This is a genomic window from Acidovorax sp. 99 (genome assembly GCF_003096455.1).
Lineage (GTDB): Bacteria > Pseudomonadota > Gammaproteobacteria > Burkholderiales > Burkholderiaceae_C > Acidovorax > Acidovorax delafieldii.
This window is the reverse complement of record NZ_QEKU01000001.1, coordinates 785,605-898,108: the sequence shown is the minus strand read 5'-3', so window position 1 is coordinate 898,108 and position 112,504 is coordinate 785,605. Positions and strand designations below refer to the sequence as shown.

Below are 112,504 nucleotides of genomic sequence, written 5' to 3'. Positions count from 1 at the left end.
CCTGGACCTGGCGGTGGTGGCCGAGGGCGTAGAGACCACAGGCCAGCTCGAATTTTTGCAGCGCTACGGCTGCAAGGCCTTCCAGGGTTATCTGTTTGGTCGGCCCATGCCCGCCGAGGTGCTGGAGCGTGCGCTGCGGCCTGCGCTATGACCTGCGTTAAGACAAAGGCCCGCCAGCGCGCGCAGTTCACAATCGCGCCATGAAAAAACAGGTGTTGGTCGCCGGTGGCGGCATTGGCGGCTTGGCCGCTGCGTTAGGCGCATCGCGGGCGGGATGGGAGGTGCGGCTGTACGAGCGTGCTGCTGCCTTCAGCGAAGTGGGTGCGGGCGTGCAGATTGGGCCCAACGTGGTGCGCCGCTTGCAGGCCTGGGGCCTGCAGCAGCCGCTGCAAGCAGTGGCGGCCTTCCCCAGCCGGCTGCAGGTGCGCAACGCCGTCAGCGGCAAGGACCTGGCCGTGTTGCCCCTGGGGCCCACAGCGGTGGAGCGCTACGGCGCGGCCTACGCCACCATCCACCGTGCGGACCTGCATGGCCTGCTGCTGTCTGCAGTGACCCAATACACCGACGCGCAACTGCATCTAGAGCATGCCATCGACAGCTTTGCAGATGCCGACGGCGTGGTGACCGTGCGCACCAGCCGGGGCAAGGAGGTCGAGGGCGATGCCCTGATCGGTGCCGATGGCCTCTGGAGCCGCACACGCACCCAGCTTCTGGGCGCTGTGCCGCCGCGCGTGACGGGGCATCTGGCCTATCGCGCGCTGGTGCCGCAGCATGCGCTGCCCGACGCCTTGCGCACGGCGCAGGTTACCGCGTGGCTGGGCCCGCGCCTGCATGCGGTGCAATACCCCGTGCGCCGGGGCGAGCTGCAGAACCTGGTGGTCATCGTGCAAGGGCCTGCGCCGCAAGACCTGGAGAACTGGGACCACGCCGCCAACGCCGCTGGCCTGGATCATGCGCTGCAAGGCACCTGCACTGCGCTGCAGGACGTGGTGCGCAGCGTGAGCGCCGTGGGTGGTGCTGGCTGGCGCCTGTGGCCCTTGTGCGACCGCCCGCCGGTGCGCAGCGCCGACGAGATGGCACAAGGCCTGGTGGCCCTGCTGGGCGATGCCGCGCACCCCATGCGGCCGTACCTGGCGCAGGGGGCTGGCATGGCCATTGAAGACGCGGCCGAGCTGCAGCGGGCGTTGGCCATGCATGACCTCGATGTACCGCTGCGCCTGCGCCGCTATGCGTTGAACCGCTGGCAGCGCAACGCGCGGGTGCAGGCCAGGTCCACGCGCAATGGTCGCATCTTCCACGCCACGGGGCCCGTGCGCTGGGGGCGCGACCTGTCGTTGCGCCTGCTGGGTGAACGCGTGCTGGATGTGCCGTGGCTCTACCGGGGCGATGGCTCCAGCGCCAGCTCCTTGTGACGGGGAGTGTGGGCAGGCCCTGCGAATGAGCCTCAGGCGCAGGGGTCGCGTACGGGGCTTCGGAAGGACCTCCCGGTTGTCAGGATATTCCCTATCCGGGGCAACCCCTGCCAGTGTTTTGCAGGGTGAACTTCGTGCAGTGTGCCACGCTCTATCCCTGTATGTGCAACGCCACAAAAAGGCCAGTCACATGCCCGCGAATTGGCTGTTCAAGCGCAGTTCGTGGTGCTACAAAGTACCAAGCCGGTAGCGATTGCCAATGCAACACCGTGGTACCACCTGAGCCCGCCAGGGGTGCCGCCACAGGAGGTCGTATGGATGCCATCAGCAACTTCGCCGCGCGCTACGCCCGTAGCCGCGAAGAGGAAATGTCGATCGACGAGTACCTCGCCGAGTGCAAGCGTGATCCCATGGCCTACGCCACATCGGCCCAGCGCATGCTGGCCGCCATTGGCGAGCCCGAGATGGTGGACACGCGCAACGACCCGCGCCTGTCGCGGCTCTTTGCCAACAAGGTCATCAAGCGCTATCCGGCCTTCACCGAGTTCTACGGCATGGAGGAGTCCATCGAACAGGTGGTGAGCTTCTTCCGCCATGCCGCGCAGGGGCTGGAAGAGCGCAAGCAGATCCTTTACCTGCTGGGCCCTGTGGGTGGCGGCAAAAGCTCCATTGCCGAGCGCCTCAAGGCGCTGATGCAGAAGGTGCCGTTCTATGCCCTCAAGGGATCGCCGGTCAATGAATCGCCGCTGGGCCTGTTCGATGCCGCAGAAGACGGCCCCGTGCTGGAGGAGCAGTTCGGCATTCCGCGCCGCTACCTGCAGCGCGTGCTGTCGCCCTGGGCGGTCAAACGGTTGGAAGAGTACGGTGGCGACATCCGCCAGTTCCGGGTGGTCAAGCGCTACCCCAGCGTGCTCAAGCAGGTGGGCATTGCCAAGACCGAGCCGGGCGACGAGAACAACCAGGACATCTCCAGCCTGGTGGGCAAGGTGGACATCCGCAAGCTCGAAACCTTTGCGCAGGACGATACCGACGCCTACAGCTACAGCGGCGGCCTGTGCCTGGCCAATCAAGGGCTGCTGGAGTTTGTGGAAATGTTCAAGGCGCCCATCAAGGTGCTTCACCCGCTGCTCACGGCCACGCAGGAGGGCAACTACAAGGGCACCGAAGGCTTTGGCGCCATCCCGTTTGACGGCGTGGTACTGGCGCACAGCAACGAAAGCGAATGGAAGGCGTTTCGCAATAACAAGAACAACGAGGCGTTCCTCGACCGCATCTACATCGTCAAGGTGCCGTACTGCCTGCGCGTGAGCGAGGAGATCCGCATCTATGAAAAGCTCATCCGCGAATCGTCGCTGGGCAACGCCGTGTGCGCGCCCGGTACGCTCAAGATGATGGCGCAGTTCGCCATCCTCACACGGCTGAAGGAGCCTGAGAACTCCAGCATCTTCAGCAAGATGCAGGTGTACGACGGTGAGAGCCTGAAGGACACCGACCCGCGCGCCAAGAGCTACCAGGAGTACCGTGACTACGCGGGCGTGGACGAGGGCATGACGGGCATCTCCACGCGTTTTGCGTTCAAGATCCTGTCGAAGGTGTTCAACTTTGACAGTGCCGAGGTGGCCGCCAACCCGGTGCACCTGATGTATGTGCTGGAGCAGCAGATCGAGCGCGAGCAGTTCCCTGCCGAGCTGGAGACCAAGTACACCGGCTACATCAAGGAGTTCCTGTCGCCGCGCTACGCCGAGTTCATCGGCAAGGAGATACAGACGGCGTACCTGGAAAGCTACAGCGAGTACGGCCAGAACATCTTTGACCGCTACGTCACCTACGCCGACTACTGGATCCAGGACAACGAGTACCGCGACACCGACACCGGCGAGGTGTTCGACCGCAGTGCGCTCAACGCCGAGCTGGAGAAGATCGAGAAGCCCGCCGGCATCGCCAACCCCAAGGACTTCCGCAACGAGATCGTCAACTTTGTGCTGCGCGCGCGCGCCAACAACCAGGGCAAGAACCCCAGCTGGACCAGCTACGAAAAACTGCGGCTGGTGATCGAGAAGAAGATGTTCTCCAACACCGAAGAGCTGCTGCCGGTGATCAGCTTCAACGCCAAGGCCAGCGCCGAAGAGGCCCGCAAGCACGAGGACTTCGTCACCCGCATGGTGAACAAGGGCTACACGCCCAAGCAGGTGCGGCTGCTGTGCGAGTGGTACCTGCGCGTGCGCAAGAGTAGCTAGGGTCGGTGCCTGGGCCACAGGCCCTGCATGGGGAACGGGAGCAACGGATGGCATTGCAAATCATCGACCGCAGGCTCGCTGGCAAGAACAAGTCGGTGGGCAACCGCGAGCGATTTGTTCGCCGCTACAAGGAACAGATCGCGGATGCGGTGCGCCGTGCCGTCTCGCAGCGCGGCATCCGCGACATGGAGCAGGCCGAGAACATCACCATCCCGCGCAAGGACATCAGCGAGCCCGTCTTCCACCACGGCCAGGGCGGCATCCGCGACACCGTGCACCCCGGCAATGCAGAGCATGTGCGTGGCGACCGCATCGAGCGGCCCCAGGGCGGTGCGGGCGGGCGCGGATCGCAGGCCAGCGACAGCGGTGAGGGCGAAGACGACTTCACCTTCACGCTGACCAAGGAAGAGTTCATGCAGCTCTTTTTTGAAGACCTCGCGCTGCCGCACCTGCTGCGCACCCACATTGGCGAGAACCCGCAGTGGAAGTCGCGCCGCGCAGGCTACAGCCAGGACGGCATCCCCAACAACCTGGCCGTGCTGCGCACCATGCGCGGCGCTTTGGGCCGGCGCATTGCACTGGGCAAGTCGGCGCACCGCGAGCTGCTGGCGCTGCAGGCCGAACTGGACGCCCTGCTGGCGCAGGACGACGGCACCAGCGAGGCGGTGGCTGAGTTGCAGCGCCGCATCGATGCGCTCACGGCGCGCATCGGCAAGATTCCGTACCTCGACCCCATCGACCTGCGCTTTCGTGCGCGCACGCCGGTGCCCGTGCCCAGCAGCCAGGCGGTGATGTTCTGCGTGATGGATGTGTCGGGCTCCATGGACGAGACGCGCAAGGAGCTGGCCAAGCGGTTCTTCATCCTGCTGTACCTGTTCCTCACGCGGCACTACGAGACCATCGAGATCGTGTTCATCCGCCACCACACCCAGGCGGCCGAGGTGAGCGAGGAGCAGTTCTTTCATTCCACCGAAAGCGGCGGCACGGTGGTGAGCAGCGCGCTGGTGCTGCTGGACCAGATCATCCGTGCACGCTACCCGCAGGGCGACTGGAACATTTACGTGGCCCAGGCCAGCGATGGTGACAACTTCACCAACGACAGCGGCGTCTGCCGCAACCTGCTGGTGGACAAGATCCTGCCGCTGGTGCGCTACTTTGCCTATGTGCAGGTGGCCGAGGAAGAACAGAACCTGTGGGACGAGTACAGCCAGCTCGCGCCGCTGTACTCCCACTTTGCGATGCGCAAGGTCTCCGCACCCGGTGACATCTACCCGGTATTCCGCGATCTCTTCAAGAAAGAGGGGGTGGCCGCATGAACAACGTGGTGCAGTACCCCGTGCTGGAGCGCCGCCTCAGCGACAACCCCTGGAAGGCCGCTGCCGTGGGCGAGCGCCGCCACCGTGCCGTGCCCGGCCAGCCCCTGCCTGCAGGCGCGCGGCCGGCCGAGCCGTTGCCCGACCCGAGCGACTGGACGTTCGAGCTGATCGAGCGCTACCACGCGGCCATTGCCGCCACGGCCGAGCGCTTTGGCCTGGACACCTACCCCAACCAGCTGGAGATCATCACCGCCGAACAGATGATGGACGCCTACTCCAGCGTGGGCATGCCGGTGAACTACCGGCACTGGAGCTACGGCAAGGAGTTTCTGGCCACCGAGCGGCGCTACCGGCGCGGGCACATGGGGCTGGCGTACGAGATCGTCATCAACTCCAACCCCTGCATCAGCTACCTGATGGAGGAGAACACCACCGCCATGCAGGCGCTGGTGATTGCCCACGCCGCCTATGGCCACAACAGCTTCTTCAAGGGCAACTACCTGTTTCGCATGTGGACCGATGCGTCCAGCATCATCGACTACCTGGTGTATGCCAAGGACTATGTGGCCCAGTGCGAGGAGCGCTACGGCACGGGCGAAGTGGAGCGGCTGCTGGACTCGTGCCATGCCCTGGCCAACTTTGGCGTGGACCGCTACCGCCGCCCCTCCAAGAAGAACCTGGCGCGCGAACGCCTGGAGCGTGCACAGCGCGAAGCTTACGCCCAGCAGCAGGTCAACGAGCTGTGGCGCACGCTACCCACCCGCCCCGGCAAAGAGGATGCCGCGCAAGAGCACAACCGCTTTCCGCAGGAGCCGCAGGAGAACATCCTGTACTTCATCGAAAAGAACGCACCCCTGTTGGAGCCCTGGCAGCGCGAGATCGTGCGCATCGTGCGCAAGATCGCGCAGTACTTTTACCCGCAGCGCCAGACCCAGGTGATGAACGAAGGCTGGGCCACCTTCTGGCACTACACGCTGCTCAACACGCTGTACGAAGAGGGGTATCTGAGTGATGGCGTGATGATCGAATGGCTGGGCTCGCACACCAACGTGGTCTACCAGCCGCCCGTGGGGCACCGCGCCTACAGCGGCATCAACCCCTATGCGCTGGGCTTTGCCATGTACCGCGACATCCAGCGCATCTGCCAGAACCCCACAGCGGAAGACCGGCACTGGTTCCCCGACATCGCAGGCACCCCCTGGCTGCCCGCGCTGGACCATGCCATGCGCAACTTCAAGGACGAAAGCTTCATCGGCCAGTACCTCAGCCCGCACCTGATGCGCGAGATGCGCCTGTTTGCGCTGCACGACGACGCTGGCGAGCGCGACCTGGTGGTCAGCGAGATCCATGACGAGAACGGCTACCGCAGCCTGCGCCAGTTGCTGTCGCAGCAGTACGACCTGGGCACGCGCGAGCCCAACATCCAGGTGTGGAACGTGAACCTGCGCGGCGACCGCAGCCTGACCCTGCGCCACACCCAGTACCAGGGCCGTCCGCTGGCCGACGACACGCACGAGGTGCTCAAGCACGTGGCGCGGCTGTGGGGCTTTGGGGTGCAGATCGAGAGTGCGGACGCCGATGGCAACCACCCGGTGCTGCTGCACCAGGTGCCCGCCTCAGCCGCCTGACAGGGCTGCGTTAGTACCTTCTCAGCGGGTGAAGGAAAATTGCTCTGTTTTTGATAGCTGCTGGCGCATGATGCACTAGCGCTACCGCCCGATTCGGCTCAAAAAACAGGCGAAGAGGCCTTGGCCCGTGGCACCCGGGCCTGCAGCGGGCAGTCGGTGGCCACACGCTCGGCCAACGTCTGGCGCAGGGCCTGCAGCGCGGCAATGCGGTCGTCAATCTCCTGCAGCTTGGCGGCCAGCACCTGCGCCAATGCGGGGCCGGGCTCGGCGGCGTCCCAGATGGCGGGCAGCCGGTCGCCGATCTCCGCCAGGGTAAAGCCCAGCTGCTGCGCAGTGCGGATGTACTGCACCAGCGTCACCACCTCGGGCGGGTAGTCCCGGTAACCGTTGTCCAGGCGGCGCGCGCGAATCAGGCCCTGCTGTTCATAAAAGCGCAGCGCCTCGCGGCTCAGGCCCGAGGCCGTGGCCAGTTCACCGATCAGCATGATCCCGCTCCCTTCACAAAGTGCTTGACCCTAAAGCGTACTTCAAGGTGGAAGCTCGGGGCCTCATTGATCCATTCACAGAGGTTTCCTGTCATGCACATCCCCGTTTTCGATTCCGGCCGTTATCTGCGCATCGTGCGCGCCAGCGGCTGGTACGACCTGCTCGTCACCTGGCCTTTTGCCTTGCCCTGGACCTTCGCCTGGCTCTACGCCCAGCTGAACCTGCTGGCCCAGGCGCTCGCATTGCCCGGCACCTTGCACCCCTTGGACACCACGCACATGCTGCTGGCCAACCTGTTGGGCTCGGTGGTGGTGGTGTGGTCGGTGGCGCGCATCGTGGCGCCCACGGTGTTGCTCGGGCGGCTGGACGGCGTGGCGCGGTTTCTGTTTGCGGCCTGGCAGATCTACGCGGTGGCACACGGCGCCAATGCCATCGTGCTGGGTTTTACCGCGTTCGAGCTGCTGTTTGGCGTGCTGCAGTGGTGGCGCGTGGCGGGCAGCAGCACGGCACTGTGCCCGCCCGGCCCCGCACAGGGGAATGATCGGGTCAATGGGCGGGCGCGGGCAGCAGCCTGAAGGCCAGTGCGCCCACCCCCAGCATGGTGGCAATGGTCAACATCACCGCCACATACGGGTCTGCGCCCTGTGCGGCGGCGATGGAGGCCGCCACGCCCGTCACCCACTGCATCAGCGCTACGCCCAAGAACAGCGCCATGGTGAACACCGCCATGGCACGCCCCGTGACGGCGGGGGCGTAAGCCGAGCGCACATCCGAGTACTGCAGCACCATGTAGCCGGACAGCAGGCCCACGGCCACGGAGCCGCTCACGTCCAGCCATTCGGCATGCAAAAAGCCCATGGCTGCAAACAGCGCCGCCAGCAGGGCCGTAAAGCCCTGCAGCCAGCGCCTGCGCCGTGTGGGTCCGGGGTCCAGCCGACCAAAAAAGGCCGGGCTGAACAGCGACACCAGCGACGACAGCATGGCCACATTGCCGCTGGCTACCAGTGAATAGCCGTGCCGCTCGATCAGCAGCGGCCCCAGCCACAGCCCGCGCAGCGTGAGGAAAGAGGCGTACGTCATCAGCGCCAGCAGCATGATGCCGGCGGTGTGCGGCAGCAGGAACAGCGCGCCAAAGCCACGCACTGCCTCCAGCACCGATTCGCGCGGAGCGGCCTCGTCGATGGGTTGTGCGGGTTCATGCACCTTCCAGAAGATCAGCAGCCAGGCCAGCGCCGCTAGGCCCGCCAGCACGCCAAACCCCATGCGCCAGGACGACTGCTGCACCAGCCAGGCCAGGGGCGTGCCGGTAAACAGCATGCCCAGCCCACCCACCCCCATGGCCACGCCCGACACCATGGCAAACCGCGACGCGGGAAAGTAGCGCGCGATGAACACGGTGCACACCAAAAATGCGGGCGCGCAGCCCACACCGATCAGCACCTGCCCCAGCAGCACCGTGCCATAGCCCGGCGCCAGTGCCGACAACACCGCGCCCGCAATGGTGAGCGGAAACGCCACCAGCAGGGTGCGCCGCACGCCGTACAGGTCGATGCCGATGCCCATGAACAGCTGCATGGTGCCAAAGGCAAACGCAAACGCCCCGGCAAACACCCCCAGCGCTTGTGCCGACAGCCCGAACTCGGCCCGCAAGCCCGTCGCCATGATGGCCGTGATGGTGCGAAACGCCTGGCTCAGCGCAAAGCCCGCCACCAGCGCCAGCAGCATGGCCCAGGCAGTGCGGGGGGCGAGGAGAGGGGTGGCGGGCAAGGGGGTGGGCACGGGGGCAGGTCTCCAGAGCGGATGCCCGTGGCGGTCGAGAGGGGTTCTCTGCCGGCGACCGGGCCCCGCGAGGTTATCCGCTGAGCACGGGCGCTGCTGTCACCCATGGACGGCGGGGAGCCGGCCCGGTGGGCGGAGCAGCCGTACAGGCAGGCTCATAGGGTATGTCCCAGTCCCTCCCGTCCATAACCGACCAAACGCGTCGGATGCTGCGGATTTTGGTGTGTGGGTGCTTGTAATCAGATGTTTCTATCGCTGATTGGGTCCTTCGGTGCTTCCAATCCTGCCCCGTCTGCAGGGGGCTGGGGCCGTCATGAGGGCGCCACAGGGCGCGGGCAGACTTTAGAGGAGGCTCTCGATGTGGGGATCACCCCAATGACGGTGCCGGGGGCCTGGGGCACTCTTGTGTCCATGCGCTGCACCGGGTGTTGGTCACGGCTCTGGAATCGCAAGTTTCGGTCTCTCGCAATCAGGATGGTGCAGGCAGTGGTGAGTGGCAAGGTTTGTGCTTGGGTGATCACCACGGGGCTTTGAATGGGTCCCGGTGGCCGGTGGCCACAAGCCGTTGGATGGAAGTTGTCGGGCGCCGTCAGATGGCGCCGCGATGTCAGGAGTGACCGATGAAGACGATGGTTTTGCTGGGTTCGGGTGCGTTGGCTACCCTCTTGTTGTCGGGCTGCGCGAGCCAGCCCCCCGCGATGCAGGCGTTCAGCGCACCGACCGATGGCAGCAGCATGCAATACGCCTGCGGCAACGGCGAAAAAGTGGAGATGCAGTTCTACCCCGAGCAAGGCCGCAGCGTGATGCGCCGCAGCGGCTGGACGGTGGAGCTGCCCAAGCAGGCTGCCGACAGCGGCTACGCCTACAGCAACGGCCCCACCACGGTGCTGGGCAAGGGCAATGAGCTGACGATCCAGATTGGACACCTGGCACCGATCTGGTGCCGCAGCAACCGCGGCATGATGGTGGCGGGCGTCCAGTAACCTCACCCCTCTTTGTCACCGGCCTGTTCGGGGCTGGTTCGGGTTTCTGTTTTTCCAGGGCCTGTGCAGCCTGTCTGCACAGGCCCTGTGTCGTTTCAGCGCGCCTCGGGCGTGCAGGACCCGGGGGCGGCTGCTGCAGAAGCAGGGCGCTGCTCCAGCGTGCGGGGGGCGACCAGCAGGTTGCCCTGTGCGTCCCGCACGGTAACGACCACCTCGCGGCTGCTGTCGGCGCGGGTGTCGCTGAACTGCAGTTGCATCTCGGCAGCCACAGTGCGGGTTTGGGCTTCGCCCCCGTTGGGAAATTCCGTGGTTTCCAGGGTGCCCTTCAGGAGTGCCAGGCCCTGTGCATCGATCTCCCACGGGCCGGTGAACACAAAGCGCTGGCAGGTGATGTTGAGTTCCACCCGCTCGTTTTCCAACAGCAGGTCCGTGCCACCACAATGCAGAGCGCAGGGGGCTCCTACCGTGAAGCCCGCGCCCGAAAAATAAACCGCTCCGTTGATCGGGCCGGTGCCCGTACCACCGGTGCCGGGACCGCAGGCGGCCAGCACCAGCAGGGTGGTGACAGCCACCAGCCGTCGGGCCGCGAGCAGGGCCATCCGGCCCACCCGGGCCCAGAGTTCAGGAAGGACGTTCATCTTGGTCTGCGGCATAGAAGTAGCTGCCAAAGCGGGCGCGCCGGTTGCGCTCGCCGGGCGGGGTGTTTTGCTGGTCGTGGTCGTAGCGGGCCTGGGCCTCGGTCATCACGGTCTTGAAGGCTTGGCGCCAGGCCTTGGCGGCCACGACGTGCAGGCGGTGGGCTGATTCTTCGCTGAGCTGGTCCACAAACACGGCCTGCTCCAGGTAGTTGTGCTCGCCCTCCAGATTGAGGCTGGCAGCCGCCAAATGGTCGTGCAGGTTGTCCTGCATCAGCTGTGCCATCTCGGCAAAGCCCTGGCGCGGCACAAAGCCGGCGGCCAGCAGGCGGATGAGTCCATCCTCACCTTCCTCGGCCATGCCCAGACGCACCAGTTCGTCGAGCACCGCGCGGGGCCGCACATCGCTGCTGATGCTGGCCACCAGGCCATCGAAGTGCGGGGGCTCGCCGCTGCGGGGTAGGGGGCGGGGCTGGCCCTCATCGTCCAGGCAATCCGTCTGGCTCAGCCAGCGCGCGGCCACCTGGCTGGCCATGTTCAACGGGTTTTCGCCCGCTTCTTCCTCAGCAGCGGGCTCGGCCAGACGGCCGAGGTTGCGCACATCGCGCCGGTGCACGCCCGACATCAGGCTCACCGCGCTGTCGGTGGTCTTCTTGCCTGTGCGCTGCAGTTCGTCATGCGCGGCGTCCAGAAACACTTTCTTCATGGCCGCGGCAAACGCGGGGTAGGCCACGCCATTGCGCAGCAGCAGGCGCGCCAGAGGGCGCAGCACGTGCAGGGCAGAGGCCAGAACGATGGCGGAGCGGGAGGGCATGAAAGAAGGCCGAGGCGCGGCGGGTGTCAGGGTCAGGCTGTGATTGTCATCTGGTTGACGGTTTGAAATTATGTGGGATATTATCCCACTTGTTTGCGATGGGGTGTGGGCCGAAGCCGACGCCGCGCCGTGGGTATCCGCATTCACAGGGAGAACAATCACATGAAGAACCGAGGGTTGATGAACACATTGGCGGGCATATCCCATGCGTCGCCCGCATGGCTGGCCGTAGCCACCGCTGCATTCGTGGCGGGTTGCGGTGGCGGGGAGGGCGGCAACCCGCAAACCCCCAACGAGGCGCGGCTGCAGGTGGCGCGCTCCGGCGATCTGGTGGCCTACTTCAAGGCCAAGATTGCGCAGCGGGTGGCGTTGGGCTATCCGGGCACGGCCATCACCGTGCCCACCGTGGGGGGCTTGAGCAGCGCGGGCAGCGTGGTCACCCACACCGGCGCGCCGCTGGCGGGCGCGGTGGTGGAGGAAGACGCCCTCATCAAGGCCGAGGGCAACATGCTGTATGGCCTGCACCGCGCCTACGCCACCGACACCGGCCGCGAGCCGCCGCGCCTGACTGCCCAGACGCGCGCCGCCGATGGGAGCCTGGCCAGCGTGGGCCGCGCCACGCTGGACGCCAAGTTCATCCCCCAGGGCTTTTATGTGGCGGGCGGCGGTACGCGCGCTGCCGTGCTGTCGCAGCAAGACCCGTATGCCGACCGCCAGCCCGTGGTGGCTGCGGCCGACGCCAGCATCACCGTGTTGCCGGAGTACAGCCGCACGCTGTCGCTGGACCTGTTCGCCATCCACAAGGACATGGCGCCAGCGCAGCTCAAGCAGATGCGCATCGATGGCCTGCTGGTGGGCAGCCGCCTGATCGGCAACATGCTGTACCTGGTCACCACCTGGTCGCCTGACCTCACGCGCTTCACCGTGCCGGCGGGGGCCACGGCATCGGCGGTGGACGCGGCACTCAAGGACCTGAACACCGCCGCGCTGATCCCCACCCTGCGCGTGGATGGCGGCCAGCCGCAGCCGCTGGTCAACGAGGCAGACTGCCTGGTGCAGACGGGCAATGCCTCGCTGTCGCTGCAGCTCACGTCCATCACGGCCATCGACCTCACCTCGTCCAGTCTGGCGCGCACCAGCCGCTGCTTTGCGGGCGGCAGCGAAGCGGTGCACCTGGGCGCGCGCAGCGTGTATGTCGCCAGCTCGCGGCAGTACCGCTATGGCGGTGACGTTGCCAACGCTGTGTTCCCCGCCGACAGCCGCACCGACATCCACAAGTTCAGCTTCCGGGGCGCGCAGGTGGACTACGACGCATCGGGCGGCGTGGACGGCCACCTGGGCTGGGACCTGCGCCGCCTGCCATCGCGCCTGAACGAGTACCAGAACGATCTGCGCGTACTGACCTTCACCGGCAATACGGGCCAGAGCGGCATGCCGCCGGTGACCATCCAGGCCCAGCAGGCCTCCCCCGCGCTGCTGACCGTGCTGCGCGACAGCGGTCGGGACAGCTATCTGGGCCCGCAGGCCAAGCTGCCCATTCGGCTGCGCACGGCGCGGGGCGACCAGCAGATCGACAACCTGTTCTTTGCAGGCGCCCGGGCCTATGCCACACCCTTTACCAACACCGAACCCGTGTGGGTGCTGGACCTTGCCAACCCTGCGAACCCTACGGTGGCAGGCGAGCTGGCTGCGGGCGGCCATGCCGACCACCTGGTTCCGCTTCCGAACGGACTGCTGCTGGGCGTGGGCAAGGACAGCGCCCTGGGCGGCGTTGCCGATGGCATTCAGCTTGCGGTGTTCGATGTGCGCAATGCCGCGCAGGGCAAGCGGCTGGCCGCGCAGACGGCGGGCGGCCGGGGCAGTATCACCACGCTCGACAGCACCCGCCCCGTGCTCAACCTGCAGGCGGTGGATGGCAAGGTGCGCATAGCGTTCCCTGCACGCGTTTACCAAGCGCCCACGGGCGTAGGCACGCCCCCGCCCGTGCGGGGCTACCAGGGCGCCTTGCGGCTGGAGGTGAACACCACCACCGGCGCGCTGGCCCAGCGCTCCATGGTGGTGTCTACCGCCATCCTTAACGGCGACACGCCCGGGCTGTACAGCCGCTTTGACATTGCCAACGAGCGCAGCTTGCAGGTGGACAACGTGGCCTACCAGCTCTCGGGCGGCCAGGTGTTCGCCAGGGCCGGAGACTGAAACGCTGCCGGTTGCGAATCAGGGAGAGAACTATAAAAACGATAGCTGCCAGCGCTTTATCGTTGGGCGCTGGCAGCAGTTAGAAGGCCTGTTCACCAGGGTGGTGAACAGGCCTGTTTTTTTTGGGGCAGCTTGAATTGCTCACAGATCGGTGCGCAGCTTCCAGATCTCCGGGAACAGCACCACGTCCAGCATTTTGCGCAGGTAGCTCACTCCGCCCGTGCCGCCCGTGCCGCGCTTGAATCCGATCACGCGCTCCACCGTGGTCACGTGGCGGAAGCGCCAGAGGCGGAAGGCGTCTTCCAGGTCGGTCAGCTCCTCACCCAGCTGGTACAGGTCCCAGTACTTGTCGGGGTTGCGGTACACGGTGAGCCAGGCCTGCTCCACCGCATCGTTCTCCACATAGGGCTGCGTCCAGTCGCGTTCGGTGTGGCTGGCGGGCACAGCCAGGCCGCGCCGGGCCATCAGGCGCAGGGCTTCGTCGTACAGCGACGGGGCTTCGTAGGCGGCCTGCACCAGTGCCAGCAGGTCGGCGCGGTGCTCGTGGGGCTTGAGCATGGCGCGGTTCTTGTTGCCCATCGAGAACTCGATGCAGCGGTACTGGTAACTCTGGAAGCCGCTGGACTGGCCCAGGTACGGCCGCATGGCGCTGTACTCGGGCGGTGTCATGGTGGCCAGCACGTCCCAGGCGTGCACCAGCTGCTCCATGATCTTGCTCACGCGCGCCAGCATCTTGAACGCGGGCGGCAGCTCGTCGCGCGCAATGTGGCCGATGGCCGCGCGCAGCTCGTGCAGCATGAGTTTCATCCACAGCTCGCTGGTTTGGTGCTGCACGATGAACAGCATCTCGTCGTGCGCGGGCGACAGCGGCTTTTGCGCGGTGAGGATGGCGTCGAGCTGCAGGTAGTCGCCGTAGCTCATGGACTTGCTGAAGTCGAGCTGGGCGCGCTCTTCGTGCACGATGGATTCGGGCAGGGCGGCAGACGCCGGGTTGTTGCCATCGGCAGGGGTTTGCGAGAAAGGGCACATGGTGGTTTGCCTTTCCGATCAGGTGACGGCGTGCGTCTGGTTGAACTCGGCCTTCTGCCACTCGCCGCTCTCCAGCACCTGGCGCAGGTGCTCCACGGCATTCCACACATCCTCAAAGCCCAGGTACAGCGGCGTGAAGCCAAACCGCAGGATGTCCTTGTGGCGGCCCGTGCCGCCATCGCCCTTGCGGAAGTCGCCGATCACGCCGCGCGCAATCAGCGCCTGCACGATGGCGTAGGCACCGCTGCCCTGGCCGTTCACGCCCGCGCCTTCATCGCGGGTCAGGCACACCTGCGAGCCGCGCTGTGCATGGTCACGCGGCGTGGCCAGGCCCAGGCCGTGGCCTGCGCAGCGCTCCTCCACCAGCTGGATGAACAGATCAGTGAGCGCCAGCGACTTGGCGCGCAGCGCGGCCATGCCGCCCAGGCTTTGTGCGGCGGTGAACACATCCAGCCCGCATTGCAGGGCCGACAGGCTGATGATGGGCTGCGTGCCACACAGGTAGCGCGTGATGCCTGGGGCGGGTTGGTAGTCGGGTGTGAAGGCAAACGGTGCGGCGTGGCCCCACCAGCCGGACAGCGGTTGCCAGAAGCGGCTGGCATGGCGCGGGTGCACCCAGGCAAAGGCCGGTGCGCCGGGGCCGCCGTTCAAATACTTGTAGCCGCAGCCAATCGAGAAATCTGCGCCTGCGCCGTTCAGATCGACCGGCACCGCGCCCGCGCTGTGCGCCAGGTCCCAGACGCACAGAATGCCCTGGGCGTGCGCGGCGGCGGTGATGGTGGCCATGTCGTGCATGGCGCCGGTGCGGTAGTTCACGTGCGTGAGCATCAGCACAGCCACGTCGCTGGTGAGTGCTGCGGTGATCTCTTCGGGCTCTACCAGCACCAGCTCCAGGCCGCGCTCCTTGCACAGGCCTTCGGCAATGTAGAGGTCGGTGGGGAAGTTGCTGCGCTCGCTCACGATGCGCTTGCGCGCGGGGCTGTCTTCCCGCGCAATGTTGAGCGCTGCGCTCAGCACCTTGTAGAGGTTGATGGAGGTGCTGTCGGTGCACACCACTTCATCTTTGCCCGCGCCGATCAGTGGGGCGAGCTGGTTGCCCAGGCGCTGGGGCAGGTCAAACCAGCTGGCGGTGTTCCACGATTTGATGAGGTCTGTGCCCCATTCGCGGGTGACCACATCGGCCACGCGTGCTGCAGCGGCCTTGGGGGCCACGCCCAGCGAATTGCCGTCGAGGTAGATCACGCCTGCGGGCAGGGCGAAGTGGTCGCGCAGGGCGCGCAGCGGGTCTTGGGCGTCGCGGGTGCGGCAGTCTTGAAGGGTGATGGACATGGGAGTTGGGGAGATGGTTGCTATGTTATTGATAGCTGCTGGCGCATGTTCTACTGGCGCTTCCAGCCAAAAATGCTTGAAATTCTGCGTGTTGCGCTATTCCAGTGCCCGCAACACGGCCCGCACTGGGGATGCATCGGCCGTGGTCAGCTTGAGCGGCAGGGCGATGAGTTCGTAGTCGCCCTCGGGCACGGCGTCGAGCACCAGGTTTTCGAGCACGCGCAGGCCCCGGCGGCGGATGACCTGGTGGCTCTCCAGTGTCTTGCTGTCGGCCGGGTCGATGCTGGCGGTGTCGATGCCCACCAGCAGCACGCCCAGGTCGGCCAGGCGCTCGATGGTGCCGGGCGCATAGGCAGCCAGCTGGCCGTCCCAGCGGTCCACGGGCATGTGTTCGTAGGTGCGCACCAGCACGCGCTGGGGCAGGGGGCTGTTCACCGCGTGGGCAATGTGTTCCCAGGTGATCAGTGGGCCGCAGCCGATGGCATGGATCACGCGGCAGGGGCCCAGAAACGCGTCGAGCGACACGTCACCGATGGTGGCGCCCTGCGCGTCATAGTGCAGCGGTGCATCGGCGTGGGCGCCCACATGGGGCGACATCGTGATTGCGCTCACGTTGACCGGGCAGCCCGGGCCGATGGTGGCGCACCACTGCTGGCTGTAGGCCGTGTCGCCGGGGAACACGGGGCTGCCCGCAAACACGGGCGGCGAGATGTCCCAAAGCTGGCGGGCGGTGGGGGTAGGGGGCGTTGACATGGGACAAAGTTTGCATGTCCCGAAAAACCCGTGGTGTCGGTTATTTCCAACACCGTGTCGATTTTTTGTTGAGGCCTAAACTATTTTGATGCGGCAGTAGCCCGGCTGCTGGAAGGGGGCCACCTTCACAGAATCAGGCCTTCCTCCAGCGGTGCCAGCCCGTGCCGCGCACGCGCCTTGTGGCAGGCGTAGTCGCCCGCCGAGAACTCGCGGCAGGGCGCGGGGCGCAGTTCGTAGATGCTGCAGGCCACCTGCTGGCCCACCTGGCCGGTCAGCGCAGCGCAGCGGATGGGCACCTGCTCCGTGCCCCGCATGCGGCAGGTGCTGCCGTTCACATCCAGCGCCAGACCGTCGGGCACCGTGCCGCCCATGGCCTGCATCTCGTACACGGCAAAGTCCACGCGAAAGCTGGCGCAGCAGGCGCCGCAGCTGAGGCACGGGTGGGCGGAATCGGCGGTGGTCATGGTGGTCGCGTCGTCGGACATGCAGTGCGTGCGTTCGGCCTGCGGCGGGGCCGTCAGGCGTGGGGGAGGGGAATGCTAACGAAAAAGCCCACGCCTTTGCCATTTACACCCACGCCGATCTGCACCTGCCCGCTCATGCGCAGCACCGCCTGCCGCACGATGGCCAGGCCCAGGCCCGAGCCGCTGGCGGCATGGCCCGCGCCTCGGTAAAAGCGCTCGAACACCCGCTGGTGTTCGGTGGCCGGGATGCCGGGTCCGTCGTCCTGCACCGACAGTTGCAGCGCCGCCCCCCCGCGCCGCAGCGTCACCGCCACGTTGCCGCCATCGGGCGTGTAGCGCAGCGCGTTGTCGATGAGGTTGTGGGCGATGGATTCGAACGCAGGCTGGTCGAGCCGCGCGGGCAAGGTGTCGGGCGCGTCCAGCGACAGCTCGATCTGACGCGCGATGGCCTGCGGCGCAGCCTGCGCTAGCGCGCCGCGCAGCCATTGCGCCACGTCCAGGTCGCGCGGTGCGGGGCGCTGTGCGTCGTCCAGCGCGGCCAGGTCCAGCAGTTGCTGCGCCAAGTGCGAGGTGCGGGCGATGGCCTGCTCCAGGTGGGCCTGGGCCTGCGTGCGTTCCTCCTCGCTGGGCGAGCGGGCCATCACGTGGGCCTGTGCAGTGATGACGGCCAGCGGCGTGCGGATCTCGTGCGCGGCGTCCTGCACAAAGGCGCGCTCGCGCTCCACCTTGTTCCGCAGCTGGGCGAAGAGGTGGTCCAGCGACTGCTCCAGGGGCTTGAGTTCGCCGTGGCGGGCGTTGAAGCCCACCGATTGGAGGTCGTCCTGCCCGCGCTGCGCAATGCGGCTGGCCAGTTGCTGCAGCGGCCGCAGGCCATGGCGTACCGACAGCCACACCGCCAGCAGCACAAAGGGTGACGCCAGCAACAGGTAGGGCAGCAGCGCGCGGCCGTTGTACTGCAGAAAGTTGGAGTCGGTGCGCTTGGTCTCGAACACCCGCAGCACCCAGCGCGCATTGCGGCCGGTGTAGATGCGGAATGACCGGCCTTGCAGGGCGGCTTCTTCAATAAAAGGCTCAGCGCGCGGTGTGGCGGGTGGCAAGGCCACGTTCTGCAGCCCCGGCGATGCGAACACGCGCTGGCCCGATGCCGCATCGAGCAGCTCGTGCATCTGCACCCCGGGCAGCAGCCCGATCTGGCGGCGGCGGACGTTGGTCCAGTGGTCGGTGGCCGCCACAGCCGTGGCGGCGTGTGCAGGATCGGTAACCTGGGCCAGCGAGTCCAACACCGCGTCGCCGTACTTCATCAGGCCCGGGTCGCGGGTGATGGTGTGTTTGTAGTTGACGAAGTTGTAGCCCAGCAGCACCGCCCACACCACCACAAACGCCACCAGCACCGAGGCCACGCTGCGGCGCATCAGCGTGGGTTCGGCCAGCCAGGCCCATGCGCTGCGCAACGCGTGCTTCATCGTGGTCATGCTTGCAACAGGTAGCCCACGCCGCGCACGGTTCGGATCAGCTCCGCCCCGATCTTGCGCCGCAGGTTGGACACATGCACTTCGATGGCGGCAAAGTCCATGGGCTCGCCCAGCGGGTCCAGCCGCTGCGACAGCACGCTTTTGGACACCACCACGCCGGGCTCGCGCGCCAGCTCCAGCAGCAACTGGAACTCGCGCGGCGACAGCTCCAGCGGAAGCCCGGCGCGCTGCACGGCATGACGCCGCGGCTCGATCACCAGCTCGCCCAGCACCCAGCGCTCGCTGGCCTGGCGCGCGCTGCGGCGCAGCACGGCGCGGATGCGCGACATCAGTTCGGCCGTGGCAAAGGGCTTGATCACAAAGTCGTCCGCCCCACCGTCCAGGCCCGCCAGCCGGTCCTCCACGGCCGAGCGCGCCGTGATCACGATGACGGGCACCTGCCCGCTGTGCCCGCTCTGGTTGCGCCAGCGCGCCAGCAGGTCAAAGCCACTGCCGTCGGGCAGTGTCAGGTCCAGCAGCACACAGTCCACCGTCGTGGCGTCCACCGTGGCGGGCGCATCCACCGCGCGGCGCAGCCACTCGCTGGTCAGCCCCTCCACCTTCAGCGCGGACTGCAGCGCGCGGCCCAGATCCAGGTCGTCTTCGATGAGCAGGATGTGCATGGGGCGATTGTGGCGGGAGTGGTGGCCGTCGCGCAGTGCCGCAGCCGCCACCTTTGGCTGGCCTTAAGGCGGGGCTTTGCACAATGGGCGCATTCAATGGCTCAACATATTGGGGGGAAAGCGATGGCATCGACAACCAAACAGGCGATGGTGCGGCGATGGTGGAGCAGCGCAGCGCTTGCTGCTGCACTGGCCTTGGTGGGCTGTGCTTCCGGGCCTACGCACCCTTCGCTGGCTGGGGCGCAATTGCCCGACCTGGTGCCCGTGCGCGACTTTGTGGCCAGCCGGCAGTCCACCGGGGGTTATCGCGTGTCGCCGGATGGAAAGCGCATCGCCTGGTTTGGCACCGACGGCGTGGTGCCCGCAATCTGGGTGCAGTCCATCGATGGGGGCGACGCCAAGGCGTTTCGCATCCGTGCGCGCGCCATCCGCTTCAGTGCCGACAGCCGCTGGCTCGGCATCACGGCCGACCCCACGGGCGATGAAAACACCCGCATCTATGCGGGCCCGGTCGAGGGCCTCGGGACCGACTTGCGCGAGCTGATGCCTGCACCGCGTTCGGTGGCGCATTTTGCGGAGGCGGTCGATGCCTCGTCCGACTTCATCGTCACCTCCAACCAGCGCGACAAAAAGGTGTTTGACCTGTACCGCGTGAACCCTGCGGGCGGGCCACCGGTGCTGATGGCCAGCAACCCCGGCAACGTGGGCTGGTGGGGCGTGGACACCGCAGGCCAACTGCGCGCCCGGGCACAGATCAAGGGCGACCAGGTGCTGCTGGAGCGACCTGGCGCCGAGCCGGGCAGCTGGGTGACGGTGGCAGAGCGCAGCCGGTGGGACACGCTGAACATCTTTGGCCTGCACGATGAGGGGCGCAAGGCCTGGGCCTTGTCGAACCGGGGGCGCGACAAGCTAGCGCTGGTGCGGCTGGACCTGACCACGGGCTCCGAGGAAGAGTGGTTTGCCTCGCCCGACGTGGACCTGGACAGCGTGACGCTGAGCCGCCGCACCCGCGAGCCGCTGCTGGCGCACTTCATGCCGGGATACCCGGCGCGCAAGGTGTTTGACCCGGCGCTCGATGCCCGGCTGTCTGCGCTGGCCGGTGACAAGCCTGCAGAGGTGCTGGTGACGAGCCTGGACCAGACCGACAAGGTGCTCACGGTGGCGGTGGCCACCGACCGTGGCACCCGCAACTACCTGCTGCGCGATGGGCACGAACCCCGCTTTCTGGGCGAGAACCGGCTGAGCCTGATTGCCAAGGACCTGGCCCCCACCGCGCCCATCACCTACACCGCGCGCGATGGTCTCGCCATTCACGGCTACCTCACGCTGCCCGTGGGGGCGGCGCCGCAGCGGCTGCCCACCGTGCTGCTGGTGCATGGCGGCCCCTGGGCGCGTGACCGCTGGGGCGATGGCGCCACCAGCCGCGCCATGCAGCAGTTTCTGGCCAACCGGGGCTATGCGGTGCTGCAGGTCAACTACCGGGGCTCCAGCGGCTATGGCCGCAACCACATGGAAAAGGCCCGGGGCGAGTTCGCGGGCCGCATGCACGACGATCTGGTGGACGGCGTGCGCTGGGCGGTGGAGCGTGGCGTGGCCGACCCGCAGCGCGTGGCGATCTATGGCGCGAGCTACGGCGGCTATTCAGCCCTGGTGGGTGCCACCTTCACGCCCGAAGTCTTTGCGTGTGCCGTGGATGTGGTGGGCGTGACGGACATCGCGCGCCTGCTGGAGGCTGCCCCGCCGTATTGGGAGCTGGGCCTGCCCTGGTGGCACCGCTATGTTGGCAACCCGGCCGTGCCGGAAGACCGTGCGCGCATGGATGCGAAGTCGCCCCTGTACCGGGCGGAGCATGCGCAAAAGCCCATCCTCATCATGCACGGCGTGAACGACCCGCGCGTGAAGCTGGAGCAGTCCGAATGGATGGTGGCGGCCCTGCGCAAGGCGGGCAAAGAGGTGGACTACGTCACCTTCAAAGGGGACGGCCACGGCAACCAGCGCTGGCCCAACAATCTCACCATGTACCGCAAGACCGAGGACTTCCTCGCCCGATGCCTGGGTGGGCGGACCAGCGGTTTTGACTACTACCAGCTGGGCGCGTGGGCGTTCTGATGGGGCAGGCAGTCACTTGGTTGCTTGCCCGCTGGGGGCGGCACGGCTGCGCGCTTGCCACCGCACTGGCCTTGCCCGCCGTGTGGGGTGCGGCAGGCGCCCAGCCCGTTGCACCGGCGGGCGCGGCCTCGGCTGCTGCAGAGGGTGCAGCCCCTGCGGCTCCGGTCTACACCCGTGCGCGGCTGGTGTCTGTGGAGATGGATGCGGGCGGCAACGCCACGCTTGTGCGGCTCAAGCTGCTGCCCCGCGCCAAGTTGCCATTCACCACACAGACCTTCCGGGTGGCCAACCCCGCGTTGCTGCACGGCATTTCGCAGGGGTCCTGGGTGCAGTTCACTGCCCGGCACATCGACGGCGAAAACACGCTCACGTCCATCCGCGTTACGGCGGAGTGCAAGAGGTTGGAGCCATGTGACTGACTGACTGCCCGGCAGGGCAAGGGCCACTGCAGCTTGCGCTGCATCAAGGAGAGATTGAGACGGCGACCACTGCGATACAGATATTGGTAGAATGAGAATCACTATTATTTGTATCGAGGCCAGTCACCATGAAAACCATGGACGATGGCGCTGCGGCGCGGTTGCATCTTCCTACGCAGCAGAACCTGTCCTCGCGGCTGGACCAGTTGCCGCGCCGCGCCTTGGGCCGGGTCACGGGCTTGTTGCCCGCGCAGGACGCGCAAGAGCACAGCATGCTGCTGCGCTTGCTGGAGATCGGCTTTCTGCCTGGAGAAACCGTGCAGGTGGTCGCGCGCGGCGGCTGGGGCGGCGACCCCATCGCGGTGCGCGTCGGGCAGGCCACTTTTGCGCTGCGCCGCCAGGAGGCCTCCATGGTGCAGGTGCAGCCGCTGGATGAAGCCACCCTGCCTGCCAAGGGGTTGGCATGAACGCTCAGGCCACTGTGCAGCCCACCGCAACCGATGCGCCCCTGCGCATCGCGCTGCTGGGCAACCCCAATTGCGGCAAGACCGCGCTGTTCAACCTGCTCACCGGCGCGCGCCAGAAGGTGGCCAACTATGCGGGCGTGACGGTGGAGCGCAAGGAAGGCCTGCTGCAGACCGCCGCCGGCCGCCGCGTGCGCGTGCTGGACCTGCCGGGCGCCTACAGCCTGCATGCACACAGCGTGGACGAGGCCATCACCCGCGACATCGTGCGCGGGCGCCGCCCGGGCGAGCCGGTGCCGGATGTGCTGGTGTGCGTGACGGATGCCACCCACCTGCGCCTGAACCTGCGTCTGGTGCTGGAGGCGCGCGCCCTGGGCCTGCCCATGGTGCTGGTGCTCAACATGATGGATGTGGCCGAGCGCCAGGGCATTGCCATCGACCGCGAGGCGCTGTCGCGCGAGCTGGGCATGCCCGTGCTGGCCACCGTGGGCGTGCGCGGCAACGGCGCCCAGGAGCTGGTGCAGTGGCTGGACAGTGCCAACCTGCAGCAGCTGCAGCGCCCCGTGGTGGCGCCGGATGCGGCGGCGCGCCTGGACGCGAGCGACCTGGAGGCGCAGAACGATGTCATCCGCACCCACCAGGAGGTGCGGCGCATTCTGGACCAGGCCGTGCGTGTGCCGGTGGTCAGCCTGCGAACGGACGACCGCATCGACGCGGTGGTGCTGCACCCGGTGTGGGGCCTGTTGATCCTGGCGGCCACGCTGTTCCTGATGTTCCAGGCGGTGTTCAGCTGGGCCGAGCTGCCCAAGTCGTGGATCGAAGATGGCGTGGGCTGGCTGGCAGCCCTGGTCAACAGCCATATGGCCGACGGCCCCTTGCGCAGTCTGCTGACCGACGGGGTGCTGGCGGGTGCGGGCGGGGTACTGGTGTTTTTGCCACAAATCCTGTTTCTGTTCCTGTTCATCCTGGCGCTGGAGGACTCGGGCTATCTGCCGCGTGCGGCGTTCTTGCTGGACCGCGTGATGGGCACGGTGGGCCTGTCGGGCCGCTCGTTCATTCCCCTGCTGTCGAGTTTTGCCTGCGCCGTGCCCGGCGTGATGGCCACTCGCTCCATCACCCACTGGCGCGACCGGCTGGTGACCATCATGATCGCGCCGCTCATGACTTGCTCGGCGCGCCTGCCGGTGTATGCGCTGCTGATTGCAGCCTTCATCCCCGAGCGCACGGTGGCGGGGGTGTTCAACCTGCAGGGTGTGGTGCTGTTCGCCCTGTATGTGGCGGGCATCGTCAGCGCCATGGCCGTGGCGGCGGTGGCCAAGCTGGCCCGCAGCGATACGCGGGCTACGCCGCTGATGATGGAGCTGCCCGCGTACCGCTGGCCCAGCGTGCGGGGCCTGGCCTACGGCCTGTACGAGCGGGCGGTGATTTTCATCAAGCGGGTGGGCGGCATCATCCTGGCCGTCACGGTGTTGTTGTGGTTCCTGTCCACCTACCCCGGTGCGCCGGAAGGCGCCACCCAGCCCGCCATCACCTACAGCCTGGCCGGGCAGCTGGGCCGCCTGCTGGAGGTCATCGTCGCGCCGATCGGCTTCAACTGGCAGATTGCCATTGCGCTGGTGCCCGGCATGGCGGCGCGCGAGGTGGCGGTGAGCGCACTGGGCACGGTGTACGCGCTGTCTGCCACGGGCGACGAGGTGGCCAGCCAGCTGGGGTCGCTGATCGCGGGCTCGTGGTCGCTGGCCACTGCGCTGTCGCTGATGGCCTGGTATGTGTTTGCGCCCCAGTGCATCTCCACCATCGCCGCCGTGCGGCGTGAGACCAACGGATGGCGCTACCCGCTGCTCATGGTGGGGTACCTGTTTGCCATGGCGTATGCCGCCAGCTTTGTGACCTACCGCGTGGCGCTGGCGCTGGGCGGGGGCTGAGGAGGAACGTTGTGATGGCCCAGCAATTCATCGTTGGTCTGATCGTCCTTGCCGCGGCGCTCTATGTGCTCTGGCGGTATCTGCCCGGGCGCTGGCGCCAGGGGTTGGGCAAGGTCCACCCGGGGTTGGTCCAGTCGCCGGGCTGTGGCGCGAGCGATGGTGGGTGCAGCAGCTGCGGCAGTTGCGCGGCGCCATTTGACGCAGCAGCTGCAAAACCCGTGGCTATGCCTGTTCGTCGCGGGCCTGCTTCTCAGTGAGTGCTATCTTTTGTATAGCTTCTAGCGCATGATTCACTAGCGCTACAGGCCGTTTTGGCTCTAATTGATTACTGGTACAGCTGGCCTTGGCCCAGCGCGCTCAGCGCCTGTTGCAGGTTGACGCGCGCCTGGGCCTCGTAGCGCTGCGCAAAGTAGTCCGTGCCGTAGATGTGCGGACGGTCCAGAAACCCCTGCAGCACGGCGCTGCGCCCTGCCACATAGCGCGGCCAGCGCACAAAGAAGTATTCACGCCGCACGTTGCGTTCGAACTGGCGGTACACCGCGTCGTTCTGGCCCAGTATGGCCAAGTCGATGTTCACCACCCACAACGCATCTCCGGTGAGTGGGTCCGGGGTGTGGCGGGTGTCCATCACATGCTGGTGCACGGTCTCGGCCAGCGTGGTGGGCAGCCCTTGGCTCAGCAGAAACTGGCGCGCCCAGTCGGCGCTGCGCTCTTCGTTGTGGCCGCTCCACGGCCAGTAGACGGCGTCGTGGTACCACAGGGCCAGCGCCACGGCGTGGGGGTTGTGGAGCGCGCCAGGTTGGTGGTCCTGCACCGCCTGCAGGTGCCGCAGGCAGGCCCGCAGGTGGGTGGTGTCGTGGTAGGCGCGGGGCCAGCGGGCCCAGCTGCGCAGCAGGCGCCGGCCTTCAGCACGCCAAGCGGGCGTGTCGCGCCCCAGCGCTTGGCCCAGGGCCTGCCAGTGCGCCAGCAATTCGGCGCTGTGGGCGGGCTGGCGGCGCCAGGGCATGGGGCTGTCAGGCCAGTTTGCCCAGCAGCAGGTACTCCATCAGGGCCTTCTGCAGGTAAATGGTGTTCTGGCTATGGCCCGCAGCCTGCGGCTGCTTCACGTCCGCTGCGCGGACGTGAGCCTGCGCCGAAACAGGTTGCTGGCGCTGGCGCGCCACCGCATTGCATTTCATGCAATACGGCCGAGCAGAAGGTACTCCATGAGTGCCTTCTGCACGTGCATCCTGTTTTCCGCCTCATCCCATACCACCGACTGCGGCCCGTCGATCACGTCGGCCTCGACCTCTTCGCCCCGGTGTGCGGGCAGGCAGTGCATGAAGAGGGCGTCGGGTTGGGCCGCAGCCATCATTTCGGTGTCCACGCACCAGTCGGCAAAGGCCTTCTTGCGCGCTTCGTTCTCGGCTTCGTAGCCCATGCTGGTCCACACATCGGTGGTGACCAGATCGGCACCCCGGCAGGCCTCCATGGGGTTGCTAAAGAATTGATAGCTGTCAGCGCTGATTCCATGGGCGCCAGCGGCCAATTTCTCGTCCACTTCGTAGCCGCGTGGCGTGCTCACATGCACCTTGAAGCCCAGCAGCGACGCCGCCTGCAGCCAGGTGTTGGCCATGTTGTTGCCATCGCCCACCCAGGCCACCGTCTTGCCCTGGATGGAACCACGGTGCTCGATGTAGGTGAAGATGTCCGCCAGGATCTGGCAGGGGTGGTATTCGTTGGTCAGGCCGTTGATCACGGGCACGCGCGAGTTGGCGGCAAAACGCTCGATCTTGCTTTGCTCGTAGGTGCGGATCATCACCAGGTCGGTCATGCGGCTGATGACCTTGGCGCTGTCCTCGATGGGCTCGGCGCGGCCCAACTGGCTGTCGCCCGTGGTCAGGTGCACCACACTGCCGCCGAGCTGGTACATGCCCGCCTCAAAGCTCACGCGCGTGCGGGTGCTGGCCTTCTCGAAGATCATGGCCAGTGTGCGGTCCACCAGCGGGTGGTGCTTTTCGTAGGCCTTGAACTTCTTCTTGATGAGCGCGGCGCGCTCGAACAGGTAGGCGTACTCGTCGGCGGTGAGGTCGGTGAACTGCAGGTAATGTTTCAGCGTCGTCATGGCAGTGGGACTATTCTTCATTCAGCCAGGATGGCTTTGACCAGCGGGGTCAGCTTGGCGACGATTTCGTCGGCTTCGGCGGTGGTGAGGATCAGCGGGGGCACCAGGCGGATCACGCTGTCGGCCGTGACCGACAGCAGCAGGCCTGCCTCGGCCGCGCGGCCGATCAGGGCGCCGCAGGGCTTGTTCAGCTCAATGCCCAGCATCAGGCCCTGTCCCCGGATCTCCTTCACACCGGGCAGGCTGCCCAGCTCGCGCTGCAGTGCCGCCTTGAGGTGCTCACCCACCGTGGTGGCATTTTGCAGCAGGCCGTCTTCTTCCATGATGCGAATGGTTTCGACCCCGGCGCGCATGGCCAGCGGGTTGCCGCCAAAGGTGGTGCCGTGGTTGCCGGGCTGCAGCACGTTGGCGGCCTTGGGGCCCGCCACCACCGCGCCAATCGGCACACCCGAGCCCAGGCCCTTGGCCAGTGGCATCACGTCGGGCACGATGCCAGCCCACTGGTGGGCAAACCACTTGCCGGTGCGGCCCATGCCGCACTGCACTTCGTCGATCATCATCAGCCAGCCGCGCTCGTCGCACAGCTTGCGCAGCTGCTGCAGGTATTCCACGCGCATAGGGTTGATGCCGCCTTCGCCCTGAATGGTCTCAAAGAACACGGCCACCACGTTGGGGTTGCCTTCGGTGGCCTTCTTGATGGCTTCGATGTCGTTGAGCGGCACGCGGATGAAGCCCTCGACCAGCGGGCCGAAGCCGCTGTAGATCTTGGGGTTGCCGGTGGCCGACATGGTGGCAATGGAGCGGCCGTGGAAGGCCTTTTCGTACACCACGATCTCGGGCTTGGCGATGCCCTTGTCCACGCCGAACTTGCGGGCAATCTTCAGGGCCGCCTCATTGGCCTCCAGGCCCGAGTTGCAGAAGAAGACGTTCTGCATGCCCGACAGCTCCACCAGCTTGGTGGCCAGCTGCTCCTGAAGGGGCGAGTGGTAGTAGTTGGAGGTGTGGATCAGCTTGGTGATCTGGTCCTGCAGCGCTGGCACCAGCTTGGCGTGGTTGTGGCCCAGCGTGTTCACGGCAATGCCGCCCAGCCCGTCCAGGTATTCCTTGCCATTCACATCCCACACGCGGCTGCCTTGTCCACGGGCCAGCGCGATCGGTACGCGGCCATAGGTGTTCATCACGTGGGGCGAAGCTGCCTCAATGAAAGCGGTCATGCGGAAATCTCCAGACGGTGCAGTGGCGAAAAAACGAGTCACGATTCTAGGGGGAGCAGGGCGACGGTCTGTTGACGATTGCGCATCACTGCAATGCCGGGCCCTTACCCTCTTCGGGGTGCCTATGTGTAGCGCGCCGGAGGGATTAGGGAGCTAGCTCTTATATAAGAGTTAGAATGTCGCGTTGCGGTGCAACATGCAGTGATCCTGCGTCTGTGCCCTCACTACCACTCCAATCCCCGATGGTTTCCCCCTCCTCCAAAGAAGTCTTCATCCAGGGCATCACCCATGACGGGAAAACCTTTCGTCCCAGCGACTGGGCCGAGCGGCTGGCCGGGGTGATGAGCAGCTTTCGACCCGGTGGAGCCCGGCCAGGCAGCCATCTGAGCTATTCGCCCTGGTGCATTCCCACCACGCTCAACGGCGTCAAATGTGTAGTCGTACACCGCGACCTGCAGGGGCACGAGCCCATGGCCTGGGACTTTGTGATCAATTTCGCCCGCGACAACAACCTGCAGGTGGCCGAGGCCTGCCTGCTGCCCGACCCGCCTCCTCCCGCCAAGCCCTGACCGGCCACGGCCTGGCTTCCGGCGCTGCCTGCCGCGTCGGGCCCGAGGCGTCGCTGCGCAGGGGCGTGCCCGCCCGGCAGCCAGCGGGCACTCCCCATCCACCCTTTGATGCGCTTCAGGCTGCCTGGTGCAGTTCTGAACCCCCAACGAAAAAACCGCCCGAAGGCGGTTTGTTCGTTCTTTGCTGGCAGCGCACCCGTTACAAACGGCGAACGGCAGGTGCCGTTCGGGCTGTTTGCCTGAGGTGGGTCAGGCGGCCGTTGCCAGGGCTTTCACCTTGGCAGACAGACGGCTCTTGTCGCGAGCAGCCTTGTTCTTGTGGAAGATGCCCTTGTCAGCCACGGTGTCCACCACGGCCTGCATCTTGGCGAACAGTTCGGTCGCCTTGGTCTTGTCGCCAGCCAGAACAGCCTTTTCGACGTTCTTGACAGCGGTACGGTATTTGGAACGCAGCGAGGTGTTTGCAGCGTTGATCTTGACGTCCTGACGGACGCGCTTGCGGCCCGACGCCAGGCGCGGGTTCTTCTTCTTGGGTTTTGCGGATGCCATTGTTTAGTTCCTTGGGTCTGTGGATGATGCCAGCAAAGCCAGCGATTATAGCCCAGAGCAGCGCCTGTATCCACCCCTGTGCCCGAACCGGCGGAATGCCATCGCCAGCGCGCCAGTGGCGCCTGGCGCTGTCAGCGCAACATGTGCATCGCCCTTGAAGGCGGAGGGGCACGGCTTCGTGCCTGCCTGTGCAGGCTTGGACGGTCTGAAAAAGCTGCGGCCTGTGGCAGCTGTACCCAGGCGCGAAGCGGCGCAGGGGGAATACACTCCCCGCGGTGTCACTGTTCAAAGCCGCCTCCACCGTCTCCCTCTTGACCCTCGTCTCCCGCATCACCGGGCTGGTGCGCGAGTTGCTCATGGCCTCCGTGTTTGGGGTCAGTGCCATGACCGACGCCTTCAATGTGGCGTTCCGCATTCCCAACCTGTTCCGCCGGGTGCTGGGCGAGGGCGCTTTCAGCCAGGCTTTTGTGCCGGTGCTGGCTGCCACCCGGGCCGAGGACGGCGACGAGGGCGCCAAGGCGCTGATCGACCACGTGGGCACCTTGCTGGCCTGGACGCTGGTGCTGCTGTGCATCGCGGGCGTGCTGGGTGCGCCCTGGATGGTGTGGGCCATGGCCAGTGGGCTCCAGCCCCAGGGGTTTGATGCCGCCGTCACGATGACGCGCTGGATGTTCCCCTACATCGGCTTCATGTCGCTGGTGGCGCTGGCGGGGGGCATTCTCAACACCTGGAAAAAGTTTGCGGTGCCCGCCGCCTCGCCGGTGTTGCTCAACATTGCGCTCATCCTGTCCATCACGCTGGGCGCGCCCTTGTTTGCGCGCCATGGCATCGAGCCCATCTATGCCCAGGCAGCGGGCGTGATGCTGGGCGGCCTGCTGCAACTGGGCATCCAGGTGCCTGCGCTGCTGCGCCTGGGACTGCTGCCGCGCATTGGCGTGCGCTGGTCGGCCATCCGCGCGGCCTGGGCCGACCCCACCACCCGCAAGGTGGTGCGCCTGATGCTGCCCGCCTTGCTGGGGGTGAGCGTGGCGCAGGTCTCGCTGCTCATCAACACGCAGATTGCCTCGCACCTGGCCACCGGCAGCGTGAGCTGGATCACCTATGCCGACCGCCTGATGGAGCTGCCCACCGCGTTGCTGGGTGTGGCGCTGGGTGTGGTGCTGATGCCGCAGCTGGCCAGTGCCCGTGCCAAGCACGACGACGAACGCTATTCGGCCATGCTCGACTGGGGGCTGCGGCTGGTGGTGGTGCTGTCGGTGCCCTGCATGGTGGCGCTGCTGGTGTTTGCCAAGCCGCTGGTGGCTGTGCTGTACCACTACGGCGCCTTTGCCGACCGGGATGTGCAACAGACCACGCTGGCCCTGGCGGGCTACGGGGTGGGCATTGTGGGCATCGTGGCCATCAAGGTGCTGGCGCCGGGCTACTTTGCCAAGCACGACATGCGCACCCCCATGCTGATTGCGGTGGCGGTGCTGGTGTTCACGCAGATGATGAACCTGGTGCTGGTGCCCTATTTGCAGCATGCCGCGCTGACGCTGTCCATCGGCGTGGGGGCGGTCATCAATGCCACCTGGCTGCTGGTGGGGCTGCTGCGGCGTGGCAGCTACCGGCCGCTGCCGGGCTGGGGGCGGTTTGCCCTGCAGGTGGTGGCGGCCAGCGCCTTGCTGGCCGTGCTGCTGGCTTGGGGTGCGCAGCATTTCGACTGGGTGGAAATGAAAGCGCAGCGCCTTCAGCGCATCGGCCTGCTGGCCGCGATGATGGTGGCCGCTGCGGTGCTGTACTTTGGCGCCCTGTGGGCCGCCGGCCTGAAGCTGCGCCAGTTGCTGCGCCGCTGAGCGGCAGCGGCCCGCCCGGCGCCCGAAATACCCTGCAAAGCCCGTGCTTCTGTAGCTTGACGCCATGGCAGCGGCCCCTTACAAAGCTGCCATGTCCCTGAGCCTTTCCGTGCCCACCTCGCTGGAGTACTTTGCATCGCTGGTGCAAAGCGACGACCACTTTCCCTTGCTCGAAGCGGCCGCCAGCCTTGCGCAGGATGAGTACCCCGAGTTCGACGTGCAGCAACTGCTGGGCGATGTGGATCAGCTGCAGGCCCGCATCAAGCGCCGCCTGCCTGCCGATGCCCCCGCACTGCAAAGGCTGCGCACGCTTAACCAATTCTTTTTTGCCGACCTGGGTTTTGGCGGCAACATCAACAACTACTACGACCCCGAAAACAGCTACCTGAACGCCGTGCTGCGCACGCGCCGGGGCATTCCCATCAGCCTGGCCGTGCTGTGGATGGAGCTGGCGCAGGGGCTGGGCCTGCACGCGCGGGGCATTGCGTTCCCGGGGCACTTCATGGTCAAGGTGCTGCTGCCCAAGGGCCAAGTGGTGTTGGACCCGATCTCGGGTCAGTCCCTGAGCCGCGAGGAACTGGCCGAGCGGCTGGAGCCCTACAAGCGCCGCAACGGCCTGGTGGACGACTACGATGTGCCGCTGGGCCTGTACCTGCAAGCCGCCACGCCGCGCGACATCATTGCGCGCATGCTGCGCAACCTCAAGGAAGTGCACCGCACCCAGCAGGACTGGCAGCGGCTGATTGCCGTGCTGGACCGGCTGATCGTGTTGTTGCCCGAGGCCTGGGGCGAGCGGCGCGACCGGGGCCTCGCGCATGCCGAGCGCGGCAACACGGCCGAGGCCGTGGCTGACCTGGAGGCCTATCTGGCCCACAGTGAAGACGGGCTTGACCTGGACCTTATCGCCGACCGGCTGAGCGCGCTGCGCAACGCCAACGGGTGAACCCCGGCGGCCGACTCCCCAGACAGTTTTAGAACGGCGTGCTGTCTGCAGGCAGCGCCGCCTGCAGTTGCGCTACCTGGCGGCGCAGCTCGGTGTTCTCCGCCGTCAGCTCTGCCACACGCTGGCGAAGGGCGTGCAACTCGTCGGTGTTCCCTTCGGCACCGGCGGCTGTCTCAGCATGGGCTTTGTCGTCTGATGGCGCCTCCTCGCGTGGCTTGCGCTTGTTGAGTTCGCGCACCCGCTTCGCTGCCTGCTTGAGTTCGTCCTTGCCGGCCACTGCGGCTGCCACCTGTTCCTCGGCGGGCAGAGTAGCCACAGCGGCTGCGGCGTTGATGGAGATGGTGCCGGACTTGACGGCGGCCACCAGCTCGGGGGCCGCCTGTTTCTGGATTTTTTCGATCATTACCACCTGGCTGCTGCTCAGCCGCGCAGCCTTGGCAATGGCCTCGCGGCTGCTCAAAGGGTCGGGGGCGGGCAGGGCGGCTGCGGCCTCGGGCACATCCGCCGTGGGGGTGGCCTCTGCAGTGTCTGTGGCAGTGGCTGCGCGCGCCTTGCGCTCGGCCATGATCTCGCGCTTGCGCAGGGCCAGCACGCCGCGCTGGAAGTCGGACACGCTGCGGCGGCCCAGGTGCTGGTCGATCATCCACAGGTGCACGTCTTCCATCGACTGAAAGCGCGGGTTCTGCACGGTCTGGAAAGGCAGGCCATGCTTCTGGCAGATGCCGTAGCGGTTGTGCCCGTCCACCAGCACATCGCCCCACAGCACCAGTGCGTCGCGGCAGCCTTCGGTGAGGATGCTGCGCTCCAGCGCGTCGTGTTCGTCGGGCGTCAGGGGTTCGATGTAGGCTTTGAGTTCTTCGTTGACGACGATGTTCATGGTGGCAGGCGGTCCGGGGAGCTGGGCAAGGGGCGGCATTGTAGTGGGGCTAGCCACCGGGCCTGTCTTGCTTGTCGGGCGATCAAACCTGCCGACTGCCGAACAGTCCCACCTACTTACTGATCGCGCGTGCCCCGCAGGGCCAGCCAGCCCGCCACCGCCGTGAAGGCCGCCACCACGGCCACGATGATCCAGAAGCCGTGGCTGTTATCCGCCAGCGGCACACCGCCCACATTCATGCCAAACAGGCCGGCCAGGATGTTGATGGGCAGGGCCAGCACAGTCACCACCGTCAGCACAAACAGGCTGCGGCTGTTGGCCTCCTGCACGCTGGCGGCAATTTCTTCCTGCAGCAGCTTGATGCGCTCCTGCAGGCCCTGCATGTCGCGCAGCACCACAGAGAACTCTTCGGTCGAATCGCGCAGCTCCTGCGCATCGTCGGCGCCCATCCAGGCCGGTGGGTGCTGCAGCAGGCGGAACAGCGCCGCAGGCTCGGGGGCCAGCAGCCGCTGCAGCCGCACCAGCAGGCGCCGCAGCACGCCCAGCCGTGCGCGCTTGTGGTCCAGGCGGCCGGCCAGCAGCGCGTCTTCCACATCGTCGATGCGCTGGGTCACACCCCGCACGATGTCCACGAGGCCTGATGCCTGCGTGCGCATCAGTTCGGCCAGCAGCGCGACGCTGGAGCACGGGGCGTTGCCGCTGCGCACCGTGGTGCGCAGGGCATCCACCGACCGCAGCGGACGTGTGCGCCCCGTCACCATCAGGTGGGGCGCCACGCTGGTCCACAGCGTGGCAATGTCCGAGGGCTCGAACGCAAAATCAAAGTGGGCATCGTTGAGCACCGCGATCAGCGTGTCATCGTCGCGTTCGATGCGCGTGGACACCGAGCGGTCCTTGAGCGCATCAAAAAAAGCTTCCGGCAAATAGGCGTGCCGCTCCATCCAGCGCACCGCCTGCGCGTGGCTCAGGTTGAAGTGCAGCCACAGAAACTGCCCTGACGGCGCGGCGCCTGCCTGGAGGTCGGCCAGCCACTGCGCGGCCTGGGCCGAATCGACCTCCTGCGGCGGGGTGTCGGTACCCAGCAGGTAGCCGTAGATCAGCCCGGCGGCATCTCCGCCGTAGTTCAGGCTGGCGTTGGGGGCGAGGGGATTTGACAAAGCGGCGGAGTGGTCTGCTGTCGGCACGGCCTCGCATGCTGGCCTCTGGGCATGACAGCGTTGTGACAGATCACACCAGTGTCATGGCGCTGTCACTGCAGCGGTCCACTATCGCGCATCTGATTTGCACTACCGCCGGATGCTTGCCCATGTTCTACAACAACGCCCTTGACACGCAGGAGCTGATGCAACGAATCGCCAACGACCTCATCGACAGCTACGACGAAGAGCTGGAACTGGAGATCGAAGACCGCGAGGTCGATGACATCGGCGCCCCCAGCCCTGGCGACAAGCTGGCGCGCCAGCAGTACTTCAAGGACCTTTTCCGCCTGCAGGGCGAGTTGGTCAAGCTGCAGGACTGGGTGCAGCACAGCCGCCAGAAGGTGGTGATCCTGTTCGAGGGGCGCGATGCGGCGGGCAAAGGGGGCGTCATCAAGCGCATCACGCAGCGCCTGAACCCCCGTGTGGCCCGGGTGGCGGCACTGCCCGCACCCAACGACCGAGAGCGCACGCAGTGGTACTTTCAGCGCTATGTAGCGCATCTGCCTGCGGCGGGAGAGATGGTGCTGTTTGACCGCAGCTGGTACAACCGCGCGGGCGTCGAGCGGGTGATGGGCTTTTGCACCGACGACGAATACGAAGAGTTCTTCCGCACCGTGCCCGAGTTTGAAAAGATGCTGGTGCGTTCGGGCATCACGCTCGTCAAATACTGGTTCTCCATCACCGATGAAGAGCAGCACCTGCGCTTTCTGGGCCGTATTCACGACCCGCTCAAGCAGTGGAAGCTCAGCCCGATGGATCTGGAAAGCCGCGTGCGCTGGGAGGCCTACACCAAGGCCAAGGAAACGATGCTGGAGCGCACCCACATCCCCGAAGCACCCTGGTGGGTGGTGCAGGCGGTGGACAAGAAAAAGGCGCGCCTGAACTGCATTGCACACCTGCTGTCTCAGCTGCCCTACCAGGAGGTCCCACACCCGCCCGTGGTGCTGCCCGACCGCGTGCGCAACCCCGAGTATTTGCGCCAGCCCGTGCCTGCCAGCATGTACGTGCCAGAGATCTACTGAGACATCTGACGCGCCCCCTGCGGGGCCGAGGGAGGCTACGAGTCCTTCAGCAGTGCAATGGTGGCGATCACATCCCGCACCTTGAAGGGCTTGATCAGCACCCGCCGCACCTGCAGGGCCTTCATCTTCACGGCGGTGGAGGCATCGACCTGCGTGGTCGTCACCGCCACCGGCACGCTGGCACTGACGGCCAGCGTATCGTTGCGCACTTGCTCCAGCAGGGCGACGGCCTCCTGCTGGTGCTCATCGATCGAGACGATCACACCCGCAAAGTCCTGGTGTGTCAGCCGCTGCTGGGCCATGCGCACGCTGTTCACCTGCCGCACGGCGGGCAGGTTCAGCTGGCGGGCCGTGGAGACGATGATGCTGCCCGTCAGCGAGCTGGGTTCGATCAGCAGGATGTCCTGGGGGCTGTGATCGCTCATGGGGCGGAGGCTCCCTGCTCGCGGCGCACCAGTTCTTCCACTGCCAGGTCGCGCAGGGAACCGAGGATGGCCAGGTCGATGGCGTCCAGTGTGCGGGGTTTGCTGTCCAGCAGGCACAGGGTGCCCACGTTGTGCCCATTGGGCAGCTTGAGCGGCGCGCCCGCATAAAACTGGATGTAGGGCTCCCCCGTGACCAGCGGGTTGCCGATGAAGCGCTCGTCCTGGTTCACATCAGGCACGACCATGATGTCGTCCTGCAGGATGGCGTGGCCGCAGAACGAGATGCCTCGCGAGGTCTCGCACTGGTCCATACCCACCCGCGACTTGAACCACTGGCGGTCGTCATCGATCAGCGAGAGCAGCGCCGTGGGCACATCGAACTCCTGCGCGGCAAAGGCCGTCAGGCGGTCAAACCGCTCTTCGGGCGGCGTGTCCAGAATCAGCAGCTGGCGCAGCGCCTGCAGGCGGTCGGGCTCGTTGGCGGGGCGGGGTGGTTCTTGCATGGTGGCGACCCGGCGGGTGGTGCGGCAAAGGGCTTGATTATCGGCGGGTGCTGGGTCGCGTGCATCGCGCGGCATCACGCAGGACGGGCCCCTCAGTGGCTGCGCGCACCGCCCTGTGATGGCGTGCCGCCACGCCCGAACTGGTGCCAGGCCCGGCGCAGCTGCGTGTCGGAGCTGAACCCCGCCATCAGCGCCGCCTGCGTCACGTTCTGGCCGGACCGCAGCGCGGCCTCGGCCGTGGCCAGGCGGATGCGGCGCAGGTATTGCAGCGGCGCGATGCCCGCATGTTCCAGAAACAGCCGCGTGAGGTGCCGGGGCGACGTGTGGGCCACCTCGGCCATCTGTGGCACGCTCCAGTCGGCCTGGGGCTGCTGGCCCACGGCGTCCTGCACGCGGTGCAGGGCCGGGTGCAGGTGGTTGCGGTGGTGCAGAAAGGGCGAGAACTCGGGGTCGTTGGGCCCCCGGCGCAGGGCCACCACCATGGCCTGCGCCACCTGCGCGGCCAGCGCGGGGCCGCAGGTGTCGGAGATGCGGTGCAGCAGCAGGTCGATGCCCGTGGTCACGCCCGCGCTGCTGTACACGGCGCCGTCGGCCACAAACACGCGGTTGGCCACCACGTCGCAGCGCGGGTCCACGGCGGCCAGCTCGTCCAGATGCTGGTGGTGGGTGGTGGCGCGGCGCCCCGTGAGCAGGCCGGCATGGGCGGCCAGCACCGAGCCCGCGCACACGGTGATCAGCTCCAGCTGCCCCGCCACGGGCCGCAGCCCGCGCAGCCAGTGCAGCAGCGCGCGGGCTTCGTCACCATCCACCGCGATGTGTGGACCGGCCAGGCCCACCAGCACCACCCAGGCGGGGCTGGGCAGGGTGGCGGGCAGTGGCTCCAGCTGGGTCAGCACGGCACCTACGGAGGAAACAGACTCGGGCGTGGGGCTCACAAAGTGCTGCACAAACCGATCGGGCTGGCCTTGCTTGGCCAGTGTCTGGTTGGCGATGCGGAGCGCCTCGGCCGGGCCGGCCCAGTCCAGCACCAGGCTGCCCGGCAGCAGGGCGAAATAGACGTGGATGGGGGAAGGGACCGGGTTCTGCATCGATGGCGTTGAGTGGCTAAAAGCGTGTCATGGATGAGGGTTCCAGGGCGTGTCCATCTGGCGGGCCGTGCGCTCGGACAGTGCCGCGCCCAGCAGCCGGGTGACCAGGTGCAGGCTCATGTCGATGCCGGCGCTGATGCCGGCCGAGGTCACCAACGCGCCCCGGTCCACCCAGCGCACATTCTCCTGCACGTCGAGCGCGGGGTACTGCGTGCGCAGGTCGGCGGTGTCCTCCCAGTGGGTGGTGGCCGGGCCTTCGGTCAGCACACCGGCTGCGGCCAGGATGAAGGCCCCTGTGCACACCGAGGCCGTGATCTGCGCACGGCCTGCCGCCTGGGCGATCCAGGCGCGGGTGGCAGGGCAGGCGGCAGCGGCATCGACCACGCCGCCGGGTACGATCAGCACATCGGGCGCGGTGGCGCAGGCAAAGTCCGCATCGGGCAACACGCGCAAACCCGCCCGCGCGCGCACCGGGTCCAGGCTGCGGGCCACGCACTGCACCACAAACGGTGCAGGCGCGCCGGGATGTTGCCGCTGGTGCATGCGGCTGGCGGTGGTGAAGACCTCATAGGGCCCGCCCAGGTCCAGGGCCTCCACGTCGTCGAACACCAGGATGGCGACCTGCAATGGCTGGGCTCTGCTCATGCGGCCGCCCGGTCCAGCGCCTGTTGCACGGTGCACAGGGTCGCAAATCGGCCTTGCAGCACCGTGGCGGTGCGGGTCTTGATGTCGGCCGCCGCCAGCACCTCGCCGTCGGGCTGCACCATGTCCCAGGTCAGCGTGGCATCGGTCACGTAGTCCACGTCCCAGCCCAGGTCGGACGCGTGGCGGGTGGTGGTTTCGCAGCATTGTTCGGTGCGGATGCCGCTCACAATGAGGCGCTGGATGCCATGGCCTGTCAGCCACACATCGAGGCCCGTGCCCACCAACGCGCTGTGGCGCGACTTGGTGAAGGTGGCTGCTGCTTCAAAGGTGGTCAAGCCTTGCAGCGGCCGCACCTGGCCCGAGGCCTGCGAAAACGGGTTCTCGGCGACTTCGGGGCCGTCGCTGTGGAGCACGCGCACCACCGGGATACCCTGGGCGACACACCCGTCGATCAGCGCGTTCTGCGCTTGCAGGTAGGCAGGCAGGTCGCGTTCGGTGAAGAAGGGGCGGTGGCGGAAGGATTCCTGGACATCAATCACTATCAGACAGGTTTTCATGGTGTGCTCACAGAGGCAGTGGTTTGGATGTGCTTATCTTCGCTGTCCAGCGGCCGACGGTCCGAACTGACAGAGACAGGATTCGATCAATTTCAGCCATCATTCTGTGGCGAATGACGGGCCTGGCTGGCGCCCCAGCCCATTTCAGGTGCCGCGCTGGCCCTGTGAAGCGGGTTTTGGAGCCATATCAGCGTTATGCGCAGGTACATATTGCCTTTCAAGCTATCAAAGACATAGCGCTATACGAGCTATGCGGGAAGCTGTTAAGGTGGCTAGGGTTTTCCCTGATCTTTGAACATCGACCGCCAGACCACCTGCCCGCCTATGCCCCGCCGCTCCCGCCTGTTCTCGCTGTCGTCCCTGACGCGGGCCTACCAGCGCAATCTCAAGGCCTTCGCGCGGGCTGCGCGGGCCAGCACCCGGCCGGTGCGGGCCAAGGCAGCGTCCAAACTGCGGACAGCGCCGCGCAAGGCGGCGGTTGCCAAGATGCCTTCCACGGCCCGCACACCGCGCCCCGCAGGCAAGCCGGTGCCGTCGCGGGGCGAGTGGATGTCTGGCGTGGCCCCCGGCCCGGCGGGGGCGCGGCGGTTTCATGCCTATGTGCCTGCCGGGCTGGCCCTGCGCCCGGGCGAAAAGCTGCCGCTGCTGGTCATGCTGCACGGCTGCGGCCAGACGGGGCGGGACATTGCCGCCGTGTCGCGCATGAACCGGCTGGCGGCGCGTCATCGGTTTGTGGTGCTGTACCCCGAGCAGGAGCGCATGGCCAACGCCCACGGCTGCTGGAACTGGTTTGAACGCCGCAATGGCCGAGGCCGAAGCCGCCACGCTGCTGGCTGCCGTGGACAAGGTGGCGCGCCGCCTGCCGGTGGACCTGGCGCGGGTGGCGGTGGCCGGGTTGTCGGCAGGCGCCAGCATGGCGGTGCTGATGGCGGCGCTTTACCCCCACCGGTTCTGCGCGGTGGCCATGCATTCCGGTGTGGCGCCCGGCACGGCCGAATCCGCCGCCACGGCCCTGGCTGCCATGCATGGCCGTCGCGAGGCCCATCTGCCGGACCCTCCTGCGGTTGCCGCTGCGGTCACACCGACAGACGCTACCGTGCTGCCCGTCAGCGCCGCTGCGGCCTTGCCCCCGCTGCTGATCGTGCATGGCGATGCCGATGGTGTGGTGTCGGTGCGCAACGCGGCGGCGACCGCCTTGTTGTGGGCCGGTGCGTTGGGGGCGCGGGCGGGTGCCATCCGCACCTTGCAGAGGGGCCAGCGATACCCCATGCGGGTGACCGAATTCAAGGCCCGGGGCCGTACCGTGGTGGCGCTGCGTGAGGTGGTCGGGCTGGCCCATGCCTGGAGCGGCGGCGCCGCGCAGTTGCCCTACAGCGACCCGGCCGGGCCCGATGCGTCGGCGCTCATCTGGGCCTTTGTGGCCCGTCAATTCGCAAAATGATCGAGAAAATGGCCGCAAGCGCTAGTGCTGATTGTGCTTGCTGCTATCAAAAAGTGACTATCCGTGCGGGTGGCTCCGGGGGGGCCGCAGGCCACTGCCCGGCTGCGGTCACACCAGCCGAGCGGCCACCAGTTCCTTCTTGAGGTAGGCGTAGAACAGCGGCGCCGCCACCAGCCCCGCAGGGCCAAACACGGCCTCGGCAACGAACATCACGCTCAGAAGCTCCCACACGCCCATCTGGGTGCGGCGGCCCACCACCTTGGCGTTGATCACATATTCGGCCTTGTGGATCAGGATCAAAAACCCCAGGCAGGCGGCGGCCGCCAGCGGCGACACCGACAGCCCCACGATGGTGATCACCACGTTGCACACCAGGTTGCCCACGATGGGCACCAGCCCGGCCACGAAGGTGAAGGTGATCAGCACCGGCGTGTAAGGCAGCTGCAGCCCCCACACCGGCAGCACGAACAGCAGGAACAGGGCGGTGAGCAGGGTGTTGAACGCCGCGATCCAGAACTGCGCCGCCACGATCTGGCGGAACGCCTCGCCAAACAGCGTGATGCGCAGCTTGAGCTGCTGGGCCAGCGGGCCGCGCGCCAGCACTGGCGGGCGCACGGCGGCGAGCGCGCCGATGAGCAGGCCCACATAGGCAAACAGCACCCCGGCGAGCCAGGCCCGGCCCGCCATGGCCAGCGCACCGGCCTTGGCGCCCAGGTAGCTGGCAATGATGCGCTGGATGTCGGCCACGCCCTCGGGCAGGTGGGAGGCCATGTCGGCGGGCAGCTTCAGGCGCAGCTCCAGCACCGTGCGGGCCATGTAGGTGAGCAGTTCCTGGTACTGCTGCGGTGCGCTGACCAGGTAGCCACGCGAATGGGTCAGGCCCAGCGCCAGCAGCGCCAGGGGCAGCAGCATCACCAGACCAGCGGCCGTGACCTGGGCCACGCGCAGGCTGGTGGGGGATGGGGCGGCTTGGCGCTGGATCCGGCCCAGCCCCGCTGCAAACCAGCCTGTGAGCGCCCGGGTGAGCAAAAAGCCCAGGCACACACACAGCAGGCCGGGCAGCAGGCCACGCCACATCACCAGCAGCAGCGCAGCGGCCACCAGCAGATAGCTGGCCACCACGATGCCCTGGTTCAGGGCGCGCGGCGGCAGGGTGGTGGGCGTGGGCTCAGGTTGCGCTGAGGGGGGTGGAGCGGGGCGCTGCGCCATGCGCGGTGAGGGGGCGGTGTTGCTGGCCGGGTATCAGGCCACCACCACGGCGGCGCCTTCGCCCCGCGCTGCGATCGTGCCAATCGCGTAGACCTGTTCACCGGCAGCTCGCAGCGTGGCGGCCGTGGCTTCGGCGTTGGCCGCATCCACCACCACCACCATGCCGATGCCGTTGTTGAAGGTGCGGTTCATCTCGATGTCGTCGATGCCCGCCGTCTTCTGCAGCCAGGCGAACAGCTCGGTCTGGGGCCAGCTGCCCTTCTTCAGGTGCGCGGCGGTGCCGTCGGGCAGCACGCGGGGGATGTTCTCCAGCAAACCACCGCCGGTGATGTGGGCCAGGGCCTTGATGGGGTGAGCGGCCAGCGCGGCCAGCACGTTCTTCACGTACAGGCGGGTGGGCTCCATGATGGCCTGCTTGAAGGGCTTGCCGTCCAGCGTGGCGGGCACGGTGCCCTGGCTTTCAGCGCGGTCAATGCACTTGCGCACCAGCGAGAAGCCATTGGAGTGCACGCCGTGGCTGGCCAGGCCCAGCACCACGTCGCCAGGGGCCACGTCCTTGCCGGTCAGGATCTTGGATTTTTCGACCGCGCCCACGGCAAAGCCGGCCAGGTCGTATTCGCCCGCCGGGTACATGCCGGGCATTTCGGCCGTTTCGCCGCCGATCAGCGCACAACCGGAGAGTTCGCAGCCCTTGGCGATGCCGCCGACCACGGCCGCAGCCGTGTCCACGTCGAGCTTGCCGCAGGCAAAGTAGTCCAGGAAGAACAGGGGCTCGGCGCCCTGCACCAGCACGTCGTTAACGCTCATGGCCACCAGGTCGATGCCCACGGTGTCGTGCATGTTCCATTCAAACGCCAGCTTGAGCTTGGTGCCCACGCCATCGGTGCCAGAGACCAGCACGGGCTCCTTGTAGCGCTTGGGCACTTCAAACAGCGCGCCAAAGCCGCCGATGCCCGCCAGCACGCCTTCGCGCATGGTCTTCTTGGCCAGCGGCTTGATGCGCTCGACCAGGGCGTCGCCCGCGTCGATGTCAACGCCGGCGTCTTTGTAGGAGATGGGGGTGGAGGGGGCAGAAGAGCTCATGGGTGGTGTGGTGCTGGTAGGCCCGCCGGGCGGGCTGGAATCCGGGGATTTTAAGGGGCACGCCCCGACGCACTTTCTCAGCCCTGTGGGGAAGGGGGCTTTGGGGTAGAACCATGCCGGACAGATTGCACCAGTACACCGGCCAGAGCCAGCGTGGCAAACAGGATTCCGGCACCAAACGTGGCACTGGCGCCCAGCCGGTCCCACAGCAGGCCTGCCAGCCCGCTGGCCACCAGCAGTGCCACGCCGCTGACCAGGTTGAACATGCCAAACGCCGTGCCCCGCAGGTCGGCCGGTGCGGTGTCAGCCACCATGGTGGCCAGCAGCCCCTGCGTCATGGCCATGTGCAGGCCCCACAGCGCAATCCCCAGCCAGGCGGCAGCGCCCCGGTCGCTGAAGGCCAGCAGCGCATCGGCAGCGATCAGCGCCACCAGCCCCCAGGCCAGCAGCGTAGTGTGGCGGGTGCTGTCTGCCAGTTTGCCCAGCGGGTAGGCGCCCAGTGCAAACACCACGTTCATCAGCACCAGCACCAGGGGCGTCCAGGCCAGCGGCAGGCCTCCCTGTTGTACGCGCAGCACCAAAAATGCCTCGCTGAAGCGTGCCAGCGTGAACACGGCGCCCAGCGCCACCACCCACCAGTAGGCGCCGCCCAGGCGACGCAGGTTCTCGCGGCGGATGGGGTTGGTGCGCACGGCGCTGGCGGCGCGCTCGGGCTCGCGCACGCCCACCAGGAGCAGTGCCACGCACAGGGCGGCCGGAATCACGGCCACCCAGAACACGGCGCGGAAGTCATTGGCCCACAGCAGCATCAGCCCCATGGCCAGCAGTGGGCCCAAAAAGGCGCCCACGGTGTCCAGGGACTGCCGCAGCCCGAATGCCGCGCCCCGCATGCCGGGCGGCGCAAGGTCGGCCACCAGCGCGTCGCGCGGCGCGCCGCGTATGCCCTTGCCCACCCGGTCGAGCAGGCGCGCCGCGACCACCAGGCCCACGGTGGGCGCGATGGCAAACAGGGGTTTGGACAGTGCACCGAGCCCATAGCCCAGCACCGCCAGTGGCTTGCGCCGCCCCCACCAGTCGCTCAACACCCCCGAAAACACCTTGAGTACCAGCGCCGTGGCCTCGGCCGCGCCCTCGATCAGGCCCACGGCGAGCATGCTCACGCCCAGCGTGGTGACCAGAAACACCGGCAGCAGGCTGTGGATCATCTCGGACGACACGTCCATCAGCAGGCTGACGAAGCCCAGCGCCCAGATGCTGGCAGGCAGGCGCTTGGCGGGGGCGGCGGGAGGTGTCATGGTGCAAGGCAGGGGACGGTGGTGCCGGGCGGCGGCCCAGGGGGCTGGCAGCAGACTAAAATCGCGGCCATTGTCGCCCAGCCCCTGCGAGGGAGCCGGTCGGTGACCACGCGCCGTATGCCACTTTGTCGCCGCGCCTGGCCGCAGTCATCGACGGCCCGGTGCCTTCCCACCCACTTGTGATGCCGCTGCTGACCCTCTTCCTGACCGCCGCTTCCGCACCTTCCGCCACGGTTCAGCCTGTACTGTGCGGGCGCCGCGCATGACGATGAAGCAACTGGCGCTGGACATCGGCCTGGCCACCGGGCCCACCCTGGACCGTTTTTTTGCCGGGCCCAACGAGGCCGCGCTGCAGCACCTGCGCCTGGCCGCCGGGGCGGGCAGCAGTGAAGCCACCCGCTCTCCGGTGCCCACCTACCTCTGGGGCGAGCCGGGCAGCGGCAAGACCCATTTGCTCCAGGCCGTGCGCCAGGCCCTGCGCGAGCAGGGCTCCAGCGTGGGCTGGCTCGACCCCTCGGTGGGCGAGCCGCCCGATTTTGATGAACGCTGGGCCGCCGTGGTCATGGACGACGTGCACCTGTACAGCACCGCCCAGCAGGCCACGGCCTTCAACTGGTTCGTCAATGCCATCAGCCCCGCCAGCGGTAGCCAGCGCTGGGTGCTGGCGGCTGGCGATCTGCCCCCCGCCGACCTGCCGCTGCGCGACGACCTGCGCAGCCGCCTGGGCTGGGGCCATGTGTTCCAGCTGCAACTGCTGGGCGAGGCCGAGCGCCGCGCCGTGCTGCGCCAGGAAGCCGACGCCCGAGGCGTGTTCCTGGGCGACGAAGTCATGGACTACATGCTCAACCGCTTTTCGCGCGACCTGGGCAGCCTGATGCAGCTGCTGGACCAGCTCGACGCCTTTGCCTTGCGCACCCAGCGTGCCATCACGATTCCGCTGCTCAAGACAATGCTCGAATCGGAATGATGCTGGAACCCACTTTTGCCTTTTTGTGAATCCGAATGACCTCTGAACCCCGCCGCCTGCGGCTTGCGCTGTTTGATCTGGACCACACGCTGCTGCCGCTCGACTCTGACTACGAGTGGGGCGAGTTCACCATCCGCATCGGCTGGAACGACCCGGTGGAGTTCGCGCGCCGCAACGACGAGTTCTATGCCCACTACCAGGCAGGAACGCTCGATGTACACGACTACGTGCGTTTTGCGACCGAGGCCGTGCGCCTGCGCGGGCCCGAGGCCGCAGCGGCGGCGCACCAACAGTTCATGCGCGAGGTCATCACCCCCGCCATAAAGCCTCAGGCGCTCGACCTGATCCGCCAGCACCAGGCAGCGGGCGACGAGGTGGTGATCGTCACTGCCACCAACGAGTTCGTGACCACCCCCATCGCCCAGGCGCTGGGGGTGCCGCAACTGCTGGCCGTGCAGCTGGTGCGCGACGCCAGCGGCTGGTACACCGGCGAGATTGACGGTATCCCGACCATGCGCGAAGGCAAGGTGCGCCGCATGGAACAATGGCTGGCCGAGCGGCAGCTCAGCTGGGCCGACGTGGAGAGCACCTTCTACAGCGACTCCATGAACGACGTGCCCCTGCTGGAGAAGGTGAACCACCCGGTCGCCACCAACCCCGACCCGCGCCTGCGCGCCCTGGCCCAGGAGCGCGGCTGGCGCATACTGGACCTGTTTGCCGAGCCTGCCAGCCAGACGGCCTCCTGACCCCCTGCGCTCGCAGTCCCCTGATATCTCCCTACCCATGATCAAGAAGTTCATCGACAAACTGCTGGGCAAATCGACGCCCGGGACCTCCGGTGGCAAGCCCCATTTTGGCAAGCGCGAAGAGGTGCCCGCCAGCGTGCACGGCATCAACCCCGAGCTGGTGGACCGCCGCGCCGCCGAGGTGGTGCAGACGCTCAAAGACGCCGGCTTCGAGGCCTACATCGTGGGTGGCGCTGTGCGCGACCTGCTGCTGGGCCTGCGCCCCAAGGACTTCGACGTGGCCACCAACGCCACGCCTGAGCAGGTCAAGGGCCTGTTTCGCCGCGCCTTCATCATCGGCAAGCGCTTTCGCATCGTGCATGTGGTGCACGGCCGGGGCCGCGAGCACGAGGTGATCGAGGTCTCCACCTTCCGCGCCTACCTCGACAATGCCGCAGCGGGTCAGGTGGCTGGCAACGAAAAGACCAGCAAGGCGCAGCTGTCGGGCATGCAGCATGCCGTGGACGCCAGCGGCCGCGTGCTGCGCGACAACGTTTGGGGCCCGCAGGACGAAGACGCGACGCGCCGCGACTTCACCGTGAACGCCATGTACTACGACCCGGTCAGCCAGATCGTGGTGGACTACCACAAGGGTTTGCAGGACGCGAAGAAGAAGACGCTGCGCATGATTGGCGACCCCGCCACGCGCTACCGCGAAGACCCGGTGCGCATCATCCGCGCCGTGCGTTTTGCGGCCAAGCTCAGCCCGCTGGGCTTCAGCATCGATGCCAAGTCGGCAGCGCCGCTGGTGCAGTCGCAGGCCCTGCTGGCCGAGGTCCCCCAAAGCCGCATGTTTGACGAAATGCTCAAGCTGCTGCAGACCGGGCACGCCATCGCCACCATCGAGCAGCTGCGCAAGCTGGGCATGTCCAAGGGCATCTACCCGTTGCTGGACGTGGCCGTGGAGCGCGCCGACACACCGTTTGTCAAAGCGGCCCTGGTGGACACCGACCGCCGCGTGAACGAAGGCAAGCCCGTGGCCCCCAGCTTCTTGCTGGCCTGCGTGCTGTGGGAAGACGTGCGCAATGGCTGGCAGGAGCGCCTGAACCAGCGCCAACACCCGCTGCCCGCGCTGCAAGAGGCCATCGACGAGGTGTTCGACAAACGTATTGGCGACGTGTCGGGCCGCGGCAAGCTGGCCGCCGACATGCGTGAGATCTGGGTGATGCAGCCGCGGTTTGAAAAGCGCGTGGGCAACACGCCGTTCGGCATGGTCATGCAGCCGCGCTTTCGCGCCGGGTTCGACTTCATGCGCCTGCGCGCCGATGTGGGCGAAGTCGAGGAAGCCCTGGCCGAGTGGTGGCAAGACTTCCAGGCGGCGGACGATGAGCGCCGCGACGACCTGATGGACCAGGCCAAGGAAGAGCAGAAGGTCCGCCAGAAAGCGCAGCCTGTGGTCAAGCGTGTGCCTCGCAGTGCACCTGCTGCGGCACCACGTGCCCCTGGTACCGCCCAAGACACTGACCATGCGGGCGGCGAGACCGAATGGGCCGCCGAAAGCGGCGCGCCCAAGAAGCGCCGCCGTCGTCGCCGCAAGCCCGGTGGTGGTGGTGGCGAAGGTGCAGCACCTGCTGCGGCTGGCGAGTGAGTTTGCCGGACGTGGGGGAGCAGGCTGAGCGGCCCTCTCGGGTCTATGTGGGCCTGGGGGCCAATCTTGGAGAGCGGCAAGCCGCCTTGCGCAAGGCTTTGGCGGCCATGGGTCAATTGCCCGGCACGCGGGTCCTGCGCGTGTCGCCGCTCTATGGCAGCGCACCGGTCGATGCCGGTGGCCCGGATTACCTCAACGCCGTGGCCGAGCTGACAACGACCCTGGCACCTGAGGCCCTGCTGGGTGCCCTGCAAGCCATCGAGCTATCTGCCGGCCGCGAGCGCCCCTACCGCAACGCGCCGCGCACGCTGGACCTCGACATTCTGTGGTTTGGCGACCAGGTGATCGACACCCCCACACTCACCGTGCCCCACCCCCGCATGGCGGAGCGCGCGTTCGTGCTGCGCCCCCTGGCCGATCTGGTGCCTGGGCGGGTGGATGCGTCGGCGTTGCAGGCCGTAGCGACTCAGGACATCCACCAGCTGGAAGGCCCGGCTTGGGTGGGCGCTTTATCGGGTGAATAATTTGCTCCTAAATTGGGAGCTTTTTGCGCTTTTTAGATAAGCGCCAGGGCCTGAAAAGGCTTAAAAATATTTCCCTCTGCATTGGCTTTGTGTGCGACAGATGAAACTGACGCGGTCCAACGCCAGTGCCACCGTGGAACCGGCTCCGCCGGGCCTCGGGTGGCGTCTCTCTCGGGGGCTGGGAGGCCGCAGCCGCAAGCCTGCCCGCGCAGGCGAGGACGGCATCGAAGGGGTGCCGCCTCAGGCGGCAGCACCGAGCGGATTGCGTCTCAGGGCGTCAATCGACTTTTGCCCCGGACGCCTTCACCACCTGCTGGTACTTGGCACGCTCGCTGGCCATGAAGCTGTCGAACTGCTGCGGCGTGGTGGCCACGGGCTCCGCCAGCAATGCGGCAAAGCGGGTCTTCGTTTCGGGCGCGTTCAGTGCCGCCACAAAAGCCTTGTTCAGCTTGTCGATGATGGGCTTGGGGGTGGCCGCAGGCGCCACCAGGCCCCACCAGGTGTCGATGGAGAAACCCTTGAAAGTCGCGGACAGGGGCGGCACGCCCGGCAGCGAGGCCGAGGCGTCGAGCGAGGTCACGGCCAGCGCCTTGAGCTTGCCCGCGCGGATATTGGGCGCGGCGGCGGCCAGGTTGTCGATGTTGAAGTCCACCTCGCCCGCCAGCAGCGCCAGCTGGGCCGGGTTAGCGCCCCGGTAGGGGATGTGCAGGGCATAAATGCCAGCGCGCTGCTTGAACATTTCGCCCGCCAGGTGGCCCGCGCTGCCGTTACCGCCGCTGCCGTAGTTGAGCTTGGCGGGGTTGGCCTTGGCGTAGGCGATCAGGTCGGCCACGGTGTGGATCTTGAGTTGCTCGGCCTTGGCGGCGTTCATGACCAGCACGTTGGGCACACGCACCATCTGCGTGATGCCCGCAAAGTCCTTGCCCGCGTCATACGGCATGCGCGCATACAGCCAGGGGTTGACTGCATGGGTGGCGGTGGCGGCTATGCCGATGGTCAGGCCATCGGGTGCGGCCTTGGCAATGGCGTCGGCGCCGATGTTGCCGCCCGCACCGCCCTTGTTGTCGATGATCACTGTGCCCAGCGAATCGCGCACGCGTTCGGCCAGTGCACGGGCCGTCACGTCGATGGGGCCGCCGGGGGCGTAGGGCACGATCAGGCGGATGGGCTGGCCCGTGTCCTGCGCCGAAGCGATAACGGGAGAAAGAACCGTTGCGGCGGCAACGGCGCTGGCGAGGAGGATGTTTCTGCGGTACATGGGTGCCATTGTGCAAAAAATTCGTAAGAAAGCTTATGAAGCCCTGAGGGGGTGATGGTCAGGCGAGGACGTTTATGCCGTACGAGGCGCGCTGAGGGCCACGCCCAGGTCTTCCACCAGCATGCCCAGTTCGTGCGATGAGCGGATGTCCAGCTTCAGGAAGATGGCGGACCGGTGCGTGTCCACGGTGCGTGGGTCGATAGGGCGCTCCGGGTCACGCTGCGCCAGTGCGCGGGCCACTTCCTTGCTGCTGAGGCCGGTGCCCAGCAGTTGGGCCACCTCTTGCTGGCGTGGGCTCAGGGCGTTCCAGCGCTCGCGCAGTTGCTGCTGCCGTTGCGTCTGCCGTGCCTGCGCTTGCGACAGCGCGGAGGCTTTCTCCACAGCGGCCAGCAAGGTGGCTTCGTTGCAGGGCTTTTCGAGCCAGTCCACCGCCCCTTGCTTGACGGCTGCGACGGCGGAGGACAGCTCGCCATGGGCCGACAGGAACACGGTCTTGAGCGCGCTGTGGCGCTGGCCGAGTTCGTGGAATACCTGCAGCCCGCTCAAGCCTTCCATGCGCAGGTCCAGCAGCACGCAGCCGGGGTGGTCCAGTGCAGCCTGCGCCAGAAAGGCCTCGCCGCTGTCGAAGGCCCGCACCGAGTACCCGCGTGCCAGCAGCAGTGCGGCCAGCGATTGGCGCACGCCTTCGTCGTCGTCCACGATGTAGACCACAGTGGGGTCCAGCGAGTCAGCGGCGATGGGGGCAGTGTCGTAGGTCATGGCGCGGTGGCATTCTCGTTGGCGGGGGGGCATGGCAGGCGGATCTCGAAGACCGCGCCGCCGCCTTCGCGATTGCGGGCCTGTAATTGGCCCCCCATGCTTTCAATGATGGAGCGGCAGATGTTGAGACCCAGGCCGAGACCGTCGGAACGTGTGGTGAAGAAAGGCTCGAACAGGCGCTCGGCGATGCCGGGCGGCAGGCCTGGGCCCCGGTCCAGCACTTGCACCAGCGCTTGGCCATCGTCTGCGGCCATGCGCAGCCGCAATTCGTGCCCGCCGGGCGGGGGCTGGTGGGTCTGCATGGCCTGCAGGGCGTTCAGGCCCAGGTTGATCACCACCTGCTCCAGCAGCACACGGTCTGCGTTCACCGGCAAAGGGGCGCCGGCCTGTTCCACACGCACAGGGATCCCCTGGCGGCGAGCCTCGGCGCGCAAGAGCAGCTCCAGCGACTGCTCCACGATGGCAGATAGATCGCAAGGCTCGCGGCTTTCAGGGTGCTGGCGCACCCAGCGGCGGATACGACCCACGATGTCGGCGGCCCGCAGCGCCTGGGCCGACAGGGCCTCCAGGCTGTCGTGGAGGGGGCCGGTCTTGCCCTGGGCGGCCAGCGCCCGTGCGGCAGCCGCATAGTTGACCAGGGCGGCCAGCGGCTGGTTCAGCTCGTGGGCCAGGGTGGATGCCATCTCGCCGACGGTGATCACGCGCTGCACCCGCTGCAGCTGGGTCTCGCGCTGCTGCTGCTGCTCTTCGGCCCGCTTTTGCGCGGTGATGTTGACCACCGAACTCATCCAGCCGATGTGCTGGCCGCTGCCGTCGATGAGGCGCGTGGTGTAGAACATGGTGTAAACGTCCGACCCGTCGCGGTGCCGCAGGCGGTTCTCCCGCCCTTGGGGAAACGCGTTGCCGGCCAGCACGGTGTCGCTGTCGTTCCAGTGCCGGTCGAGGTCATCGGGGTGCCAGTAGGGGTAGGGCGGCAGCTGGCCGATGAGTTCGTCGGCCCGGTAGCCCACCATATCGCACATGGCCGCGTTGACATAGACGATGCGCCCTTCGAGGTCGCGGGCGCGCATGCCCACCAGCAGCGAGTCCTCCATGGACTGGCGGAACGCCTGGGCCTGCTGCAGCGCGTGGGTACGCTCCTGCACGCGCTGCTCCAGTTCGATGCGGGCCAACCGGTTTTCGGCGAGGCGCCTCTCGCGCAACTGCCAGTACAGCGCACCCAGCACCAGCAGGCCCGAAGCCAGCGTGGCCAGTGCCCAGGCCTGTTGCCGCGCCAGGGCCACCACGCGGCTGTCGGCAGTAACGGTGAGGGTCCAGCCCAGGTCGGGCAGCTTCTCTTCGAACGCCAGGTAGCTCTTGCCGCCAGCGCCGTCAAGGCGCAGTTCAGTACCGGGCGGGTCGTCTTGGGGGTGCAGGGTCCAGGGCACGGCGCGCGGGGTCCATCCTGTGCCGTACTGTTCGTTGTGCTGCAGCTGCTGCACGAGTGGGGTGGGCAAGGGCTGGCTGGTGCGGTAGAGCCAGCCGGGCACGGAGCCGAGAAAGACGATGCCCCGCTCGTCCGTCACGAACACTGGATCGCGCAGCTGGGCCCATGGGTCCGAGATGGGTTCCATGCGCACCTTGACCGCCACCACGCCGATCACGCGGCCCGCATCGACCACGGGGGCTGAGACAAACAGGCCGGGTTCGCCCGTGGTCTTGCCCACGCCATAAAAACGGCCCGTCTGGCCCGCCAGGGCATCGCGAAAGTACGGCCTGTTGCCGTAGTTCTGGTGCACAAAGCTGTTGGGGGTGTCCCAGTTGCTGGATGCGAGGGTGAGGCCCTGCGGGTCCATCACGTACAGCATGTCGGAGCCCACATGCTGGTTCACCGCCTGCAGGTAAGCGTTGGCTGCGTCGCGTACGGCCTGCGATGAAGGTTCCTGCAATAACTGGCGTACCAGCGGGTGCTGCGCGGTGGTGAAGGGCAGGTAGTTGTAGCGCGTGGCCACGCCACGCAGCGCCAGGGCTTGCACCTCGCCCAGGCGGCGCAGGTTGTCCCACTGGGCGTCGCGTTCGCTCTGTTCTGCCCATTCGCCCGCGCCCCAAACCAGCAGGGCCGCCAGGCACAGCAGCGTGGCAATGAAGCCTCCGCGCCGGACTTGATGCCAGCGGCGGGGCGCGCCCTGCGGGGCTGGCGGGGCGGGCGCTGCACGCACCATGGGTCGTGGTCCAGGTGTCTTTATCGGCCTTGCGGGGGCGTGTCAGCCGCCGTGTTTGTCGGCTTCCGACGTGAATGCGTCGGCAAAAAACTCTTCCGGCGGCAGGCCGCGCTGGGCGCTGTAGGCGTCACGGGCGGACTCGACCACGATGGGCGCGCCGCAGGCATAGACCTGGTGACCTGAGAGATCCGCAAAGTCGTCCAGCACCGCCTGATGCACAAAGCCTGTGCGGCCGGTCCAGCCGTCCTCGGGCAGCGCGTTGGAAATGACCGGAACGTAGCGCAACCACGGCAATTCGGCCACGCGGGCCTGCACCCAGTCGGCCAGGTACAGATCGCCAGGGCGACGGCCGCCCCAGTACAACACGGTGGGGCGGCTGATGCCCTTGAACTGCAGGTGCTCGATCAGCGCCTTGATGGGGGCAAAGCCGGTGCCGGATGCCAGCAACACGATGGGCTTGTCGGAGTCTTCGCGCAGGAAAAAACTGCCAAACGGACCTTCGACACGCAGGATTTCCTTCTCTTTCATCGCTCCAAACACATGGTCGGTGAACTTGCCGCCGGCCATGTGTCGAATGTGCAGCTCCACGCCCGGTGCCTCTGCCTGGGTGTGCGGCGCGTTGGCCATCGAGTAAGCGCGTCGGGCGCCGTCGCGCAGGATGAACTCAATGTACTGGCCCGCGTGGTATCGGAAGGTGTCTGCGGCAGGCAGCTGCAGGCGCACCTTCATCACGTCGTCTGATTTCTTTTCGAGCGAGGCCACGCGCACTGGCATCTTCTTGACGGGGTAGGCGCTTTCGTCGGTGACCTGGCGCGATTCGAGCACCACGTCGGACAGTGGCTGTGCGCAGCAGGTCAGCACCAGGCCTGCGGCCTCTTCGTCGGCCGTGAGGGCCTTGGATTGGTGGGCGCCGTGCTGCACGGTGCCGCTGAGTTTTTTGCACTTGCACGAGCCACAGGCGCCGTCCTTGCAGCCGTAGGGCAGGCCCACGCCACTGCGGATGGCGGCGGCCAGGATGGCTTCGCCCGCATTGGCACTGAAAGCGCGGCCACTGGGCTGCACGGTGATCTGAAACGCTGCGGTGGTGGCAGCCTCGGCGCTGGTCATGTGTGGGTATCCTTGGAGTCGTCTCTAGCTAAGCAAACGGACCCGATTTTGCCCTCAAACCAGAACCCCCTCGGCGCGCTGCCAGCGCGCTTTCGTCGCGAACGCCTGCTCATCGTGGGCTGTGGTGATGTAGGTCAACGGGTGCTGCGCCATCTGCAGACGGGCCCCGGGGCCGGGCGCATGCAGGTGCTGGCACTGACCTCCAGCGCTGGGCGGGTGGCGGAGCTGCGGGCACAAGGGGCCCGGCCTCTGGTGGGCAATCTGGACGATGCAGGCACCTTGCGCAGGCTGTCCGGCCTGGCGACGCGGGTACTGCATCTGGCGCCCCCGCCGGGGGAGGGCGCAGGGGGCGATGCCTGGTGGCGTGACCCCCGTACCGTGGCGCTGACTCGCGCGCTGCGGCTGCGCACCTTGCCAATGTCGTTGGCCTACGCGTCCACCAGCGGTGTGTATGGCGACTGCCAGGGGGCCCTGGTGCCAGAGACCCGGGCCGTGGCCCCCGGCACACCTCGCGCCCAGCGCCGTGTGAATGCCGAGCGCGCCGTGCGCCACTTGGGCCGTGCCGGCGTGCGGGCCACCGTGTTGCGCATTCCGGGCATCTACGCCCCCGACCGCGAGGGCGGTACGCCTGAGGCCCGCTTGCGCCGGGGCACGCCTGTGCTGGTGGCCGAGGACGATGTGTTCACCAACCACATCCATGCCGAAGACCTGGCGCGCGCCTGCATGGCGGCTGTGTGGAAGGGGCGTCCGCAGCGCGCCTACAACGTGAGCGACTCCACCCACATGAAGATGGGCGACTACTTTGATCTGGCGGCTGATCTGTATGGCCTGCCTCGCCCGCCGCGCGTGCCTCGCAGCACGGCGCAAGAGCAGCTGTCGCTGATGCTGCTGAGTTTCATGAGCGAATCGCGCCGGCTGGACAACCAGCGCATGCTGCGCGAGCTGGGTCTGCGGTTGCGCTACCCCAGTGTGGCCGAGGGGTTGCGAGCCTGAGAGGCTGGAGAAATCCGCGCTCTCCTCACCTTGCCCACATGGGCGCCCGATCAGCGGGGGTAGCTATTGCCCTGGGCGTCGTAGCAGCGGAACACGTTGCACTGCGTGAATTTTTTGGGGGTGGGCGCAGGCGGTTGCACCGGCGTAGGCCGCACCGGGTAATGCGGTGGGGGCACGACGACTACGGGCGTCGTGGTGCTAGTTGACCGTGGGCGGGACTTCTCCACCTCCGCATAGCCCTGAGGGCCCAGGCAGTCCAGGTCGACCTGCCGCTGCGCTGCCTCCACCCGCAGGTTTTGTTCGTAGCCGCCGCCGGTGACGCTGCTCAACACCACATCCAGGTTGCGCCGTGAACGGGCGCACTCCGGGGAGCGTGCGTAGTCTGTGGTTTTGGCAGGAGCGGTCTGGTCGCGTTGCGTATTGCGCCGTGATTCGTTCTCTGCGGCGGTCGCCTCGGCCTGCAGGCGCTGCTGTTTGCGCGCCAGCGCCTCGGCGGCTTCTTCGCGCTCCTGCTGGATCTCCTGCGGAGTTTTGCGGGCCTCCACCTCACGCACGGTGGTGCCGCTGGCGCATTTGCCGTCGGTGTAGGTGACCTTGCCCGTGGCAGCGTCGGTGCAGCGCACCACCTGCGCCTGGGCACCCAATGGAGGTAGTGCGCCCAGAAAGACCACGCACAGGCCAGCGATAAGGGTATGGGTACGTGGTTTCATGGTGGCTGGAGAGTTGTGGGGGGTAGCGGGGTCAGCGCCAGGCCATCACGGCTTGTCCGGGCTGTTGGACTGCTGACGGGAGCGCCAGTCGTACGGACTCGGGGTGTAGCTGTCGGGTGCCAGGCGGCCGGGGCGGTTTTCGCGGTTGCGGCGGTCTTCGGCAGCGCGGCGATCCCGTTCGGCCTGCTCCCGGCGGGCCTGGTCCTGTTCTCGGGCTCGGCGATCCAGTTCACGGGCCTGCTGGTCGCGGCGTTCGCGTTCGCGGGCTGCCCGGTCGCGCTCAGCGCGGTCACGGTCACGCTCTCTTTCGCGCCAGTCATTGCGGTTGCGGTCGTTGTCCCACCGGTTGTCGTCGCGGTCACGTCCGCCGTAGTAGACGGCGGGCGGTGGCGGCGGGGCCGAATAGATCACGCCAGGCGCACGGTACACAGGCGGCGCCTGGTACACCGGCGGCGGGGCACTGTAGATGTAGCCTGGCTGTTCGTACACCGGGTAGCGCGGAGAGTCGTAATAAGGGTCGCCCGGCACGGTGGCACACCCCGTCACCAGGGCCCCCAGGACCGTGGCGGAAAGAATGCGGGTGATGGTGTAGGTCATGGTGATCAGACTCCGGCCGGGTGGGCGCGTTCCGCCTTGTCCGTAAAGCCCATGAAAAGCGCTCCGGTGGAGCGTTACAAATTTCAGGGGTCTGGCACAGGGGGCCAATCACTTTAGCGCGTGGGGATGGCTTTTGGTTGACTCGGCGCATGCACAGGTGCCGATGTAGGCTGTAACAACCCGTGAATATGGGGCGCGCCCGCTGCTTGATATCGTCAAAAATGATAGCTATCAGAGTACGTTTTATGGACGCAATCAACTGATTCAAGCAAAAAATCGGACCCGCAAAAAACAAACGGCCCCGCAAGGCCGTTGTACTCCAGCGGATAGGGTGCCGGTTTACTTGGGCAGTACGCGGCGGATGGTCTCCGCCAGGTCTTCCGCCACAAACTTGGCTACATAGCCATCGGCCCCGACGCTGCGCACATGGTCTTCGTTGGCCGAGCCCGACAGCGAGGAGTGGATGACCACCGGCAGCCCATGAAAGCGGGCGTCCTGCTTGATGTTGCGCGTCAGCGTGAAGCCGTCCATCTCCGGCATTTCCAGGTCGGTCAACACCATGGCCACGCGGTCAAGCACCGTCTTGCCCTCGGCCTCGGCACTTTTGGCGATGGCATTGAGCCGGTCCCAGGCCTCCTTGCCGGATTTCACCATTTCATATGGCGCGTTGAGCACCTTGAGTTCTTGCTCGATGAGCGAGCGGGCCACGAACGAGTCGTCCGCCGCCAGGATGATGCAACCAGGCTTGAGCTTGAGCTTGGCGCCCACCTTTTCCTCTGTGACCTCGTGACCGTCAGAGGGCGAGATCATCTGCAGGATGGCTTCCACGTCCAGCACCTGCGCGAGGCGGGACTCGTCGGTGTTGCCGTCCAGACGGGCAATGCTGGTCACCAGCTTGCCAGCAGCGCCGCTGGTTTCCGCCGACAGCACCTGTTTCCAGTCCAGGCGCACGATGTCTTCCACCGACTCGACCGCAAACGCCTGGGTGGTGCGTGCGTACTCTGTCACCAGCATGATGTTCAGGCCCGTCTGTGGCTTGCAACCCACGATGGAGGGCAGGTCCAGCACCGGAATCACCTGTCCGCGCAGGTTCACCACCCCAAGCGAATGGGCCGTGGTGCCCGCAATCGGCGTGATGCTGGGCATGGCCACGATCTCGCGGATCTTGAAGACATTGATACCGAACAGCTCGGACTTGCCCAAGGCGCTGTCGATGCCCAGGCGAAACAGCAGCAGCTCGAACTTGTTGGTGCTGGTGAGGTTGGTCCGCTCGTCGATGTCCTGCTGGATGGCTTTCATGTTGGATCCTTCGCGCGGTAATGAAGATACGAAGATACGCGCTTTTACAAATTCTAGGACCCAAACGGCACGCGCAGTGCGCTAAATCTTCAGGCAATACCCGAATAGTGCGCTGCAGCATCCGTGCGTGGCGGCGCCGTCACACCCTGTCCGGCGTGACCGGCTCAAAGTGCACAACGGTGGGGAACGGATCGTAAAAATGGTGCAGCAGCCCTTTCCACTCCTGGTACTGGGCGGACTGGCGGAAACCCACCTCGTGGTCGGCCAGGGTGGCCCAGCGCACCAGCAGTACATAGTCCTGTGGCCGCTCCATGCAATGCCCCAGCTCATGGGACAGGTAGCCGGGCATGGAGGCAATGATGCGCTGCGCCTGGGCAAACGCCTGTTCAAACGCGCTGTTCTGGCCGGGGCGGATGGTGAGGTGGGCAATTTCCAGAATCATGGGGGTGGCCTGAGGGGTGGATGGGGCAGGGGATCAGACCACATTGCTGCGCTGCGTGGGCTCGGGCTGGGCTGCGGTGGCCTTCATGCCGTCCGCCAGGCGGTGCAGCAGACCGAGCAGGGGCGCGTCCGACGCGTCGCAGGCCAGGCCGATGTGGCGCGAGAAGGCCAGGGGCCCGTCCAGCGGGCGGGTGAGCGCGCGGCGCGCCTGGGCTGCATGCGACTGCGGCACCACGGCCAAGCCCATGCCCGCGTCCACCATGTGCAGCAGCAGCTCCTCGCGCGCAGCACTGGCCTGCACCTGCAGCGCAATCCCCCGCTCGGCCAGCAGACGGATGAAGGACTGGTGCAGCGGGCAATAGGGCCACTCGATGAGGGGCAGGTTTTCAATGTCTGCTAGGCCAAAGCGCTTCTTGAAGCGCAGCGGGTGCTGCTCGGGCACCAGCATCACATAGGGCTCGTGCCACAGCGGCACAAAGGTGTCGCCCGGCGGCTTGCAGTGCTCGGCCACCATGCGCAGCCGCGCTTCTTGCGCGCTGGCGGTGAGCCGCACCATGGTGTGGGGCAGCTCCTGCGCGATGTGTGCGAACAGGGGCGCGGCCTGCTGCACCATCAGGTCGTCCTGCAGGAAGATGCCCAGCGTTTCACGTGGTGCATCGCGAAAGTCGCGCACCATGGCGCTGGACTGGGCCAGCAGGCTGCAGGCGCGGGGGTACAGCCGGTGCGCGGCGGGCGTAGGCGCCAGGCCCTGGCGGCTGCGCTCGAAAAGGGTGGTTTCGAGCGCATCCTCCAGCCCCTTGATGGCCATGCTGATGGACGGCTGCGCCACAAAACAGCGGCGCGATGCGGCAGTGACCGAGCGCTCTTCATAGGCCGCTACAAAGTAGCCCAGGGCGCGCAGGTCAAACAGCATGGTGGCGGAGCCTTTCTTGGATCGGGTTGTCAGACCGGGGTGATGGTGGTAACGGTCTCGCGGAAATAGTCCACCTGGCCGTTCTGCGAATGGCTGGTGATCCAGGTCACGGATTCCACCTCGCGCTGTTGTACCGCATAAAAGAAGCGCTGGTGAAAGTGTGTGAGCACCCAGTCATTGCCCAGCGGCTGGCTGTGGGTGTGCAGGATCTCCGTGCCGCGCGGGAACACCTCCACCCCCAGGCGCTGCACCACGGCCATCGCCTCGGCCTTGTTGCGGGCGATTTGCCAACGGGTATCGGCGTCATCGCGGTAGTGGTCGATGCGGAAGTCCACATCGTCGGCAATGGTGGCCAGCAGTGTGGGCACGTCCTGCTGCTCGAAGGCGGTCAGCACGCGGTCGATGGGGAAGATCAGTGGCGGGTTGGTCGTCATGTCGGGTCTCCGGTGGGTGGTGGGGTCAATCCATCAAACAAACCCTGGCCAGGGAGCCGCAACTGTAGGCAGAGCACGGCGCCCACACAACGATGGAATTTGTGGGTCCGTGCGATAAAAAATCGATGGGTGCCGACGAGCAAGGCTCGGAGCGGCTCACAAAACCCAGCGTAGCGGTTCTGGCCAGGCGCTGCGTCGCAGGCAGTGCGAGCAGTACGACAAGACGCGGCAACGACGCCAGAAGCGTTTTGTTGGCCGCTCTCAGTCCGAAATCCCGGGCACCTGCCGCAGGTAGGCATGCAGTGCCGCAATCGACTGGCGCACCTTGGCGGGCTGGGCATCGCGTTGGGGCGTGACGGCCCAGATGTCCAGCGTGCCAAACGACCAGTCGGGCAGCAGGCGCACCAGCCGCCCGGCCTGCAGTGCTTCGTGCGAATCCATGCTGCCCACCAACGCCAGGCCCAGCCCGGCCTCGCACATCTGCTGGATCGAGAGCTGGTTGTTGCTGGCAATGCGCGGCTCCACCCGCAGTGCGCGCGGCTCGCCGCTGGGACTGCGCAGGTCGACGAGCAACCCACCCCCCTCCCGCGCAAAGCCCAGCCAGCTATGAGACAGCAGCGCATCCGGGTGCTGGGGCACGCCGTGTGCGGCCACCCATTCGGGTGATGCGCACAGGTACCAACTCATGCCCCCCAGGCGCCGGGCCGCCCAGGTCGAATCCGCCAGGCGCCCGTAGCGCACGGCCAGGTCGATGCGGGCGTTGATGAGGTCGATGGTGGAGTCGTCCACCAGCAGCCGCAGGCGCAGCGCCGGGTGCGCGGCCAGCAGTTCACCCAGGGCGGGTGCGATGTGCCGCGCAAAACCCACGGTGGCCGACATCCGCAATTCGCCACTGGGCGCATCGCGGGAGGCGGCCAGCTCGGCGCGCGCTTGCTCCGCCGCCGCCCACATGGCAGCGCAGCGCGCGTGGTAACGCTGGCCCGCCTCGGTGAGCGCTAACTTGCGCGTGGAGCGGTGCAGCAGCGTCACGCCGCCGTCGCTTTCGAGCTTGCGCACCTGCTGGCTCACCGCCGAAGTGCTCATGCCCAGGGCGCGCGCGGCGCCGCTCATCGAGCCGTGCTGCACCACCGAGGCAAAAACAGCCATGCGTTTGAGATCTTCCATGCGTTCGATTGTGAAGTACAGCTTCAAAGATAAGGCGGTTTTAGCCATCTACCGCCTGTTTTGACAAGCTCCTATTCTCGCTACATCACAACTTTGACCCCAAGGACATCGATATGAACATCGCCCTGATTGGCGCCACCGGCTTTGTCGGCTCGGCCGTGCTGAACGAACTGCTGCAACGCGGCCACCGCGTGACCGTGCTGGCCCGCAATCCCGCAAAGCTCACGGCCCGCGAAGGTCTGACCGTGGTCGCCGCAGACGCGCAGGACGCCACCCAGGTGGCCAAGGCCGTTGCAGGCCACGACGCGGTGGTGAGCGCCTACAACCCCGGCTGGACGGTGCCAGACATCCACGACCAGTTCCTCAAGGGCACGCGCGCCATCATCGACGGCACCAAGGCGGCTGGTGTGCGCCGCCTGCTGGTGGTGGGCGGCGCGGGCAGCCTGTTTGTGGCGCCCGGTGTGCAACTGGTGGACACGCCCCAGTTCCCCGCCGAATGGAAGCAGGGCGCCCTGGCCGCGCGCGAGGCGCTGAACTGGATCCGCACCGAAAACACGCTGGACTGGACCTTCCTCTCGCCCCCCATCCTGCTGCAGCCCGGCGAGCGCACCGGCCAGTACCGCCTGGGCGACGAGGCCCCGCTGATGAACGGCGACCAGCCTGGCAGCATCAGCGTGGCCGACCTGGCGGTGGCGATGGCCGACGAATTGGAGACGCCACGCCATGTGCAAAAGCGGTTCACGGTGGCGAACTGAACAGTGCTCGGGAGTGAATGACTCCTGATTTGATAGCTGCCAACGCAATATCCACTAGCGCTTGCAGCATCTTTTGCTTCAAATCCTCAGATTCAGCCTGCAAACCACCGCATCGGAACCAGCACGAGCGATGGAAACAGCACCATCAGGAACATCACCGCAAACTGCGCCACCATGAACGGAATGACGCCCCGCGTCACGTCATCCATGCGCATCTTGCCCACGCCCGCCACCACATTCAGCACGGTACCGACTGGCGGGGTGATGAGCCCGATGGCGTTGTTGATGATGAACAGCACGCCGAAGTAGACCGGGTCGATGCCTGCGGCCTTCACCACCGGCATCAGCACGGGCGTGAGGATGAGGATGGTGGGCGTCATGTCCATGGCCGTGCCCACGGCCATCACCAGCACCATGATGGCGATGAGCAGCAGCGTGGGGTGTTCCATCAAGGGCTTGAGCAGGCTCACCAGCTGGCGCGGGATATCCGCCACGGTGATGAGCCAGGCGCTGACCATGGCGGCCGCCACCAGGAACATGATCACGGCGGTGGTCTTGGCGGCACTGATGAATACATCGGTCAGCTGGCGCCAGTGCAGCTCGCGGTAGACCAGCGTGGCCACCAGCAGGGCGTACACGGCAGCGACGGCCGCCGCCTCGGTGGGGGTGAAGACACCCATCTTCAGGCCCACGATCACGATCACCGGCAGGAACAGTGCCCAGGTCGATTCCCTGAGCGCCTGCAGCTTTTCGGCGGTGGATGCCTTGGTTGGTGGCGTGACGTTTTCGCGCTGGGAGACCCAGTACCAGGTGATGGCAATCGCCACGCCCATCAGCAGCCCCGGCACGATGCCGGCCAGGAACAGCTTGCTGATCGATACGTTGGCCGCCACGCCAAACACCACGAAGCCGATGGAGGGCGGAATGACCGGCGCGATGATGCCCGCCGATGCGATGAGTCCGCCCGCTCGTGCCTTGTCGTGCCCGGCCTTCACCATCATGGGCAGCAGCAGGGCCGCCAGTGCCGCCGTGTCGGCCACGGCGGAGCCCGACAGCGCCGCCAGCATGCAGGCCGCCAGGATGGCAACGAACCCCAGCCCGCCCCGCTTGTGCCCCACCAGCGTGAGCGCGAGCTTGACGATGCGCTGCGACAGCCCACCCACGTTCATGATCTCGCCCGCCAGCATGAAAAAGGGCACGGCCAGCAGCGGAAAGCTGTCGGCCCCGTTGATCACGTTCTGCGCCAGGATCTGTGCGTCAAACAGGTCCAGGTGCCACATGAGGGCGACGCCGGAGACCAGCAGCGCATAGGCGATCGGCACGCCGATGGCCATGGCGGCCAGCAGGGAGCCGAGGAAGATAAAAACGGTCATGGAAGAGCGCTCCAGGTCATTGCGGTGTGGGGCTCACTGGCGTGAGGCCATGGGCGCAGGGGCTGTGTGCGGCAACTGGCTGCCCACGGCGGCCAGTTCTTCGGATTCGGCGATGTGCACCAGCTCGCTGTCCGGCATCTGCCCCGACACAATCCGCCACAGGTCCAGCGCCAGCAGCAGGCCCGCCGCCACGGCAAACACCACACCCGACGCATAGAAGATGGCCATGGATGCACCGGTGACCGGTGCATCCACATCCCAGTTGATACGCGCCTGCGCCAGCGCGCCGCTGAACAGCAGCCAGGTGCACCAGATCATCAGCGCGTAGCTGATGGCGAGGCAGATGCGCTGGCCCAGCGGCGGCAGGCGCGCCAGCAGAAAGTCTGTGCCCAGGTGGCCCCGCTCGCGCACCGCCACGATGGCGCCCAGGAAGGTGATCCACACAAAAAGCCAGCGCGAGACCTCCTCGCTGATGGCGATGCCGGAGTTGAACGCGTAGCGCAGCACCACGTTGCCAAACACCATCACCACCATCACGGCCAGCGCCAGGGCAATGAGCAGGTTGATCCAGCGGCAGCAGCGGTCGATGAAGGCATTGAGCATGGTGTTGTCTCCTGTTTTCTTTTGACTCAAAGCGCTGTGCCCTGCAGCAGCCCGCGCTGCGCCAGGTTGGCCATGAAGGCGCGCAGGCCAAAGCGCCACGGCGGCGCAGCCTCGCTGTGTGCCACGCGGTTGTGCAGCCCACCCAGCCAGGCACTCTGGATGGAGACCAGGTCGCCCAGGTGGTGGGTGAAGCCGCCGCCCGGTTGATCGCGGTCTTCGATGGGGGCGAACAGCGTGCCCATGAACAGCATGAACCCGTCCGGGTACTGGTGCGCGGCCAGGGTCTGCGCCACCAGGTCGGTGGGGTCGCGGCTGATGCTGGCCATGGTGTTGATGCCGCGCAGCTCAAAGCCGTCCGCGCCAGCCACACGCAGGTGCACCGTCTCATTGCGCACCTGTTCCAGCCCGAAGCTGGCGTCGAACAGGCGGATGAAGGGTCCTAAAGCGCATGAAGCGTTGTTGTCCTTGGCCTTACCCAGCAGCAGGGCGCTGCGGCCCTCGATATCGCGCAGGTTCACATCGTTGCCCAGCGTGGCGCCCACGATCTGGCCCCGGCTGTTCACGGCCAGCACCACCTCGGGCTCGGGGTTGTTCCAGGCCGAGTCGGAGCGGATGCCGATGTCGTTCCCGCAGCCGACGGACGCCAGCACCGGCGCCTTGGTGAACACCTCGGCATCGGGGCCAATGCCCACCTCCAGGTATTGCGACCACAGGCCTTTGTCTTGCAGCAGCGCTTTCAGGCGCATGGCCTCGGGCGAGCCCGGGCGGATGTCCGCCAGGTTCTGGCCGATGAGGCCGATGACCTGGCTGCGCAGGCCCTGCGCGCGGGTGGCGTCGCCGCGTGCCTGTTCTTCGATCACGCGCTCGATAAGGCTGGCGGCAAACGTCACGCCCGCCGCCTTCACCACTTGCAGGTCGCACGGGGCCAGCAGCCAGGGGCGGCTGGCGTCACGCGTGCCGGGCAGGCTGTTGGCCAGCAAGTCTTCCACGCTGCACAGGTATTGGCCGGTGGCGCTGCGCGCAGCCTCTGCCGGTGCCAGGGTGTCGAGCAGCGTGCTCATGGTGGGGTAGTGCGCGCTGAGGTCAAACACACCTTCGGGCCGCAGTGCCACCACGGCCGGGCCGGGAACGGCACCATTGGGCACCCACACCCGGCCCACCAGCGTGCCTTGCAGGCCGTCGTCGGGAAGCACTTGCAATGCGGCCTGGGGCGCACGGGCCCGTTCGGCAACTGCCGCTGCCGTCATGTTGTTCATGGAGAGTCCTTCGAAAAAGTCCGGGAAGGCGCCAGTGGCCCACCCGTTCGTTGTCAGTGGTTGTGGCGTGGCGTCTTTTCGGAGATGCGCTGAAATTCCAGCGCAAAGTCCAGCGTGGCGCCATCGGCCAATTGCCCTGTTTTCTCGCGGTACAGCGCCTCCCAGGGCGACTGGCTCGCGGGCACGGGTGGGGCGGGCAGGTCGCGTTGTCGGCGCGCGATTTCCTCGGGGGCGACCAGCGCATCGCAGCGACCGGTGTTCAGGTCGATGCGGATGGTGTCGCCGCTTTGCAGCCAGGACAGGCCCCCGCCCACAGCGCTCTCGGGCGATGCGTTGAGGATGGACGGGCTGTCTGCTGTGCCCGACTGGCGCCCGTCGCCCAGCGTGGGCAGGGTGCTGATGCCGCGCCGGATCAGCGCATCGGGCGGCTGCATGTTCACCACTTCAGCCGAGCCCGGCCAGCCGATGGGCCCCGCGCCGCGCATCACCAGAATGCAGCCTTCGTCGATGTTCAGCACAGGGTCGTTGATGCGCGCGTGGTAGTCGTCCGCGCCTTCAAACACCACGGCACGGGCTTCGAAGATGCCCTCCTGCCCCGGGCGGCTCAGGTAGCGCTGGCGGAAGGCTTCGGAGATCACCGAGGTCTTCATGATCCCGAAGTCGAACAGGTTGCCGCTGAGCACCATGAAGCCCGCCTTGTGCATGAGCGGGTTGCTGAAGGGACGGATCACCTCGCGGTCGCGGGTCTCGCGGCCTTGCAGGTTCTCGCCCACCGTCTTGCCGGTCACGCTGGCGCAATCGGCGTGCAGCTTTTCGGCCTGCTGCAGCTCCCACATCAGCGCGGGCACGCCGCCTGCGCGGAAGAAGCGCTCACCCAGAAACTGGCCCGCAGGCTGCATGTTCAGCAGCAGGGGCAGGTCGTAGGCGTGGTCGGTCCAGTCTTGCGCGTCCAGCTGCACGCCCGCGTGGCGCGCCATCGCCATGATGTGCACCTGCGCGTTGCTGCTGCCGCCCGCCACGCTCACCACTGACAGCGCGTTCAGAAAGCTCTCGCGCGTCAGGATGCGCGAGGGGCGCAGGTCTTCGTACGCCATCTCCACGATGCGCCGCCCGGTCTCGTAGGCCATCTGGCCGCGCTCACGGTACGGTGCCGGAATGGCCGAGCAGCCCGGCAGCGACAGGCCCAGCGCCTCGGCCACGGCGTTCATGGTTGATGCCGTGCCCATGGTGTTGCAGTGCCCGGCCGAGGGCGCGCTGTTGCAGGCGCGCTGCAAGAATTCTTCCTCATCAATCTCGCCCGCTGCCAGCTGGCGGCGGCTGCGCCAGATCACGGTGCCCGAGCCCACCAGCTGCCCTTCGTGCCAGCCGTCCAGCATCGGCCCGCCCGAGAGCACGATGGCCGGGATGTCCACCGTGGACGCGGCCATGATGCCCGCCGGTGTGGTCTTGTCGCAGCCCGTGGTCAGCACCACGGCATCAATGGGGTAGCCGTACAGGATCTCCACCAGCCCCAGATAGGCCAGGTTGCGGTCGAGCGCGGCGGTGGGGCGGCGGCAGTTTTCAAAGATGGGGTGGACGGGAAACTCCATCGGTATGCCACCTGCATCGCGGATGCCGTCGCGCACGCGGCGCGCCAGGTCCAGGTGGATGCGGTTGCAGGGCGACAGGTCACTGCCCGTCTGCGCAATGCCGATGATGGGCCGGCCCGAGCGCAGCTCTTCGGGCGTGAGCCCGTAGTTCATGAACCGCTCCAGGTACAGCGCGGTCATGTCCGAGCGCTCGGGTGCGGCAAACCATTCGCGGGAGCGGAAGGGGCGGCGGGGTGTTTGGGTCATGGGGTCGGGGCGTCGCAAAAAAGGGGCTGGACGCAGCCGGAAGCTGCGCCCTGGGGAACGAACCAAGCGCTTACTTGCTGCCCCGTGCCTTGGCCAGTTCGCCCATCATTTCATTGGTGGTCTCTTCGCCAAACTCCTTGCCGTACTTGGCCAGCACGGGCTGCAGCTTGGTGCGCAGCTTGGCCTGTTCGGCGGCGGGCAGCTCGGTGATCTGCATGCCGGCCTTCTTCAGCTCACCCAGTGCGGTTTCGCTGAAGGCGCGGATGGTCTTGCGCTCGAACACCGTGGCCTCGCGCGCGGCCTCCTGCACGATCTTCTTCTCGTCGGCCGAGAGGCCGTCCCAGGTTTTCTTGGAGATGAGCAGCACCCAGGCGCTGTACATGTGGCGCGACAGCACCAGGTGCTTTTGCACCTCATAGAACTTGCTGGCCAGGATGGTGGCGGGCGGGTTCTCCTGGCCGTCCACGGCCTTTTGTTCCATGGCGGTGTACAGCTCGGTGAACGGCATGGGCGTGGCGTTGGTGCCCAGGGCATTGAAGGTGTCGAGGAACAAGGGGCTCTGGATCACGCGCAGTTTCAGGCCCGCCAGGTCGTCGGCCGTGTTGATGGCCCGGCGCGAGTTGGTCACGTGGCGGAAGCCGTTCTCCCAAAAGCCCAGGCCGATCAGGCCCTTGTCGGGCAGCATGGCCAGCAGTTTCTGGCCGAAGGGGCCGTCCAGCACTGCGTCGGCTTCTGCCTCGTTGTTGAAGGTGAGCGGCAGGTTCAGCACGCCAAAGGGCTTGATCAGCGACATCAGCGTGGACGAATCCGGGATCGTCATCTCCAGCGTGCCGCCGCGCAGGGCCGAGGTCATGCTCACGTCATTGCCCAAAGCGCCGCTGGCAAACAGCTTGGCATTCATCTTGCCGCCGCTTTTGGCCTGCAGGCGCTCGGCAAAGTGCCGCACGGCCTGGGCCTGCGGGTGGTCGTCGCTCAGGCCGATGCCGACCTTGAAGGTGTGTTCCTTGACTTGCGCGGCGACGGGGGCGGCGAGGGCGGCCAGCAGCGTGGCGCCGAGTGCCAAGGATTTGGCGAGGGAAGTGAATTGCATGGTGTCTTGTCTCCGTTGGAATGGCTGACCCCGTTGGCGAGGCCTTTGGCGCCTGCGGCTTTTTTGGGGCCAGCCGTCATGAACGCAAGGCGAAGGTTAGGTTTCACGCCCCGGCGGGTCCACTGAATGTTTTGCGACAATCCATTCCAAACGCTTATGAGTCCAGACGAATTTCCGGGTAAACCCTTGTCTTTGGCGCAGGCCTGCGCGCGGCTGCGCTTTCGGCATTTGCAGTTTCTGGACATCCTCGGCCGCACCCGCAACCTGCGCCTGACGGCCGAGCAAATGCACGTCACGCAGCCTGCGGCCACCAAGATCCTGATGGACATCGAGGAGATCCTGGAGGCGCGATTGTTCGACCGCCTCTCGCGCGGCATGCGGCCCAACGAGCTGGGGTTGTTTACGCTGCGCTACGCCAGCGCGGCGCTCGATGGGCAGCGCAAGTTTGTGGATGAGTTCAACGCGCTCAAGCAGGGCGGCCACGGCCATGTGACGGTGGGCGCCATCACCGGCTCGGCCGCGCATGTGCTGGTGGCCTCGGTGGTGGAGATCCAGCGCCTGCGGCCCCTGCTGGTCATCAAGATCCTGGAGCAGAGCAGCGACCAGCTGATCGCCTGGCTGGCCGAGCGCAAGATCGATCTGATGATCGGCCGCTTCACCACCGAGGACCAGCGCAGCCAGTTCCACTACGAGCACCTGTCCGCCGAGCCGCTGCATGTGGTGGGCGGACAGCACCACCCGCTGCGCGGCGCCACCGACCTGTCGCTGACCGAGCTGGCGCACTGGCCGTGGATTCTGTACCCTGCCTCCACGGCCGTTCGCAAGGTGTCGGACGACCTGTTTGGTGGCGCGGGCCTGGCGCTCACGGCGGGGGTGGTGGAGACGCCGTCCTTCCTGTTTGCGCTGGAGCTGATGAACACCACCCACATGATGTCGCTGCAGCCCGCCGCGCTGATCCAGAAATATGTGGACCGGGGGCTGCTCTCGCGCATCCCCGTCGAGCTGCCCAACCGCATGCCCAGCTATGGGCTCATCACCCGCCTGGGGGAGCCGCCCACACCCTCGGCACAGGCCTTCATCGACGTGCTGCGCGACACGGCGGGTGTGGCGCCGGACGTTGTGGGGGAGTGATCAGGCCTGCGTTATGCCTGGCCTTTTTCGATAACCAATGGTTATTGGAAATTGGGGCCGCCATGCCCTGCCGTTATGCTCTGCGCCCTTTCCCGCAATCCAGGCCTTTTTCTCCATGACCGACGCACCCGATACGCCCGACACCATCCAGGAACCCCGCTGCTGGAGCGATGGGCGCTGGACGGCGCAGGTCATCAAGAACGAAGACGACGATGGCTGGGCCGTGTCCATGACGCTGAAGGGCGAGGCCGAACCCGCGCTGGTGGGCCCCTGGACCATGGGCCGCGACAAGAAGAACCCCAAACCGCTGGATGTGTCGGCCTTCCACACCCTGGTCAAGACCGCCAGCGAGGTGGTGCGCCGCCATGAGCAGCAACTGCACGCGCAGCTGAACAAGAGCGTGCACATCACCTCCGCAGACGGCCAGCGCCTGCGCGTGGCGCTGGCCATCGTGCCCGATGAGGAAGGCGCCACGGCCACGCTGAGCGCAGAGGACGAGCTGGGTGAGGAACTGGCGCGTGCGTCCGCGCCGCCCACCTTCAAGCTCACGCCCGCCAGCGCAGCGGCCTGGGCCGAAGGCGGGTTTCAGCGCGTGCGCTGAGCAGACTGCGGCGTTCAACACAGCCCCATCCGCAGAAACCGGCACTGCCAGTGCAGGCAATCGCCTGCGCGACGGCGTGCCGCGTGCCTGCCGCCTAAAATCCCACCCGTCGGCCCCGGATGACCTTCGGGGCCGACAGCGTTCTCAGGGCGGGGCGGAATTCCCCACCGGCGGTATTTGTTGGCTGAAAAGTCGGCAACAGCCCGCGAGCGCCTGCGGTGCCGTTCTTCGGATCGGCCTGCAGGGTCAGCAGATCTGGTGCGAAACCAGAGCCGACGGTCACAGTCCGGATGAAAGAGATCGCGAAACCCACAGCTCCCGCCATGGGTGGCTGGGCCCTCGGCGTTTGCCTGCGTGCTTTGTTGTGCGCTGGCATGGCGCAGGGCCTGCGCCGCCCTGTGCAGGCGCCGTGTTCGCGCGCGCCCTGATTCTGGCCAACCCTGTTCTGAGGAACCCATGAATCAGTCTTCTTCACCTTCCGTTTCCCCCCTGGCTCCCGTCGCCGCCCACCGTGGCGCCCGCGTGGCCATCATCAGTGCCAGCTGGCACCAGGACATCGTGCACCAGGCCCGCGACGCGGCCCTGGCCGAGTTTGACCGCCACGGCCTGCCCCCCGCGCAGGTGGCGCTGTTCGATGTGCCCGGTGCGTTTGAGATTCCGCTGCTGGCACGCAAGCTCGCGCGCAGCGGGCGCTACGACGCCATCGTGGCCTGTGCGCTGGTGGTCAACGGCGGCATCTACCGCCACGAGTTCGTCACCACCGCCGTCATCGACGGCCTGATGCGCGTGCAGCTCGACACCGAAGTGCCTGTGATGTCGGCCGTGCTCACGCCGCGCGATTTCCACGACCACGAGGACCATGTGCGCTTCTTCCGCGAGCATTTCGTGAAGAAGGGTACCGAGGTGGCCCAGGCCTGCCTGCAGACCATGGCCTACCTGCGCAAGCTGGCCTCGCCCACGCTGGCCACCGTGCAGCAGGCAACCCCCTGCGCTGGCTGAAGCCTGAGAAGGCGCCAGTTGCTACTATTTATGTAGCTGTTGACACATGATGCACTAGCGCTTCAAGCCGATTAGGCTTGAAATGGCTGCGCCGCTTCAGCCTGCGGCCAACCGGGGCTGGTGGTGGCCCGGTGCGGGCATGCTGGCCTGCCTGGGGGTGTTGGCGTCGGTGTCTGCCAGCCGGAACACCGCCACTGCCTGCACCAGCTGCTGCGCCTGCACCTTGAGGCTGTCAGCGGCGGCGGCGCTCTGTTCGACCAGCGCTGCGTTCTGCTGCGTGGCCTGGTCCATTTCGGTGATGGCGTCCCCTACCTGGGCCACACCTGCGCTTTGCTCGCTGCTCGCGGCGCTGATCTCGCCCACGATGTCGGTCACGCGGCGGATGGCGCTCACCACCTCATTCATCGTGGTGCCGGCCTTGTCCACCAGCGTGGTGCCCAGCTCCACACGCTCCACGCTGGCGTGGATCAGGGTCTTGATCTCCTTGGCGGCGTCGGCGCTGCGCTGGGCGAGGCTGCGCACCTCGCTGGCCACCACGGCAAAGCCGCGTCCCTGTTCGCCTGCACGGGCTGCCTCGACGGCCGCGTTCAGCGCGAGGATGTTGGTCTGGAACGCGATGCCATCGATGACCGAGATGATGTCGGCGATCTTCTTGCTGCTGTCGTTGATGCCCTTCATGGTCGTCACCACCTCGGCCACCACATCACCGCCCTGCACGGCCACGGTGCTGGCGCTCACGGCCAGCTGGTTGGCGGTGCGCGCGTTTTCCGCATTGGCCTGCACGGTGGAGCTGAGTTCTTCCATCGATGCCGATGTTTGCTCCAGCGCGCTGGCCTGCTGTTCGGTGCGGGCGCTCAGGTCGTTGTTGCCCTGCGCGATCTCGGTGCTGGCGGCGGCCACGCTGTCGGCGTTGTTGCGCACATTGCTCACCACGTGCGACAGGCTGATCTGCATGTCGTGCAACGCGTTGAGCAGCAGCGCGATCTCGTCCTTGCCCTGCACGTGCCGCGCCACCGTCAGGTCGCCGCTGGCCACGGCCTGCGACACGCGCACCGCGTTGTCCAGCGGGTTCACCACGGTGCGGCTGAAGGCAATGGCGCCTGCTATGCCCAGCGCGCACACCACCAGCATCACCACCAGGCTGATGGTGGTGGCCCGCTGCGCAGTGGCGGCGGCACGTTCGGCCACGGCGCTGCTGGCCTTGGCGATCAGGTCGCCCGCCTGGTCCAGCAGTTGTGAGGGCTCGCGGTCCATGCCCGCCACGGCCTTGTCGCCCGCCTGTGGGTCGTGGTCGGCGGCCGTGAAGGCTTCCAACCCCTTGCGGTAGGCGGTGCCCATGCGTTCGTGGGCCTGGGCAAACTGCAACACGCGTTCGCGGCCCTCCCCCGGGGGCAGGGCGGCGACGAGCTTTTGCGCATCGTCCTTGATGGCCTGTTCCTGCTTTTCAAACGCGGCCCAGTAGCGCGTGAGCTGGGCCGGGTCCTTGCCGCGCAGCAGCACGTTTTTCCACTCCTGCACCTGCACCTTGAAGTTGTTGAGCATGCCCGCTGCCATGCGCTCGTGCTCAAAGCTCTGGGCCACGGTGGTCTGGTAGGTGTCGAGCGCCTGATTCAGACGGCTGATGCCAAACAGGGCCGCTGCAAACAGCAAAAGCAGCGACACGGTGAAGGCCAGGGGGAGCTTGAGGCTGAGCTTCATGAGGAACTCCTTGAGGGTCCAGAAACGTCGCAGTGGGGCCAGTGGCCCTCCATCCTGGTTCAGCGGCGCGTGGTGGGCAGGGCCGCAGGCAGGGTGTCTTCAGGATTATGGAGACGGATGTAAATTTTTGTACATGTCTTTTTTGCCGTGGGGCAGGCAGGTGCGGGATCCAGCCCGTGGCTGATGGAATGCACGCAGCCCCAACAAAACGGCCTTGCCGGTGAGGGCAAGGCTGTGGAGTGGTCAGGGCATCGCGCAAGCCGATGCCGCGAGGGATTGACTACACGACCCCGCTGGCCCGCAGCGCTGCAATGCGCGCCGCATCCAGCCCCATCTCGGCGAGCACTTCATCGGTGTGCTGCCCCAGTGCCGGTGGCGCATTGCGCAGCACCGGCGGCGTGGCCGACAGGCGCAGCGGGCTGGCCACGCCGGTGATCTGCTGCACCTTGTCGGTGGCGGCCTCGCCGTCCTTCCAGCGCGGCAGCGTCACCGCCAGGCCACGGGCCTGCACCTGCGCGTCGTCAAACGCCTGGGCGATGGTGTTGATGGGGCCGCAAGGCACGGCCTTGTCTTCCAGCAGCGTGATCCAGTCGGCCGTGGTGCGCGTGCGGGTCACGGCCTCCATGGCGGGGATCAGCGCGGTGCGGTTTTGTACGCGCAGCGTGTTGGTGGCAAAGCGCGGGTCGCTGGCCCACTGGGGCTGCTCGGCGGCGGCGCAAAAGCGCTGGAACTGGCCGTCGTTGCCAATGGCCAGCAGCATGTTGCCGTCCTGCGTGGGGAAGTCCTGGTAGGGCGCGAGGCTGGGGTGGCTGTTGCCCATGCGGCCAGGCGCCTTGCCGGTGGCGAGGAACCCCGACGCCTGGTTGGCCAGCACGGCCATGCCCACGTCCAGCAGCGCCATGTCGATGTGCTGGCCCTGGCCGGTGCCATTGGTGGCGTTATCGCGCACGTGCAGCGCGGCCAGGATGGCGTTGCTGGCATACAGGCCGGTGAAAAGGTCAATGACGGCCACGCCCACGCGCATCGGGCCGCCGCCGGGCTGGCTGTCGGCCTGGCCGGTGATGCTCATCAGGCCCGTCATGGCCTGCACCATCAGGTCGTAGCCCGCGCGCTCGGCATACGGGCCGTCTTGCCCGAAGCCGGTGACCGAGCAGTAGATGAGGCGCGGGTTGAGTGCGCGCAGGCTCTCATGGTCTAGGCCGTACTGCTTGAGGCCGCCGACCTTGAAGTTCTCCACCACGATGTCCGCCTCTTGTGCCATCTGCTTGATGAGCGCCTGGCCCTCGGGCGAGGCCATGTCGATGGTGACGGAGCGCTTGTTGCGGTTGCAGGCGGTGTAGTAGCTGGCCTGGTTGGTGTCGTTGCCTTCGGCGTCTTTCAAGAAGGGCGGGCCCCACTGGCGCGTGTCGTCGCCCACGCCGGGGCGCTCCACCTTGACCACGTCCGCGCCCAGGTCGGCCAGAACCTGCGTGCACCACGGCCCGGCCAGCACGCGGGAGAGGTCGAGCACCTTGATGCCTGCGAGGGCGCCGGGAGAGGTAGAGGGGGTGGTCATGGTGTGGTGTACTATGAAATTGATAGCTGTCAGCGCATGATTGACTAGCGCTACAAGGCAAAAACACCGCAAAGGCGGTGTTTTTGCCGGTTTTCGGAGCGCAGGCCGATCAGTTGGCGAACGCGGCGATGCCCGTCTGGGCGCGGCCCAGGATCAGCGCGTGCACATCGTGCGTGCCTTCGTACGTGTTCACGACTTCCAGGTTCACCAGGTGGCGCGCCACGCCAAACTCATCGCTGATGCCATTGCCGCCCATCATGTCGCGCGCCAGGCGGGCAATGTCCAGCGCCTTGCCGCAGCTGTTGCGCTTGATGATGGAGGTGCCTTCCACGCTGGCCGTGCCCGCGTCCTTCATGCGGCCAAACTGCAGGCAAGCCTGCAGGCCGATGGCGATTTCGGTCTGCATGTCGGCCAGCTTCTTCTGGATGAGCTGGTTGGCGGCCAGGGGGCGGCCAAACTGCTTGCGGTCCAGCGTGTACTGGCGCGCGGTGTGCCAGCAGAACTCGGCCGCGCCCAGGGCGCCCCAGGCGATGCCGTAGCGCGCGCTGTTCAGGCAGGTGAATGGGCCCTTGAGGCCTTGCACTTCAGGGAAGGCGTTTTCTTCGGGCACGAACACATCGTCCATCACGATCTCGCCGGTGATGGAGGCGCGCAGGCCGACCTTGCCGTGGATGGCGGGGGCTGTCAGGCCCTTCATGCCCTTTTCGAGCACGAAGCCGCGGATGGGGCCCACGGCGCCGCCTTCGGACACTTCCTTGGCCCAGACCACGAACACGTCGGCCACGGGGCTGTTGGTGATCCACATCTTGCTGCCCTTGAGCTTGTAGCCGCCATCGACCTTGTAGGCGCGCGTGGCCATGCTGCCAGGGTCAGAGCCGTGGTCGGGCTCGGTCAGGCCAAAGCAGCCGATCCACTCGCCGCTCGCGAGCTTGGGCAGGTACTTCTGGCGCTGGGCTTCGCTGCCGAATTCATAAATGGGCACCATCACCAGCGACGACTGCACGCTGGCCATCGAGCGGTAGCCCGAGTCCACACGCTCCACCTCGCGGGCGATCAGGCCGTAGGCCACGTACGACAGGCCGGGGCCACCGTATTGCTCGGGGATGGTGGGGCCCAAGAGGCCCACTTCGCCCATCTCGCGGAAGATGCTCACGTCCATCTTTTCGTGGCGGAAGGCGTCCAGCACGCGGGGTGCCAGCTTGTCCTGGCAATACGCGGCGGCGGCGTCGCGGATGGCGCGCTCGTCGTCGGTCAGTTGCTGGCTCAGGAGGAAAGGGTCATCCCATTGAAAAGCGGCGTGGGCCATGTGTGTCTCCAGGTCGGAAAGTAGGGGAAGAAAAAACGAATCTGGAACGCATCGTAGGCCTTGGGGTGGTGGCCCGCAAGCGAGTTCTTTTCATCCAGACATGCGTTTATGGAATGTATGGAATACTGGCGGCCAACTAAGCCAAGGCGTGGCTGGTCACTTAAAAATTCCTCTTCATCATGCGCCGCAACATTCCATCGACCCAGGCCCTGGCCTGTTTTGAAGTGGCCGCCCGCCACGAGAGCTACACCCGCGCCGCGCAGGAGCTGTCGCTCACCCAAAGCGCCGTCTCGCGCCAGATCCAGGCGCTGGAAGAGTTTTTGGGCGTGGCACTGTTTCGCCGCACGCGCCACGGCGTGGTGCTGACGCCTGCGGGCGCGCACTATGGCCGCCAGGTGGCTCGCTGGCTGCAGGGGCTGGAGCGCGATACGCTGGACGTGATGGCCCACCAGGGCGAGGGCGGCACCCTCACGCTGGCGGCAGTGCCCACCTTTGCCACGCGGTGGCTCATCCCCCGCCTGCCGCACCTGGCGCAGGCGCATCCCGATATCGTGGTGCACATCGACACACAGACGCGGCCCTTCTTGTTTGCCGACACCACCTTCGATGCCGCCTTGTATGCCGGCACGCCCGAGCAGGTCGCCAACTGGCCCGGCGTACAGGCGCAACTGCTGATGCACGAAGACGTGGTGCCCGTGTGCAGCCCGCGCCTGCTCGAATCGGCCGCGCCCCGGGGCCGGGGCCGCGCCCACCAGCCCGTGGCCGCCGAGGCGCTGGCCGAGCTGCCGCTGCTGCAGCAAAGCACACGCCCGTACGGCTGGCGCCAGTGGTTCGATGCGATGGGGGTGGAGGCACCGCACGCGCTGGATGGCCCGCGCTACGAGCTGTTCTCCATGCTGGCCGTGGCCGCCACGCATGGCATGGGCGTGGCGCTGATCCCGCCGCTGCTCATCGAGGCCGAACTCGCCAGCGGCGAGCTGGTGGTGGCCTGCAACCGCCCGCTGCGCGGCGAGCGGGCGTACTACCTCATCAGCCCCGCACAGGCCCAGCCCCCGGTGCTGGCCACGTTTGCGCGCTGGCTCCAGCACATGGCCGAGGTGGGTAGCCCGCCGGTTGCGGGATGACGCGCTTGCGCCCACGGGGGCTGTGAACTAATCTGGCCGCGCGGAAGTCTGTCTTTCATTCAGCAACCTTGTTGGAGAGCGACCACCATGACCACTTACCACGCTCCGCATTTCGACCCCACCGTGGACGAGATCGAGACCCTCAAGCAACTGGAGATGGGCGAAGTCATCACGCTGCCCCACGCGCTCAAGGACCATGTGTCGGGGCGACTGCTCGAATGGGGCTTCATCACCAAGGGGACGGGGGGTGAGCTGGCCATCACCGCCAGTGGCCGCCAGCTGATCCGGCGACAGGACAACTGACCCCGCGCGTCAGACCTCCGTGCGGGTGGGTGCCTTTGGCTAAATCCTGGTGCGCGGGCTGGGGTATCCGGGCCCTGTGCCCGCCGTGTGCAGCGTTGGGCCTATCCTGTGCCATTCCCTTTATCTGGAGCCGCCGTGCCCGCTGTGTCCCGTTTGCGCACCACCCTGTGCATCGCCGCGCTGGCCGTTGCCGGTGTGCTGCTGGCGGGTTGCAGCACAGTGCGGCTGGCGTACAACCAGGTGCCCCACCTGGCGTACTGGCAACTGAACCGTTACCTTGACCTGTCGGACGCGCAGACGGAGCGCGTGCGTGGCGACTTGGGCGACCTGCACCGCTGGCACCGCGACACCATGCTGCCCCAGCATGCCGAGCTGTTGCAAAGGGTGCAGCAGCAGTTGCCTGCGACCATCACCCCCGAGCAGGCCTGCCGCATCTATGACGAGGCACGTACACAGTTGGACAAGGTGCTGGCCCAGGCCGAGCCCAAGGTGGTGTGGCTGGCCTCGCAGCTGTCCGAGGCGCAGATCCGCAATCTGGAGCGCAAGCAGGCCGACAGCAACGCTGACTGGAAATCCGAATGGCTGGACCCATCGCCCGACAAGATGCGCGAGCGCCGCTTCAAGGACCTTTCGTCGCGGCTCGAAACCTTTTATGGCGCGCTGGACGAGCCCCAGAAGGCCGTGCTGCGCGCCTTTGTCGCCCAGTCGGCCTTTGACCCGCAGCGCACCTACGCCGAGCGCGTGCGCCGGCAAAAGGACCTGGTGCAGGTGCTGCGCAGCATCCAGGCCGACCGTGGCAACACCGCCCAGGCCCGCACGCTGATGCTCGGCTTTCTGGACCGCGTGGTGACGTCACCGGACGTCGCCTACCAGCGCTACGCACAAGCGCTGGTGGCCGAGGGCTGCGAGGGGTTTGCGCGCCTGCACAACGCCATGACGCCTGCGCATCGGCTGCGCGCGGCGCAATCGCTCAAGGGTTATGAGCAGGACTTCCTGTTGCTGGCTGCGCGCTGAGGTGCAGCGCGAGGGTGGGGCGAAGCGCAGAGGCCGCTGCCGCGACGCGAAGGTCAGCAGAACATCATCGCCAGCAGGGCCGCATCCTCGGCCATGTTCTGCAGGGCGTAACCCGCCAGCCGGTAGGCCAGCACGGTGGCGTGCGCGATCAGATCCTGGGCGGTCATGGCGGTGGCTGGGTGTGGTGGTGTGCAGAAATCACATGCCGCCGCCACAGCGGCTGGCCCAGCAAAAAGGCCGATAGCTCGTGGAAGCTACCGGCCTTGTTGACTGTGGTGCCCGGGGCCGGAATCGAACCGGCACGCCTTGCGGCGGGGGATTTTGAGTCCCCTGCGTCTACCAATTTCACCACCCGGGCGGAATATGTGAAGCCCTGAATTATGGCACAGTAGGGCGTATGAAATATCCGACGATTGAAGACGCGGTAGGCAACACGCCGCTGGTGGCGCTGCAGCGCATTGGAGCCCAGGACAACGCCGCGCGGGGCAATGTGGTACTCGGCAAGCTGGAAGGCAACAACCCGGCGGGGTCCGTCAAGGACCGGCCTGCACTGTCGATGATCCGCCGCGCCGAAGAGCGTGGCGACATCCGCCCTGGCGACACGCTGATCGAGGCCACGTCGGGCAATACCGGCATCGCTTTGGCGATGGCCGCGGCCATCAAGGGCTACCGCATGGTGCTGGTGATGCCTGAGGACTTGTCCATCGAACGCGCCCAGACCATGAAGGCCTTTGGCGCAGAACTGGTGCTCACGCCCAAGAGCGGCGGCATGGAGCACGCCCGCGACCTGGCCGAGGCCATGCAAAAGCGTGGTGAGGGCAAGGTGCTGGACCAGTTTGGCAACCCCGACAACCCCCGCATTCACTACGAAACCACAGGCCCCGAGATCTGGGAGCAGACCGGCGGGCGCATCACCCATTTTGTGAGCGCCATGGGCACCACGGGCACCATCACGGGCGTGTCGCGGTTCCTCAAGGAGAAGAACCCCGGCATTCAGATCATCGGCGCACAGCCTGAAGAAGGCTCGCGCATCCCGGGCATCCGCAAGTGGCCGCAGGAGTACCTGCCCAAGATTTATGACGCCAGCACGGTCGATGAGCTGGTGTATGTGAGCCAGGACAGCGCCGAAGACATGTGCCGCCGCCTCGCGCGCGAAGAGGGCATTTTTGCCGGCATCTCGGCTGCAGGCGCGTGCTGGGTGGCGCAGCAGATCGCTGCGCGCGATAGCAATGCCACCATCGTCTTCATCGTGTGCGATCGGGGCGACCGGTATTTGTCGACCGGAGTGTTTCCTGCGTGACCTGTGGAATGGCCTGCGCGGTGGGCTCCAGGGCATTGCCGGGTGCCTCCTCGCAGGTTTTTGAATCAGAATGGCTGCTTGTGCTAGTTGAACATGCCTCAGCAGCTACATAAAAGATAGCATATGCCCTACGAAGTTCGTTTTTGCCCCCACTGTGCCACCGAGTTGCAGCCCATCACGCTGGCCGAGGATGGCGGCGACAAGGAGCGGCTGCGCTGCCCCGCCTGCGGCTGGACGCACTGGAACAATCCCACGCCCGTGCTGGCTGCCATTGTGGAGATCGACGGCAAGGTGCTGCTGGCGCGCAATGCGGCGTGGCCGGGCAAGATGTTTGCGCTGATCACCGGCTTCATGGAGGCGGGCGAGTCGCCCCAGGAGGGCATTGCGCGCGAGGTCAAGGAAGAGACCAACCTCGATGTGCAGTCCACCACCCTGGTGGGGGCCTACGAGTTTTTGCGCATGAACCAGGTCATCATTGCCTACCACGTGGTGGCCACCGGGCAGGTGCAACTGTCGCCGGAGCTGGTGGACTACCGGTTGTACGATCTGCCTGACCTCAAATGCTGGCCTGCGGGCACGGGCTACGCGCTGGCCGACTGGCTGCGCACACGGGGCCACGAGCCCGTGTTTTTCACGGCCGAAGAAAATGCAGAACGCCGCCGTGGGCTGGACGAACAAGCCCCGGCCGCGACGCCGCCAAAGGATTGATGACCATGGACATTCACAAAGAAATCGACACCCGGGGCCTGAACTGCCCCCTGCCCATCCTCAAGGCCAAGAAGGCGCTGTCGGACATGGCTAGCGGCCAGTTGCTCAAGGTGGTGGCCACCGACAACGGATCGCTGCGCGACTTTCAGGCGTTTGCCAAGCAGACTGGCAACGAACTGGTGGAGCAACAGACCGTGGGCGAGGAGTTCATCCACATCCTGCGCCGCCGTTGAACGTGAAAATAGCTGCCAGCGCTTATCCAATAAGCACGGGCAGCTATCGATTATGAAGTTTTAGAGGGCTTGGCCGGCTGCGTTTACAGCGCCAGGTTCTTCAGGTAGTCCCGGAAGTGCGTCCCCACCTGCGGGTGTTGCAAGGCCAGTTCCACCGTCGCTTCCAGAAACCCTTCCTTGCTGCCGCAGTCGTAGCGTTTGCCTTCGTACTGGAAGGCGTACACGGCTTCATTGTTCATCAGGCGCGCAATGCCGTCGGTGAGCTGGATCTCGCCGCCCACGCCGCGCGGCTGGTTGCGGATCTCGTCAAACACGCCGGGCGTGAGGATGTAGCGGCCCGCCACGCCCATGCGCGAGGGGGCATCGGCCGCCTTGGGCTTTTCCACAATGCGCTGGATGCGGATCAACGGGCCACCGGCAGGCTCGCCCGCCACGATGCCGTATTTGTGCACCTGGTCCTCGGGCACCTCTTGCACGGCGATCACCGAGCGGCCTTGCTGGCGGAACGCGGTCGCCATCTGCGCCAGCACGGGCTGACCGCCCTGGGGGCCCACCATCAAATCGTCAGCCAGCAGCACTGCAAAGGGCTCCTTGCCTACCAGGGGCTCCGCGCACAACACTGCGTGGCCCAGGCCCAGCGAGCGCGGCTGGCGCACAAAGGCGCAGTCCATGTCGCTGGGCTGGATGGAGCGCACCAGCTCCAGCAGCTCCTTCTTGCCGGCCGCTTCCAGCTCGGCCTCGAGCTCGTAGGCGGTGTCGAAGTGGTCTTCAATGGCGCGCTTGCTGCGGCCGGTCACAAAAATCATGTGGCGGATGCCGGCGGCGTAGGCCTCTTCCACTGCGTACTGGATCAGTGGCTTGTCCACCACGGGCAGCATCTCCTTGGGGCTGGCCTTGGTGGCGGGCAGAAAACGCGTGCCCAGTCCGGCAACGGGGAAAACGGCTTTGCGAACGGTCGTGGCAACAGTCATGGGGCTCCTCTGGACGGATGGGTGGCGGTGTGCCCGGGCTGCACTGCAGCCCGCAACCCACACCGGCAAAACATGAAAACGGGGCGGGCAGCCCTTACGGGACGGGCTGCCATGGCGCAGTATGGCCCGGGTTTTAGCCCAGCCGTGTCAGCTGATCGCGCAATCTGCCCAGCGTGGCGCCGAAGTCGGCAATGCGCTTGTTCTCCTGCTCGATCACCGCCGCAGGGGCTTTGGCCACAAAGGCTTCGTTGGACAGCTTGTTGTTCGCCTTGGTGATCTCGCCGTCGATGCGGGCGATTTCCTTGGACAGGCGCGCCTTCTCGGCCGCCACGTCGATCTCCATGTACAGGCACATGCGGGCGTCACCCACCACGGCCACGGGCGCGGCCTGCGCGGCGGCGGCCCAGGCGGACTCGTCGTCAAACACCTTCACCTCGCTGAGCTTGGCCAGGGCCTGCAGCACCGGGCCCACGCCACGCATGAACTCGGTGTCGCCCACCACGTACAGGGGCAGGCGGGTGGAGGGAGACACGTTCATCTCGCCCCGCAGCGCGCGGCATGCGTCCACCAGGCCCTTCACGCGGCCCATGTGGGCAATCGCGGCCTCGTCGATCTTCTCCGGCTGGGCCTGGGGGTAGCGCGCGATGCTGACCGATTCGCCCGGGATGCCGGCCACAGGTGCCACCACCTGCCACAGGGCCTCGGTGATGAACGGGATGATGGGGTGGGCCAGGCGCAGGATGGCTTCGAGCGTGCGGATCAGCGTGCGGCGCGTGGCGCGTTGCTGCGCTTCGGTGCCGTTCTGGATCTGCACCTTGGCGATCTCCAGGTACCAGTCGCAGTACTCGTTCCAGACAAAGTCATAGATCGTGTTGGCCACGTTGTCCAGGCGGTATTCCTCAAAGCCCTTGGCGACTTCGGCCTCGGTCTTTTGCAGCAGCGAGCTGATCCAGCGGTCGGCCTGGCTGAACTGCATGTAGCCGTGGGCCGGGCCGCCGGGCTGGCACTCTTCCTTGGTGTGCTCCTTCAGGCCACAGTCCTGGCCTTCGCAGTTCATCAGCACAAAGCGGCTGGCGTTCCAGAGCTTGTTGCAGAAGTTGCGGTAGCCCTCGCAGCGCTTGCTGTCGAAGTTGATGCTGCGGCCCAGCGATGCCAGCGCCGCGAAGGTAAAGCGCAGCGCATCGGCGCCGTAGGCCGGAATGCCCTCGGGGAATTCCTTTTGCGTGTTCTTGCGCACGGTGGGTGCGGTCTCGGGCTTGCGCAGGCCGGTGGTGCGCTTGTCGAGCAGGGGCTCCAGCGCAATGCCGTCGATCAGGTCCACCGGGTCGAGCACGTTGCCTTCGGACTTGCTCATCTTCTTGCCCTGCGCGTCGCGCACCAGGCCGTGGATGTACACATGCTTGAATGGCACGCGGCCCGTGAAGTGCGTGGTCATCATGATCATCCGGGCGACCCAGAAGAAGATGATGTCGTAGCCCGTGACCAGCACGGTGCTGGGCAGGTACAGGTTGAAGTCGTCGGTGGCGCTGTCGCCCTGGTTGGGCCAGCCCATGGTGCTGAAGGGCACGAGGGCGGACGAATACCAGGTGTCCAGCACGTCCTCGTCGCGACGCAGCTTTTTGCCGGGCGCCTGGGCCTGGGCTTCGGCTTCGCTGCGCGCCACGATCACGTTACCGTCCTCGTCGTACCAGGCCGGGATCTGGTGGCCCCACCACAGCTGGCGGCTGATGCACCAGTCCTGGATGTTGTTCATCCACTGGTTGTAGGTGTTCACCCAGTTCTCGGGCACAAAGGTCACTTCGCCGCTGGCCACCGCGTCGATGGCCTTTTGCGCAATGCTCTTGCCCGTGGGGTCCTGGTCGCTCACCTTGCTCATGGCCACGAACCACTGGTCGGTCAGCATGGGCTCGATCACCTGGCCGGTGCGGGTGCAAATGGGCACCATGAGCTTGTGCTTCTTCACCTCGACCAGCGCGCCGATGGCTTCCAGGTCGGCCACCACGGCCTTGCGGGCCACGAAGCGGTCCATGCCCTGGTACTTGGCGGGGGCGTTCTCGTTGATGGTGGCCTGCAGCGTCAGCACCACGATCATGGGCAGCTTGTGGCGCTGGCCCACGGCGTAGTCGTTCTGGTCGTGCGCGGGGGTGACCTTAACCACCCCGGTTCCGAATTCCTTGTCCACGTACTCGTCGGCGATCACCGGGATCTGGCGGTCGCACAGCGGCAGGTTGACCATCTTGCCGATGAGGTGGGTGTAGCGTGCATCCTCGGGGTGCACCATCAGCGCCACGTCGCCCAGCATGGTTTCAGGCCGGGTGGTGGCCACCGTCAGGCTGCCCGATCCATCGGCCAGGGGGTAGGCGATGTGCCACAGCGATCCGTCTTTTTCTTCGCTCTCGACTTCCAGGTCGGACACGGCGGACTGCAGCTTCGGGTCCCAGTTCACCAGGCGCTTGCCGCGGTAGATCAGGCCCTGCTCGTAGAGCTTCACGAAGGTGTCGGTGACCACCTTGGAGAGCTTGTCGTCCATGGTGAAGTATTCACGGCTCCAGTCCACGCTGTCGCCCATGCGGCGCATCTGCGTGGTGATGGTGTTGCCGGACTGTTCCTTCCACTCCCACACCTTGCTCACAAAGTTCTTGCGCGCCTCGGGCGGGGTGGGGCCCATGTCGTAGCGGCTGATGCCTTGCTCCTGCAGCTGGCGCTCCACCACGATCTGCGTGGCGATGCCCGCGTGGTCGGTGCCCGGCACCCACACCGTGTTGAAGCCGCGCATGCGGTGGTAGCGCGTGAGGCTGTCCATGATCGTCTGGTTGAACGCATGGCCCATGTGCAGCGTGCCCGTCACATTAGGCGGGGGCAGCTGGATGGAAAAGGCGGGCTCGCCCGCCTGGGGCTGGCCCGTGCCACGGTGGCCTGCGGTGCCATACCCGCGCTTTTCCCATTCGGGGCCCCAATGGGCTTCCAGCGCGGCAGGTTCAAACGACTTGGACAGGCTTTCGAGGCCGGGTTGTGGTTGGGGCGTGCTCATGGGGTGTCGCAGTGGGGGCAGTGGGGCGGAGCGGCCGCAGGGAGCGCTCCGACGAACAAGAGGGTGAACCGCACATTTTAAGGGACCGCCACCCCGGCGCTGGCCCCGCGGGGGCTTGGGCCGTTTGGCAATTGCGCGCCGTCTGTCGGCCGATTCTTTCCAATGGTTACCTTGAGCCTGGGTGCGCGGGTGAATGCGTCCTGATAATCCCGCCCCACAGAGCGAGGAGGGCGCGGCAACGCGGACCAGGCTCTGAGAGCGGCTAACAAAACTCCCCTGGCGTCGTTGTCTCGCCTTGTCGTACTGCTTGTACTGCCTGCGGCGAAACGCCTAGCCAGGGCCGCTTCGCTGAGTTTTGTTAGCCGCTCTAAGGATCACGATTTACAACAAGGACTGGTGCAGTGGCTTGCGGGGGATGTTCAGCCCTTCGACGCCACGGTGCCGGGCCGTCACAACCATCCGAACCTATGACGTTTCAATCTGCCTGGCGCCTGGGCCTGGTCAAGGTCTTTGCCTATGCGCTGCTGGCGCTGTTCCTGGTGCCTGCGGTGACCTATGTGTTCACCCGCCATGCCCAGACCGACCAGGACGCCCGTTTTGTGGCCGGCATCAGCCAGCGCATCGATGCCGAAAAGGGCCTGCCCGCCGACGAGAAGCAGGCGCGCAAGGACTACTACCGCAGCAACCCGCCGTCCACCATCTGCAGCAATGCAGACCCCGAGGCCCGCGAATACCGCGAGGCGCTGTGCGACACCTTCTCCGATGTCTGGCAGTTCCACATGGCGCGCAAGCTGTCGCTGTGGACGCTGGTGGCCAGTGCGGCGCTGCTGCTGGCGGTGCTGGGGCTGGGGGCGCTGGCGTTTGCCGACCGCACGCTGCAGTACGCGAGCTTTGTGGCGGGCTGGCGCCTGACCTCCTGGGCCAGCGCCACGGCGCTGGTGGTGCAAGGGGCAATGGCAGTGTGGCTGTCGTTCTGGGTGACGGCGTTTTTCTTCCACAAGTACTCGCCCAAGCTGGTGCTGTTTGTGGGGTTTGCCGTGGCGGCGGGGGTGCTGGTGGCGGTGGCGGGCATCTTCAAGCGGGTGCACTCCAGCAACCAGGTGGTGGGCGAGCTGGTGGCCGAGGCGGATGCGCCGCTGCTGTGGCAGCGCATCCGCCAACTGGCGCAGCGCCTGAAGACAGAGCCGCCCCGGCACATCGTGGCTGGCATTGATGCCAACTTTTTCGTGACCGAGGCCCCGATCACCGTGGGCCAGCAAACCCTCACGGGCCGCACGCTGTTTGTGAGCCTGCCACTGCTGCGCATCCTGGACCAGACCGAGGCCGACGCCGTGCTGGGCCATGAACTGGCCCACCTGCGTGGGGGCGACACGCGGCGCAGCGCACAGCTGGGGCCCAAGCTGGTGCAGTTTGACCACTACCGCCATGCCATCCGCACCGGCGGGCTGTCGGCCATGGCGTCGCCGCTGCTGGACCTGTACCGCACCATTTTCGAAATCGCCCTGGCCAGCGACAGCCGCGAGCGCGAGTTCAAGGCCGACCGCCTGGCGGCCAAGCTGGTGAGCCCGGCGGCGATTGCACAGTCGCTGGTCAAGATTGCCGCCTACGCCCAGTACCGCTACCGCATCGAGGACGAACTGTTTGGCCGCAACGAGCGGCACGACAACAGCACGCTGGGCATTGCCAGTTTTGTGGCCCAGGGGCTTGCGCCCTACGCGGCATCGCCCGACTTTGTGGATGCGATGAAGACGGCCAATGTGCCGCACCCGTTCGACTCGCACCCTGCCATGCCCGAGCGCCTGCGCAACGTGGGTATGGCCCTGAAAGAGCGCGACTACGGCGCCATCGCCGTGCGCGTGCCCGCCACCACCTGGGTGCAGGAGATCCTGACTGCCGACGCCATCGAGCAGCGGCTGTGGAGCGCCTACGAGCAGCAGTTTGCGCAAGACCACGAGCGCAGCCTGGCCTACCGCTACGAGCCCGCGAACGACGAGGAGCGGGCCCTGGTGCTGCAGTACTTCCCGCCCGTGGTGTTTGCCCTCAAGGGCGACGCGACAGTGGAGGTGAGCATTGACGGTATCCGTACCTCGGCCGATGAGACCACGGTGTGCTGGGACGCCATCAAGGGGCTGGAATTCAAGGAAAGCAGCTTTGGCAACGCGCTGATCGTGACCCACCCCGAAAAGAACGCCCTGGGCCTGGGCGCCAAGACCAGCAAGATCAAGCTGCCAGGTCTCAAGAAGGACAAGGACCAGTTCAACGCCGTGGTCAGCCACTACTGGCAGCGCCACCAGATCATGCGTGCGCAGCAACAGGCAGCGGGATGACTGCTATATTTTATATAGCTACTGAGGCAATAGGATGCAGCGCTTCAGCGCTGTAGGGTCAAAAAAATTCCATGCAAGGCGGTGGCATGGCCGTTTGACGGGGTCGCGCACCCCATCCAAAGCAGCCAGCCCCGTGGACCCTGGGGTGCGGCACCGCCACAGGCTTGGCATGCACCCCAGGCCCGCCCATAGGCCCCCAAGATCCCTGGCCCGTGGGGCGATGCGTGGGGGTGGGCAGGTCGGCTTATTTGCGCACAAACTCCGGCCGGTCGTTTTGCTGGGGCTTGAGCGGCGCATCCACCTTGCCTTCGGCGCGTTCCTTGCGCCATTGCTCCTTGCGGGCTGTCCACTCGCGCAGGCGGGCGTGGGCCACGGTGCTGTCTTTTTCCATCTGCTCGTCATTGGCCAGCTGGGCCGACAGCTCCAGGCGAATGCCGTTGGGATCGAAGAAATAGATGCTCTTGAAGATGTGGTGGTCCGTCACGCCCAGCACTTCCACACCATGCGCCTCCAGGCGCTGCTTGGTGTTCTCCAGCTCCTGCACGGTGTTCACGCGGAACGCGATGTGGTTGACCCACAGGGGCGTGTTGGGCGAGGGCTCGGCCTTCACGTCGTCGCCCAGGTCGAAAAAGGCGATGAACGAGCCGTCCTGCAGGCGGAAGAAGAAGTGGGTGTAGGGGCAGTACTCGCCGGTGCTGGGCACATAGTCGCTCTGGATGATGTGGTACAGCGGCAAGCCCAGGATGTCTTCATAGAACTGGCGCGTTTCCTCGGCGTCACGGGCCTTGTAGGCGTAGTGGTGCAACTGCTGGATGGCGGCGGGTGCCGGCAGGCTGGCCAGGGCGGTCGGGTTCAGAACGGCGTTCATGCAGAGTCTCCTCAAATCGGTGAACGCAATTCTACTATTCGTAATTGATTTACGTTAAGTTAATTTTTTATGCCCAGAAGGCTGGCAGATGAGGACGGGCTGGCCCCAAAAAAAAGCCACCCGGCGCAAGGCGCACGGGTGGCTGGTCGCAAGCAGCCGGAGGCAGGGCGGAGCAAGTCAGCCCGCTGCACCCCAGGTCTGCTCGGCCTGGGTTACTGCTTCACGGCTTCAATCTGCACCACCAGGCGCACGTTCTTGGGGAAGCCCCATTCCACGCCGTAGTTCATGCCCCACTGGGTGCGGTCGATGGTGGCTTCAAAGTCGCCGCCGCACACTTCGCGCTTGAGCATGGGGCTGTCGTAGCAGTTGAACTGATTGGCCTTGAGGGTCAAGGGGGCGGTCTTACCCAGCAGTGTGAGCTGGCCTTCGACGCTGGCGACCTTGTCGCCGTTGAAAACGAACTTGCTGGAGACAAACTTCATCGTGGGGTGCTTGGCAGCGTCGAACAGGTCGGCGCTTTGCAGGTGCTTGTCAAACGCGGGGGTGCCCGTGTTCACCGAGGTCACGTCGAACGTGATCTCGGCCTTGCCCGACTTGCCAGCCTTGTCGAGCTGGACGGTGCCTTCCTTCTTGTCGAAGCGGCCGCGGTTCACGGCGGCGCCAAAGTGGCTGATCTCGAACGAGGCGAAGGTGTGCGTCGGGTCGATGGCGTAGTTGGCCGATTGGGCCTGGGCAGCACCGGCGAACAGGGTGGTGGTGGCAGCCAGGGCGAAGAGGGACTTGCGCATGGAAACTCCTGATAGATCAAAAAGGAAAGGACAAGGGAAAAGGGGAAGGCACCACCCGCGGGGACCGTGCCCGGACGGCAGGCGTAGGCCGGTGGGGCCCGGGCCGAGGGGTGGCGCTCAGAGCTTGCCGACGCCGGTCAGCGCGAGCTTGAACTTGACCTGCACGTCGTCGGCCACCATGGAGGTGTCGGCCCACTCGTTTTCGCCGATCTTGAAGGCCAGCCGCTTGATAGGCAGCGCGCCTGTAGCCGTGGTGGTGGGGCCGCTTTGGGTCAGCGTCACGGGCACCACCACGTTCTGGCTGTTGCCCTTGATGGTGAGCGCGCCCGCCACTTCAAACTTGCCGCCGCCCAGCGCCTTGATGCTGGACGACACGAATTGGGCCTGCGGGAACTTGGGCACGTTGAACCACGCGGGCTTGGGCAGCTCTGCATCGGTCTCGCGCGAACCCAGCGTGGCGCTGCCAGTGTCCACCGTGAAGGCGATCTTGCTGGTGGCCAGTTTGGCCGGGTCAAACGCCACCTGGGCGCTGAACTTCTTGAACTGGCCTTCCAGTGGCACGCCCATCTGGCGGGCGGTGAACTGCACCTCGCTTTGCGCGGGCACCAGCTGCTGCTGGGCCAGGGCGGCTTGCGCGCCCGCAACGAGGGCAGCGCCGATCACGATGCGGGACAAGGTAGAAGACAGATGCATGCAGAAACTCCGTTCAATTCACAAAAGGTGGAAGCGGTGGTCGCAGGGGGCGAGCGACCTTTGAGGTGGGCAAGGCACCCACCAGGGGTTGCCATGGCGCCCTGAAGGTGGAGGCTGGTTATTTCCCGGGCAGCATGCGGTTCAGCAGGCCATCACGGTCGACCAGCTGGTGCTTGAGCGCTGCGGCAATGTGCAGCAGCGCCAGCGCGGCCAATGCAAACGCGGTGTACTGGTGCCAGGGCTTGATGGCCTCGGCCAGGTCCTTGCTCACCGGCACAAAGTCGGGCAGCTGCCACAAGCCCAGGAACACGATGGGGAACCCCGCCGCTGAGCTGTAGGCCCAGCCAATCAGGGGCACGGCAAAGAAGAGCACGTACAGCAAGTGGTGGGTGCCGTGGTGTGCCAGCTTCTGCCAGCCGGGCATGGTCTTCTCGACCGCCTTGGGCAGCGCCGGGGGGCGGTGCGTGACGCGCCACAGCAGGCGCAGGGCCGACAGCACCAGGATCGTCACGCCGGCCCATTTGTGCCAGTTGTAGAGCTTGAGCCGCTGGGGCGAAAAAGGCAGGTCGGCCATGTAGACGCCGACGCCAAACAGCGCGATCAGCGCCAGGCCCAGCACCCAGTGCAACAGCATGGCCGTGCGCGTGTAGCGGCGGGGGGTGTCGAAGGTCGTGGTGGCAGTGGCTGTCATCAGCGAATCAAAAAAGGGCGTGTGAAAAAGAGAGGGAGCGCGGGCTGCGAAGACCATCCCGTGGGGTACCGCCACATTGCGGCGATGGGGCAGTGTAGGAAGCGCCGGCGGCGATCGGCTTCAAGCAGATTGATGCTTTAGTTCAAATTTATTGAATCGATAGGCCTTCAGCGCTCAAAGTTCCCCAACGCTGTGCAAATTTTGCGGCGCAGCCAAGGAGTGCGCCTGCACTGCACCGGCGTGGAGCCTGCAGCGCACGCGCTGGTGCATGCGCGCAGCCGGTGAATGCAAGGGGCTGCGGTTGAAAAAGCACAGCGGTGAAGGCCGCTGTGCAGGTGCGGAAGGCGCTACAGCACCCCTGAGTACCTGCCTGGGTAATGCCTAGGTAATGCCCAGGTGATGCCTCGGTAAGGGGCTTGTCGGCTTATCGGGCCAGCGCAGCCTGCTTCCAGGCGCTGGCAGCGGCGGTGTCGTCGCCGCGTTGCTCGGCCAGCTCGGCCAGGTGGCGCCAGGCGCTGGCACGCAACTGGGGGTCGCTGAGCTGCTGCGATGCCTGCGTCAGCAACTGCTGGGCCTTGCCCCACAGCTGGCGCTTGAGGCACGCCATGCCTGCCAAGTACTGCAGGCGCGCGTCGCGCGGGTTGGCCTGCTGGGCCGATTCGATGCGGGCCAGCCAGGGGGCATCAAGCGCATCCAGCCCCGCCTCCAGTGCGCGCACCAACTTGAGGGCGTGTTGCTCGGCCAGGGCATCGGGCAGCTCGACCATGCGGTCCCACACGGGCAGCAGCCAGGCCCGCACCTGCGTGGCATCACCGCCCAGGGCCGCCAGCCGCTGGGCGGCGTGGATGGCCAGTTCGGGCATGTTGCGCTCGCTGGTTTCCAGCGACAGCCAGATCTGCTGCAGCTGGGCGGTGTCGTGGGCGCTGTTGATGAGTTCGGTGGCCAGGCCGCGCACGATGCTCTGCGCCGCATTGGGCGAGAACGCGCGGTGTTTGCCCAGCAGGCGTGCGGTGTCCAGCGCCTCTTGGGTCTGGCGTGCCAGCCGCGTCGCCTTGAGCTTGATGCGCAAGGCCAGGGTGCGGCGGGCAGCCCCCTGGGGCAGGGCTGCCAGGCGGTCGAGCGCTGCAGGGGCATCGCGGTCGTCCAGCGACCAGCGGGCGGCGCGCATCTGGGCGCCTTCGTGCATTTCCTGCTCGTTGATGGAGCCGCGCATGGGGGCTTCCTGCAGTGCGTCCTGCAGGTGGCTTTCGCGGGTGGCGCGGTCTTGCAGTGCGTGTGACGCCTCGGCGGCGATCATGTGGGCTAGCGCGCGCAGCTGCTTGCCGTGGGGCACCGCCTCGCCGCTGGCTTCCAACGTGTGTTCTTGCGACAGCGCGGCCACAGCGGCCTTGCGCGAGCGGATGAACCGGCCGCCTAGCATGTGGGTCAAGGCGTCGAGCAGCGCGTTGTGCATGGCACGCTCTTTTTGCTGCACGCGCCAGCGGCGTGCCTGGTGTGGCAGCGCCAGCAGCGCCGCCAGGGCCCGCAGCGCTGCATACACGGTGACAAAACCGCCCACCAGCAGCAACACCACCATGTTGAGCGACAGGTCGATGCGGTAAGGCGGCCAGTACAGGGTGACGGTGCCCTGGTTGTTGCCCGCAAACAGCGCGGCCGCCACTGCCACGCCAAACAACGCCAAAAGCCAGAGTGCAGCACGCATATCGTCAACGTCCCGCAGCGGCGGTGGCCAGCGCCGACAGGGTTTCGTCCAGGCGGGGCAGCTCGGCCGCCTTCATGCTGGCCTGGGCCTGCTGCAGGGTCGAGGCCACGTTCTGGGTGCGGCGCGATGCGGGGTCGAAATACTTGTTGAGCGCTGCGGTGGCTGTGGTCAGGTCGGCACGGGCCGACTCGAACTGGCGTGCCAGGATGCCCAGGCGTGCATTGAGCAGCTTGAACTTGAGGTTCTCGCGCAAAAAGAAGGTCTGCTCAGGGGCCAGCAAGATGGCTTCGGGCTGGTCGATGCGGCTCACGCGCACCAGGCTGCGGGCCTCGTCGCGCACCACCTCCCAGCTGCGCTGCAGGGCCGCTTGCCACCAGGCCAGGCCCTCGGTGGGGGCGGGGGCACTGCCAGGGGCTGCGGGGCCGGCGGACAGGCGCTTGGTCGAGGCGGCCTGGGCCACGGCATTGAGCACGGGCAGGTCGTCCACCTGGCGCACCAGGTCGTCCAGGCGGGCCAGGAGGCCGGCGGTGTCGGTCACGGTGGCGCGGGTCAGGCGGTCCAGGTCGCGGCCGATGGCGCGCTGCACGGGGGCCAGGCGGGGCTGGGCAGAGCGCTCGATGCGTTGGTTGGCGCTTTTGAGCGCTGCCACCAGCGGCTCCAGGCTGCCGGTGAGCTGGGCCTGTTGCTGCGCCAGGCGGATGGCCGACTCAATGTCCACCACCAGGTTTTCATCGCGCGAGCGCGACAGGCTTTGCATGAGTTCTTCGAGCTGGCTGCGCTGCAGGGCGACTTCGCTCACGCGGGCCTCCGCCACCGACAGGCGTGCGGCCGTGTCGCGCACCAGCTCTTCGGCCTGGCGGGCCATGGTGCGGGCCTCGATGGCCAGGGCGCCCGAGTCGGCGGACTGCCGGGCCAGTTGTTCCTGGATAGCGCTGAGCTTTTGCCACAGCAGGCCGCTGCTGACCAATGCGGCCACCGCCACGGTGCCCAACAGCAAGGTCATGGCGCCACTGCGGCCGGTGGCAGCGGCTGGCGCAGCGGCCGAGGGGGCCGGGCTCACTGCTGGCGCGCCCACAGCGGCGGCCACAGGGGCTGCAGGGGGCGTGGAGGGCAGATCGTCGGGGGGCGCAGAACTCATGCGGCCGATTCTATCGAGGCCACCACATCTTCCAGCGCCGGACGGCATTCCCGCACGGTGCCAAAGCCCGCTGCGCGGGCCGCTTCGGCGATGCGCGGGTGGGTGGCCAGCGCCTGTGCAGCGCCCCAGTATTGGCCGGGCAAGGCCTCGGCCAGGTGGGCCACCGCCTCGGAGCTGCTCAGCAGCCAGACAGCGCCGTCGTGCGCCGCCTGTTGCGCCAGCGCCACCTCCTGGGCCGTGAAGCGGGGCGCGCCGCGTTGGTAGGCCACCACAAACTCCACCTGACCGCCCTGCGCCTCGATCTGCTGGGCCAGCCACTCGCGGCCATTGCCCTGGGGCGATTCGTGTGCGCCCTGCGGCGTGGCGGAGCGACCGCGAACGATCAGCACGCGGTCGCCAGGCCGCACCTGGGGGGCCACCTGGCGCCACAGCGCTTCCGAGTCGAACTGCGGCGCGTCGGGCGCGGGCCCGTCGATGGCGCTGCGCGGCACGCCCGCCTGCTCCAGCGCGCGGGCGGTACCTGGGCCAGGTGCCCATGCTCTTGTTTTTGTAGCTACCAGGGTATGAATATCCAGCGCTACAGGGTGATTTGACTCAAAGAAGTGCGCCACGGCGTTGCCGCTGACAAACATCAGAGCTCGGTAGGTGCCGACGTTGGCGCGGGCCGCGTCCAGCGCCTGTCTCAGGGCAGCGTCCGTGCAGGGGCCAATCGCAATCAGGGGCAGTGCCACGGCCCCAATGCCGTGTGCGCCCAGTTGCGCCACCCAATGCGCCGCTTCGCGGGCAGGGCGTGTGACGATGACCCGGGGCGCTGAGGTGCCCATCTCAGGCTCTTAGGCCGGGGTGACGCCGCGCGCACCCCCAGCACGCAGGCGCTGCGCGATCGCGTCGCCCAGTGCTTCCGCTTGCGCCAGTGTGGTGACCGGGGCAGAGGCCTGTGCGCGCACCAGCGGGGCTTTGTCCTGGGGGTCGCCCCAGGCGGCGTCCAGCTGCAGCACGCCCTGGGTGAAGGTGCCGTGCGCTGCCAAGGGCATCGAGCAACTGCCCCCCATGGCGCGGCTCACGGCGCGCTCGGCGGCCACGGTCAGCCAGGTGGTCTGGTGGGCCAGCGGTGCCAGCGCGTCGATCAGGTCTTGCCGGTCGCTGCGCACCTCGATGCCCAGCGCGCCCTGGCCTGCAGCAGGCAGCATGGCGCTGGGCTCGAACATGGTGCGGATGCGGGCTTCCAGCCCCAGGCGCTTGAGGCCTGCGGCGGCCAGCACGATGGCGTCGTACTGGCCTTCGTCCAGCTTGCGCAGGCGGGTGTCGAGGTTGCCGCGCAGGGGCTCGATCTTCAGGTCAGGCCGCAGAGCCTGCAGCAGCACCTGGCGGCGCAGGCTCGACGTACCCACCACGGCACCCTGCGGCAGGGCGTCCAGGTTCTCGTAGCGGGGGGAGACAAAGGCATCGCGCGGGTCTTCGCGCTCCATCACGCAGGCCAGGGCAAAGCCCTCGGGCAGCTCCATGGGCACGTCCTTGAGCGAATGCACGGCAATGTGGGCGCGGCCTTCTTCCAGCGCCACTTCCAGCTCTTTCACAAACAGGCCCTTGCCGCCCACCTTGCTGAGGGACTTGTCCAGAATCTGGTCGCCCTTGGTGGTCATGCCCAGCAGTTGCACGCTGTGGCCACGGGCCTCGAGCAGCGCTTTGACATGCTCGGCCTGCCACAGCGCAAGGCGACTTTCGCGGGTGGCGATGACGATGGGGGGCGTTGGCGAGGGGCTCAAGTTCGTAACCTGTTTGTAATTATTCAGCGGCGCATGATGCTAGCATGCGCCCGCACTGGGGCTGGTGCGGCCTGCGGCCATGCGGGCTCAACGCGCCAGGCCATCCCACCCATCCCGGAGACTCCTGCATGAAACGATCCGACAAGGACCAGCCCCTGATTGATGACATCCGCCTGCTGGGCCGTATTCTGGGCGATGTGATCCGGGAGCAGGAGGGGGTGGAGGCTTATGAGCTGGTCGAGCAGGTCCGCAAGCTCTCCGTGGCCTTCCGCCGCGACGCCGACCAGGAGGCCGACCGCGCGCTCAAGAAGCTGCTCAAGTCCCTGTCGGGCGACCAGACGGTGAGCGTGATCCGCGCCTTCACCTATTTCAGCCACCTGGCCAACCTGGCCGAAGACCGCCACCACATCCGCCGCCGCGCTGTGCACGAGCGCGCAGGCGACACGCAAGAGGGCAGCATCGAGGTCGCCCTCTCGCGCCTGCGCTGGGCAGGCATTGCGCCCAAGACGATTTCGCAGACGCTGGCGGGCAGCTACGTGGCCCCCGTGCTCACGGCCCACCCCACCGAGGTGCAGCGCAAGAGCATTCTGGACGCCGAGCGCGACATCGCCCAGTTGCTGGCCACGCGCGACGACATCCAGGTGCGCGCCCAGCTCTACAACAGTGCCAAGGACGCGCTCACCCCGCGCGAGCTGGCTGCCAACGAAGCCCTGCTGCGGGCCCGCGTGGCGCAGTTGTGGCAGACGCGCCTGCTGCGCTACAGCAAGCTCACGGTGGCTGACGAGATCGAAAACGCGCTTTCTTATTACGAAGCCACCTTTCTGCGGGAGATCCCCAAGATCTATGCGGACCTGGAAAACGAGCTGGGCCAGTACCCTGTGCACAGCTTCTTGCGCATGGGCCAGTGGATTGGTGGCGACCGTGACGGCAATCCCAACGTCACCGCGCAGACCTTGCAATATGCCCTGAGCCGCCAAGCCGAAGTGGCCCTGCGCCACTACCTGACCGAGGTGCACTACCTGGGCGGCGAGCTGTCGCTGTCGGCCCGCCTGGTGCAGGTGTCGGCCGAGATGGAGGCCCTGGCCCAGCGCTCGCCCGACACGAACGAACACCGCGTGGACGAGCCCTACCGCCGTGCGCTGACTGGCATCTATGCGCGCCTTGCCGCATCGCTCAAGGATCTGACCGGTGGCGAAGCCGCGCGCCATGCCGTGGCGCCACAAAACGCCTATGCCAGTGCCGAGGAGTTCCTGGCCGACCTGCGGGTGATCGAGGCCTCATTGCAGTCCCACCATGGCCAGGCCTTGGCTGCCGAGCGACTGCACCCGCTGATCCGCGCCGTGCAAGTGTTTGGCTTTCACCTGGCCACGGTGGACCTGCGCCAAAGCTCCGACAAACACGAAGAGGTGGTGGCCGAGCTGCTGGCCAAGGCCCGTATCGAGCCCAACTATGCCAACCTGCAAGAGGCCGCCAAGCGCGCACTGCTGATCAAGCTGCTGAACGACGCGCGTCCGCTGCGCGTGGTGGGCGCGGAATATTCAGCCCACGCCCAAGGCGAGCTGGCCATTTTTGAAACCGCCCGTGTGATGCGCGAGCGCTTTGGCCACGAGGCCATCCGCCACTACATCATCAGCCACACCGAAACGGTGAGCGACCTGCTCGAAGTGCTGCTGCTGCAAAAGGAAGTGGGGCTGATGAACGGCACGCTGGATGCCGAGTCGAAGAACCACCTTATCGTGGTGCCCCTGTTCGAAACCATCGAAGACCTGCGCAATGCCGCGCCCATCATGCGCGAGTTCTACAGCCTGCCCGGCGTGGCCGCGCTGGTGCAGCGCAGCGGCGGCGAGCAGGACATCATGCTGGGCTACAGCGACAGCAACAAAGACGGCGGCATCTTCACCAGCAACTGGGAGCTGTACCGCGCCGAGATCGCCCTCGTCGAACTCTTCGATGAACTTGCCACCACTCACGGCATTCAGCTGCGCATGTTCCATGGCCGGGGCGGCACCGTGGGCCGGGGCGGTGGCCCGAGCTACCAGGCCATCCTGGCGCAGCCCCCTGGCACCGTGCGCGGCCAGATCCGTCTGACGGAGCAGGGCGAGGTCATTGCCTCGAAATACGCCAACCCCGAGATCGGCCGACGCAACCTGGAAACTCTGGTCGCCGCCACGCTCGAAGCCACGCTGCTGCAACCCACCAAGCCCGCGACCAAGGCCTTCCTGGACGCCGCCGCGCAGCTCTCGCTGGGCAGCATGGGCAGCTACCGTGCGCTGGTGTACGAGACCCCGGGCTTTACCGACTACTTCTTCAACTCCACGCCCATCCGCGAGATCGCAGAGCTCAACATCGGCTCGCGCCCTGCCAGCCGCAAGGCCAGCCAGAAGATCGAAGACCTGCGCGCCATCCCCTGGGGCTTCAGCTGGGGCCAGTGCCGCCTCACGCTGCCCGGCTGGTTCGGTTTTGGCTCGGCTGTGGAAGCCTTCATCAACACCGAAGGCAAGGACCCCAAGGCCCAGCTGGCGCTGCTGCAAAAGATGTACCGCCAGTGGCCGTTCTTCCGCACCCTGCTGTCCAACATGGACATGGTGCTGGCCAAGAGTGATCTGGCCCTGGCGTCACGCTACAGCGAACTCGTGACCGACGCGCGTCTGCGCAAAAAGGTGTTCACCAGCATCGAGGCCGAGTGGCACCGCACGGCCGATGCACTCACCCGCATCACGGGCGACAAGCAGCGCCTGACGCACAACACTGCGCTGGCGCGGTCCATCAAGCACCGCTTCCCGTACATCGATCCGCTGCACCACTTGCAGGTCGAGCTGGTGCGCCGCTGGCGCGCAGGGCAGGGCGACGAGCGGGTGCAGACCGGGATTCACATCTCCATCAACGGGATTGCAGCGGGGCTGCGCAATACGGGCTGATCTGCGGGCACAGCGGTCCGAACCCGCACTTTCCAGCGTGCTGCTATCGCGGGCACCCACAACAAAAAGGGCTCCCAATGGGAGCCCAGTTTGTTTGGCCAGTGTGGAACTGTGTGTCTAAAACACCTCCCATGGCAGCAGCATCCGCACCGCGCGAAGTGCCACCACCATGGGAAGTCCCGCAACTGTGTCAATCAATCCATGGATTACATGGCGCTGAATTCGCCCGAAGGGATCTGGCCGGTGCGCACGGCTTCGGCAGCCTGTGCACGCACGGCAGCGCGGTCAGCGGTGGACTTGTAGGTCACCACACGCGAACCTGCTGGCTCGATGCTGCGTGTTTGAGCCACCGTGGCAGCTTCGGTAGCCACTTCAGCGCGGGTGCGGTTGGTGTCGAACTTCAGGGCAAATTGCGAGCCATCGGCTTCGTCGGCATGGGCGCCAAAAGCGGCGAAAGCTGCAACAGCAGCAACGGAGAGGAAACGGGCGGTCTTGTTCATGATGAAAATCCTTAAAAGCTAAAAAAGCGTCTCAAAAAAGCCGGGTCAAAAACCATTCCTGAACCGGGTTCGGTGAGTCGCCTTGCGGGTTCGGCTCATCGATGAGATGAACTGTACGCCGATGGTGTTCAGAGAAAAACCACCCAGTCGTGAACTAACTGTTCCAGTATTGGAAACAATCGTCAACGACAGTTGGGTGGCGCAGTTTCGCCCTGGTGTTCGGTAGTTCGGGGAGCTGCATCTCTGGTGCGAGGCCAGAGTCCACGTGTGGAACAGGCGCAGAGATCCGGACCGCCCGAGCCGCAGTGACGGCGTCAGTGGCAGACGCCGCGTCCCTCGGTGACCAAGTCGCTCAGTCGCCCAGCAACTCGCCCACGGCCTTCAGGTCTTCCACCCGGTCGCACACGGCCTTCACGGCCATCATCACCGGGATGCCCAGCAGCAGTCCCCACAGGCCCCACAGCCAGCCCCAGGCCAGCACGCTGATGAACACGGCCACGGGGCTCATGCTGCTGGTGCGGCTGGTGAGCCAGGGGGTCAGCAGGTTGCCGATCAGCGTGTGGATGACCAGCGAGGCACCGCCAATGGCCATGGCCATGTCGAGCGTGCCAAACTGCAAGAAAGCCACCAGGGCCGAGGCCCCCGTGACCAGCGCCGAGCCGATGTACGGCGCGAGGTTGAGCACGGCGGCCACCACCCCCCATACGGCGGCGTTTTCCAGCCCCAATGCCCAATAGGCCGCACCGGTGGCCAGGCCGACCAGCACGCTGGTGAACACCTGCAGCAGCAGGTAACGCTGTATCTGCTGGGTGATGTCCTGCAGCACATGGATGGTGACCTTGCGCCGCTCCAGGCTGGTGCCCGCAATGCGCAGCAGCTTGTCCCGGAACAGGTTGCCCGAGGCGAGAGCGAAGTAGGTCAGGAACACCACCACCATCAGCTGCCCCAGCGCCGACATCAGGCCCATGGTGCCGCTCCACAGGTAGTCGCGGATGTTGAAGGGCGGACGCTCCACGATCACCCGCTGCACGCCCCGGCGGGGCGCTGCGCTGGCGGCGCTGTTTTCGTTGGCGGCCTGCTCGATCTGGGTGGCCGCCTTCTGCACAGTGTCCAGCGGACTGCTGCCACCCGCGCGTGCCTTGAGGTTGTCGCGGACCTTCTTGGCGGCGACAGGAACCGAGTCCACCAGTTGGGCCGCCCCGTCGCTGAGCGACCAGGCCGTGCTGGCCAGCCCGGCGACGATGGCCACCAGCAACAAGCCCGCCCCCAGCGCCCGCGGCACATGCCACCGGGCCATCATCTCCACCGCTGGCCGCAGTGCAATGGTCAGCAACAAGCTCAGCATGATCGGGATGAACACCGCACTGGCCCAGTGCAGCAGCGCCACGCTGGCGAACAGTGCCAGCAACGCGAGGGAGAGGTTGCGCACGTCCACGGGCATGTGGAGCATGAGGGGCGCGTGAGGCACTGGCGCTGAGACCGGAGGCGCAGGCACTGTGGGTGGGGCTGCGTGCGCATCGGCGGCTGGAGTGTGGCTAGCATCTGCTGCGACCTGGCTGGTCACCGCTTGGTCGGGGCTGCCATCGTCAACGGCTGCGGTCGACGGGGCGGTGGGCGTGGAAGGGGCGGCAGAGGGCGCGGTCATGCGCGGATTGTGCGGCAGGCCGGGTACGGACTTTGTAGGTGGCCATCCCAACGCCGGCGGCGTTGGCAAAGTGCGACGGAAAACGGGCTTTGTTCCCGCGATGGTGCTTTGCTGAGGCCATTAGGATGATGCGATGCAATTGGACGGCATCACAACATGACAAGGGGCGTGTGCGCATGAATCCTCAACACTCCCTCCGTGGGCGCGTGTTCGCGACGGCAGCACTGGCGGTGTTGCTGGGCGGATGCTCGTCGCTGGATGTTCCGCGTGCCGACAACTATCCGGCCACCGACCAGAAGAAAGCGCGCGCCGTGCACCACTGGGATGTGCTGGCCGACGACGTGGCGGGCCGCATCGCGGGCAAGATCAGCGCCTGGCCAGCCGGCGAGTACCCCATCTATCTGGCTCCGAGCCCTGGCGACACCAGTTTCAACAACGGCTTTCGCAAGCTGCTGATCACGCGTCTGCTGGATCGTGGGGTCGTTTTGTCCACACAACCCACGGCGGTCACCCTCACGTTTGAGACCCAGGTGGTCCAGCACAATGCTCGCGTGCAAACCTGGGGGCCCATGCCCTGGACGCGTCTGGCGCTGGGCGTCGGTGTGGCGCGAGACTGGTATCTGTTCCGCCAGGGCGCTGGCTCCATGCTGGCGGGTGTTGCCGCCCTTGGCGCGGTGACGGACCTCACGCAATACGCCATCGACGGATCTGCCGCAGGCGGGCCGACGCGCACAGAGGTGCTCATCACGACATCCCTCGAAAGTGGCGACCGCTACCTCGCGAGCACGGCAGATGTGTACTACGTCGAACCCGATGATTCGCCGCTGTACAAGACGCAGTTGCCACCGCCTCCACCACCACCGCCTCCCCCGCCCACCCCCGTAAAAACCTGGCGGGTGGTTGCACCATGATGCGCCGTTTCCATCCCGGCAAGCTCAGGTCCGCGTGGTGCTTGGGCATGGTGGTGGTGTCGGCCCTGGCGCTGCAGGGCTGCTCGACCAACCCGGTCCACAGCTATTACTACGGCAACAGTGCGGGTGGCGTGTCGCGCACCGACCTGATCGAGGTGAACGACCGGGCAACGGATGCCTTGCTGCTCAACGCGCCGCTGGACGCGAGCCAGCCGCTGTTGGTGGCCACCCTGGTCAATGTGGACCGGCTCAACGAGTCGTCGCGGCTGGGGCGCATCTTTTCGGAGCAGATCGCGGGGCGCATGGTGCAGCGCGGGCTGCGCGTGACGGAGGTGAAGCTGCGCGACAACCTGGTGCTGCACCGGGAACAGGGCGAGTTGCTGCTGTCGCGCGAGGTGCGGGAGGTCAGCCAGGCGCAGAACGCGCAGGCCGTGGTCGTGGGCACGTACGCGGTGTCGGCCTCGGTGGTGTACATCAGCCTTAAGCTGGTGAACCCGGTGGGCAACCATGTGATTGCGGCGCACAACTATGCGGTGCCCGTGGACGAGAACGTGCGCACCTTGCTTGCGGGGCGTTGATGGGTGGCTCGGCGTTCTCCCTCGCACCACATTCCATCGGCAGACAGCAGACAGCAAAAAGGCCCCGAATAGGGCCTTTTTTGTTTGCTATCTAATCAATAGCTATAGCGGCAATATGCACTGGCGCATCGGGCGCTTTTGGCTCAAAAAACAAGCCAAGGTGTCAATGCAACATCAGCGCGCCGGCGGTCTTGCTCTTGCCTGCACGGGCAGGTGGGTTGCACAGGCCGCAGGTGAAATGGCGGTTCTCGTACAGCTCGGTCACGAACTGGCCGCTGCACTGGCTGCACTTGGTGCGGGTCAACATGCCGGCGTCCACAAATTTCACCAGGCGCCAGGCGCGGGTGAAGGACAGCAGGGGCTCGATCTCGGCCGTGGCGACTTGTTCGTTGTACAGGCGGTAGGCCTTGGTCAGCAGCTCCACCGAATCCAGGTCCACGCCCTTGGACAGGTACTCGTAGATGTTCAAAAACAGCGAGCTGTGGATGTTCTCTTGCCAGGTCAGGAACCAGTCGGTGGAGAAGGGCAGCTGGCCTTTGGAGGGCGACTTGCCCGCGATCTCCTTGTACAGGCGGATCAGGCGCTCATACGACAGCGTGGTCTCGGACTCCAGCACCTGCATGCGGGCGCCCATCTGGATCAGCATGGCTGCGCGTTCGATCTGCTTGGATTCGTTCAGAACGCTTTTGACAGGGGCTTTGGCGGCGGTGGTGGTGGAGGACATGGCGGGCTTTCGGTGAGAACGGGACAACGCTGCGGGCTAGTGCTTCAGAGCACTTCCGACACGCGGCTGGCCATCAGGATGTTGGCGTGCAGGGTGTTGGTGGCGTCGTTGCCCACCTTCTTGGCCGAGTGGTTGGTTAGCAAGCTCCACACCAGGTTGTCGTCCACGCGGAAGCTGCAAAGTAGCGTGTTGCGGGAGGCCAGTTTCATCACTTGCGCAGCCGACAGCGAAGCGAGAATATCGGCAGACTCTTCGTTCATGCCCAGACGGAAAACTGCTTCGGCCTTGTCCTGACGGATCAGGGTTTGGGCCAGCATCAGGTAGGTGAGGTTGGCTTCGCGGATTTCAGCGAGGATTTGTTCGTTGGTCATGGCGGCTTCCTTTTTTCCAGTACCGGGTCTTGCGTGGTCTGCTGACTGCAGGTTTTGCGTGATCCGTTGAAATGGATTGTGAAACCGCCCCAATCAGAAATTAAGTCGGGGTTTGGCTGTGCCGCGTGTCTGGTTTCGCGGTGGGCTGTGTAGGAATTTGCCCTACACGCAGATCAGGCGCCGGCTGGCTTTTCAGGGGGCAGTGTCTGCTGCACTGACAGACACCCACCCCGGAATTCTGCTCATGGTTTTGATAGCGCCTGCAAAACCATCTTTTTTGCGCTTTTGCAACCGGCGGCGTTCGTTAGACGCCGCAAGTGGGGTGGTTCAACCCTTTTCGACCGGGCGCGTGGGGTCTGAACACCATTCGCTCCAGCTGCCCGCGAACAGCGCGGTGTGCCCCAGGCCGGCAATCTCCATGGCCAGCAGATTGGGGACGGCGCTCACACCGCTGCCACACTGGTGCACCACGGTCGCCGGGTCACGGCCCGCCAGCAGGGCGTCGAACTCTGCGCGCAGCGTGGCTGCGGGTTTGAAGCGGCCGTCGGCACCGATGTTTTCGGCAAAGGGTCGGTTGAGCGCGCCCGGAATGTGGCCGGCCACCGGGTCCAGCGGCTCCACCTCGCCCCGGTAGCGGGCGCCGGCGCGGGCATCGATCACGGTCTGGTCTGCGGGGCGCTGCAGGCGGGCCAGGACATCGCTGGCCGTGGCCAGCTGGCGCAAGGGCTCGTTCAGTGCAAAGTGGGACTGGAAGTGCGAGGGCTCTTCGCCGCTGTTTACTGCGCCCCCTGCGGCCTGCCAGGCCTGCAGCCCACCGTCGAGCACGGCCACGGCGTCATGGCCCGCCCACTTGAGCATCCACCACAGGCGACCGCAGTAGTTGGCGCCCTGGCGGTCATAGACCACGGCCTGCATGTTGTTGGCAAAACCCACGCTGGACAGCCACATGGCAAAACGTTCGCGGCTGGGCAGCGGGTGGCGGCCGCCCGATGCGGGCTGGTCGGCCTCCTGCGCCGTCACAGTGCCGGTGGCGCCGGGCGCGCCGTGCTTGGCGCTCAGGTCGTTGTCCAGGTTGGCATACACGGCGCCGGGGATATGGGCTTGCGCATATTGCTGCGCGCCGGCGGTCGGTTGCATGAGTTCGAAGCTGCAGTCAAACACCATCAGCGGCGCACCGCTGGCGATGAGGGCTTGCAGATCGGGGGCGGAGATGAGCGTGGTGTAAGTGGTCATCGGCAGATCAGGTGCAAAGCAACCGGTAGGACGGGGAGGCCTCCATTGTGGCCATCCCGATGGGCTGTGTCCTCGCCAGCGCGCATGGGTTGTTGTATCGGTCAGTGTTCTTCGGCCGGTGCGCCGGGTGCGGCCCGGGCCCGCAAGATGGTGGCCACAATGCCGCTGCCCACGATGAGGACCATGCCGATCCAGCCGATGGGTGGGATCTTGTCGCCAAACAACAGCACGCTGTAGACGGCGGCAAACACGATGCCCGAATACTGCAGATTGGCCACCACCAGCGTGCCGCGCTGGGTCTTGGCGCTGGCGTAGGCGCGCGTCATGCACAGCTGGCCGCCCGCCGCCAGCACGCCGATGGGCAGCAGCCACAGCGCTTGCCAGCCCGGCCAGTCCGACATGCCGGTGAACAACATGGCCACGCCGCCCGCGACCGCAGAGCCCACCGCAAAGTAGAAGACGGTGCGCGACTCAGGCTCGCCCAGGCGCGACAGCGCCACCACCTGCATGTAGGCAAAGGCGGCCGACAGGCCGGACATGAGGCCAATCATCCCGGCGAACGCCTGGTTCTGGTCCAGGCTGGGGCGCAGCATCAGCACCACGCCCACGAACCCGGTGAGCACCGTCAGCACCAGCGGGCCTTGCAGGGCGGGCCGGGGGGTGGCGGCGGAGGGTCGCCAGGCCAGCAGCGTGCCGCCGACCAGGAAGGCCGCGATCCACACGCTGCTCATGTAGTTGAGCGTCATGGCGGTCGCCAGCGGCAGGTGCGCAATGGCGTAGAACCAGGCGCCCAGCGACGCCACCCCCACGAGGCTGCGCCAGGCGTGCATGCCGGGGTACTGGGTGGACAGCGTCACTTTTTGCGAGCGTGACAGCAGCCAGAGAATCAACATGCCGATGAGGCCCCGGTAACACACCAGCTCGGCGGAATTGAAGAAGTCCGAGGCGATCTTGACGCACACGCCCATGCTGGCAAACAGGAACGCGGCCAACACCATCCAGAGGGCTTGCATCGGGTTGTGATCTCTTGAAGCGCGCCGTGGGGCGCAAAAATGAAAATAGCTGCCAGCGCTTATTTTTTAAGCACTGGCAGCTATTGTAATGAGAGCAGACCACGGCGGGCCTGCAGATTGGCAGGGTTTTGCCGCCGTATTCAGCGGTTTGGCGTGGCCGGGTCGATGGTGTCCGAGCCCATCGCCTCACGGTACCACTCGTGGAAGTGCTGCATGCCATCCTCCATGGGGCTTTGGTAGGGGCCCACCTCGTTGTCGCCGCGTGCCATCAGGGCCTTGCGGCCCGCGTCCATGCGCTCGCCGATTTCGTCGTCCTCGATGCAGGTCTCCATGTAGGCGGCCTTCTGCGCCTCGACGAACTCGCGCTCGAACGCAGCGATTTCTTCGGGGTAGTAGAACTCCACCATGTTCAGCGTCTTGGTCGGGCTGATGGGGTGCAGCGTGGACACGGTGAGCACATGCGGATACCACTCCACCATGATGTGCGGGTACAGCGTGAGCCAGATGGCGCCATGCTTGGGCGGCTTGCCCTCGCGGTAGGCGAGCAAGGCTTCGTGCCAGCGTTCGTACACGGGGCTGCCGGCCTTGCCCAGGCGGTTGGCTACACCCACGGTCTGCACCGAATAGTTCTTGCCGAACTCCCAGCGCAGATCGTCGCAGGTGACAAAACTGCCAAGGCCCGGGTGGAAGGGGCCCACGTGGTAGTCCTCCAGATAGACCTCGATGAAGGTCTTCCAGTTGTAGTTGCACTCGTGCAGCTCCACGTGGTCGAGCACGTAGCCGTCAAAGTCCAGGTCGGCGCGTGGTCCCATCTGGGCCAGGTCGGCGGCTACGTCATAGCCGTTGTCTTCAAAGATGAGGCCGTTCCACTCGCGCAGCTTGTAGTTGTTGAGGTTCAGGCACGGGTCGTGCGCGAAGTGTGGCGCTCCCAGCAGCTCGCCCTTGGGGTTGTACGTCCAGCGGTGCAGTGGGCACACGATGTTGCCGCCCGCGCTGCCCTTTTGCTGGGTGTTCAGCGACCCTTTGCCCTTGAGCATGACCGCCTGCCGGTGGCGGCAGACGTTGGAGACCAGCTCGATACCGCCCTGGGCGTTGCGCACCAGCGCGCGGCCCTCGCCCTCCTGGGGCAGTGCGTAGTAGTCGCCCGCGTTGGGCACAGCCAATTGATGCCCCACATAGCGGGGCCCGCGCTGGAAGATGGTCTCCAGCTCGCGCTGGAACAGCGCATCATCAAAGTAGCTCGAAACTGGTAGTTGGCTTGCGGCCTGCTGCAGTTGAAGACTTAAATCAGACATGGGTGACCTGACCTAAAGACTCCCCACAGAGAGAGTGCGGGAGGTGCGCCCGTGAAGGCGCATCTGGAAAAAGAAAACCGGCTAGGGTGGGTAGCCGGCTCGACGGGAATGGGATTATAGGCGGTGGGGTTATTCCCGCACCCCCGCTACGTGAATAGAAAACACCGGTTCCCGAAAAATAGAGACCTCCCACGGATCGGTCACTGTCTGACACGGGCGCCACAGCGCTGCGCCTAAAATCACCGGTTTTTCACCCGCGCACTGCCGCCCCCTCCATGCCCAAGGCCCCCGCAACCCCTGCTCCTCCCGCCGAACCTGCCAGCTACGAGGCGGCCCTGGAGGAGCTGGAGCAACTCGTGGCCCGCATTGAATCGGGCCAGTTGCCGCTGGACCAGATGTTGGCTGGCTACCAGCGCGGCGCCGCCTTGCTGGCTTTTTGCCGCCACCGGCTCGATGCCGTGCAGGACCAGATCAAGGTGCTGGACGACGGCCAGCTGCAACCATGGAACCAGGAATGAGCGCATTGCCGATGACTTCCTCGACGGTGTTGAACCCGCCCCTGGATACGAATCTCTGGAGCCAGAATCACCTCGCCCGTGTGGAGCAGGCGCTGTCCTTGTGGGTGGGAGACGGCGCTCCGGCAGGGCTGGGCGACGCCATGCGTTACGCCGTCCTGGACGGCGGAAAGCGCCTGCGGCCCTTGCTGGTGTTGGCTGCCTACGAGGCGGCGCGCAGCGGCACCTCGGACTCCGTGGCACCCGAGGGCGCGGCGGTTCAGGCAGCTCTGGACGAAGCTGCCCTGCGGGCCGCGTGCGCGGTGGAGCTGATCCACGCGTATTCGCTGGTCCACGACGACATGCCCTGCATGGACAACGACGTGCTGCGCCGTGGCAAACCCACGGTGCATGTGCAGTTTGGCGAAGCCCAGGCCCTGCTGGCGGGTGACGCGCTGCAGGCCTTTGCGTTTGAACTGCTGACCCCCGACAACACCCTGATCCCCGCTGCCACGCAGGCGGCTTTGTGCCGGCTGCTGGCGCGGGCTGCGGGCTCGGCCGGCATGGCGGGCGGACAGGCGATTGACCTGGCCAGCGTGGGCGTGGCGCTGACCGAGGCGCAACTGCGCCAGATGCACCGCCTCAAGACAGGCGCCTTGCTCCAGGGCAGCGTGCTCATGGGGGCCCTGTGTGGCCACGCGGCGCCCACCGCCTACCAGGCCCTGTCAGACTATGGAGCTGCCATGGGGCTGGCGTTCCAGGTGGTAGACGACATCCTGGATGTGGTGGCGGACTCGGCCACCCTGGGGAAGACGGCTGGCAAGGACGCGGCCGCAGACAAACCCACCTACGTCTCGTTGCTCGGTCTGGAACGTGCGCAGGCTTACGCGCAGGAGCTGCTGGCCGAGGCCCATGCAGCGCTGGGGCGCAGTGGCCTGCCCGACACCCGTGCCCTGGCAGCCCTGGCGGACATGGTCGTGCGCCGCTCGCATTGAACCCAGCCCTGGTCCTTGGCGACTCCATGAATGTCCAAATGCCTGCTAGTGCTTGAATCTCTTGCGCTGGTAGCTATCAAAAGAATAGTTAATGTCCACGACACCCTTCCCCTTGCTGCAGACCATCAATGACCCGGCAGACCTGCGTCGGCTCTCGCGCGCAGACCTCAAGGTGCTGGCGACCGAGTTGCGCGAGTTCGTGCTGCAGAGCGTGTCGCAGACCGGTGGCCACCTCAGCTCCAACCTGGGCACGGTGGAGCTGACCGTGGCCTTGCACCATGTCTTCAACACCCCGGAAGACCGCCTGGTGTGGGACGTGGGCCACCAGACCTACCCGCACAAGATCCTGACCGGCCGCCGCGACCGCATGCACACGCTGCGCCAGCTGGGCGGCATCTCGGGCTTTCCGCAGCGCGCCGAGAGCGTCTACGACACCTTTGGCACGGCGCATTCCAGCACCAGCATCTCGGCAGCCTTGGGCATGGCACTGGCCGCCAAGCGCAAGGGCGACAACCGCCATGCGGTGGCCATCATTGGTGATGGCGCGATGAGTGCCGGCATGGCGTTCGAGGCGCTCAACAACGCGGGTGTGGCCGACTGCAACCTGCTGGTGGTGCTGAACGACAACGACATGAGCATCAGCCCGCCCGTGGGCGCGCTCAACCGCTATCTCGCGCAACTGATGAGCGGGCAGTTCTACGCCGCCGCCAAGAATGTGGGCAAGACCGTTTTGCGCCCCGTGCCGCCCCTGCTCGAATTTGCCAAGCGCTTCGAGCAGCAGGCCAAGGGCATGGTGGTGCCCGCCACGCTGTTTGAGAAATTCGGCTTTAACTACATCGGCCCCATCGACGGGCACGACCTCGATTCGCTGATCCCTACGCTGGAGAACATCAAGAGCCTGAAGGGTCCGCAGTTCCTGCACGTGGTCACCAAGAAGGGGCAGGGCTACAAGCTGGCCGAGGCCGACCCCGTGGCCTACCACGGCCCCGGCAAGTTCGACCCCAGCGTGGGCCTGACCAAGCCTGCCACGCCGCCCAAGCAGACGTTCACCCAGGTGTTCGGCCAGTGGTTGTGCGACATGGCGGCGCAAGACCAGCGCCTGGTGGGCATCACCCCGGCCATGCGCGAGGGCTCGGGCATGGTCGAGTTTGAAAAGCGCTTTCCGGACCGCTACTACGACGTGGGCATTGCCGAGCAGCATGCCGTCACGTTCGCCGCAGGCATGGCCTGCGAAGGCGTGAAACCCGTGGTGGCCATCTACTCCACCTTCTTGCAACGGGGTTACGACCAGTTGATCCACGACGTGGCCCTGCAGAACCTGCCCGTGGTGTTTGCTCTGGACCGCGCGGGCCTGGTGGGCGCTGACGGTGCCACGCACGCAGGCGCTTACGACATCCCGTTCGTGCGCTGCATTCCGAACATGAGCATGGCCTGTCCCGCCGACGAGCGCGAGTGCCGTCAGTTGCTCAGCAGTGCGTTTGAGCAGGACCACCCCGTGGCCGTGCGTTACCCGCGCGGCAGCGGTGCAGGTGTGGCGCCTCTTGCAGCGCTCGACGGCCTGCCGTTCGGCAAGGGCGAGATCCGCCGCGAGCGCAAGGGCGAGGCCGACAGCAAGGCGCCCCGCATTGCCATCCTGGCATTTGGCACCTTGCTGTATCCCGCGCTCGAAGTGGGCGAGGCGATCGATGCCACCGTGGTCAACATGCGCTGGGCCAAGCCCATCGACGAAGCCTTGCTGCGCGAGGTGGCGGAGCGCCACGATGCGCTTGTGACGGTGGAAGAGGGCGCCATCATGGGTGGTGCGGGCAGTGCAGTGACCGAGGCGCTCAACGCCATAGGCATCGTGCGCCCCGTGCTGCAGCTGGGGTTGCCCGATGTCTTCATCGAACATGGCGACCCGGCCAAGTTGCTGGCGCTGCAAGGGCTGGATGCGGCGGGCATCCGTGCATCGATTACCGCCCGGTTTTTGCCTGGCAACGCGGGCTGAACGGAGTCGGGCTGCGGGCAGCGCGTCGCGCTGGCCGTGGGTTCCGTGAGGGCTTTCGCACTGCTGTCGCGCAGATGCTTGCAGAACCCTGAAGGTGTGTGTTGAGGCCGGAATTTCGCGGGAAAACCCGCAAAAGTCCTGGGGGTCATGTTCCTACAATGGTCCCGGCTGAAACATGTCCTTGGTGGGCCGTGCACAACGCGTGCGCACCAAGTTTTGCAATCAATATATCGGAGAGAACCTCATGGATCGTCGTTCAATCATCAAGCACGCTGGCATCGCCGGTGTGCTGGCTGCAGGCGCTGCGCCCGCCGTCCACGCCCAGGCTGCTATTCGCTGGCGTCTGGCCTCCAGCTTCCCCAAGTCGCTGGACACCATCTATGGCGGCGCTGATGTGTTCTCCAAGGCCGTCAAGGCCATGTCGGGCGGCAAGTTTGAAATCTCCGTGCACGCTGGTGGCGAGCTGATGCCTCCCTTCGGCGTGGTGGACGGCGTGCAACAAGGCACCGTGGAAATGGCCCACACCGTGCCTTACTACTTCTACGGCAAGAACCCCGCCTTCGCGCTGGGCTCGGCAGTGCCTTTCGGCTTCAATGCACGCCAGATGAACGCCTGGATGCTGCATGGCAATGGCCGCAAGCTCATGAACGAGTTCTACGGCGGCTTCAACATGATCAGCTTTGCAGGTGGCAACACCGGCACGCAGATGGGTGGCTGGTTCCGCAAGGAAATCAAGTCGCCTGCCGACTTCAAGGGTATGAAGATGCGCCTGGGCGGCGGCCTGATCGGTGAAGTGATGCAGAAGCTGGGTGCTGTGCCCCAGAGCATCCCTGGCGGCGAAATCTACCAAGCCCTCGAAAAGGGCACGCTGGATGCTGCCGAGTGGGTGGGTCCTTACGACGACCAGAAGCTGGGCTTCAACAAGGTTGCTCCGTTCTACTACTACCCCGGCTGGTGGGAAGGTGGTCCTGAAGTGGACTTCTTCGTCAACCAGAAGGCGTTTGACGGCCTGTCGGCTGAGAACAAGGCCATCATCGAAGCCGCTACCAATGTGGCCCACGTGGACATGCTGGCCAAGTACGACGCGCTGAACCCCACGGCCCTGAAGCAGCTCGTGGCCGCTAAGACCAAGGTGCTGCCTTTCTCGCAAGCCGTGATGGACGCTTCGTTCAAGGCATCGATGGAAGTGTTCGCCGAGAACGACGCCAAGAGCCCCGAGTGGAAGAAGATCTACGCCGACATGCGTGCCTTCCAGCGCGACCAGATCCTCTGGTTCCGTTTTGCTGAAGCCCGCTACGACACCTTCATGTCCGCACAGAAGATCTGATGGCCCGGCTGCGGCGTAAGCTGCAGGGCATCTCGATCAGAAAACCCGCCCGGTTCGCCTGGCGGGTTTTTTTGCGTCTGGTGGCATGGGGTTGGGCACTCGGTCTCAAGATGCTGCGGGGCAGAAGACGCTGCTGGGTCGCACGGCGAACTCGGCCGACTGGGGCTCAAGGTGTCGCCCCTGTTGCTGTGATCTGCACGTCTGCGCGATCCCTCGGTAGACGCTTGCCAGCGGGTTCAATGGTCCGCAGAAGGAAACACTTCGAGGCGCGGCGGCCTATGTGGTGTGAGACTGGGTGGATCAGTGCGGATGGCCTCCTTGGGTAGGGTATCGAGCCGTCCTTCAGCGGCCCTGTCTTAGGCCACGCGTTGCGCGAGACAAGCCCATGAAAAAAGCCCCGGCAGACGCTATCTGCCGGGGCTTCTTTTATCTCCAGGGCTGGTCAACAGCCCTGAAGGGTTCATCCGATCACTTCTTCTCGTTGGCCATCGAGTCTTGCAGGGCCTTGAGCGGGTCGTCTGCAGCAGGGGCTGCAGCGTCGCCAGGGGCCGCGCTGGCACCTTCCATGCCTGCGGTGGGGTCGGTGGCCTCGGGGGCTCCGGCCGCGTCGGGCATGGTGGCTTCCATTTCCATGCGGACCTTGTCCAGGTCGTAGACCTCGGCCTTGTCCAGGCCGCTGGAGACGATGCCAGGGAAGGCGATGATCAGGCCCACCATCATCAGCTGGATGACCAGGAACGGAATCGCACCCCAGTAGATCTGCGGTGTCGTCACCGGCGCAATCATCTTCTTGGTGACCTTGTCGAGGTACTCCTTCGCCGGGGCTACGCTGCGCAGGTAGAACAGCGCGAAGCCGAACGGTGGGTGCATGAACGAGGTCTGCATGTTCACGGCCAGCAGCACACCGAACCAGATCAGGTCGATGCCCAGCTTGTTGGCCACCGGGGCCAGCAGGGGCACCACGATGAAGGACAGCTCAAAGAAGTCCAGGAAGAACGCCAGGAAGAACACCATGATGTTCACGACGATCAGGAAGCCCAGCTGGCCACCGGGCAGGCCGGTCAGCAGGTGTTCCACCCACAGCGGGCCGTCCACGCCCTGGAAGGTCAGGCCGAACATGGTCGCGCCCACCAGAATGAACACCACAAAACACGACAGCTTGGTGGTGGTGGTGACTGCCTGCTTGAGCAGCGAGAAGCTCAGGCGACCACGGATGATGGCCATGATGCCTGCGCCCAGCGCGCCCATGGCGCCGCCTTCGGTGGGGGTTGCAACGCCCAGGAAGATGGTGCCCAGCACCAGGAAAATCAGCAGCAGTGGGGGGATCAGCACGAACGTCACGCGTTCTGCCGCCTTGGACAGCAGGCCCAGGCGGGTGATCTTGTTGACGCTGGCGACCACGAAGGCCAGGGCCACGCCAAAGCACATGGCCACGACGATGGTCTCGTCCAGCGCCACCCGTTCCACCGTCTCGCCCGACCACCAGGTGTGCAGGGCGGCCATGTTCTTGGCCACATACATCGAGGCGGCCACACAGATGCCGGTCAGCACCAGCAGGGAGGTCACACCGCTTTTGCCGTTTTCGTCACGCAGCGTACGGGCTTCGGGCGGGATGGCAGGCACCCATTGGGGCTTGAAGATCGCCAGCAGGATGACGTACAGCGCATAGAAGCCGGTGAGCATCAGGCCGGGCAGGAAGGCGCCCTTGTACATGTCGCCCACGCTGCGGCCCATCTGGTCGGCAATGATGATCAGCACCAGCGACGGCGGAATGATCTGTGCGAGCGTTCCGGACGCAGCAATCACGCCCGCAGCCAGCCGACGGTCATAGCCATAGCGCAGCATGATGGGCAGCGAGATCAGACCCATCGAGATCACCGATGCGGCCACCACGCCCGTGGTGGCTGCCAGCAGCGCGCCCACGAAGATCACGGCCAGTGCCAGGCCACCGCGGATGGGACCAAACAGCTGGCCAATGGTGTCCAGCAGGTCTTCCGCCATCCCGCTTCGCTCCAATATGAGCCCCATGAGCGTGAAGAATGGAATGGCCAGCAGGGTGTCGTTTTGCATGATGCCGAAGATGCGCAGCGGCACGGCTTGCAGCAGGGCTTCGGGCAGCACGTTGAGTTCGATGCCGATGAAGGCGAAGAACAGTCCGCAGGCGCCCAGGCTGAACGCGACCGGGAAGCCCACCAGCAAGAAGCAGATGAGCCCCGCGAACATGATGGGGGCGAGGTTATGGGTCAAAAATTCCATGGTGTGTGCTCCGCTTGGTAGGGCCGCTCAGTGAGCCTCGGCCTTGTTCTTGCCGTTGCCCTTGGCGGCTTCGGCCAGGTTGCGGATGGATTCAGCCAGTTCTTCCTCGGCCGTCTTTTCGACCTTCTTGACCGTCGGATCTTCGATCAGGCCTTGCAGGAAGCCCAGGCGCTTGATGAGTTCAGAAATTCCTTGCAGCCACAGCAGCGTGAAGCCCAGGGGCATCATCAGGTACACGGGCCAGCGGATCAGGCCACCTGCGTTGTTCGACATTTCGCCCGATGCCAGTGCGCGCGTGAAGAACGGAACCCCGTACCAGAGCACGGCCAGGCACATGGGGGTGAGAAAGACGATGTAGCCGAATACGTCGATCCAGATCTGCGTGCGCTTGGAAAAGCGGCTCGAGATCACATCGACCTTCACATGCTCGCCTTGCAGCAGCGTGTAGCCAGCTGCCAGCAGGAACGACGCAGCGAACAGGTACCACTGCACTTCCAGGAAGGCATTGGAGCTGATGTTGAACGCCTTGCGCACCACGGCGTTCACGCCGCTGATGACCGTGGAGGCCAGGATCAGCCAGACCACGTACTTGCCGACCTGGGTGTTAATCCAGTCGATCCCTCTTGATAACTTCAATAGAGCCTGCATGGTGTCTCCAATAAAAAGGCTGTGTGTGCGAGATGCCCGGGCCCCGCGCGGGTAGGCGCTGAGGCAGGGCACACTTTGACGACGGCGCGATTCTACGGAGCACTGTAGGCGGAGTCTGACAGCAGCGTGACGGTGTTATCCCGCAGCAGCTGCTCATTCTTCAGCTATCAAAACTGCAGCAATTAGGGTTTCTTCCTAGGCGTGGAAGCACGCTTTTTCCGCGCAAATTGCCACCACGGCAGCACCGTGCTCATGGCCTGCACCTCGCCGCAGTGCCAGGCGGTGTAGCCCGGCAGCGTGGTCATGTGTACCAGCCATTCAGGTGTTTGCAAGAGGGTCCGCAGTGCCAGCGTGGCGGGCTGGTCCAGGCTGGCTTTCAGGCATGCCAGGTGGTAGCGCTCGTGCACCAGGGGGACAAAGTCCAGGCCGCGCGCGCGGGCCGCCAGCTCGATGCCCATGCCCACATCGGCAGCCCCTGCAGCCACGGCCTGGGCGATGGCGGTGTGGGAGGGTTCGTTGAGCGCGTAGCCCACGATGCTCTCTGGGTCCATGCTGGCCTGGGCCAGCAGGTCGTCCAGCAGCACCCGCGTGCCCGAGCCCAGCGGCCGGTTGATGAAGCGGGCGCCGGTGCGGGCCACATCGGCCAGGCTGTGCAGACCCAGCGGATTGCCGGGGGCCACGATGAGCCCTTGGGTGCGCTGTGCGAATCCAATGATCTTGTGCAGCCCGGGCTGTAGCAGTGGCTGGTAGGTGCGCGCGGTGAGCGACTGTGCGGCTGCGTCAGCCACGGTGTGAAAGCCCGCCAGGGTGCAACGCCCCTCGTTCAGCGCACGGATGGCGTCCACGCTGCCGGTGAACCGGATGTCGAGGTGCAGCGCGCCTGCATCGGTTTGCGTTGCGGCATGGGCACGCAGCGCCGCCAATGCATCGTCATGGCTGGCGTAGAGGGTGAGCACATGGGCGTTGGGGTCGAAGGCCACGGCAAACGCGCGCTCCAGGTCGGCGTGCAGCGCGGCAATCTGGGGCGCCAGGCGGGCCTGGGCTTGGCGTTCGGCCCATAGCAGCTTGCTGCCAAACTCGCTGAGCTGTGCCGACTGGCCCTTGCCCCAGATGATCAATTCGCCGCCCAGCTGGTCTTCCCAGCGTTTGAGGGCGCCCCAGACATGGCGGTAGGACAGGTCCAGCGCGCGCGCAGCGCCCGAGATGGAGCCACGCTCGGCCACGGCCTGCAACAGCTCGGGCAGCGGATTGCGGATGAGCGCAGTGCCCGCGTCCCGGCTGAGTGTGTAATGAAGTTGGACCCTATGCACGGGAGTTCATATCGCTGGATATTGGATGGGTGCCTACGATAGCCCAAACCGATCCCCTGGCCCATGTCCACCCTCACCGAAAGCGCGACCACAGCGCTTGAACTCGCCCTCTCGTCCGACCCCGTCCTCTGGACCATCGTGGGCCGCTCCTTGTCCGTCAGCGCCACCGCCTGTCTGATGGCCTGCGGGGTGGGTCTGGTGCTGGGCGCGTGGTTGGGCGTCGCGCGCTTCGCGGGCCGTGGCGCCGTGCTGGCCGTGCTCAACACCTTGCTGGCCGTGCCGTCGGTGGTGGTCGGGCTGGTGGTGTACCTGGTGCTGTCGCGCAGTGGGCCGCTGGGCTCGCTGGGCTGGCTGTTCAGCTTCAAGGCCATGGTGCTGGCACAGGCCATCTTGGTGCTGCCGGTGGTCACTGCGCTCACGCGCCAGACGGTGGAAGATGCCGAGCGCGCGCATGGCGAGCAGCTGTGCTCCATGGGCGCCGGCCCGCTGTTGCGCAGCCTGCTGCTGGCCTGGGACGAGCGCTATGCGCTGCTCACCGTGCTGCTGGCATCGTTTGGCCGCGCGATCTCCGAGGTGGGCGCCGTGATGATCGTGGGCGGCAACATCGACGGCTTTACGCGCGTGATGACTACCGCCATCGCTCTGGAGACCAGCAAGGGCGACCTGCCGCTGGCACTGGCACTGGGCATGATCCTGCTGGCCGTGGTGCTGGCGCTCAATGTGCTGATTGCATTGCTGAGGCGCTGGCGCGAGCGGGTGGATGGCTCGGCCTCCAGCACGCCGGTGGGAGTGGCTGCATGAGCGGGCCTTTGCCAACCCCCTGGGTGGACCTGCGCCAGGTGACCGTGTGCTATGGCCGCGTGCAGGCGCTGGACCAGGTCACGCTGCGCATCACGCCCGGCGAGCGCGTGGCGCTGGTGGGCGCCAACGGCAGTGGCAAGAGCACCTTGCTGCGCGTGCTGCACGGCCTGGCCGACACGCATGGGGGCGGCCTGCAGTGCGATGCATCGCTGCGCCAGGCCATGCTGTT

General features: G+C 66.2%; 105 protein-coding genes, 1 tRNA gene, 1 pseudogene and 1 riboswitch (2 of these 108 running past the window's edge). Of the genes and pseudogenes, 42 read left to right on the top strand and 65 right to left on the bottom strand.

Annotation, left to right across the window (positions count from 1 at the left end):
- The 5 genes from C8C95_RS04265 to C8C95_RS04245 all read left to right on the top strand — a co-directional run.
- On the top strand, positions 1–151 hold the 3' portion of the coding sequence (locus C8C95_RS04265; protein WP_116747767.1) for an EAL domain-containing protein. 2,363 nt of this gene lie to the left of the window's left edge; only the last 151 of its 2,514 coding nucleotides appear in the window; its start codon lies beyond the left edge, outside the window; its stop codon occupies positions 149–151.
- Positions 152–200: 49 nt separating this feature from the next.
- The gene (locus tag C8C95_RS04260; protein ID WP_116747766.1) at positions 201–1,412 is read left to right on the top strand and encodes an FAD-dependent monooxygenase; all 1,212 of its coding nucleotides are present in this window, start codon (positions 201–203) and stop codon (positions 1,410–1,412) included.
- 314 nt (positions 1,413–1,726) lie between these two features.
- Positions 1,727–3,649, top strand: a complete 1,923-nt coding sequence (locus C8C95_RS04255; RefSeq protein WP_060984991.1) for a PrkA family serine protein kinase — start codon at positions 1,727–1,729, stop codon at positions 3,647–3,649.
- Between the two features lie 47 nt (positions 3,650–3,696).
- Positions 3,697–4,965, top strand: coding sequence for a YeaH/YhbH family protein (locus tag C8C95_RS04250; protein WP_116747765.1), 1,269 nt, complete (start codon positions 3,697–3,699; stop codon positions 4,963–4,965).
- The gene (locus tag C8C95_RS04245) at positions 4,962–6,593 is read left to right on the top strand and encodes a SpoVR family protein (protein WP_116747764.1); all 1,632 of its coding nucleotides are present in this window, start codon (positions 4,962–4,964) and stop codon (positions 6,591–6,593) included. Before C8C95_RS04250 ends, C8C95_RS04245 begins: the two co-directional genes overlap by 4 nt.
- A gap of 98 nt (positions 6,594–6,691) precedes the next feature.
- On the opposite strand, the gene C8C95_RS04240 is transcribed toward C8C95_RS04245, so the two are convergent.
- Positions 6,692–7,078: a MerR family transcriptional regulator gene (locus C8C95_RS04240; RefSeq protein WP_116747763.1), complete on the bottom strand. Its 387-nt coding sequence runs from the start codon at positions 7,076–7,078 to the stop codon at positions 6,692–6,694.
- A 93-nt stretch (positions 7,079–7,171) separates the two neighbouring features.
- On the opposite strand from C8C95_RS04240, the gene C8C95_RS04235 reads away from it, so the two are divergent.
- On the top strand, positions 7,172–7,654 hold the full coding sequence (locus C8C95_RS04235; protein ID WP_116747762.1) for a hypothetical protein: 483 nt from the start codon (positions 7,172–7,174) through the stop codon (positions 7,652–7,654).
- Here C8C95_RS04235 and C8C95_RS04230 read toward each other — a convergent pair.
- On the bottom strand, positions 7,626–8,804 hold the full coding sequence (locus C8C95_RS04230) for an MFS transporter (protein ID WP_116750132.1): 1,179 nt from the start codon (positions 8,802–8,804) through the stop codon (positions 7,626–7,628). The two genes, C8C95_RS04235 and C8C95_RS04230, sit on opposite strands and share 29 nt — an antisense overlap.
- Positions 8,805–9,478: 674 nt before the next feature.
- Here C8C95_RS04230 and C8C95_RS04225 point away from each other — a divergent pair.
- Complete coding sequence (locus C8C95_RS04225; RefSeq protein ID WP_056066623.1) at positions 9,479–9,841, top strand: MliC family protein; 363 nt, start codon at positions 9,479–9,481, stop codon at positions 9,839–9,841.
- Positions 9,842–9,936: 95 nt separating this feature from the next.
- Here C8C95_RS04225 and C8C95_RS04220 read toward each other — a convergent pair whose 3' ends face one another.
- Both C8C95_RS04220 and C8C95_RS04215 read right to left on the bottom strand, forming a co-directional pair.
- A complete protein-coding gene (locus tag C8C95_RS04220) occupies positions 9,937–10,479 on the bottom strand; it encodes a hypothetical protein (RefSeq protein WP_133246206.1) in 543 nt (180 codons plus the stop codon).
- Entirely contained in the window at positions 10,463–11,290 is an 828-nt protein-coding gene (locus C8C95_RS04215; RefSeq protein WP_116747760.1) for a DUF6502 family protein, read from the bottom strand. Before C8C95_RS04215 ends, C8C95_RS04220 begins: the two co-directional genes overlap by 17 nt.
- Positions 11,291–11,470: 180 nt before the next feature.
- Here C8C95_RS04215 and C8C95_RS04210 point away from each other — a divergent pair, with 180 nt between their 5' ends.
- A complete protein-coding gene (locus tag C8C95_RS04210) occupies positions 11,471–13,486 on the top strand; it encodes a beta-propeller domain-containing protein (protein WP_165836509.1) in 2,016 nt (671 codons plus the stop codon).
- 141 nt (positions 13,487–13,627) lie between these two features.
- Here C8C95_RS04210 and kynA read toward each other — a convergent pair whose 3' ends face one another.
- The 6 genes from kynA to C8C95_RS04180 form a co-directional block, all read right to left on the bottom strand.
- Entirely contained in the window at positions 13,628–14,515 is an 888-nt protein-coding gene (kynA, locus tag C8C95_RS04205; protein WP_116747758.1) for a tryptophan 2,3-dioxygenase, read from the bottom strand.
- Between the two features lie 18 nt (positions 14,516–14,533).
- Positions 14,534–15,844, bottom strand: coding sequence for a kynureninase (gene kynU / locus C8C95_RS04200; RefSeq protein ID WP_116747757.1), 1,311 nt, complete (start codon positions 15,842–15,844; stop codon positions 14,534–14,536).
- 96 nt (positions 15,845–15,940) lie between these two features.
- Positions 15,941–16,597, bottom strand: coding sequence for an arylformamidase (gene kynB, locus C8C95_RS04195; protein ID WP_116747756.1), 657 nt, complete (start codon positions 16,595–16,597; stop codon positions 15,941–15,943).
- Between the two features lie 125 nt (positions 16,598–16,722).
- Complete coding sequence (locus C8C95_RS04190; RefSeq protein WP_116750131.1) at positions 16,723–17,061, bottom strand: YkgJ family cysteine cluster protein; 339 nt, start codon at positions 17,059–17,061, stop codon at positions 16,723–16,725.
- Positions 17,062–17,114: 53 nt separating this feature from the next.
- The gene (locus C8C95_RS04185) at positions 17,115–18,533 is read right to left on the bottom strand and encodes an ATP-binding protein (protein WP_243415628.1); all 1,419 of its coding nucleotides are present in this window, start codon (positions 18,531–18,533) and stop codon (positions 17,115–17,117) included.
- Entirely contained in the window at positions 18,530–19,195 is a 666-nt protein-coding gene (locus C8C95_RS04180; RefSeq protein ID WP_056067070.1) for a response regulator transcription factor, read from the bottom strand. The genes C8C95_RS04185 and C8C95_RS04180 overlap by 4 nt, the downstream gene beginning before the upstream one ends.
- A gap of 123 nt (positions 19,196–19,318) precedes the next feature.
- Here C8C95_RS04180 and C8C95_RS04175 point away from each other — a divergent pair, with 123 nt between their 5' ends.
- The 4 genes from C8C95_RS04175 (at position 19,319) to C8C95_RS04160 (ending at position 24,112) form a co-directional block, all read left to right on the top strand.
- Positions 19,319–21,304 (top strand): S9 family peptidase, encoded by a 1,986-nt coding sequence (locus C8C95_RS04175; protein ID WP_165836508.1) that lies wholly within the window; start codon positions 19,319–19,321, stop codon positions 21,302–21,304.
- Positions 21,305–21,324: 20 nt separating this feature from the next.
- Positions 21,325–21,723, top strand: coding sequence for a copper-binding protein (locus C8C95_RS04170; protein WP_238990778.1), 399 nt, complete (start codon positions 21,325–21,327; stop codon positions 21,721–21,723).
- A 137-nt stretch (positions 21,724–21,860) separates the two neighbouring features.
- Positions 21,861–22,190, top strand: coding sequence for a FeoA family protein (locus C8C95_RS04165; protein WP_116750129.1), 330 nt, complete (start codon positions 21,861–21,863; stop codon positions 22,188–22,190).
- A complete protein-coding gene (locus tag C8C95_RS04160; RefSeq protein ID WP_116747754.1) occupies positions 22,187–24,112 on the top strand; it encodes a ferrous iron transporter B in 1,926 nt (641 codons plus the stop codon). The genes C8C95_RS04165 and C8C95_RS04160 overlap by 4 nt, the downstream gene beginning before the upstream one ends.
- Positions 24,113–24,437: 325 nt before the next feature.
- Here C8C95_RS04160 and C8C95_RS04150 read toward each other — a convergent pair whose 3' ends face one another.
- From C8C95_RS04150 to C8C95_RS04140, 4 genes are read right to left on the bottom strand one after another with little or no spacing between them, the layout of a single operon-like run.
- Positions 24,438–25,118: a hypothetical protein gene (locus C8C95_RS04150; RefSeq protein ID WP_116747752.1), complete on the bottom strand. Its 681-nt coding sequence runs from the start codon at positions 25,116–25,118 to the stop codon at positions 24,438–24,440.
- 7 nt (positions 25,119–25,125) lie between these two features.
- Positions 25,126–25,290 carry a hypothetical protein gene (locus C8C95_RS23645; protein ID WP_165836507.1) on the bottom strand — a complete coding sequence of 55 codons (165 nt, stop codon included), beginning with the start codon at positions 25,288–25,290 and terminating at the stop codon, positions 25,126–25,128.
- On the bottom strand, positions 25,287–26,216 hold the full coding sequence (gene argF, locus C8C95_RS04145; RefSeq protein ID WP_116747751.1) for an ornithine carbamoyltransferase: 930 nt from the start codon (positions 26,214–26,216) through the stop codon (positions 25,287–25,289). Before argF ends, C8C95_RS23645 begins: the two co-directional genes overlap by 4 nt.
- Positions 26,217–26,233: 17 nt before the next feature.
- Positions 26,234–27,430: an aspartate aminotransferase family protein gene (locus C8C95_RS04140; protein ID WP_015015388.1), complete on the bottom strand. Its 1,197-nt coding sequence runs from the start codon at positions 27,428–27,430 to the stop codon at positions 26,234–26,236.
- A gap of 242 nt (positions 27,431–27,672) precedes the next feature.
- Here C8C95_RS04140 and C8C95_RS04135 point away from each other — a divergent pair, with 242 nt between their 5' ends.
- On the top strand, positions 27,673–27,999 hold the full coding sequence (locus C8C95_RS04135; protein ID WP_056066664.1) for a DUF3579 domain-containing protein: 327 nt from the start codon (positions 27,673–27,675) through the stop codon (positions 27,997–27,999).
- 249 nt (positions 28,000–28,248) lie between these two features.
- On the opposite strand, the gene rpsT is transcribed toward C8C95_RS04135, so the two are convergent.
- Positions 28,249–28,548, bottom strand: coding sequence for a 30S ribosomal protein S20 (rpsT, locus tag C8C95_RS04130; protein ID WP_056066666.1), 300 nt, complete (start codon positions 28,546–28,548; stop codon positions 28,249–28,251).
- A gap of 275 nt (positions 28,549–28,823) precedes the next feature.
- Between rpsT and murJ the strand changes: the two genes are divergently transcribed.
- Both murJ and C8C95_RS04120 read left to right on the top strand, forming a co-directional pair.
- The gene (gene murJ, locus C8C95_RS04125; protein WP_116747750.1) at positions 28,824–30,383 is read left to right on the top strand and encodes a murein biosynthesis integral membrane protein MurJ; all 1,560 of its coding nucleotides are present in this window, start codon (positions 28,824–28,826) and stop codon (positions 30,381–30,383) included.
- A 91-nt stretch (positions 30,384–30,474) separates the two neighbouring features.
- Complete coding sequence (locus tag C8C95_RS04120) at positions 30,475–31,326, top strand: transglutaminase-like domain-containing protein (RefSeq protein WP_015015383.1); 852 nt, start codon at positions 30,475–30,477, stop codon at positions 31,324–31,326.
- A gap of 28 nt (positions 31,327–31,354) precedes the next feature.
- Here the strand turns inward: C8C95_RS04120 and C8C95_RS04115 are convergent, their stop codons facing one another.
- Together C8C95_RS04115 and C8C95_RS04110 are read right to left on the bottom strand one after the other, a co-directional pair.
- Entirely contained in the window at positions 31,355–32,203 is an 849-nt protein-coding gene (locus tag C8C95_RS04115) for a plasmid replication/partition related protein (protein WP_116747749.1), read from the bottom strand.
- Between the two features lie 116 nt (positions 32,204–32,319).
- A complete protein-coding gene (locus C8C95_RS04110) occupies positions 32,320–33,360 on the bottom strand; it encodes a transporter (RefSeq protein ID WP_116747748.1) in 1,041 nt (346 codons plus the stop codon).
- Positions 33,361–33,509: 149 nt separating this feature from the next.
- On the opposite strand from C8C95_RS04110, the gene ppk2 reads away from it, so the two are divergent.
- Complete coding sequence (gene ppk2 / locus C8C95_RS04105; RefSeq protein WP_056067080.1) at positions 33,510–34,424, top strand: polyphosphate kinase 2; 915 nt, start codon at positions 33,510–33,512, stop codon at positions 34,422–34,424.
- A gap of 35 nt (positions 34,425–34,459) precedes the next feature.
- Here ppk2 and C8C95_RS04100 read toward each other — a convergent pair whose 3' ends face one another.
- The 5 genes from C8C95_RS04100 to C8C95_RS04080 all read right to left on the bottom strand — a co-directional run bounded on the left by C8C95_RS04100 (position 34,460) and on the right by C8C95_RS04080 (position 37,642).
- On the bottom strand, positions 34,460–34,849 hold the full coding sequence (locus C8C95_RS04100; protein WP_116747747.1) for a histidine kinase: 390 nt from the start codon (positions 34,847–34,849) through the stop codon (positions 34,460–34,462).
- Positions 34,846–35,352, bottom strand: coding sequence for a GAF domain-containing protein (locus tag C8C95_RS04095; RefSeq protein WP_056748308.1), 507 nt, complete (start codon positions 35,350–35,352; stop codon positions 34,846–34,848). Before C8C95_RS04095 ends, C8C95_RS04100 begins: the two co-directional genes overlap by 4 nt.
- Positions 35,353–35,444: 92 nt before the next feature.
- Entirely contained in the window at positions 35,445–36,440 is a 996-nt protein-coding gene (locus C8C95_RS04090) for a helix-turn-helix domain-containing protein (protein WP_116747746.1), read from the bottom strand.
- A 27-nt stretch (positions 36,441–36,467) separates the two neighbouring features.
- Entirely contained in the window at positions 36,468–37,085 is a 618-nt protein-coding gene (locus C8C95_RS04085) for a DJ-1/PfpI family protein (protein ID WP_116747745.1), read from the bottom strand.
- Positions 37,082–37,642: an isochorismatase family protein gene (locus tag C8C95_RS04080; RefSeq protein ID WP_116747744.1), complete on the bottom strand. Its 561-nt coding sequence runs from the start codon at positions 37,640–37,642 to the stop codon at positions 37,082–37,084. The genes C8C95_RS04085 and C8C95_RS04080 overlap by 4 nt, the downstream gene beginning before the upstream one ends.
- Positions 37,643–37,966: 324 nt before the next feature.
- On the opposite strand from C8C95_RS04080, the pseudogene C8C95_RS04075 reads away from it, so the two are divergent.
- Positions 37,967–39,083: pseudogene (locus tag C8C95_RS04075) on the top strand (PHB depolymerase family esterase).
- Between the two features lie 108 nt (positions 39,084–39,191).
- On the opposite strand, the gene C8C95_RS04070 reads toward C8C95_RS04075, so the two are convergent.
- The 3 genes from C8C95_RS04070 to C8C95_RS04060 all read right to left on the bottom strand — a co-directional run bounded on the left by C8C95_RS04070 (position 39,192) and on the right by C8C95_RS04060 (position 42,670).
- Positions 39,192–40,292, bottom strand: a complete 1,101-nt coding sequence (locus C8C95_RS04070; RefSeq protein WP_056066692.1) for a hypothetical protein — start codon at positions 40,290–40,292, stop codon at positions 39,192–39,194.
- 33 nt (positions 40,293–40,325) lie between these two features.
- Positions 40,326–41,375: a phosphoribosylformylglycinamidine cyclo-ligase gene (gene purM, locus C8C95_RS04065; protein WP_056066695.1), complete on the bottom strand. Its 1,050-nt coding sequence runs from the start codon at positions 41,373–41,375 to the stop codon at positions 40,326–40,328.
- Between the two features lie 77 nt (positions 41,376–41,452).
- Positions 41,453–42,670, bottom strand: coding sequence for an MFS transporter (locus C8C95_RS04060; protein ID WP_116747743.1), 1,218 nt, complete (start codon positions 42,668–42,670; stop codon positions 41,453–41,455).
- Positions 42,671–42,938: 268 nt separating this feature from the next.
- Between C8C95_RS04060 and hda the strand changes: the two genes are divergently transcribed.
- From hda to folK, 4 genes are read left to right on the top strand one after another with little or no spacing between them, the layout of a single operon-like run.
- The gene (hda, locus tag C8C95_RS04055) at positions 42,939–43,637 is read left to right on the top strand and encodes a DnaA regulatory inactivator Hda (protein ID WP_056748298.1); all 699 of its coding nucleotides are present in this window, start codon (positions 42,939–42,941) and stop codon (positions 43,635–43,637) included.
- Between the two features lie 35 nt (positions 43,638–43,672).
- A complete protein-coding gene (locus C8C95_RS04050) occupies positions 43,673–44,383 on the top strand; it encodes an HAD family hydrolase (protein WP_116747742.1) in 711 nt (236 codons plus the stop codon).
- 37 nt (positions 44,384–44,420) lie between these two features.
- Positions 44,421–46,010, top strand: coding sequence for a polynucleotide adenylyltransferase PcnB (gene pcnB, locus C8C95_RS04045; RefSeq protein ID WP_116747741.1), 1,590 nt, complete (start codon positions 44,421–44,423; stop codon positions 46,008–46,010).
- On the top strand, positions 46,007–46,534 hold the full coding sequence (gene folK / locus C8C95_RS04040) for a 2-amino-4-hydroxy-6-hydroxymethyldihydropteridine diphosphokinase (RefSeq protein WP_243415627.1): 528 nt from the start codon (positions 46,007–46,009) through the stop codon (positions 46,532–46,534). Before pcnB ends, folK begins: the two co-directional genes overlap by 4 nt.
- A 277-nt stretch (positions 46,535–46,811) precedes the next feature.
- Here the strand turns inward: folK and C8C95_RS04035 are convergent, their stop codons facing one another.
- From C8C95_RS04035 to C8C95_RS04020, 4 genes are all read right to left on the bottom strand, one after another.
- Positions 46,812–47,792, bottom strand: coding sequence for a tripartite tricarboxylate transporter substrate binding protein (locus C8C95_RS04035; RefSeq protein WP_116747739.1), 981 nt, complete (start codon positions 47,790–47,792; stop codon positions 46,812–46,814).
- 72 nt (positions 47,793–47,864) lie between these two features.
- Complete coding sequence (locus C8C95_RS04030; RefSeq protein ID WP_116747738.1) at positions 47,865–48,551, bottom strand: response regulator; 687 nt, start codon at positions 48,549–48,551, stop codon at positions 47,865–47,867.
- Positions 48,548–50,752: an ATP-binding protein gene (locus C8C95_RS04025; protein ID WP_243415626.1), complete on the bottom strand. Its 2,205-nt coding sequence runs from the start codon at positions 50,750–50,752 to the stop codon at positions 48,548–48,550. The genes C8C95_RS04030 and C8C95_RS04025 overlap by 4 nt, the downstream gene beginning before the upstream one ends.
- A gap of 42 nt (positions 50,753–50,794) precedes the next feature.
- A complete protein-coding gene (locus tag C8C95_RS04020; protein WP_116747737.1) occupies positions 50,795–51,859 on the bottom strand; it encodes a CDP-6-deoxy-delta-3,4-glucoseen reductase in 1,065 nt (354 codons plus the stop codon).
- A 48-nt stretch (positions 51,860–51,907) separates the two neighbouring features.
- On the opposite strand from C8C95_RS04020, the gene C8C95_RS04015 reads away from it, so the two are divergent.
- A complete protein-coding gene (locus tag C8C95_RS04015) occupies positions 51,908–52,852 on the top strand; it encodes an SDR family oxidoreductase (protein WP_116747736.1) in 945 nt (314 codons plus the stop codon).
- 50 nt (positions 52,853–52,902) lie between these two features.
- On the opposite strand, the gene C8C95_RS04010 is transcribed toward C8C95_RS04015, so the two are convergent.
- The 7 genes from C8C95_RS04010 to C8C95_RS03980 form a co-directional block, all read right to left on the bottom strand.
- Complete coding sequence (locus tag C8C95_RS04010; protein ID WP_116747735.1) at positions 52,903–53,562, bottom strand: DUF4124 domain-containing protein; 660 nt, start codon at positions 53,560–53,562, stop codon at positions 52,903–52,905.
- Positions 53,563–53,607: 45 nt separating this feature from the next.
- Entirely contained in the window at positions 53,608–54,159 is a 552-nt protein-coding gene (locus C8C95_RS04005) for a hypothetical protein (protein WP_099730950.1), read from the bottom strand.
- Positions 54,160–54,498: 339 nt separating this feature from the next.
- On the bottom strand, positions 54,499–55,458 hold the full coding sequence (locus C8C95_RS04000) for a chemotaxis protein (protein WP_015015359.1): 960 nt from the start codon (positions 55,456–55,458) through the stop codon (positions 54,499–54,501).
- A gap of 139 nt (positions 55,459–55,597) precedes the next feature.
- Positions 55,598–55,900: an antibiotic biosynthesis monooxygenase gene (locus C8C95_RS03995; protein ID WP_116747734.1), complete on the bottom strand. Its 303-nt coding sequence runs from the start codon at positions 55,898–55,900 to the stop codon at positions 55,598–55,600.
- 33 nt (positions 55,901–55,933) lie between these two features.
- Complete coding sequence (locus tag C8C95_RS03990) at positions 55,934–56,812, bottom strand: LysR family transcriptional regulator (protein ID WP_116747733.1); 879 nt, start codon at positions 56,810–56,812, stop codon at positions 55,934–55,936.
- 29 nt (positions 56,813–56,841) lie between these two features.
- Positions 56,842–57,246 carry a hypothetical protein gene (locus C8C95_RS03985; protein ID WP_116747732.1) on the bottom strand — a complete coding sequence of 135 codons (405 nt, stop codon included), beginning with the start codon at positions 57,244–57,246 and terminating at the stop codon, positions 56,842–56,844.
- Positions 57,247–57,507: 261 nt separating this feature from the next.
- On the bottom strand, positions 57,508–58,410 hold the full coding sequence (locus tag C8C95_RS03980) for a LysR family transcriptional regulator (RefSeq protein ID WP_116747731.1): 903 nt from the start codon (positions 58,408–58,410) through the stop codon (positions 57,508–57,510).
- 113 nt (positions 58,411–58,523) lie between these two features.
- Here C8C95_RS03980 and C8C95_RS03975 point away from each other — a divergent pair, with 113 nt between their 5' ends.
- Positions 58,524–59,165, top strand: a complete 642-nt coding sequence (locus C8C95_RS03975; protein ID WP_108499080.1) for an NAD(P)-dependent oxidoreductase — start codon at positions 58,524–58,526, stop codon at positions 59,163–59,165.
- A 92-nt stretch (positions 59,166–59,257) separates the two neighbouring features.
- Here C8C95_RS03975 and C8C95_RS03970 read toward each other — a convergent pair whose 3' ends face one another.
- From C8C95_RS03970 to C8C95_RS03950, 5 genes are all read right to left on the bottom strand, one after another.
- Positions 59,258–60,538, bottom strand: a complete 1,281-nt coding sequence (locus C8C95_RS03970; RefSeq protein WP_116747730.1) for a TRAP transporter large permease subunit — start codon at positions 60,536–60,538, stop codon at positions 59,258–59,260.
- Between the two features lie 33 nt (positions 60,539–60,571).
- Positions 60,572–61,141: a TRAP transporter small permease gene (locus C8C95_RS03965; RefSeq protein ID WP_116747729.1), complete on the bottom strand. Its 570-nt coding sequence runs from the start codon at positions 61,139–61,141 to the stop codon at positions 60,572–60,574.
- A gap of 26 nt (positions 61,142–61,167) precedes the next feature.
- A complete protein-coding gene (locus tag C8C95_RS03960) occupies positions 61,168–62,397 on the bottom strand; it encodes a fumarylacetoacetate hydrolase family protein (RefSeq protein WP_207780568.1) in 1,230 nt (409 codons plus the stop codon).
- A 53-nt stretch (positions 62,398–62,450) separates the two neighbouring features.
- A complete protein-coding gene (locus C8C95_RS03955) occupies positions 62,451–64,232 on the bottom strand; it encodes an IlvD/Edd family dehydratase (protein ID WP_116747728.1) in 1,782 nt (593 codons plus the stop codon).
- Positions 64,233–64,302: 70 nt separating this feature from the next.
- On the bottom strand, positions 64,303–65,322 hold the full coding sequence (locus C8C95_RS03950) for a TRAP transporter substrate-binding protein (RefSeq protein WP_116747727.1): 1,020 nt from the start codon (positions 65,320–65,322) through the stop codon (positions 64,303–64,305).
- 156 nt (positions 65,323–65,478) lie between these two features.
- On the opposite strand from C8C95_RS03950, the gene C8C95_RS03945 reads away from it, so the two are divergent.
- From C8C95_RS03945 to C8C95_RS03935, 3 genes are all read left to right on the top strand, one after another.
- Complete coding sequence (locus tag C8C95_RS03945) at positions 65,479–66,453, top strand: LysR family transcriptional regulator (RefSeq protein ID WP_116747726.1); 975 nt, start codon at positions 65,479–65,481, stop codon at positions 66,451–66,453.
- Between the two features lie 115 nt (positions 66,454–66,568).
- Positions 66,569–67,054: a hypothetical protein gene (locus tag C8C95_RS03940; RefSeq protein ID WP_116747725.1), complete on the top strand. Its 486-nt coding sequence runs from the start codon at positions 66,569–66,571 to the stop codon at positions 67,052–67,054.
- Between the two features lie 136 nt (positions 67,055–67,190).
- Positions 67,191–67,360, top strand: a riboswitch (FMN riboswitch).
- A 150-nt stretch (positions 67,361–67,510) separates the two neighbouring features.
- Entirely contained in the window at positions 67,511–68,053 is a 543-nt protein-coding gene (locus C8C95_RS03935; RefSeq protein ID WP_116747724.1) for a 6,7-dimethyl-8-ribityllumazine synthase, read from the top strand.
- Positions 68,054–68,149: 96 nt separating this feature from the next.
- Here the strand turns inward: C8C95_RS03935 and C8C95_RS03930 are convergent, their stop codons facing one another.
- The 3 genes from C8C95_RS03930 to C8C95_RS03920 all read right to left on the bottom strand — a co-directional run bounded on the left by C8C95_RS03930 (position 68,150) and on the right by C8C95_RS03920 (position 72,612).
- Entirely contained in the window at positions 68,150–69,751 is a 1,602-nt protein-coding gene (locus C8C95_RS03930) for a methyl-accepting chemotaxis protein (protein ID WP_243415625.1), read from the bottom strand.
- Between the two features lie 280 nt (positions 69,752–70,031).
- Positions 70,032–71,306 (bottom strand): CaiB/BaiF CoA-transferase family protein, encoded by a 1,275-nt coding sequence (locus C8C95_RS03925; RefSeq protein ID WP_116747723.1) that lies wholly within the window; start codon positions 71,304–71,306, stop codon positions 70,032–70,034.
- Positions 71,307–71,415: 109 nt separating this feature from the next.
- On the bottom strand, positions 71,416–72,612 hold the full coding sequence (locus tag C8C95_RS03920) for an acyl-CoA dehydrogenase (RefSeq protein WP_015015345.1): 1,197 nt from the start codon (positions 72,610–72,612) through the stop codon (positions 71,416–71,418).
- Positions 72,613–72,791: 179 nt separating this feature from the next.
- Between C8C95_RS03920 and C8C95_RS03915 the strand changes: the two genes are divergently transcribed.
- The 3 genes from C8C95_RS03915 (at position 72,792) to C8C95_RS03905 (ending at position 75,053) form a co-directional block, all read left to right on the top strand.
- Positions 72,792–73,736: a LysR family transcriptional regulator gene (locus tag C8C95_RS03915; protein WP_056748252.1), complete on the top strand. Its 945-nt coding sequence runs from the start codon at positions 72,792–72,794 to the stop codon at positions 73,734–73,736.
- A gap of 87 nt (positions 73,737–73,823) precedes the next feature.
- The gene (locus tag C8C95_RS03910; protein WP_015015343.1) at positions 73,824–74,039 is read left to right on the top strand and encodes a hypothetical protein; all 216 of its coding nucleotides are present in this window, start codon (positions 73,824–73,826) and stop codon (positions 74,037–74,039) included.
- A gap of 135 nt (positions 74,040–74,174) precedes the next feature.
- A complete protein-coding gene (locus C8C95_RS03905; RefSeq protein WP_116747722.1) occupies positions 74,175–75,053 on the top strand; it encodes a DUF6279 family lipoprotein in 879 nt (292 codons plus the stop codon).
- 273 nt (positions 75,054–75,326) lie between these two features.
- Here the strand turns inward: C8C95_RS03905 and C8C95_RS03900 are convergent.
- Positions 75,327–75,411: transfer RNA gene (locus C8C95_RS03900), tRNA-Leu, on the bottom strand.
- Between the two features lie 39 nt (positions 75,412–75,450).
- On the opposite strand from C8C95_RS03900, the gene cysM reads away from it, so the two are divergent.
- The 3 genes from cysM (at position 75,451) to C8C95_RS03885 (ending at position 77,294) form a co-directional block, all read left to right on the top strand.
- Complete coding sequence (cysM, locus tag C8C95_RS03895) at positions 75,451–76,353, top strand: cysteine synthase CysM (RefSeq protein WP_108497627.1); 903 nt, start codon at positions 75,451–75,453, stop codon at positions 76,351–76,353.
- 123 nt (positions 76,354–76,476) lie between these two features.
- Positions 76,477–77,061, top strand: a complete 585-nt coding sequence (locus tag C8C95_RS03890; protein WP_056748250.1) for an NUDIX domain-containing protein — start codon at positions 76,477–76,479, stop codon at positions 77,059–77,061.
- Between the two features lie 5 nt (positions 77,062–77,066).
- Positions 77,067–77,294 carry a sulfurtransferase TusA family protein gene (locus tag C8C95_RS03885; RefSeq protein WP_056067086.1) on the top strand — a complete coding sequence of 76 codons (228 nt, stop codon included), beginning with the start codon at positions 77,067–77,069 and terminating at the stop codon, positions 77,292–77,294.
- 83 nt (positions 77,295–77,377) lie between these two features.
- Here C8C95_RS03885 and galU read toward each other — a convergent pair whose 3' ends face one another.
- Positions 77,378–78,265: a UTP--glucose-1-phosphate uridylyltransferase GalU gene (galU, locus tag C8C95_RS03880; protein ID WP_116747721.1), complete on the bottom strand. Its 888-nt coding sequence runs from the start codon at positions 78,263–78,265 to the stop codon at positions 77,378–77,380.
- 133 nt (positions 78,266–78,398) lie between these two features.
- Complete coding sequence (locus C8C95_RS03875) at positions 78,399–81,296, bottom strand: valine--tRNA ligase (RefSeq protein ID WP_116747720.1); 2,898 nt, start codon at positions 81,294–81,296, stop codon at positions 78,399–78,401.
- A 467-nt stretch (positions 81,297–81,763) separates the two neighbouring features.
- On the opposite strand from C8C95_RS03875, the gene C8C95_RS03870 reads away from it, so the two are divergent.
- Complete coding sequence (locus C8C95_RS03870; RefSeq protein ID WP_116747719.1) at positions 81,764–83,623, top strand: M48 family metallopeptidase; 1,860 nt, start codon at positions 81,764–81,766, stop codon at positions 83,621–83,623.
- Between the two features lie 244 nt (positions 83,624–83,867).
- Here the strand turns inward: C8C95_RS03870 and C8C95_RS03865 are convergent, their stop codons facing one another.
- The 8 genes from C8C95_RS03865 to hemC all read right to left on the bottom strand — a co-directional run bounded on the left by C8C95_RS03865 (position 83,868) and on the right by hemC (position 91,269).
- On the bottom strand, positions 83,868–84,491 hold the full coding sequence (locus C8C95_RS03865; protein ID WP_116747718.1) for a VOC family protein: 624 nt from the start codon (positions 84,489–84,491) through the stop codon (positions 83,868–83,870).
- A 212-nt stretch (positions 84,492–84,703) separates the two neighbouring features.
- Complete coding sequence (locus C8C95_RS03860; RefSeq protein ID WP_116747717.1) at positions 84,704–85,279, bottom strand: YceI family protein; 576 nt, start codon at positions 85,277–85,279, stop codon at positions 84,704–84,706.
- A 117-nt stretch (positions 85,280–85,396) separates the two neighbouring features.
- Entirely contained in the window at positions 85,397–85,972 is a 576-nt protein-coding gene (locus C8C95_RS03855) for a YceI family protein (protein WP_056066824.1), read from the bottom strand.
- A gap of 118 nt (positions 85,973–86,090) precedes the next feature.
- Positions 86,091–86,663, bottom strand: coding sequence for a cytochrome b (locus tag C8C95_RS03850; protein ID WP_116747716.1), 573 nt, complete (start codon positions 86,661–86,663; stop codon positions 86,091–86,093).
- Positions 86,664–87,087: 424 nt separating this feature from the next.
- Positions 87,088–88,365 (bottom strand): heme biosynthesis HemY N-terminal domain-containing protein, encoded by a 1,278-nt coding sequence (locus C8C95_RS03845; protein ID WP_116747715.1) that lies wholly within the window; start codon positions 88,363–88,365, stop codon positions 87,088–87,090.
- Positions 88,366–88,369: 4 nt separating this feature from the next.
- Positions 88,370–89,503 carry a uroporphyrinogen-III C-methyltransferase gene (locus C8C95_RS03840; protein ID WP_116747714.1) on the bottom strand — a complete coding sequence of 378 codons (1,134 nt, stop codon included), beginning with the start codon at positions 89,501–89,503 and terminating at the stop codon, positions 88,370–88,372.
- A complete protein-coding gene (locus C8C95_RS03835; RefSeq protein WP_116747713.1) occupies positions 89,500–90,327 on the bottom strand; it encodes a uroporphyrinogen-III synthase in 828 nt (275 codons plus the stop codon). The genes C8C95_RS03840 and C8C95_RS03835 overlap by 4 nt, the downstream gene beginning before the upstream one ends.
- Before the next feature lie 9 nt (positions 90,328–90,336).
- Entirely contained in the window at positions 90,337–91,269 is a 933-nt protein-coding gene (gene hemC / locus C8C95_RS03830) for a hydroxymethylbilane synthase (RefSeq protein ID WP_116747712.1), read from the bottom strand.
- A 128-nt stretch (positions 91,270–91,397) separates the two neighbouring features.
- Between hemC and ppc the strand changes: the two genes are divergently transcribed.
- Entirely contained in the window at positions 91,398–94,187 is a 2,790-nt protein-coding gene (ppc, locus tag C8C95_RS03825) for a phosphoenolpyruvate carboxylase (protein ID WP_116747711.1), read from the top strand.
- A 206-nt stretch (positions 94,188–94,393) separates the two neighbouring features.
- On the opposite strand, the gene C8C95_RS03820 is transcribed toward ppc, so the two are convergent.
- Both C8C95_RS03820 and C8C95_RS03815 read right to left on the bottom strand, forming a co-directional pair.
- The gene (locus C8C95_RS03820) at positions 94,394–94,687 is read right to left on the bottom strand and encodes a DUF4148 domain-containing protein (RefSeq protein WP_116747710.1); all 294 of its coding nucleotides are present in this window, start codon (positions 94,685–94,687) and stop codon (positions 94,394–94,396) included.
- Between the two features lie 352 nt (positions 94,688–95,039).
- Positions 95,040–96,332: an AI-2E family transporter gene (locus C8C95_RS03815; protein WP_243415624.1), complete on the bottom strand. Its 1,293-nt coding sequence runs from the start codon at positions 96,330–96,332 to the stop codon at positions 95,040–95,042.
- Between the two features lie 176 nt (positions 96,333–96,508).
- Here C8C95_RS03815 and C8C95_RS03810 point away from each other — a divergent pair, with 176 nt between their 5' ends.
- The gene (locus tag C8C95_RS03810) at positions 96,509–97,243 is read left to right on the top strand and encodes a hypothetical protein (RefSeq protein WP_043565609.1); all 735 of its coding nucleotides are present in this window, start codon (positions 96,509–96,511) and stop codon (positions 97,241–97,243) included.
- On the top strand, positions 97,240–97,821 hold the full coding sequence (locus C8C95_RS03805) for a FlgO family outer membrane protein (protein ID WP_056748227.1): 582 nt from the start codon (positions 97,240–97,242) through the stop codon (positions 97,819–97,821). The genes C8C95_RS03810 and C8C95_RS03805 overlap by 4 nt, the downstream gene beginning before the upstream one ends.
- Before the next feature lie 163 nt (positions 97,822–97,984).
- Here the strand turns inward: C8C95_RS03805 and flhC are convergent, their stop codons facing one another.
- The 5 genes from flhC to C8C95_RS03780 form a co-directional block, all read right to left on the bottom strand.
- Positions 97,985–98,545 carry a flagellar transcriptional regulator FlhC gene (gene flhC, locus C8C95_RS03800; protein ID WP_056639495.1) on the bottom strand — a complete coding sequence of 187 codons (561 nt, stop codon included), beginning with the start codon at positions 98,543–98,545 and terminating at the stop codon, positions 97,985–97,987.
- Positions 98,546–98,589: 44 nt separating this feature from the next.
- Positions 98,590–98,916, bottom strand: coding sequence for a flagellar transcriptional regulator FlhD (gene flhD, locus C8C95_RS03795; RefSeq protein ID WP_015015270.1), 327 nt, complete (start codon positions 98,914–98,916; stop codon positions 98,590–98,592).
- A 327-nt stretch (positions 98,917–99,243) separates the two neighbouring features.
- Positions 99,244–100,149, bottom strand: a complete 906-nt coding sequence (locus C8C95_RS03790) for a sulfurtransferase (protein WP_108498241.1) — start codon at positions 100,147–100,149, stop codon at positions 99,244–99,246.
- Between the two features lie 101 nt (positions 100,150–100,250).
- The gene (locus tag C8C95_RS03785; RefSeq protein ID WP_116747709.1) at positions 100,251–101,162 is read right to left on the bottom strand and encodes a DMT family transporter; all 912 of its coding nucleotides are present in this window, start codon (positions 101,160–101,162) and stop codon (positions 100,251–100,253) included.
- Between the two features lie 140 nt (positions 101,163–101,302).
- Entirely contained in the window at positions 101,303–102,457 is a 1,155-nt protein-coding gene (locus C8C95_RS03780) for an aromatic ring-hydroxylating dioxygenase subunit alpha (protein ID WP_116747708.1), read from the bottom strand.
- 275 nt (positions 102,458–102,732) lie between these two features.
- On the opposite strand from C8C95_RS03780, the gene xseB reads away from it, so the two are divergent.
- The 4 genes from xseB to C8C95_RS03760 all read left to right on the top strand — a co-directional run bounded on the left by xseB (position 102,733) and on the right by C8C95_RS03760 (position 107,260).
- On the top strand, positions 102,733–102,975 hold the full coding sequence (gene xseB, locus C8C95_RS03775; protein ID WP_056066864.1) for an exodeoxyribonuclease VII small subunit: 243 nt from the start codon (positions 102,733–102,735) through the stop codon (positions 102,973–102,975).
- The gene (locus tag C8C95_RS03770; protein WP_116747707.1) at positions 102,972–103,946 is read left to right on the top strand and encodes a polyprenyl synthetase family protein; all 975 of its coding nucleotides are present in this window, start codon (positions 102,972–102,974) and stop codon (positions 103,944–103,946) included. Before xseB ends, C8C95_RS03770 begins: the two co-directional genes overlap by 4 nt.
- Before the next feature lie 91 nt (positions 103,947–104,037).
- Positions 104,038–105,933 carry a 1-deoxy-D-xylulose-5-phosphate synthase gene (gene dxs / locus C8C95_RS03765; RefSeq protein WP_116747706.1) on the top strand — a complete coding sequence of 632 codons (1,896 nt, stop codon included), beginning with the start codon at positions 104,038–104,040 and terminating at the stop codon, positions 105,931–105,933.
- A gap of 244 nt (positions 105,934–106,177) precedes the next feature.
- On the top strand, positions 106,178–107,260 hold the full coding sequence (locus C8C95_RS03760) for a TRAP transporter substrate-binding protein (protein WP_015015263.1): 1,083 nt from the start codon (positions 106,178–106,180) through the stop codon (positions 107,258–107,260).
- Positions 107,261–107,728: 468 nt separating this feature from the next.
- Here C8C95_RS03760 and C8C95_RS03755 read toward each other — a convergent pair whose 3' ends face one another.
- The 3 genes from C8C95_RS03755 to C8C95_RS03745 form a co-directional block, all read right to left on the bottom strand.
- Complete coding sequence (locus C8C95_RS03755; RefSeq protein WP_116747705.1) at positions 107,729–109,516, bottom strand: TRAP transporter large permease subunit; 1,788 nt, start codon at positions 109,514–109,516, stop codon at positions 107,729–107,731.
- A 27-nt stretch (positions 109,517–109,543) separates the two neighbouring features.
- Complete coding sequence (locus tag C8C95_RS03750; protein ID WP_056748212.1) at positions 109,544–110,164, bottom strand: TRAP transporter small permease subunit; 621 nt, start codon at positions 110,162–110,164, stop codon at positions 109,544–109,546.
- A gap of 182 nt (positions 110,165–110,346) precedes the next feature.
- Positions 110,347–111,474, bottom strand: a complete 1,128-nt coding sequence (locus C8C95_RS03745) for a substrate-binding domain-containing protein (RefSeq protein WP_116747704.1) — start codon at positions 111,472–111,474, stop codon at positions 110,347–110,349.
- Between the two features lie 63 nt (positions 111,475–111,537).
- Here C8C95_RS03745 and C8C95_RS03740 point away from each other — a divergent pair, with 63 nt between their 5' ends.
- Together C8C95_RS03740 and C8C95_RS03735 are read left to right on the top strand one after the other, a co-directional pair.
- Positions 111,538–112,275 (top strand): ABC transporter permease, encoded by a 738-nt coding sequence (locus tag C8C95_RS03740; RefSeq protein ID WP_116747703.1) that lies wholly within the window; start codon positions 111,538–111,540, stop codon positions 112,273–112,275.
- Positions 112,272–112,504 carry the beginning of a phosphate ABC transporter ATP-binding protein gene (locus C8C95_RS03735; RefSeq protein ID WP_116747702.1) on the top strand. 496 nt of this gene lie beyond the right edge of the window, so the window shows 233 of its 729 coding nt (coding positions 1–233); it begins with the start codon at positions 112,272–112,274; its stop codon lies off the right edge, out of view. The genes C8C95_RS03740 and C8C95_RS03735 overlap by 4 nt, the downstream gene beginning before the upstream one ends.

Coding starts and splice junctions, on each gene's coding strand:
- C8C95_RS04080 (WP_116747744.1), bottom strand. CDS start 37,642: ATGAAAACCTGTCTGATAGTGATTGATGTCCAGGAATCCTTCCGCCAC.
- C8C95_RS03810 (WP_043565609.1), top strand. CDS start 96,509: ATGAATCCTCAACACTCCCTCCGTGGGCGCGTGTTCGCGACGGCAGCA.
- C8C95_RS03760 (WP_015015263.1), top strand. CDS start 106,178: ATGGATCGTCGTTCAATCATCAAGCACGCTGGCATCGCCGGTGTGCTG.
- C8C95_RS03910 (WP_015015343.1), top strand. CDS start 73,824: ATGACCACTTACCACGCTCCGCATTTCGACCCCACCGTGGACGAGATC.
- kynU (WP_116747757.1), bottom strand. CDS start 15,844: ATGTCCATCACCCTTCAAGACTGCCGCACCCGCGACGCCCAAGACCCG.
- C8C95_RS04260 (WP_116747766.1), top strand. CDS start 201: ATGAAAAAACAGGTGTTGGTCGCCGGTGGCGGCATTGGCGGCTTGGCC.
- C8C95_RS04175 (WP_165836508.1), top strand. CDS start 19,319: ATGGCATCGACAACCAAACAGGCGATGGTGCGGCGATGGTGGAGCAGC.
- C8C95_RS04020 (WP_116747737.1), bottom strand. CDS start 51,859: ATGACCAGCGCCGAGGCTGCCACCACCGCAGCGTTTCAGATCACCGTG.
- C8C95_RS03870 (WP_116747719.1), top strand. CDS start 81,764: ATGACGTTTCAATCTGCCTGGCGCCTGGGCCTGGTCAAGGTCTTTGCC.
- C8C95_RS04210 (WP_165836509.1), top strand. CDS start 11,471: ATGAACACATTGGCGGGCATATCCCATGCGTCGCCCGCATGGCTGGCC.
- C8C95_RS03855 (WP_056066824.1), bottom strand. CDS start 85,972: ATGCATCTGTCTTCTACCTTGTCCCGCATCGTGATCGGCGCTGCCCTC.
- C8C95_RS04120 (WP_015015383.1), top strand. CDS start 30,475: ATGTCCCTGAGCCTTTCCGTGCCCACCTCGCTGGAGTACTTTGCATCG.
- C8C95_RS03780 (WP_116747708.1), bottom strand. CDS start 102,457: ATGTCTGATTTAAGTCTTCAACTGCAGCAGGCCGCAAGCCAACTACCA.
- C8C95_RS03890 (WP_056748250.1), top strand. CDS start 76,477: ATGCCCTACGAAGTTCGTTTTTGCCCCCACTGTGCCACCGAGTTGCAG.
- hda (WP_056748298.1), top strand. CDS start 42,939: ATGAAGCAACTGGCGCTGGACATCGGCCTGGCCACCGGGCCCACCCTG.
- C8C95_RS04030 (WP_116747738.1), bottom strand. CDS start 48,551: ATGACCTACGACACTGCCCCCATCGCCGCTGACTCGCTGGACCCCACT.
- pcnB (WP_116747741.1), top strand. CDS start 44,421: ATGATCAAGAAGTTCATCGACAAACTGCTGGGCAAATCGACGCCCGGG.
- flhC (WP_056639495.1), bottom strand. CDS start 98,545: ATGTCCTCCACCACCACCGCCGCCAAAGCCCCTGTCAAAAGCGTTCTG.
- C8C95_RS03940 (WP_116747725.1), top strand. CDS start 66,569: ATGACCGACGCACCCGATACGCCCGACACCATCCAGGAACCCCGCTGC.
- C8C95_RS23645 (WP_165836507.1), bottom strand. CDS start 25,290: ATGAAATGCAATGCGGTGGCGCGCCAGCGCCAGCAACCTGTTTCGGCG.
- C8C95_RS03915 (WP_056748252.1), top strand. CDS start 72,792: ATGCGCCGCAACATTCCATCGACCCAGGCCCTGGCCTGTTTTGAAGTG.
- C8C95_RS04160 (WP_116747754.1), top strand. CDS start 22,187: ATGAACGCTCAGGCCACTGTGCAGCCCACCGCAACCGATGCGCCCCTG.
- C8C95_RS03815 (WP_243415624.1), bottom strand. CDS start 96,332: ATGACCGCGCCCTCTGCCGCCCCTTCCACGCCCACCGCCCCGTCGACC.
- C8C95_RS04010 (WP_116747735.1), bottom strand. CDS start 53,562: ATGAAACCACGTACCCATACCCTTATCGCTGGCCTGTGCGTGGTCTTT.
- ppk2 (WP_056067080.1), top strand. CDS start 33,510: ATGTTCTACAACAACGCCCTTGACACGCAGGAGCTGATGCAACGAATC.
- C8C95_RS04165 (WP_116750129.1), top strand. CDS start 21,861: ATGGACGATGGCGCTGCGGCGCGGTTGCATCTTCCTACGCAGCAGAAC.
- ppc (WP_116747711.1), top strand. CDS start 91,398: ATGAAACGATCCGACAAGGACCAGCCCCTGATTGATGACATCCGCCTG.
- C8C95_RS03770 (WP_116747707.1), top strand. CDS start 102,972: ATGAGCGCATTGCCGATGACTTCCTCGACGGTGTTGAACCCGCCCCTG.
- C8C95_RS04035 (WP_116747739.1), bottom strand. CDS start 47,792: ATGTACCGCAGAAACATCCTCCTCGCCAGCGCCGTTGCCGCCGCAACG.
- C8C95_RS04000 (WP_015015359.1), bottom strand. CDS start 55,458: ATGAAAGCCATCCAGCAGGACATCGACGAGCGGACCAACCTCACCAGC.
- C8C95_RS04115 (WP_116747749.1), bottom strand. CDS start 32,203: ATGAACATCGTCGTCAACGAAGAACTCAAAGCCTACATCGAACCCCTG.
- C8C95_RS04085 (WP_116747745.1), bottom strand. CDS start 37,085: ATGAGCAGAGCCCAGCCATTGCAGGTCGCCATCCTGGTGTTCGACGAC.
- argF (WP_116747751.1), bottom strand. CDS start 26,216: ATGACGACGCTGAAACATTACCTGCAGTTCACCGACCTCACCGCCGAC.
- galU (WP_116747721.1), bottom strand. CDS start 78,265: ATGACTGTTGCCACGACCGTTCGCAAAGCCGTTTTCCCCGTTGCCGGA.
- C8C95_RS04255 (WP_060984991.1), top strand. CDS start 1,727: ATGGATGCCATCAGCAACTTCGCCGCGCGCTACGCCCGTAGCCGCGAA.
- C8C95_RS03845 (WP_116747715.1), bottom strand. CDS start 88,365: ATGCGTGCTGCACTCTGGCTTTTGGCGTTGTTTGGCGTGGCAGTGGCG.
- C8C95_RS03950 (WP_116747727.1), bottom strand. CDS start 65,322: ATGCAATTCACTTCCCTCGCCAAATCCTTGGCACTCGGCGCCACGCTG.
- C8C95_RS03790 (WP_108498241.1), bottom strand. CDS start 100,149: ATGACCACTTACACCACGCTCATCTCCGCCCCCGATCTGCAAGCCCTC.
- C8C95_RS04070 (WP_056066692.1), bottom strand. CDS start 40,292: ATGGCGCAGCGCCCCGCTCCACCCCCCTCAGCGCAACCTGAGCCCACG.
- C8C95_RS03875 (WP_116747720.1), bottom strand. CDS start 81,296: ATGAGCACGCCCCAACCACAACCCGGCCTCGAAAGCCTGTCCAAGTCG.
- C8C95_RS03820 (WP_116747710.1), bottom strand. CDS start 94,687: ATGAACAAGACCGCCCGTTTCCTCTCCGTTGCTGCTGTTGCAGCTTTC.
- C8C95_RS04235 (WP_116747762.1), top strand. CDS start 7,172: ATGCACATCCCCGTTTTCGATTCCGGCCGTTATCTGCGCATCGTGCGC.
- C8C95_RS04245 (WP_116747764.1), top strand. CDS start 4,962: ATGAACAACGTGGTGCAGTACCCCGTGCTGGAGCGCCGCCTCAGCGAC.
- C8C95_RS03850 (WP_116747716.1), bottom strand. CDS start 86,663: ATGACAGCCACTGCCACCACGACCTTCGACACCCCCCGCCGCTACACG.
- C8C95_RS04230 (WP_116750132.1), bottom strand. CDS start 8,804: ATGCTGCTGGCGCTGGTGGCGGGCTTTGCGCTGAGCCAGGCGTTTCGC.
- C8C95_RS04135 (WP_056066664.1), top strand. CDS start 27,673: ATGGTTTCCCCCTCCTCCAAAGAAGTCTTCATCCAGGGCATCACCCAT.
- kynA (WP_116747758.1), bottom strand. CDS start 14,515: ATGTGCCCTTTCTCGCAAACCCCTGCCGATGGCAACAACCCGGCGTCT.
- C8C95_RS03935 (WP_116747724.1), top strand. CDS start 67,511: ATGAATCAGTCTTCTTCACCTTCCGTTTCCCCCCTGGCTCCCGTCGCC.
- C8C95_RS03985 (WP_116747732.1), bottom strand. CDS start 57,246: ATGACGACCAACCCGCCACTGATCTTCCCCATCGACCGCGTGCTGACC.
- C8C95_RS03995 (WP_116747734.1), bottom strand. CDS start 55,900: ATGATTCTGGAAATTGCCCACCTCACCATCCGCCCCGGCCAGAACAGC.
- C8C95_RS04095 (WP_056748308.1), bottom strand. CDS start 35,352: ATGCAAGAACCACCCCGCCCCGCCAACGAGCCCGACCGCCTGCAGGCG.
- C8C95_RS03865 (WP_116747718.1), bottom strand. CDS start 84,491: ATGAACGCCGTTCTGAACCCGACCGCCCTGGCCAGCCTGCCGGCACCC.
- C8C95_RS04060 (WP_116747743.1), bottom strand. CDS start 42,670: ATGACACCTCCCGCCGCCCCCGCCAAGCGCCTGCCTGCCAGCATCTGG.
- kynB (WP_116747756.1), bottom strand. CDS start 16,597: ATGTCAACGCCCCCTACCCCCACCGCCCGCCAGCTTTGGGACATCTCG.
- C8C95_RS03805 (WP_056748227.1), top strand. CDS start 97,240: ATGATGCGCCGTTTCCATCCCGGCAAGCTCAGGTCCGCGTGGTGCTTG.
- C8C95_RS04090 (WP_116747746.1), bottom strand. CDS start 36,440: ATGCAGAACCCGGTCCCTTCCCCCATCCACGTCTATTTCGCCCTGCTG.
- xseB (WP_056066864.1), top strand. CDS start 102,733: ATGCCCAAGGCCCCCGCAACCCCTGCTCCTCCCGCCGAACCTGCCAGC.
- C8C95_RS04220 (WP_133246206.1), bottom strand. CDS start 10,479: ATGAACGTCCTTCCTGAACTCTGGGCCCGGGTGGGCCGGATGGCCCTG.
- C8C95_RS03925 (WP_116747723.1), bottom strand. CDS start 71,306: ATGACCACCCCCTCTACCTCTCCCGGCGCCCTCGCAGGCATCAAGGTG.
- C8C95_RS03860 (WP_116747717.1), bottom strand. CDS start 85,279: ATGCGCAAGTCCCTCTTCGCCCTGGCTGCCACCACCACCCTGTTCGCC.
- C8C95_RS03840 (WP_116747714.1), bottom strand. CDS start 89,503: ATGAGTTCTGCGCCCCCCGACGATCTGCCCTCCACGCCCCCTGCAGCC.
- C8C95_RS03975 (WP_108499080.1), top strand. CDS start 58,524: ATGAACATCGCCCTGATTGGCGCCACCGGCTTTGTCGGCTCGGCCGTG.
- C8C95_RS04180 (WP_056067070.1), bottom strand. CDS start 19,195: ATGCACATCCTGCTCATCGAAGACGACCTGGATCTGGGCCGCGCGCTG.
- C8C95_RS03955 (WP_116747728.1), bottom strand. CDS start 64,232: ATGACCCAAACACCCCGCCGCCCCTTCCGCTCCCGCGAATGGTTTGCC.
- C8C95_RS03970 (WP_116747730.1), bottom strand. CDS start 60,538: ATGACCGTTTTTATCTTCCTCGGCTCCCTGCTGGCCGCCATGGCCATC.
- C8C95_RS03960 (WP_207780568.1), bottom strand. CDS start 62,397: ATGAACAACATGACGGCAGCGGCAGTTGCCGAACGGGCCCGTGCGCCC.
- C8C95_RS03980 (WP_116747731.1), bottom strand. CDS start 58,410: ATGGAAGATCTCAAACGCATGGCTGTTTTTGCCTCGGTGGTGCAGCAC.
- C8C95_RS04005 (WP_099730950.1), bottom strand. CDS start 54,159: ATGACCTACACCATCACCCGCATTCTTTCCGCCACGGTCCTGGGGGCC.
- dxs (WP_116747706.1), top strand. CDS start 104,038: ATGTCCACGACACCCTTCCCCTTGCTGCAGACCATCAATGACCCGGCA.
- C8C95_RS03785 (WP_116747709.1), bottom strand. CDS start 101,162: ATGCAAGCCCTCTGGATGGTGTTGGCCGCGTTCCTGTTTGCCAGCATG.
- C8C95_RS03990 (WP_116747733.1), bottom strand. CDS start 56,812: ATGCTGTTTGACCTGCGCGCCCTGGGCTACTTTGTAGCGGCCTATGAA.
- C8C95_RS03740 (WP_116747703.1), top strand. CDS start 111,538: ATGTCCACCCTCACCGAAAGCGCGACCACAGCGCTTGAACTCGCCCTC.
- rpsT (WP_056066666.1), bottom strand. CDS start 28,548: ATGGCATCCGCAAAACCCAAGAAGAAGAACCCGCGCCTGGCGTCGGGC.
- C8C95_RS04100 (WP_116747747.1), bottom strand. CDS start 34,849: ATGAGCGATCACAGCCCCCAGGACATCCTGCTGATCGAACCCAGCTCG.
- C8C95_RS04185 (WP_243415628.1), bottom strand. CDS start 18,533: ATGACCACGATGAAGCACGCGTTGCGCAGCGCATGGGCCTGGCTGGCC.
- C8C95_RS03750 (WP_056748212.1), bottom strand. CDS start 110,164: ATGCAGGCTCTATTGAAGTTATCAAGAGGGATCGACTGGATTAACACC.
- C8C95_RS03755 (WP_116747705.1), bottom strand. CDS start 109,516: ATGGAATTTTTGACCCATAACCTCGCCCCCATCATGTTCGCGGGGCTC.
- C8C95_RS04150 (WP_116747752.1), bottom strand. CDS start 25,118: ATGCCCTGGCGCCGCCAGCCCGCCCACAGCGCCGAATTGCTGGCGCAC.
- purM (WP_056066695.1), bottom strand. CDS start 41,375: ATGAGCTCTTCTGCCCCCTCCACCCCCATCTCCTACAAAGACGCCGGC.
- C8C95_RS04050 (WP_116747742.1), top strand. CDS start 43,673: ATGACCTCTGAACCCCGCCGCCTGCGGCTTGCGCTGTTTGATCTGGAC.
- C8C95_RS03920 (WP_015015345.1), bottom strand. CDS start 72,612: ATGGCCCACGCCGCTTTTCAATGGGATGACCCTTTCCTCCTGAGCCAG.
- C8C95_RS04250 (WP_116747765.1), top strand. CDS start 3,697: ATGGCATTGCAAATCATCGACCGCAGGCTCGCTGGCAAGAACAAGTCG.
- C8C95_RS03885 (WP_056067086.1), top strand. CDS start 77,067: ATGGACATTCACAAAGAAATCGACACCCGGGGCCTGAACTGCCCCCTG.
- C8C95_RS03930 (WP_243415625.1), bottom strand. CDS start 69,751: ATGAAGCTCAGCCTCAAGCTCCCCCTGGCCTTCACCGTGTCGCTGCTT.
- cysM (WP_108497627.1), top strand. CDS start 75,451: ATGAAATATCCGACGATTGAAGACGCGGTAGGCAACACGCCGCTGGTG.
- C8C95_RS04215 (WP_116747760.1), bottom strand. CDS start 11,290: ATGCCCTCCCGCTCCGCCATCGTTCTGGCCTCTGCCCTGCACGTGCTG.
- flhD (WP_015015270.1), bottom strand. CDS start 98,916: ATGACCAACGAACAAATCCTCGCTGAAATCCGCGAAGCCAACCTCACC.
- C8C95_RS03945 (WP_116747726.1), top strand. CDS start 65,479: ATGAGTCCAGACGAATTTCCGGGTAAACCCTTGTCTTTGGCGCAGGCC.
- C8C95_RS04225 (WP_056066623.1), top strand. CDS start 9,479: ATGAAGACGATGGTTTTGCTGGGTTCGGGTGCGTTGGCTACCCTCTTG.
- C8C95_RS04240 (WP_116747763.1), bottom strand. CDS start 7,078: ATGCTGATCGGTGAACTGGCCACGGCCTCGGGCCTGAGCCGCGAGGCG.
- C8C95_RS03835 (WP_116747713.1), bottom strand. CDS start 90,327: ATGGGCACCTCAGCGCCCCGGGTCATCGTCACACGCCCTGCCCGCGAA.
- C8C95_RS04025 (WP_243415626.1), bottom strand. CDS start 50,752: ATGGTGCGTGCAGCGCCCGCCCCGCCAGCCCCGCAGGGCGCGCCCCGC.
- C8C95_RS03965 (WP_116747729.1), bottom strand. CDS start 61,141: ATGCTCAATGCCTTCATCGACCGCTGCTGCCGCTGGATCAACCTGCTC.
- C8C95_RS04190 (WP_116750131.1), bottom strand. CDS start 17,061: ATGACCACCGCCGATTCCGCCCACCCGTGCCTCAGCTGCGGCGCCTGC.
- C8C95_RS04140 (WP_015015388.1), bottom strand. CDS start 27,430: ATGACCGCTTTCATTGAGGCAGCTTCGCCCCACGTGATGAACACCTAT.